The sequence below is a fragment of the Paenibacillus phyllosphaerae genome, assembly GCF_014192105.1.
In the GTDB taxonomy this organism is placed as follows: domain Bacteria; phylum Bacillota; class Bacilli; order Paenibacillales; family Paenibacillaceae; genus Paenibacillus_Z; species Paenibacillus_Z phyllosphaerae.
The window spans coordinates 57,672-173,014 of record NZ_JACHXK010000015.1; the positions used below are offsets into that span (position 1 = coordinate 57,672).

At 55.5% G+C, this 115,343-nt stretch carries 105 protein-coding genes, 1 pseudogene and 1 riboswitch (1 of these 107 only partly in view); of the genes and pseudogenes, 76 read left to right on the forward strand and 30 right to left on the reverse strand.

The features are described from left to right. Nucleotides 1–2,104, forward strand: the 3' end of a protein-coding gene (locus FHS18_RS24440) for an immunoglobulin-like domain-containing protein (RefSeq protein WP_183603009.1). Its footprint begins 4,382 nt before the window's first position; only the last 2,104 of its 6,486 coding nucleotides appear in the window; its start codon lies beyond the left edge, outside the window; the stop codon is at nt 2,102–2,104. 361 nt (nt 2,105–2,465) lie between these two features. Here the strand turns inward: FHS18_RS24440 and FHS18_RS35020 are convergent, their stop codons facing one another. Next, nucleotides 2,466–2,600, reverse strand: a complete 135-nt coding sequence (locus tag FHS18_RS35020; protein ID WP_281378853.1) for a hypothetical protein — start codon at nt 2,598–2,600, stop codon at nt 2,466–2,468. A 41-nt stretch (nt 2,601–2,641) separates the two neighbouring features. Further along, a riboswitch (cyclic di-GMP riboswitch) is annotated at nt 2,642–2,726 on the reverse strand. A gap of 40 nt (nt 2,727–2,766) precedes the next feature. Here FHS18_RS35020 and FHS18_RS24445 point away from each other — a divergent pair. From FHS18_RS24445 to yunB, 4 genes are all read left to right on the forward strand, one after another. After that, the gene (locus tag FHS18_RS24445; RefSeq protein ID WP_183603010.1) at nt 2,767–3,432 is read left to right on the forward strand and encodes a Crp/Fnr family transcriptional regulator; all 666 of its coding nucleotides are present in this window, start codon (nt 2,767–2,769) and stop codon (nt 3,430–3,432) included. Between the two features lie 412 nt (nt 3,433–3,844). After that, on the forward strand, nt 3,845–4,693 hold the full coding sequence (locus FHS18_RS24450) for an alpha/beta hydrolase (RefSeq protein WP_183603011.1): 849 nt from the start codon (nt 3,845–3,847) through the stop codon (nt 4,691–4,693). Nucleotides 4,694–4,810: 117 nt separating this feature from the next. After that, on the forward strand, nt 4,811–6,412 hold the full coding sequence (locus tag FHS18_RS24455; RefSeq protein WP_183603012.1) for a helix-turn-helix domain-containing protein: 1,602 nt from the start codon (nt 4,811–4,813) through the stop codon (nt 6,410–6,412). 191 nt (nt 6,413–6,603) lie between these two features. Further along, on the forward strand, nt 6,604–7,488 hold the full coding sequence (gene yunB / locus FHS18_RS24460) for a sporulation protein YunB (protein ID WP_183603013.1): 885 nt from the start codon (nt 6,604–6,606) through the stop codon (nt 7,486–7,488). A 66-nt stretch (nt 7,489–7,554) separates the two neighbouring features. Here yunB and FHS18_RS24465 read toward each other — a convergent pair whose 3' ends face one another. Continuing rightward, entirely contained in the window at nt 7,555–8,625 is a 1,071-nt protein-coding gene (locus FHS18_RS24465) for a M23 family metallopeptidase (RefSeq protein WP_343060663.1), read from the reverse strand. Nucleotides 8,626–8,852: 227 nt separating this feature from the next. Between FHS18_RS24465 and lipA the strand changes: the two genes are divergently transcribed. From lipA to FHS18_RS24480, 3 genes are all read left to right on the forward strand, one after another. Then, complete coding sequence (lipA, locus tag FHS18_RS24470; RefSeq protein ID WP_183603111.1) at nt 8,853–9,746, forward strand: lipoyl synthase; 894 nt, start codon at nt 8,853–8,855, stop codon at nt 9,744–9,746. A gap of 19 nt (nt 9,747–9,765) precedes the next feature. Further along, nucleotides 9,766–10,590, forward strand: a complete 825-nt coding sequence (locus FHS18_RS24475; RefSeq protein WP_183603014.1) for a YutD family protein — start codon at nt 9,766–9,768, stop codon at nt 10,588–10,590. A 99-nt stretch (nt 10,591–10,689) separates the two neighbouring features. Further along, complete coding sequence (locus FHS18_RS24480) at nt 10,690–10,974, forward strand: hypothetical protein (RefSeq protein WP_183603015.1); 285 nt, start codon at nt 10,690–10,692, stop codon at nt 10,972–10,974. A gap of 128 nt (nt 10,975–11,102) precedes the next feature. On the opposite strand, the gene FHS18_RS24485 is transcribed toward FHS18_RS24480, so the two are convergent. From FHS18_RS24485 to ylbJ, 3 genes are all read right to left on the reverse strand, one after another. Next, entirely contained in the window at nt 11,103–12,863 is a 1,761-nt protein-coding gene (locus FHS18_RS24485) for an ABC transporter ATP-binding protein (protein ID WP_246427882.1), read from the reverse strand. Next, nucleotides 12,863–13,660, reverse strand: a complete 798-nt coding sequence (locus FHS18_RS24490) for an NAD kinase (protein ID WP_183603113.1) — start codon at nt 13,658–13,660, stop codon at nt 12,863–12,865. The genes FHS18_RS24485 and FHS18_RS24490 overlap by 1 nt, the downstream gene beginning before the upstream one ends. A gap of 69 nt (nt 13,661–13,729) precedes the next feature. Next, nucleotides 13,730–14,800, reverse strand: coding sequence for a sporulation integral membrane protein YlbJ (gene ylbJ / locus FHS18_RS24495; RefSeq protein ID WP_183603016.1), 1,071 nt, complete (start codon nt 14,798–14,800; stop codon nt 13,730–13,732). Nucleotides 14,801–15,267: 467 nt separating this feature from the next. Between ylbJ and FHS18_RS24500 the strand changes: the two genes are divergently transcribed. Together FHS18_RS24500 and FHS18_RS24505 are read left to right on the forward strand one after the other, a co-directional pair. After that, entirely contained in the window at nt 15,268–15,663 is a 396-nt protein-coding gene (locus FHS18_RS24500) for a globin domain-containing protein (protein WP_183603114.1), read from the forward strand. Nucleotides 15,664–15,668: 5 nt separating this feature from the next. Beyond that, entirely contained in the window at nt 15,669–16,367 is a 699-nt protein-coding gene (locus FHS18_RS24505) for a DUF2225 domain-containing protein (protein WP_183603017.1), read from the forward strand. Nucleotides 16,368–16,452: 85 nt separating this feature from the next. On the opposite strand, the gene FHS18_RS24510 is transcribed toward FHS18_RS24505, so the two are convergent. The 4 genes from FHS18_RS24510 to FHS18_RS24525 form a co-directional block, all read right to left on the reverse strand. Further along, nucleotides 16,453–17,145 (reverse strand): AIM24 family protein, encoded by a 693-nt coding sequence (locus FHS18_RS24510; protein WP_246427883.1) that lies wholly within the window; start codon nt 17,143–17,145, stop codon nt 16,453–16,455. Next, nucleotides 17,142–17,585 carry a hypothetical protein gene (locus FHS18_RS24515; RefSeq protein WP_183603018.1) on the reverse strand — a complete coding sequence of 148 codons (444 nt, stop codon included), beginning with the start codon at nt 17,583–17,585 and terminating at the stop codon, nt 17,142–17,144. Before FHS18_RS24515 ends, FHS18_RS24510 begins: the two co-directional genes overlap by 4 nt. Before the next feature lie 163 nt (nt 17,586–17,748). Then, entirely contained in the window at nt 17,749–17,982 is a 234-nt protein-coding gene (locus FHS18_RS24520) for a hypothetical protein (protein ID WP_183603019.1), read from the reverse strand. Then, nucleotides 17,979–18,152 (reverse strand): YycC family protein, encoded by a 174-nt coding sequence (locus FHS18_RS24525; protein WP_183603020.1) that lies wholly within the window; start codon nt 18,150–18,152, stop codon nt 17,979–17,981. Before FHS18_RS24525 ends, FHS18_RS24520 begins: the two co-directional genes overlap by 4 nt. Before the next feature lie 221 nt (nt 18,153–18,373). On the opposite strand from FHS18_RS24525, the gene FHS18_RS24530 reads away from it, so the two are divergent. Together FHS18_RS24530 and ndk are read left to right on the forward strand one after the other, a co-directional pair. Beyond that, on the forward strand, nt 18,374–20,164 hold the full coding sequence (locus FHS18_RS24530; protein ID WP_183603021.1) for a M3 family oligoendopeptidase: 1,791 nt from the start codon (nt 18,374–18,376) through the stop codon (nt 20,162–20,164). Nucleotides 20,165–20,328: 164 nt separating this feature from the next. After that, a complete protein-coding gene (gene ndk / locus FHS18_RS24535) occupies nt 20,329–20,793 on the forward strand; it encodes a nucleoside-diphosphate kinase (protein WP_183603022.1) in 465 nt (154 codons plus the stop codon). Between the two features lie 160 nt (nt 20,794–20,953). On the opposite strand, the gene FHS18_RS24540 is transcribed toward ndk, so the two are convergent. Further along, nucleotides 20,954–21,595 carry a nitroreductase family protein gene (locus FHS18_RS24540; RefSeq protein ID WP_183603023.1) on the reverse strand — a complete coding sequence of 214 codons (642 nt, stop codon included), beginning with the start codon at nt 21,593–21,595 and terminating at the stop codon, nt 20,954–20,956. 325 nt (nt 21,596–21,920) lie between these two features. On the opposite strand from FHS18_RS24540, the gene FHS18_RS24545 reads away from it, so the two are divergent. From FHS18_RS24545 to FHS18_RS24590, 10 genes are read left to right on the forward strand one after another with little or no spacing between them, the layout of a single operon-like run. Next, the gene (locus FHS18_RS24545) at nt 21,921–23,048 is read left to right on the forward strand and encodes a P-loop NTPase family protein (RefSeq protein WP_183603024.1); all 1,128 of its coding nucleotides are present in this window, start codon (nt 21,921–21,923) and stop codon (nt 23,046–23,048) included. After that, complete coding sequence (locus FHS18_RS24550; RefSeq protein ID WP_183603025.1) at nt 22,951–24,246, forward strand: TadA family conjugal transfer-associated ATPase; 1,296 nt, start codon at nt 22,951–22,953, stop codon at nt 24,244–24,246. Before FHS18_RS24545 ends, FHS18_RS24550 begins: the two co-directional genes overlap by 98 nt. Then, complete coding sequence (locus FHS18_RS24555) at nt 24,243–25,067, forward strand: type II secretion system F family protein (protein WP_183603026.1); 825 nt, start codon at nt 24,243–24,245, stop codon at nt 25,065–25,067. Before FHS18_RS24550 ends, FHS18_RS24555 begins: the two co-directional genes overlap by 4 nt. A 37-nt stretch (nt 25,068–25,104) precedes the next feature. Next, nucleotides 25,105–25,977, forward strand: coding sequence for a type II secretion system F family protein (locus FHS18_RS24560; RefSeq protein ID WP_183603027.1), 873 nt, complete (start codon nt 25,105–25,107; stop codon nt 25,975–25,977). Between the two features lie 39 nt (nt 25,978–26,016). Beyond that, nucleotides 26,017–26,208, forward strand: a complete 192-nt coding sequence (locus tag FHS18_RS24565) for a Flp1 family type IVb pilin (RefSeq protein WP_183603028.1) — start codon at nt 26,017–26,019, stop codon at nt 26,206–26,208. Nucleotides 26,209–26,213: 5 nt separating this feature from the next. Then, nucleotides 26,214–26,924: a pilus assembly protein gene (locus FHS18_RS24570; protein ID WP_183603029.1), complete on the forward strand. Its 711-nt coding sequence runs from the start codon at nt 26,214–26,216 to the stop codon at nt 26,922–26,924. A 31-nt stretch (nt 26,925–26,955) separates the two neighbouring features. Then, nucleotides 26,956–29,190 (forward strand): hypothetical protein, encoded by a 2,235-nt coding sequence (locus tag FHS18_RS24575; RefSeq protein WP_183603030.1) that lies wholly within the window; start codon nt 26,956–26,958, stop codon nt 29,188–29,190. After that, complete coding sequence (locus FHS18_RS24580) at nt 29,153–30,118, forward strand: TadE/TadG family type IV pilus assembly protein (RefSeq protein ID WP_183603031.1); 966 nt, start codon at nt 29,153–29,155, stop codon at nt 30,116–30,118. The genes FHS18_RS24575 and FHS18_RS24580 overlap by 38 nt, the downstream gene beginning before the upstream one ends. Before the next feature lie 12 nt (nt 30,119–30,130). Then, entirely contained in the window at nt 30,131–30,646 is a 516-nt protein-coding gene (locus FHS18_RS24585; RefSeq protein ID WP_183603032.1) for an A24 family peptidase, read from the forward strand. A 58-nt stretch (nt 30,647–30,704) separates the two neighbouring features. After that, nucleotides 30,705–32,342, forward strand: a complete 1,638-nt coding sequence (locus FHS18_RS24590) for a DUF6382 domain-containing protein (RefSeq protein WP_183603033.1) — start codon at nt 30,705–30,707, stop codon at nt 32,340–32,342. Nucleotides 32,343–32,442: 100 nt separating this feature from the next. Here the strand turns inward: FHS18_RS24590 and FHS18_RS24595 are convergent, their stop codons facing one another. The 3 genes from FHS18_RS24595 to FHS18_RS24605 form a co-directional block, all read right to left on the reverse strand. Next, complete coding sequence (locus FHS18_RS24595; RefSeq protein ID WP_183603034.1) at nt 32,443–33,345, reverse strand: TIGR01777 family oxidoreductase; 903 nt, start codon at nt 33,343–33,345, stop codon at nt 32,443–32,445. 26 nt (nt 33,346–33,371) lie between these two features. Then, nucleotides 33,372–34,130, reverse strand: a complete 759-nt coding sequence (locus tag FHS18_RS24600) for a hypothetical protein (RefSeq protein ID WP_183603035.1) — start codon at nt 34,128–34,130, stop codon at nt 33,372–33,374. Between the two features lie 129 nt (nt 34,131–34,259). Continuing rightward, nucleotides 34,260–34,697, reverse strand: coding sequence for a DUF2621 domain-containing protein (locus FHS18_RS24605; RefSeq protein WP_183603036.1), 438 nt, complete (start codon nt 34,695–34,697; stop codon nt 34,260–34,262). Nucleotides 34,698–35,143: 446 nt separating this feature from the next. On the opposite strand from FHS18_RS24605, the gene FHS18_RS24610 reads away from it, so the two are divergent. The 4 genes from FHS18_RS24610 (at nt 35,144) to ppnP (ending at nt 40,163) form a co-directional block, all read left to right on the forward strand. Further along, complete coding sequence (locus FHS18_RS24610) at nt 35,144–36,271, forward strand: deoxyribonuclease IV (protein ID WP_183603037.1); 1,128 nt, start codon at nt 35,144–35,146, stop codon at nt 36,269–36,271. 45 nt (nt 36,272–36,316) lie between these two features. Further along, nucleotides 36,317–37,210, forward strand: a complete 894-nt coding sequence (gene purU, locus FHS18_RS24615; RefSeq protein ID WP_183603038.1) for a formyltetrahydrofolate deformylase — start codon at nt 36,317–36,319, stop codon at nt 37,208–37,210. Nucleotides 37,211–37,647: 437 nt separating this feature from the next. Then, nucleotides 37,648–39,663, forward strand: a complete 2,016-nt coding sequence (tkt, locus tag FHS18_RS24620; protein ID WP_183603039.1) for a transketolase — start codon at nt 37,648–37,650, stop codon at nt 39,661–39,663. Nucleotides 39,664–39,845: 182 nt separating this feature from the next. Beyond that, nucleotides 39,846–40,163 (forward strand): pyrimidine/purine nucleoside phosphorylase, encoded by a 318-nt coding sequence (gene ppnP, locus FHS18_RS24625; RefSeq protein WP_183603040.1) that lies wholly within the window; start codon nt 39,846–39,848, stop codon nt 40,161–40,163. A 91-nt stretch (nt 40,164–40,254) separates the two neighbouring features. On the opposite strand, the gene FHS18_RS24630 is transcribed toward ppnP, so the two are convergent. Then, nucleotides 40,255–41,559 (reverse strand): NAD(P)-binding domain-containing protein, encoded by a 1,305-nt coding sequence (locus tag FHS18_RS24630; RefSeq protein WP_183603041.1) that lies wholly within the window; start codon nt 41,557–41,559, stop codon nt 40,255–40,257. Nucleotides 41,560–41,753: 194 nt separating this feature from the next. Here FHS18_RS24630 and FHS18_RS24635 point away from each other — a divergent pair, with 194 nt between their 5' ends. The 8 genes from FHS18_RS24635 to FHS18_RS24670 all read left to right on the forward strand — a co-directional run bounded on the left by FHS18_RS24635 (nt 41,754) and on the right by FHS18_RS24670 (nt 49,673). Then, nucleotides 41,754–43,103 carry a glucose-6-phosphate isomerase gene (locus FHS18_RS24635; protein ID WP_183603042.1) on the forward strand — a complete coding sequence of 450 codons (1,350 nt, stop codon included), beginning with the start codon at nt 41,754–41,756 and terminating at the stop codon, nt 43,101–43,103. Between the two features lie 52 nt (nt 43,104–43,155). Next, nucleotides 43,156–43,788: a YigZ family protein gene (locus FHS18_RS24640; protein ID WP_183603043.1), complete on the forward strand. Its 633-nt coding sequence runs from the start codon at nt 43,156–43,158 to the stop codon at nt 43,786–43,788. Nucleotides 43,789–44,129: 341 nt separating this feature from the next. Further along, on the forward strand, nt 44,130–44,945 hold the full coding sequence (gene cysT, locus FHS18_RS24645; RefSeq protein ID WP_246427884.1) for a sulfate ABC transporter permease subunit CysT: 816 nt from the start codon (nt 44,130–44,132) through the stop codon (nt 44,943–44,945). After that, the gene (locus FHS18_RS24650) at nt 44,942–45,739 is read left to right on the forward strand and encodes a sulfate ABC transporter permease subunit (RefSeq protein ID WP_183603044.1); all 798 of its coding nucleotides are present in this window, start codon (nt 44,942–44,944) and stop codon (nt 45,737–45,739) included. Before cysT ends, FHS18_RS24650 begins: the two co-directional genes overlap by 4 nt. A 3-nt stretch (nt 45,740–45,742) precedes the next feature. Further along, nucleotides 45,743–46,807, forward strand: a complete 1,065-nt coding sequence (locus tag FHS18_RS24655; RefSeq protein WP_183603045.1) for a sulfate/molybdate ABC transporter ATP-binding protein — start codon at nt 45,743–45,745, stop codon at nt 46,805–46,807. A 25-nt stretch (nt 46,808–46,832) separates the two neighbouring features. Next, nucleotides 46,833–47,897: a sulfate ABC transporter substrate-binding protein gene (locus FHS18_RS24660; protein WP_409348569.1), complete on the forward strand. Its 1,065-nt coding sequence runs from the start codon at nt 46,833–46,835 to the stop codon at nt 47,895–47,897. Between the two features lie 248 nt (nt 47,898–48,145). Then, on the forward strand, nt 48,146–49,312 hold the full coding sequence (locus FHS18_RS24665) for a stalk domain-containing protein (RefSeq protein ID WP_183603047.1): 1,167 nt from the start codon (nt 48,146–48,148) through the stop codon (nt 49,310–49,312). Nucleotides 49,313–49,469: 157 nt separating this feature from the next. Beyond that, complete coding sequence (locus FHS18_RS24670; RefSeq protein ID WP_183603048.1) at nt 49,470–49,673, forward strand: hypothetical protein; 204 nt, start codon at nt 49,470–49,472, stop codon at nt 49,671–49,673. Between the two features lie 142 nt (nt 49,674–49,815). Here FHS18_RS24670 and FHS18_RS24675 read toward each other — a convergent pair whose 3' ends face one another. Beyond that, nucleotides 49,816–50,628: a Cof-type HAD-IIB family hydrolase gene (locus tag FHS18_RS24675; protein ID WP_183603049.1), complete on the reverse strand. Its 813-nt coding sequence runs from the start codon at nt 50,626–50,628 to the stop codon at nt 49,816–49,818. A gap of 179 nt (nt 50,629–50,807) precedes the next feature. Here FHS18_RS24675 and FHS18_RS24680 point away from each other — a divergent pair, with 179 nt between their 5' ends. Continuing rightward, nucleotides 50,808–52,256: a S41 family peptidase gene (locus FHS18_RS24680; protein ID WP_183603050.1), complete on the forward strand. Its 1,449-nt coding sequence runs from the start codon at nt 50,808–50,810 to the stop codon at nt 52,254–52,256. An 87-nt stretch (nt 52,257–52,343) separates the two neighbouring features. Here the strand turns inward: FHS18_RS24680 and FHS18_RS24685 are convergent, their stop codons facing one another. Together FHS18_RS24685 and FHS18_RS24690 are read right to left on the reverse strand one after the other, a co-directional pair. Beyond that, the gene (locus tag FHS18_RS24685) at nt 52,344–53,714 is read right to left on the reverse strand and encodes a glycine--tRNA ligase (protein ID WP_221401449.1); all 1,371 of its coding nucleotides are present in this window, start codon (nt 53,712–53,714) and stop codon (nt 52,344–52,346) included. A 312-nt stretch (nt 53,715–54,026) separates the two neighbouring features. Further along, nucleotides 54,027–54,350, reverse strand: coding sequence for a putative quinol monooxygenase (locus tag FHS18_RS24690; RefSeq protein WP_183603052.1), 324 nt, complete (start codon nt 54,348–54,350; stop codon nt 54,027–54,029). A 97-nt stretch (nt 54,351–54,447) separates the two neighbouring features. On the opposite strand from FHS18_RS24690, the gene FHS18_RS24695 reads away from it, so the two are divergent. After that, nucleotides 54,448–55,185, forward strand: a complete 738-nt coding sequence (locus tag FHS18_RS24695) for a class I SAM-dependent methyltransferase (RefSeq protein ID WP_183603053.1) — start codon at nt 54,448–54,450, stop codon at nt 55,183–55,185. A 9-nt stretch (nt 55,186–55,194) separates the two neighbouring features. Here FHS18_RS24695 and FHS18_RS24700 read toward each other — a convergent pair whose 3' ends face one another. Continuing rightward, complete coding sequence (locus FHS18_RS24700; RefSeq protein WP_183603117.1) at nt 55,195–55,803, reverse strand: DUF2087 domain-containing protein; 609 nt, start codon at nt 55,801–55,803, stop codon at nt 55,195–55,197. Nucleotides 55,804–55,997: 194 nt separating this feature from the next. Here FHS18_RS24700 and fsa point away from each other — a divergent pair. Next, nucleotides 55,998–56,649: pseudogene (fsa, locus tag FHS18_RS24705) on the forward strand (fructose-6-phosphate aldolase). Nucleotides 56,650–57,565: 916 nt separating this feature from the next. Here fsa and FHS18_RS24710 read toward each other — a convergent pair. Continuing rightward, complete coding sequence (locus FHS18_RS24710; RefSeq protein WP_183603054.1) at nt 57,566–58,333, reverse strand: tryptophan-rich sensory protein; 768 nt, start codon at nt 58,331–58,333, stop codon at nt 57,566–57,568. Nucleotides 58,334–58,548: 215 nt separating this feature from the next. Between FHS18_RS24710 and FHS18_RS24715 the strand changes: the two genes are divergently transcribed. After that, nucleotides 58,549–59,481, forward strand: a complete 933-nt coding sequence (locus FHS18_RS24715) for a hypothetical protein (RefSeq protein WP_183603055.1) — start codon at nt 58,549–58,551, stop codon at nt 59,479–59,481. 204 nt (nt 59,482–59,685) lie between these two features. Beyond that, on the forward strand, nt 59,686–60,348 hold the full coding sequence (locus FHS18_RS24720; RefSeq protein ID WP_183603056.1) for an MBL fold metallo-hydrolase: 663 nt from the start codon (nt 59,686–59,688) through the stop codon (nt 60,346–60,348). 69 nt (nt 60,349–60,417) lie between these two features. Here the strand turns inward: FHS18_RS24720 and FHS18_RS24725 are convergent, their stop codons facing one another. Further along, entirely contained in the window at nt 60,418–61,629 is a 1,212-nt protein-coding gene (locus FHS18_RS24725; protein ID WP_183603057.1) for an AGE family epimerase/isomerase, read from the reverse strand. Then, nucleotides 61,626–62,594, reverse strand: coding sequence for a glycoside hydrolase family 113 (locus FHS18_RS24730; protein WP_183603058.1), 969 nt, complete (start codon nt 62,592–62,594; stop codon nt 61,626–61,628). Before FHS18_RS24730 ends, FHS18_RS24725 begins: the two co-directional genes overlap by 4 nt. Before the next feature lie 361 nt (nt 62,595–62,955). Here FHS18_RS24730 and FHS18_RS24735 point away from each other — a divergent pair, with 361 nt between their 5' ends. The 4 genes from FHS18_RS24735 to FHS18_RS24750 all read left to right on the forward strand — a co-directional run bounded on the left by FHS18_RS24735 (nt 62,956) and on the right by FHS18_RS24750 (nt 67,058). Beyond that, nucleotides 62,956–64,305, forward strand: a complete 1,350-nt coding sequence (locus FHS18_RS24735) for an ABC transporter substrate-binding protein (RefSeq protein ID WP_183603059.1) — start codon at nt 62,956–62,958, stop codon at nt 64,303–64,305. 223 nt (nt 64,306–64,528) lie between these two features. Further along, on the forward strand, nt 64,529–65,419 hold the full coding sequence (locus FHS18_RS24740) for an ABC transporter permease subunit (protein WP_183603060.1): 891 nt from the start codon (nt 64,529–64,531) through the stop codon (nt 65,417–65,419). Between the two features lie 5 nt (nt 65,420–65,424). After that, the gene (locus FHS18_RS24745; protein ID WP_183603061.1) at nt 65,425–66,261 is read left to right on the forward strand and encodes a carbohydrate ABC transporter permease; all 837 of its coding nucleotides are present in this window, start codon (nt 65,425–65,427) and stop codon (nt 66,259–66,261) included. Nucleotides 66,262–66,290: 29 nt separating this feature from the next. Further along, nucleotides 66,291–67,058: a response regulator transcription factor gene (locus FHS18_RS24750; RefSeq protein ID WP_183603062.1), complete on the forward strand. Its 768-nt coding sequence runs from the start codon at nt 66,291–66,293 to the stop codon at nt 67,056–67,058. 79 nt (nt 67,059–67,137) lie between these two features. Here the strand turns inward: FHS18_RS24750 and FHS18_RS24755 are convergent, their stop codons facing one another. Together FHS18_RS24755 and FHS18_RS24760 are read right to left on the reverse strand one after the other, a co-directional pair. Further along, on the reverse strand, nt 67,138–67,806 hold the full coding sequence (locus tag FHS18_RS24755; protein ID WP_183603063.1) for a hypothetical protein: 669 nt from the start codon (nt 67,804–67,806) through the stop codon (nt 67,138–67,140). A 38-nt stretch (nt 67,807–67,844) separates the two neighbouring features. Then, nucleotides 67,845–68,759 (reverse strand): helix-turn-helix transcriptional regulator, encoded by a 915-nt coding sequence (locus FHS18_RS24760; RefSeq protein WP_183603064.1) that lies wholly within the window; start codon nt 68,757–68,759, stop codon nt 67,845–67,847. Nucleotides 68,760–68,914: 155 nt separating this feature from the next. Between FHS18_RS24760 and FHS18_RS24765 the strand changes: the two genes are divergently transcribed. Both FHS18_RS24765 and FHS18_RS24770 read left to right on the forward strand, forming a co-directional pair. Further along, nucleotides 68,915–70,888, forward strand: coding sequence for a glycoside hydrolase family 127 protein (locus FHS18_RS24765; RefSeq protein WP_409348570.1), 1,974 nt, complete (start codon nt 68,915–68,917; stop codon nt 70,886–70,888). A gap of 126 nt (nt 70,889–71,014) precedes the next feature. Continuing rightward, nucleotides 71,015–72,184: a hypothetical protein gene (locus FHS18_RS24770; RefSeq protein ID WP_183603065.1), complete on the forward strand. Its 1,170-nt coding sequence runs from the start codon at nt 71,015–71,017 to the stop codon at nt 72,182–72,184. 86 nt (nt 72,185–72,270) lie between these two features. Here FHS18_RS24770 and FHS18_RS24775 read toward each other — a convergent pair whose 3' ends face one another. Beyond that, on the reverse strand, nt 72,271–73,215 hold the full coding sequence (locus FHS18_RS24775; protein ID WP_183603066.1) for a hypothetical protein: 945 nt from the start codon (nt 73,213–73,215) through the stop codon (nt 72,271–72,273). A gap of 434 nt (nt 73,216–73,649) precedes the next feature. Between FHS18_RS24775 and FHS18_RS24780 the strand changes: the two genes are divergently transcribed. The 6 genes from FHS18_RS24780 to FHS18_RS24805 all read left to right on the forward strand — a co-directional run bounded on the left by FHS18_RS24780 (nt 73,650) and on the right by FHS18_RS24805 (nt 80,123). After that, nucleotides 73,650–74,339 carry a response regulator transcription factor gene (locus FHS18_RS24780; RefSeq protein WP_183603067.1) on the forward strand — a complete coding sequence of 230 codons (690 nt, stop codon included), beginning with the start codon at nt 73,650–73,652 and terminating at the stop codon, nt 74,337–74,339. Further along, complete coding sequence (locus tag FHS18_RS24785) at nt 74,336–75,730, forward strand: sensor histidine kinase (RefSeq protein ID WP_183603068.1); 1,395 nt, start codon at nt 74,336–74,338, stop codon at nt 75,728–75,730. Before FHS18_RS24780 ends, FHS18_RS24785 begins: the two co-directional genes overlap by 4 nt. 268 nt (nt 75,731–75,998) lie before the next feature. Further along, nucleotides 75,999–76,700, forward strand: coding sequence for a hypothetical protein (locus FHS18_RS24790; protein ID WP_183603069.1), 702 nt, complete (start codon nt 75,999–76,001; stop codon nt 76,698–76,700). Continuing rightward, a complete protein-coding gene (locus FHS18_RS24795; RefSeq protein ID WP_183603070.1) occupies nt 76,697–78,244 on the forward strand; it encodes an efflux RND transporter periplasmic adaptor subunit in 1,548 nt (515 codons plus the stop codon). Before FHS18_RS24790 ends, FHS18_RS24795 begins: the two co-directional genes overlap by 4 nt. Next, complete coding sequence (locus FHS18_RS24800; RefSeq protein WP_183603071.1) at nt 78,245–78,973, forward strand: ABC transporter ATP-binding protein; 729 nt, start codon at nt 78,245–78,247, stop codon at nt 78,971–78,973. It begins immediately after the preceding gene. Next, nucleotides 78,951–80,123 (forward strand): ABC transporter permease, encoded by a 1,173-nt coding sequence (locus FHS18_RS24805; RefSeq protein WP_183603072.1) that lies wholly within the window; start codon nt 78,951–78,953, stop codon nt 80,121–80,123. The genes FHS18_RS24800 and FHS18_RS24805 overlap by 23 nt, the downstream gene beginning before the upstream one ends. Before the next feature lie 346 nt (nt 80,124–80,469). Here the strand turns inward: FHS18_RS24805 and FHS18_RS24810 are convergent, their stop codons facing one another. Beyond that, on the reverse strand, nt 80,470–81,705 hold the full coding sequence (locus FHS18_RS24810; protein ID WP_183603073.1) for an MFS transporter: 1,236 nt from the start codon (nt 81,703–81,705) through the stop codon (nt 80,470–80,472). Between the two features lie 186 nt (nt 81,706–81,891). Between FHS18_RS24810 and FHS18_RS24815 the strand changes: the two genes are divergently transcribed. The 9 genes from FHS18_RS24815 to FHS18_RS24855 all read left to right on the forward strand — a co-directional run bounded on the left by FHS18_RS24815 (nt 81,892) and on the right by FHS18_RS24855 (nt 93,679). Further along, a complete protein-coding gene (locus tag FHS18_RS24815; protein ID WP_183603074.1) occupies nt 81,892–82,845 on the forward strand; it encodes an NAD(P)/FAD-dependent oxidoreductase in 954 nt (317 codons plus the stop codon). A gap of 147 nt (nt 82,846–82,992) precedes the next feature. Continuing rightward, nucleotides 82,993–84,465: a spore germination protein gene (locus tag FHS18_RS24820; protein ID WP_183603119.1), complete on the forward strand. Its 1,473-nt coding sequence runs from the start codon at nt 82,993–82,995 to the stop codon at nt 84,463–84,465. After that, nucleotides 84,462–85,664, forward strand: coding sequence for a Ger(x)C family spore germination protein (locus FHS18_RS24825; protein ID WP_183603075.1), 1,203 nt, complete (start codon nt 84,462–84,464; stop codon nt 85,662–85,664). The genes FHS18_RS24820 and FHS18_RS24825 overlap by 4 nt, the downstream gene beginning before the upstream one ends. A gap of 5 nt (nt 85,665–85,669) precedes the next feature. Continuing rightward, nucleotides 85,670–85,903: a hypothetical protein gene (locus FHS18_RS24830; RefSeq protein ID WP_183603076.1), complete on the forward strand. Its 234-nt coding sequence runs from the start codon at nt 85,670–85,672 to the stop codon at nt 85,901–85,903. Nucleotides 85,904–85,924: 21 nt separating this feature from the next. Then, the gene (locus FHS18_RS24835) at nt 85,925–87,037 is read left to right on the forward strand and encodes a GerAB/ArcD/ProY family transporter (protein WP_183603077.1); all 1,113 of its coding nucleotides are present in this window, start codon (nt 85,925–85,927) and stop codon (nt 87,035–87,037) included. A 139-nt stretch (nt 87,038–87,176) separates the two neighbouring features. Then, nucleotides 87,177–90,320, forward strand: a complete 3,144-nt coding sequence (gene lacZ, locus FHS18_RS24840; RefSeq protein ID WP_183603078.1) for a beta-galactosidase, LacZ type — start codon at nt 87,177–87,179, stop codon at nt 90,318–90,320. Between the two features lie 214 nt (nt 90,321–90,534). Then, nucleotides 90,535–92,265, forward strand: coding sequence for an ABC transporter transmembrane domain-containing protein (locus FHS18_RS24845; protein WP_183603079.1), 1,731 nt, complete (start codon nt 90,535–90,537; stop codon nt 92,263–92,265). A gap of 173 nt (nt 92,266–92,438) precedes the next feature. Beyond that, nucleotides 92,439–93,230: a hypothetical protein gene (locus tag FHS18_RS24850; protein ID WP_183603080.1), complete on the forward strand. Its 792-nt coding sequence runs from the start codon at nt 92,439–92,441 to the stop codon at nt 93,228–93,230. Further along, complete coding sequence (locus FHS18_RS24855; RefSeq protein ID WP_183603081.1) at nt 93,218–93,679, forward strand: hypothetical protein; 462 nt, start codon at nt 93,218–93,220, stop codon at nt 93,677–93,679. Before FHS18_RS24850 ends, FHS18_RS24855 begins: the two co-directional genes overlap by 13 nt. Nucleotides 93,680–93,744: 65 nt before the next feature. Here the strand turns inward: FHS18_RS24855 and FHS18_RS24860 are convergent, their stop codons facing one another. Then, nucleotides 93,745–94,347 (reverse strand): hypothetical protein, encoded by a 603-nt coding sequence (locus FHS18_RS24860; protein WP_183603082.1) that lies wholly within the window; start codon nt 94,345–94,347, stop codon nt 93,745–93,747. Nucleotides 94,348–94,536: 189 nt separating this feature from the next. Here FHS18_RS24860 and FHS18_RS24865 point away from each other — a divergent pair, with 189 nt between their 5' ends. Further along, a complete protein-coding gene (locus FHS18_RS24865) occupies nt 94,537–95,754 on the forward strand; it encodes an MFS transporter (protein ID WP_246427886.1) in 1,218 nt (405 codons plus the stop codon). 4 nt (nt 95,755–95,758) lie between these two features. On the opposite strand, the gene FHS18_RS24870 is transcribed toward FHS18_RS24865, so the two are convergent. Beyond that, a complete protein-coding gene (locus tag FHS18_RS24870) occupies nt 95,759–96,547 on the reverse strand; it encodes a Cof-type HAD-IIB family hydrolase (protein ID WP_183603083.1) in 789 nt (262 codons plus the stop codon). 198 nt (nt 96,548–96,745) lie between these two features. Here FHS18_RS24870 and FHS18_RS24875 point away from each other — a divergent pair, with 198 nt between their 5' ends. The 3 genes from FHS18_RS24875 to FHS18_RS24885 all read left to right on the forward strand — a co-directional run bounded on the left by FHS18_RS24875 (nt 96,746) and on the right by FHS18_RS24885 (nt 99,577). Beyond that, nucleotides 96,746–97,723, forward strand: coding sequence for a LacI family DNA-binding transcriptional regulator (locus FHS18_RS24875; protein ID WP_183603084.1), 978 nt, complete (start codon nt 96,746–96,748; stop codon nt 97,721–97,723). Nucleotides 97,724–97,867: 144 nt separating this feature from the next. Beyond that, a complete protein-coding gene (locus tag FHS18_RS24880; RefSeq protein WP_183603085.1) occupies nt 97,868–98,281 on the forward strand; it encodes a GIY-YIG nuclease family protein in 414 nt (137 codons plus the stop codon). 30 nt (nt 98,282–98,311) lie between these two features. Further along, complete coding sequence (locus FHS18_RS24885) at nt 98,312–99,577, forward strand: MFS transporter (RefSeq protein WP_183603086.1); 1,266 nt, start codon at nt 98,312–98,314, stop codon at nt 99,575–99,577. Nucleotides 99,578–100,177: 600 nt separating this feature from the next. On the opposite strand, the gene FHS18_RS24890 is transcribed toward FHS18_RS24885, so the two are convergent. Beyond that, the gene (locus tag FHS18_RS24890) at nt 100,178–101,347 is read right to left on the reverse strand and encodes an ROK family transcriptional regulator (RefSeq protein WP_183603087.1); all 1,170 of its coding nucleotides are present in this window, start codon (nt 101,345–101,347) and stop codon (nt 100,178–100,180) included. A 310-nt stretch (nt 101,348–101,657) separates the two neighbouring features. Between FHS18_RS24890 and xylA the strand changes: the two genes are divergently transcribed. From xylA to FHS18_RS24920, 6 genes are all read left to right on the forward strand, one after another. Beyond that, nucleotides 101,658–102,971, forward strand: coding sequence for a xylose isomerase (xylA, locus tag FHS18_RS24895; protein WP_183603088.1), 1,314 nt, complete (start codon nt 101,658–101,660; stop codon nt 102,969–102,971). A 16-nt stretch (nt 102,972–102,987) separates the two neighbouring features. Continuing rightward, entirely contained in the window at nt 102,988–104,481 is a 1,494-nt protein-coding gene (xylB, locus tag FHS18_RS24900; RefSeq protein ID WP_183603089.1) for a xylulokinase, read from the forward strand. Between the two features lie 141 nt (nt 104,482–104,622). Continuing rightward, nucleotides 104,623–106,305 carry a methyl-accepting chemotaxis protein gene (locus tag FHS18_RS24905; RefSeq protein WP_183603090.1) on the forward strand — a complete coding sequence of 561 codons (1,683 nt, stop codon included), beginning with the start codon at nt 104,623–104,625 and terminating at the stop codon, nt 106,303–106,305. Nucleotides 106,306–106,476: 171 nt separating this feature from the next. Next, nucleotides 106,477–107,178: an ABC transporter ATP-binding protein gene (locus FHS18_RS24910; RefSeq protein WP_183603091.1), complete on the forward strand. Its 702-nt coding sequence runs from the start codon at nt 106,477–106,479 to the stop codon at nt 107,176–107,178. Nucleotides 107,179–107,192: 14 nt separating this feature from the next. Continuing rightward, on the forward strand, nt 107,193–108,485 hold the full coding sequence (locus FHS18_RS24915; protein WP_183603092.1) for an ABC transporter permease: 1,293 nt from the start codon (nt 107,193–107,195) through the stop codon (nt 108,483–108,485). Nucleotides 108,486–108,569: 84 nt separating this feature from the next. Beyond that, a complete protein-coding gene (locus FHS18_RS24920; RefSeq protein ID WP_183603093.1) occupies nt 108,570–108,977 on the forward strand; it encodes a hypothetical protein in 408 nt (135 codons plus the stop codon). A 104-nt stretch (nt 108,978–109,081) separates the two neighbouring features. Here FHS18_RS24920 and FHS18_RS24925 read toward each other — a convergent pair whose 3' ends face one another. Together FHS18_RS24925 and FHS18_RS24930 are read right to left on the reverse strand one after the other, a co-directional pair. Further along, nucleotides 109,082–109,438 carry a hypothetical protein gene (locus FHS18_RS24925; RefSeq protein ID WP_183603094.1) on the reverse strand — a complete coding sequence of 119 codons (357 nt, stop codon included), beginning with the start codon at nt 109,436–109,438 and terminating at the stop codon, nt 109,082–109,084. A 79-nt stretch (nt 109,439–109,517) separates the two neighbouring features. Further along, nucleotides 109,518–110,780: a BaiN/RdsA family NAD(P)/FAD-dependent oxidoreductase gene (locus FHS18_RS24930; RefSeq protein ID WP_183603121.1), complete on the reverse strand. Its 1,263-nt coding sequence runs from the start codon at nt 110,778–110,780 to the stop codon at nt 109,518–109,520. Between the two features lie 295 nt (nt 110,781–111,075). Between FHS18_RS24930 and FHS18_RS34625 the strand changes: the two genes are divergently transcribed. The 6 genes from FHS18_RS34625 (at nt 111,076) to acpS (ending at nt 115,311) form a co-directional block, all read left to right on the forward strand. Continuing rightward, nucleotides 111,076–112,746: a two-component system sensor histidine kinase NtrB gene (locus tag FHS18_RS34625; protein ID WP_343060669.1), complete on the forward strand. Its 1,671-nt coding sequence runs from the start codon at nt 111,076–111,078 to the stop codon at nt 112,744–112,746. 155 nt (nt 112,747–112,901) lie between these two features. Then, on the forward strand, nt 112,902–113,048 hold the full coding sequence (locus FHS18_RS24940; protein ID WP_183603095.1) for a hypothetical protein: 147 nt from the start codon (nt 112,902–112,904) through the stop codon (nt 113,046–113,048). A 16-nt stretch (nt 113,049–113,064) separates the two neighbouring features. Continuing rightward, nucleotides 113,065–113,457 carry a DUF3905 domain-containing protein gene (locus FHS18_RS24945; RefSeq protein ID WP_183603096.1) on the forward strand — a complete coding sequence of 131 codons (393 nt, stop codon included), beginning with the start codon at nt 113,065–113,067 and terminating at the stop codon, nt 113,455–113,457. Between the two features lie 120 nt (nt 113,458–113,577). Next, nucleotides 113,578–114,012, forward strand: coding sequence for a BrxA/BrxB family bacilliredoxin (locus FHS18_RS24950; RefSeq protein ID WP_183603097.1), 435 nt, complete (start codon nt 113,578–113,580; stop codon nt 114,010–114,012). Between the two features lie 13 nt (nt 114,013–114,025). Beyond that, a complete protein-coding gene (gene nadE, locus FHS18_RS24955) occupies nt 114,026–114,835 on the forward strand; it encodes an ammonia-dependent NAD(+) synthetase (protein ID WP_183603098.1) in 810 nt (269 codons plus the stop codon). 86 nt (nt 114,836–114,921) lie between these two features. After that, a complete protein-coding gene (gene acpS, locus FHS18_RS24960; protein ID WP_183603099.1) occupies nt 114,922–115,311 on the forward strand; it encodes a holo-ACP synthase in 390 nt (129 codons plus the stop codon). The last annotated feature ends 32 nt before the right edge of the window (nt 115,312–115,343 follow it).

Below are 115,343 nucleotides of genomic sequence, written 5' to 3' on the forward strand. Positions count from 1 at the left end.
TTCGCTGGGAGACAGCGTGCTTACGAAAGGTTTCCTTGCGAACGTGCAAGAGCTGCCGCAGCAGGAAGATTACGAAGGCTATGCCTTCACGTACTTCACGGGCGAGGGCAAGTCGAACGGCGAGCAAATCTACTTCGCGCTTAGCCAAGGCAACGACCCGCTGCATTGGCGAGAGCTGAACGGCGGCGCGCCGGCCATTACCTCCGAGCTTGGCGAGCAAGGCCTTCGCGATCCGTTCATCATCCGCTCGCCGGAAGGGGATAAATTCTACCTGATCGCAACCGATCTGAAAATCTACGGCAACGGAGATTGGACGCGCGCGCAGAATGCGGGCAGCCTTTCCATCATGGTGTGGGAATCCACGGACCTCATCAATTGGTCGGAGCAACGCATGGTCGAGGTTTCGCCGAAGGAAGCCGGCAACACATGGGCACCTGAAGTATTCTACGACGACACCAAAGGCGAGTACGTCGTCTTCTGGGCGTCGAAGCTGTATCAGGACGAAGCCCACACAGGCAGCGCGTACCAACAGATGATGTACGCGACGACTCGGGACTTCTACACATTCTCGGAGCCGAAGGTGTACATGGATTACGGTTATTCGGTTATCGATACGACGATGATCGAGCAAGACGGCAAGATCTATCGCTTCACGAAAGACGAGCGCGGCAATTCGACCAGTTCGCCGAACGGCAAGTTCGTCTTCCAAGAAGTAGGCGATTCGGTGCTTGACGATACGTTCACGCTGATCACGGAAGGAATCGGCAAAGGCGTCATCGGCCAAGGCGAAGGACCGACGATCTTCAAATCGAATACCGAGGACAAATGGTATATGTTCATTGACGAGTTCGGCGGGCGGGGTTACGTGCCGTTCGAGACGACCGATCTCGCTTCGGGGCAATGGACGCTCTCGGCGGACTACGATCTGCCGGCATCGCCGCGCCACGGCACGGTTATTCCGGTGACGAAGACCGAGTATAACAATTTGACTGCGCGAGTACCGGCTATCGAGACGCCAAGCGATGACATTCCGGTGTCGGGCATTTCGCTGGAATCGGAAGCTCACGGCTTGGAAGCCGGCGAGCAGCTGCAGCTTACGGCAACTGTTGCGCCTGCGAATGCGACGAATAAAACCGTCATCTGGTCGAGCAGCAATCCGTCTGTTGTAAGCGTGGATTCTTCAGGCCGCGTGACCGGCGTAGCAGCGGGGACAGCCAAGATCAGCGCAGCTTCGGCTGATGGCGCATTCCTGGCCGTTGCGACCGTGACGGTGGAAGGCTCATTGCCTGGCGCAGCATTAACAGGAACAGACAAAGCGCAAGCCGGGCAAACAATCGAGCTAAGCTATGGCATTAGCGGGTTCGAAGGCGAAGTTACGGCGCAGGACGTGACCTTCGCGTTCGATACCGATCGCTTCGAGTTCGTATCGGTAGAGTCGCTTGATCCAGACCACTTCCAGATTGCGGACTACAAGGCAGATGGCAGTCAAATCCGGGTGCTCGGCGTCCATTTGGGCGATACGAATCCGAATAAACAGGTGCTCAAGCTGACGTTCAAGGTGAAGGCAGGCGCAGCTTCGGGCATCGCGGCGATTGCCGCGCAAGCGCTGACCGTTGCCGACCGCAATGGCGCGGAGACGACGTTAGCCGGGGCTTCGCACAACGTGCAGATCGGCGCCGTGGATAAGACCGCGCTGCTGGCACTGATCGCTCAGGCAGAGCAGACGCATGACGCAGCCGTAGAAGGCGGCGGCGTAGGCCAATATCCTGCCGGAAGCAAGGCTACCCTTGCCGCAGCGATCGACCGTGCCGTTCACATTGCTGACGATGCGGGCGCAACGCAAGCGGAAGTAACGCAGGCAGCTGAGCAGCTGAGCAGCGCGCTTGCGGCATTCAAGGCTTCCGTCATTACGAAGGTACCGGGCGACTATAACGAAGACAGCAAAGTGAGCGTCGGCGATCTGGCGATGATGGCGAAGTCCTATGGCATGAAATCGGAGGACGAAGGCTGGAACAGCGTGAAGGCGTTCGATCTCAATAACGACGGCGTCATCGACCTGTTAGATCTTGTGGCGATGGCCAGAATGATTTTTGGATGGCAATAGCAGGGTAATGTGCAGTAACACGGGGCGGGGATGCATGCATCCCCGTCTTTGTATGTTTAATCGAAAAGAGATGCAGGCAGACACGAGTAGCTGCCTAAGCTTGTGAGGAGGAGCAAGACTCATCTGATGCCGCTATGGAAGCGGCGGGGAAGGGCTGAATCATGCCGCGAAGGTTTGCCGGGAATGGGGATGGCTGTGATTGCACAAACACACGAGAGGGGCGTGCGGCATCCGGCATTTGTCTTGCTGCTTCGAAAGCGCACTATATTTCGCAAGTCTGCGTGATGTATAATAGAATAGATCTGTAGCACTAGTAAATGCATCGGAATATATGCCGATCCCGGTGCCGGTATCGCTAGATTTAGATGGCTTCCGAGTCTCCATCCGCATCCGGCATGTCGGCAGACAGATTAAGCTCCTTCCAGACCTCGAAACACTTAGACGAGATTTGGAGTTGTTCGATAATCAGTTCTGCGGCGATGGTTGGCTTGTTCATTATGTGATACCCCCGTAAAAAGAATAGACCACCTCCGAAGAACGGATGATGGTCGGTTGCACTACTAGCTCCATCGAATCTAAGTGCCCACATTGCAGATTCGACTTCATCGCTCCCATTATTTATATGTACATACAAGACGTTGCAGAAAGCGTGGTTAAGACACATGGTCATGTTTGCCAATCTGATCAAGAATGTGCCGTTCTTCGAAGGCTACGAGCAGGACGAGATCCAATCGGTTAAGCCGCTGTTCAAAAAAAGAAAGTACAGCCGCGGGACGCTGCTCTTCATGGAAGGCGACGCCGGCGAAGAGTGCTACGTCATCGAGACGGGCTTGGTCAAGATCTACCGGATCGACGAATCACGGGAAATAACGCTTGCGCTGCTCGATGACGGCGACTACTTTGGCGAAATGGCCATGATGCAAAAAGGGTTGACACGTTCGGCTACAGCTGAGGTGGTGGAACCAAGCGTCATCTACTCGCTGAATCGCAGGGATTTCGTCCATTTCATGGAGACGAATCCGAAGATGTGCTTGAAGCTGCTGGAAGAAACCATGGAGCGTCTTCGCAAAGCCAATGACCAGATTTACGATCTGACCTTCCTGGACTTGAAGTCCCGTTTGGTGAAGGCGATCATCCGGTTAGCGGATGAGAAAGGAATCGAGGTAGAGGGCGGAACGCAAATTCCATTCAAATTAACCCATCAACAGCTTGCTAATATGGTAGGTTCCATTCGAGAATCGGTATCGAAGCTGCTGCAAGAGCTGCAGGACGAGAAGATCGTTACGATTAAGAATAAGCTCATTACGCTGCATAGACAGAACCTGTAGTGCTGCTCTTGGATTTCATTCTACCGCACGGGCGGGGAGCTTTACTGTATGCTGGCATACAAAATTGCATTAAGATTCCTTAAAAATACATTTCACTAACAATCTTCCTAGTAAAATGGCGAGATACCTGGCTCTTACAGCAGGTATTTTTTTGTTCGTACTATCTCTATTGTGCAAAAATATCTTCCTGATCCTCCATGGACGAAACAAGAGATGAATAGGTATGATGAATGGATTGTTTATGTGAATGATAATCAGTCTCATTATGCGGATTGGTTTGCGTGTACATCCGGGAGGATGGACATGCAGCATTCCGCACGGATTGGTTTGCGTGTACATCCGGAAGGATGGACATGCAGCATTCCGCACATCACCTCACGATCATCCACGCTATCGATAAAGGAGAGATTCCATGGTTCTGCCTCATGTAAAGACGCAAGAAGCGATTATCCCTCATACGGAGCAGCGTCTCATGCGTTCTTTGGACGGTACGCGCGAATACCGGATCTATCTATCCAGGCCGACAGGCCCGCAGCCTGAGGGCGGTTACCCGGTTATCTATGTGCTGGATGCCAATTCGGTCATCGGCACGATCGTCGAAGCCGCTCGCTTGCAGACGAAGCCGCCGCACGGCTACGATCCTGTCGTGATCGTCGGGATTGGCTACGAGACCGATCTGCCGTTCAGCTCGCAAGGGAGATTCTACGACTATACGATGCAGACGGACCGTTCTCAGCTGCCGCCGCGCAGGGACGGCAGCGATTGGCCGGAGACCGGCGGAGCCGAAGCGTTCCTGGATTTCGTGGAGCAGGTTGTCAAGCCGGAAGTCGAACGATCGTATCCGATCCATCCGAACCGCCAGACGCTGCTCGGCCATTCGCTTGGCGGGCTGTTCACGCTGTATACGATGTTCACGAGAACGCATCTGTTCCAGTCCTATGTCGCAGGCAGTCCTTCCATTTGGTGGAACCGGCGGAATGTCGTCGAGCACGCCAAACGTTATATGGAAGAGGCTGTCGTGAACGAGCCGGCCGCGGCAAAGGTCAATCTTCTCATCGCGCTGGGTGAGCACGAGCTGCCGGATATGCTGGCCGAAGGCGAAGAGATGACCAGAAGGCTGGCCCCGCTGCGCGAAGCGGGCTTTAAGCTGGAGTTCAAGGTGTTCGAAGGCGAAGGCCATGTATCGGTGCTGCCGCCGCTCATCAATCGCGCGCTCCGCTTTGCGCTAGGCGGTAATAAAACCGGCTCAAGGCGCATCTAAAATCGAATATTCGCCTGCAAATGATAAGCCCTCCAACTTCTATCGCTGGAGGGCTTACAATTTTTTTCAATATATGAGATAATGATAATCATTATCAATGGATGGAGGCGATAGAGGGTGGCACTTCAGTGGGATCAGGTTCCGCCGCTTCATACCATGTTTTTTGCGCTGGCGGATCTTGAGAAGCGAAGCGAAGAGGCTTCATGGGCAGGGAGTTCCTCCCTTGAAGCTAAACATAAATTGTTTGCGGTATACGAAGGGCATGGGACGCTAACGCTCGACGGAAGGGCGTATCGGATGATGCCCGGCAGTTATTTTGTCGCTTCGCCGGGTTCTTGGTCCGAGATTCGCGGCGGCGGCAAGCTTGACCTTTGCTGGTATGAGGTGGTGTTCGATGTCTATCGGGCACACGACGGCAAGGTCGTTCAAGATGATACGCTGCTCCGGTCTGCCAACGCTCGTCTGACGGAATATAAGCCGCAGCTCTTAGGGATGCTGCAGGAGCTGTACGCGGACAAGGAAGCGGTGCGTGAGATTGACCGGTTCCGCAATCATATCCGGTTCCAGGAACTGTTCTACACGCTGTTCCAGCAGGAGTTGCTCGAGCAGCCGGTCAAGACGGATACGCGCGCGGCGGTAGAACGCTCCATCGAGCTTCTGCATCGCGCCTATCAGGAGGAGCTGACGGTCGAGCGCCTTGCGAAGGAAGCGAATATCGGCCGGTGGCAATATACGAATTTATTCAAGCAGCTGACGGGCAAGAGCCCGATCGACTATCTGACCGATATTCGCATCCAGCGCGCCAAGGAGCTGCTGCTCACATCGGATTGCAAGCTGCGCGAGATTGCGGTGCTGGTCGGCTACCGCGACGAATATTATTTCAACCGCAGATTCCGTCAGACCGTGGGCGTATCGCCCAAACGCTACATTCAGTCGATGCGCCAGTCGCTCAAGGTGGCTACGCTGCAATATGCCGGCGAGATGCTGGCCCTCGGCATGAAGCCCGTCGCCGCGACCGACGCGATGATCGGCAATTATGCCGACGCGCTATCCGGGGTCACGACGATCGGCGATTACAACTTCAATCCGAACCGGCTGGCTGAGGTGAAGCCGGATCTGGTGCTTGCGCCGGATTATTGGTCCCATCAGGAGCTGGAGAAGATGACGAAGCTTGCGCCGGTTGCGGTCGTGCCGTGGGAGGACGATGTGTTCGAGCGGCTGCGGGCGATTGCCCGTCTGCTCGGGAAGCAGCGCGAAGCGAAGAGCTGGCTGGCCCGGTATGCCGCGAAGGCCAAGCAAGCCAAGCAGCGGACCGCTGGGGCGATCCGCAAAGGGGAGACCGCGCTCATTCTGGCGGTCAGCGGGACGGAGATCAGTTTCCTCGGCGCGCGCAACGTTGGCCAGACGATCTATCATGTGATTGGATTCCATCCGCCGAAGCCTATCGAGCATTTGATCAGGCAGGATAGCTGTTTCTCGGGCGGAGAGCTCGCCATCGAGGAGCTGAGCCGTCTGGAAACCGACCGGATCTTCGTCGTGGTGAACGACAATGAGCATGCCAGCACGACGCTGGCCCAACTGTTGGCAAGCGAGCAGTGGCGCAGCCACAAGGCGGTCGGCAAAGGGATGGTCTACATGCTCGATAAGCGATGGATGTGGTACGACCCGCATACATTGGAGTGGCAGATCGGCGAGGCCGTGCGCATGCTCGCACGGTAAGACTTGCTCGTTACATACAGCAAGCGTAATTAGGAACAGGAGCATTCCGCTTGCGGAGCATTCATCCATAGGGGCATTCAGTCTTAGAAGCATTCCGCGTTAGAGGCGGGATGCTCCTTCTTTTTTGGACGGACCTCGCATAAGCATAGATGGGGAAGCGGACAAGAGGTTAAGAAGGGGGCTGCCCTTGCATGGCAAAATGGGGAAGAAGAGGCTGGCGCAGCAGCCGGCGCCGCCGCGTCTCGATTCGCCTCAGCCGAGGCAAAGTATGGCTGCTGATCGTCGCGATCGCGCTGTTTTTCTTTTTCCAGTTCTTTGTTTTCGTCGAGCGTAATTTGCGCGGTCCGCTCATGAATGTGGCAACGGTACGCGTGAAGCAGGTCGCCACGCAAGCGATCAATAAGGCGATAACCGAACAGGTCGCCACGGAGACCGACGCGGAGAAGCTGATCGATTGGAAGACGAATTCCACCGGCAAAATTTCCGGCTTCATGATCAATTACGGCGAGCATATGCGCATTCGGTCGGAGACGACGCAGACGGTGCAGGATACGTTGAACGATCTGGGCGCCATTCCGGAGCATGTGCCGGTCGGGCAAGCTTTGGGGAGCGCGATCATCTCCTCGTTCGGTCCCCGGGTGCCGGTCAAATTCGAGCCGATGGGCTCGGTGAAGGTCGACCTCAATACCCGGCAGAAGGAAGCGGGGATCAACATGATTCTCGTCGAGGTGTACATGCGGATTATCGCGGAAGTCTCGATCATTATTCCGTTCGATACGAAGCCGGAGCTCGTGGAGACGGAGATCCCGATCTCTTATCTGCTGGTCGTCGGCGATGTGCCGATGTATTACTACGACAACAAAGGCAATCCGGTCGGGGATTCCGCCCAAGGCGCGCCTGCCATCTCGCTCCCGTCGACCAATGAGGGCGTGTCGAGAACGGCTCCAGGGTCGGAAGAAGAAACGCCGGGCAATGCGGAGCAGACCGAATCCGAAGAAGTCCAGTCTAATGCGGGAAGCGAGCCGGAGGCGACGAATGCTTTTCAAACGGATGTGACGGAAGCCGGAGGCGAATAGGCATGTGAAAAGGCGGGGGCTGCGTTAGGGCAGCATTCCCGCCTTTATCATTTCGTTTTGCGGACATTAACGCTTCTTGCGTTTTTTGCGCGCATCCTCGTTCTCCCACCGTCGCAGCAGCGGGTATGGATCGAACGACCACTCGATCAGGCCGCGGTCGCGGTATACGCCATAATGCAGATGCGGCGGGAACTTGCCGGAGGTGCCGGGCTTGCCGTAACCGGAACTTCCTACCCAGCCGATCGTTTGCCCTGGCTTGACGACGGAACCGACATGAACGGTCTTGTCGAAGCCGGACATATGGGCGTAGTAGTGATAAATATTGTTCAGATCCCGGATACCGATCCGCCAACCGCCGTAAGGGTTCCATCCCTTCGTCTCGACGACGCCGTAGGTGGTGCTGCGTACCGGAATCCCGTAATCGGCGAAGATATCGGTTCCCTCATGGATGCGATAACCGCCCCAGCTGCGCTTCGTTCCCCATGTGCCGCGATAGGAGTAGTGGCTGCCGATCGGGAGCGGGAAGGCATGCTCGAACAGATCGAGCGTGCCGAACGCGGCGTACATTTTGGCGAATTGCCGGATACGCTGGACGGCCCTCGTATTGTGGTAATATTGCCAGACGGCAATCGCAAAATCGTCCTCGGACGGTCCATATTGCATCATATGGCTGGCTACCGAGTAGAGCAGGTCGGTATCGCTCGTCCTTTTGGCCAATCCGTCCCCGTCGCCGTCTTTGCCGTTTCCGCTGAACCATTGTATGGTGGCGGGCAGCTCGTCATTGCGGTCGGGGTTAAAAATGCCGGTCCACTGTTCATCGGTCATGTAGATGCCGATCCACTCGCCCAGCTGGGTCCGCGACTTGGGCCTGGCCTTGGTGATCGTACGCTCATACTGGTCGATGGCCGCCAGGCGGTACCAAGGGATATTCGTCGCAGCGCTCATCCACTCGTACAGCTCACGCCGTTTCTGGAACGGATCCGAAGCCGCTGCAGCAACCCCACCGCTTGCGGCAGGCTGATGCGCGTTATCTTGCTTGGGCGCCGACCAGGCGGAGTGCGCCGCGTGCGGCAGAGGCAGCAGGCTGATGGCACAGGCAAGCAAAGCTGTGCGGCGGAGCAGGCTGAATTTCAACACTAGTCACCTCCTTCAAGCAGGAGAATGGGGTTCAAAGAAGTTGCAAGAGGTTCTTGAACTAGCTTGACGCATTTGCGGAGCTTTTATCCAAACGACGGACAAAGCCGATCAACGGCCGTCACATCCGGCCGTATAAAGGAAATGAAAACTTTTTTGCGCTATCGACCTGAACTACATTATAATAAAGCGACAGGATAACACGTATGGACAAGAAAGCAGGGTTGTCGATGAAGACGAAACAGCAGGCGTTACCAAAGCCGGACTGGCTTCGGATAAAGCTAACTACCGGCGGTAACTATGCCGAAATTAAAGATATGATGGGCTCCAAGAAACTGCATACCGTATGCGAGGAAGCGCGTTGTCCCAACATTTACGAGTGCTGGGCGAACCGTACGGCGACTTTCATGATTCTTGGAGATATTTGCACGCGCGCATGCCGCTTCTGCGCGGTGAAGACAGGGATGCCGACCGAGCTTGACCTGGAGGAGCCGAAGCGTGTTGCCGAGGCGGCCGAGCAGATGGGACTGCGCCACTGCGTCGTCACTTCCGTCGCGCGCGATGACTTGAAGGACGGCGGGGCGATGATCTTCGCGGAGACGATTAAGGCGATTCGCGAACGTATGCCGCTATGCAGCATCGAAGTGCTGATTCCGGATTTCATGGGGAACGAGGAGTCGCTGCAGGTCGTTATGGATGCGAATCCGAACATCCTGAACCATAACATCGAGACGGTGTCCCGTCTGTCGAACCGCGTTCGCGCCAAAGCGAAGTATGCGCGCTCCCTCGAGCTCTTGCAGCGTGCGAAACAGATGAAGCCGAAGATTCCGACGAAGTCGAGCATCATGCTGGGCTGCGGAGAGACGTTCGAAGAGGTGCTGCAGGCGATGGACGATCTGCGCGCTGTCGACGTCGACATCCTGACGCTCGGGCAATACCTGCAGCCGACGCCGAACCATATGCCGATCGTACGCTATGTGCATCCGGATGAGTTCGCCAAGCTGAAGGAAGAAGGATTAAAGCGCGGATTCAGCCACGTTGAATCAGGGCCGCTCGTACGCAGCTCCTACCACGCGCATGAACAGGTACAGTCTGCCGCTGAGGCGAAAGCTGTGACCTTGTAGGAAGGAGTGACGAGCAGCATTGATCCATATCGGTGGCAGAACCTATGAACTCGTGTACGATCATAAGAACGGATGGAATCCCGAAGCATTCCGCAACCGTTACAGCGACGTGCTGGACCGTTACGATTACGTGATCGGGGACTGGGGCTACAACCAACTGCGGCTAAAAGGGTTCTTCCGCGATACCCATCCCAAAGCGAATTCCGGCAGCTCGTTCTCGAGCATGTCCGATTATATCAACGAGTATTGCAATTTCGGCTGCGCCTACTTCGTGCTGCTGAAGCAGACAGGCGACAAGCGCGAGGATGATGCGAGCGAAGATATATACCTCGACGAGATCGATATCTCCGAGCGCCTGACCGGCGCCGGCGACACGGCGGAATCGGCGTATCGCCAAGTGATCCCGGCTGCTGCCGAGCAGACCGCGGCGTCAGCCGAGGGCGCTGCCGCGGAGACGCCGACGAAGCGCGAACGTCCGCAGCATCAGCGCCGGGAAGGCGGCAGATCGCATGGCGCAGGCCGCCGCGACAGCGGGCGCGACCATGACCGCTCCGATCATCAAGATCGCGGCGATCGGCCGGAACGCGGCGAACGTCAGGAGCGCTCCTCCGAAGGACGCAAGCCGTACTACAAAGACCGCGGGCAGGACAAGGAAGGCGGCCGCCAGCATCGCTCCCATGGCGGAGGCGGCGGAGAGCGCAGCCAGCAAGGCGGAGGCGGACAGGAACGTCCACGCTCCAAGCGCCCGCCGTTCTCGCATGCGAAGGCGCCGGTAGCGGCAGCTTCCGAGACGCAGCAGCAGCGCCCTCCAAGGGGTAATTCAGGCTCCAAGGGAAACGGCTAACAACATGAATTGACATAGATGGACGATACCCTCCCGCCAGCCGGGAGGGTATTTTTGTGAGATCGTCATTATTGATGGATGAAAGGGGGCTAAGGATGGATGGCCAAGCGGATTGCCATTGAGTCGATTGTATTTGCATTGGTTGCGCTTCTGCTCATGACAGTAGGGAATATTCTACTTGGCATGTATATGACAACGAATTACGTACCGGATATGATGAACGCTTATGAGAGCGTGGATTATTTACAGCATAAAGTTTCTATTGGCGGAACGATGCAGTTTACGCTACTGCACAAGGCGATCGCCTTCGCGCTCCTGATGCTCGTATACGCTGGGGTTAGATTGCTGACGGCAAAGGTATTGTTTAAGGATAAGCAGCATTAATACCTGGAGGATGAGGCGAGACTGCTGCCGACTACGATGATGGCAGTAGATTCTTCATTCCATAAGACATAACAAACAGCCGTGAACGTACCGTTCACGGCTGTTTGTTATACATTATAGGCTTGTTTTTAACTCAGATGCTGCACATTGTACAATCTTGCGTAGGCGCCTTCGCGCTGCATGAGCTCGTCGTGGGTACCTTGCTCGACGATCGTGCCGTGTTCGATCACGACGATCTGATCGGCATGGGTGATGGTCGATAGCCGGTGGGCGACCACGAGCGTTGTCCGGTTATGGGCAAGCTCGCGAAGCGATTCCTGAATCGCATGCTCGGATTCCAGGTCAAGCGCGGACGTGGCTTCATCGAGCACGAGGATCGCCGGATTCTTCAGGAACACCCGGGCGATGGCGATCCGCTGCTTCTGGCCGCCGGACAGCTTGACGCCACGCTCGCCGATTTCGGTATCGTAGCCGGCGGGCAGCTGGCTAATGAACGTATCCGCGCTCGCTTGCTGGGCCGCAGCGACGATCTGCGCCTCATCGGCCGCGGGATTGCCTAGCGCGATGTTCTCCCGGACGGAGCCGCTGAACAGAATATTGTCCTGCAGCACCATGCCGATCTGTTCCCGCAAACTGTGCTGCGTCAGCGTCCGGATCGGCTGTCCATCGATCGTTATCGTGCCTTCTTGATGGTCATAGAACCGCGCAAGCAGGCTGATAATGGAGGATTTGCCGCCGCCGCTCATGCCGACGAGCGCCACGGTGTGGCCGGGCTGGATGTCCAGATTAATGTTCTTCAGCACCCAATCGCTATCGGGCGTATATCGGAAAGACACATCCCGGAATTGGATCGCCCCGCGGACATTCCGCAGCTCTCGCGCATCCGGCGCGTCTTGGATCTCCGGCTCCTCGGCGAGCATCTCCATCACGCGTTCGAGCGAGGCGGATGCTTGCGTCAGTTCAGTAGAAGCGTTCACTAATCGCCGCAGCGGCGTGTAGAGCCGATCGAGGTAACCATAGAAGGCTACGAAGGCGCCTAGCGTAAGGTTGTCCATCGCGACCATATAGCCGCCGTAAGCAAGCACCAGCAGCGGGGCGATCTCGGTCAGCGTATTGATGATCGACTGCGTCAAGGCATTCCATCTGGTCAAGGCGACTGCCCGTTCCAGGAAGGAGGTATTGCGCTCCCTGAATTGTCCGGCTTCATGCCGTTCCAGCGTGAAGCTCTTCACGACGGACACACCGTTCATATGCTCGGTCAGATAGCCTTGCATCTCGGCGAGGGCTTGGGAGCGGGCTTTGGAATAGGTGCGGAGCCGCCGGTACATCTTTTTCACCGCAAAGGCGTAGAAGGGAAGTATGACGATCGCCACGAGCGTAAGCGGGGCGTTCATATGGAACATGATGATCAGCGCCACGGTCAGCGTGAACATGTCGAGCCATATGTTCATAAGCCCGGTCTCGACAAGCGACTTCGTCTGCTCGGCATCGTTAATCATGCGGGAGATGATCTCGCCCGACTTGCGATTCTGGTAGAAGCGGAGCGAGAGCCGCTGCAGATGCGCATGCAGCTTGCTGCGCAGATCGAATAGAATGCGGCTGTTGGTCAGCTGGGCAAAATACTGCCGGTAATATTCGATGGGATAACGGATCACGACGAATAAGAGGCTGGCGAGCCCGATCGCCTTCATCAGCTTCTCGATTTTCTCCGCGGCAGGAAGATCGGCAAGCAGCACATCATCGATGACATATTTGAGAAATAGCGGCAGCGTCAGCGGGATCGCGAATTTGACCGCTCCTATAAGCAACGTCAGGCCGATCAGCCACTTATAGGGCTTCACGACCTGGAGATAAGCGCGCATCGGCGCGAGTTTTCGGTTCTGTTTCATTATTTCACATCATAGCCGAGGAACGCCTCTCGGACCCGCGTCCAGAATGGGAACGGCCGATAGCGGGCGAAGCTCACCTTGCGGCCTGCGACGCTGCAACGGATCGAGCGAATATCCGAGCTCGTCATGTTGATATGATCGAAGGACAGCTGCAGCCGCTGCTGCTTGCGCGAGATAATGTCGCAATGATGGTGCTGCGGGAGAATCGCCGAAGAGCCCAACGTGCGATAGACCCGGTTGTTGATCGAAGCGATCTCGGCGATCTGCAGCGCCTCTAGCGAGGGGTGGATGATCGCGCCGCCCAAGCTCTTGTTGTACGCCGTGCTGCCTGACGGGGTGGATACGACAATGCCGTCACCGCGGAACATCTCGAACAGTTCATCGTTAATATCGATCTGGGCGACGAGCGTGCCGTCGACGCCTTTGATCGTGAATTCATTCAACACAAGATGCGTCGATACGCCTTCCGAGGTCTCGATCTCGATCTGGGCGAGCGGGTAACGAATAATGCGCGGAGCGGATTCGGTCATCATGCGAATCAATTCCTCCAGCTCATCGGCCTTCCAATCGGCGAAGAAACCGAGGTGTCCGGTATGTACGCCGACGAAGGCGACATCCGCGATCCGGTCGCTGTAGTTGTGGAATGCCTGCAGCAGCGTACCGTCGCCGCCGATGGAGATGACGAGCTCCGGCGCCTCTTCGTTACGTGTCATTCCGTTAGCGCCGGCGAGTTCATGAAACCGCGCAGCAAGCTGCTTCGAGAGTTGATCGCCTCTGTCCACTACGACGTAATTCAAAGAAACAAGCCCCTTCCGAACGAATGTTACCTCGATCATAGCGGAAAATGCTCCCAAACACAATGTTACCTAAGCTGGCGCAAGACTGCCCCACAGCAGATAGACGAGAATGATCGCGATAACGCCGTGCACCAGGCGAGCCAGCAGGAAAGGCCGATATCGCAGCGCAGTCCGGCTCAGCAAGCTGACGACTTGCGCGTGGACCGACATGCCGCCCCAGGAGAGGATGAAAGCGGCGATGGCCACTTGATGGATAAGTCCGCCGCCGGCAGCGGCTCCGGCCGTCTTTGCGCCGAGCGTAACTTCGAACAGGCCATTGACGACTGCTTCCGCAAGCATGGTCGGCATGCCGACAAGGTGCATCATGCCTTGAATAAGGGCAGCCAGTCCATTAATGACGCCTACGCTGGTCAGTAGTTCCATCACGACGGAGAAGAACACGACAAGGCCGCCGACGACGATCATCAGCTTGAGTCCGGACTGCACGGAATCCTGCAGCAGCCCGCCTAAAGGGCGTCCGTCCAGCAAACGTGCCCGATGCATCGCATCGACCGCTTGTTTGAAACGCGACGACTTTGAGGTTGAGGCTGGAGGCTTAGGTGTCCCGGGATCCTTGCGGTCATGGAAGAAACGCAACAGCAGTCCGATAATGAGCGCGCCTCCATAATGGGAAGCTGCAAGGACCGGGGCAAGCGCCGGATTATGGAAGAAGCCTACGGAGACTGCGCCGATCAGGAAGATGGGGTCCGAAGTCGTGGTGATGGCGACAAGCCGTTCACCTTCCGCGCGCGTAATGAGACCTTGATCCCATAGCTGGGATGTAAGCCTTGCGCCGACCGGATAGCCGGAAGCGTAGCCCATCGTGACGACGAACGCGCCGCTGCCGGGAACGCGGAAGAGCGGCCGCATCAGCGGATCGAGCAGCGTGCCGAAGAAATGGACGATGCCGACGCCGATCAGCACTTCCGAGATAACGAAGAAGGGGAATAACGCCGGGAACAGCACCTGCCACCAGATCGATAGTCCCCTTACGGAGGCTTCGAGCGAGGCTGCCGGGAAGATCGCCAGCAGCAGTGCAAGCAAGACAGCCGACCAGGCCGGGATGACTTGCGGGCGGAATAGAAAGCGGACACGCTGCACGTTTGTCCCTCCACAACTTTTGCATCGTAAACAAGGGTAGTCCAAGTTCCACTACTGATATATGAGCCAAGGGGGACAAACAATGACAATCGTTCGAATCAAGAGGCATAAAATTCGTAAAAAGTGGGTAAAATAAATTATAGAAAACGCTTGCAAAAAAGTGCTGTAATTCTTGAATTGTTGTGATACAATTAATTTACTACCAAACGTTGGGGTGATGATGTATGAGTTTTGTCGCAGGCATCCTCGTTTGCGCTTTCGTCTATGTCATTCGCGAGTCCTTGCTCGCACCAGGTGAAGAGGACTACGAAAGCTGAAACATTCACAATGTAGAAGGTATATAAAGCCGCAGAATGCCCTTCACTGGAGGGCATTTTTTTTGTTTCGAATCGTAAGGATGACCCACAACGATTGAAATGTATGTTATACTACAAAAGACCTAAGAAAAGAGGTTACGAACCATGACAATGAACAACTATGGAACTACGATTTATGAGGCTATCGGAGGAAGTGAAGGGCTTCGTAAGATAGTGGAGGCCTTTTATCCTAAAGTAAAAGCTCATCCTCTCTTGGGACCGTTGTTTCCTGAAGATATCGATCCGGTTATGGAAAGACAACATATGTTTTTGACGCAGTTTTTCGGAGGACCCAGCCTTTATTCGGACGCCTTCGGCCACCCGATGATGCGGGCGAGGCATTTGCCGTTCCCGATTACGCCTGCTCGTGCGGAAGCTTGGCTCGATTGCATGAGAAGGGCTCTTGCAGAGAACGAGTTACCGATGGGATTGCAGCAGGCCGTGATCGAGCGGCTGTCGGGACCAGCCCATCATTTTGTTAACACAACAGACGAACGGGAGACGTGACTCTCATGGAGCCGCTTTACTTGACAACGATTACGTGTATCTGCTGCGAAACCACATTCCAATCCTCGCGTGTACGTCCGAGCTTCAAGCGATGCTCGAAGCGGGATAGCGATTTCTGCGCGCATTATAAGAATGGCATCAACCCGGACTTCTATGTCGTTCGGGTATGCCCGAATTGTGGTTTCGCTTCGACAGAGAACGGAATGAACCAGTTGTCGGAAGTACAGCGGCAGCATTACATCGAACGTCTGGGATCCATGTGGACCAAACGCGATTATGGCGGCGAGCGTACGCTAGAGCAGGCGCTTGATACCTATAAGCTGGCGCTCTTGTGCGCTCAGATCGCCGGCACTAGCGAGCGTGTGATGGCAGGACTATTGCACCATATAGCTTGGCTGCATCGGTACATCGGCAATAAGGAACAGGAGCAGCGTTTCCTCCAGTTCGCCCTGAATTCCTACATCGAAGTGTTCGAGCGCGAGGGCGAATCGGTCAACGACGCGAAGCTGATGTATCTCATCGGCGAGCTGTACAAGCGTACGGGTGACCGGAACAAGGCGGTTCGTTGGTTCTCCCGCGTCGTGAATGACAAGCGCATCATGGATGCCGCCATGATTCGCGCAAGCCGGGAGCAATGGCAAGCCATTCGTGAGGAAACCGATTATGACGTTGCCTATGAGAGCTTGGACCTCATGAATGCTTAGCAAATAAGAAGACCGTCCTCGTACTTCACGGTACGGGGACGGTCTTTTTGGCGTCTGCTCGAGTGAACGACGGAACGGATATGGGTTATTTAATATAAATGCTGCCGAACGGTAGTAATTCGCGAAGAATGCGTTTGATCACGCCGTCGCCTTGCAGCTGGTCCTCCAATTGCGGATCACGGGAGCCGGTCTGGATCAGCACGGGGCCTTTGCCGGTAATTTCCCATTGCACATGCATGTGTTGACTCGCCAGCTGGTTGCCGTAGACGGACAATTTGACGTTCGCCTGCTCAGGGTAGGCGACAAGCGAGCTCTTCTCAATATAGAGCGGCTGCTCGGGATCCAGCTGCAGGACTGCCAAGTCGCCGGTGACGAGAATGCCGAGCTCGCCAGGTCCGCTGAAACGCATCCGAACCCACTCATGCGTGATCCAGGCCGTCTTGATCTTCTGTATCCGGCTCTTCATCTGCATGCCCTCGGTATAGAACAGCACATGCTTGAAATCGAACAGAAGATCGCCGCCTTCGGGAATCGGAATCGATTCCAGCGTACAGCCTGCCGGCAGCCCGAGAATGAACTGGGACGGGCCTTGAATGCGGGAGCGGATCCATTTGCGCTTGCGGTACATCCCGGCGAGGTCCATAAATTTGTCTTCCCGAAGCATAGGCGCGCCCTGAAAGGCGATAATAGACCTCGGATGGAGGACATGAATGGCATCGCTTGACTCAAGCTCGATCTTCGCGTGGCCGACGGCGGCCGGTGCGGTCACCTTCATCATTGTCCTTCACCGTCCGCGGCGTTACGATGGTGCCTGCGCCATGCCAGATAACGCCACACACGTACGGAGATGATATAGAGCAGCCCCATGCCGGCGAAGACAAGTACGGAGGCCGCGATTTTGCGGTAGAAGCGAGTACGCTCCGACTGGTCGTTCTGGAGCTGATCCAGCCGCTGCAAAAGCTCTTGATTCTGCTGAAGAAGCGCTTCGTTCTGCTGACGGTAGGCTTCATTCTGCTCGGCAAGCTCAAGCTGCTTCTGTGCATATTCCTGCGCTTGCTCCTCCGCCTTATCCAGCGCGGCTTGCGCCTTGGCGAATTCGCTTTGCAGCTCGTCGAGCTTCTCCGGCGCATTATAAATATCTTTGAACCTGTCGATGACGTTCGCGTCCGCGGACGGAGAACCGAATGCGAGTAATCCGCCGAGTAATACGGCCGCCATGCTGATCCGTCCTAAGCGTAGCATAGGGATCACCTCAGATCTTGCTTACAGCAGGCTTGTCTCATTTTACCCCGAACGAAGCGGAATGAATGAACTTGGCTTGCAGGGAAGCGTTGGGCAATGTTTGTTAGCGAGCAACGTGGTGGACATTGAGACATGAGTGCTATTTGCGAAGCCGAGTGTCGGTGAGCAAATAATCCTCATCGGCATCGAGGACCGTGACGCGGCCGTGGCAGCAAGGGAATACGAGCAGGCGCTTCTTCCCCGTACGAATATCCTTCAGTTCGCTCGGGCGAAGCGGCAGCAGCACATTGTCTTGTCCGCAAAAAGGGCAGGAATGGACGTAGATGTCCTTCATCTGAATATCGTAGGGCCATGCCCGCTCGAAGGGGATCAAGACGGATCCTCTTCTTTCTTGGCCTCATCGGAAGCGGATTTGGCGGCAAGCTCGGCGAGCTTCTGCATCAGGATATGTTTGGGCATATGCATCAGGTGCTCCAGCGGCACGTTCAATTCTTTGGACAAGCGCAGCGCCGTCTCGGGCGAAATTTGCAATGGTCTGGACATGAGGTTCTTCAGGCTCCTTTGGACTGCCGTCACTTCCGGTTGTAGCGATAGGTCATGTCGGCAATGATAACGATGGAAAAAGGGTTCCCCGTTTCAGTATAATTCAGTTATACACCGCATCGGTGGCATGCGCAATGCATGAGACGATGCAACGTACATACTTACTTACGTTGTGAAGGATGTAAGTGCTTCACAAATTTGACTTTTAAGGAGGCATTACGATGTCCTACCCGCAAACTTGGAATCTTGACGTCATTTATGCAGGAGGTTCGAACTCGGCCGAGTTTAAGGCTGAGCTGGAAGGCATGGAGCGTGATATCGACGCGCTCGCAAGTGAGCTTGCGGCGGTTAAAGGCGGGCAGCAATCCGCAGGGACGGAGCAGCTCACGGCATGGACCGGGCTCGTGCAGTCCATCTTGATCCGTCTGCGCCAGACGGATGCTTTCGTCGGCTGCCTGCTTGCCGAAAATATGAAGGATACGGCGGCTGCCGGCCTGAACGACCGCGTCAGAACGATCTCCGCCAAATTCAATACGGCCTTAACGTCGTACGACGAGCAGCTCACCCTAGTCGCAGAGGAAACATGGTCCGGCTGGCTGAAGCAAGAGGATATCGCTCCGGTTGCCTTCGTTCTCCAAGAACGCCGCAGCAATGCCAAGGAGAAGCTGGCTCCCGCGCTCGAGGCGCTCGCCGGCGAGCTGGCGGTGGACGGCTACCATGGCTGGGGCGAGTTCTATAATACGATCGTGTCCCGCACTCAATTCCATACGACGGACAAGAACGGCGAAGCCAAGACGCTCTCCGTAGGTCAAATGGCCAACAAGCTGAGCGACGGCGACCGCGCGGTTCGCGAAGAAGGGTTCGACCATTGGGAGCGCGTATGGGGCGAACAGGCCGAGCTGTGCGCCGAGGCGTTGAACCGGTTGTCGGGCTTCCGCCTGAAGCTGTATGAGAAGCGCGGCTGGCAAGACGTACTGAAGGAACCGCTGTCCATTAACCGGATGAGCGAGGCGACGCTGAATGCCATGTGGTCGGCCGTGAATGAAGGCAAGGCGGATCTGGTCCGTTATTTGGACCGCAAAGCCCAGCTGCTCGGCATCGACAAGATGGATTGGCATGACGTGGATGCGCCGATCGGATCGGCTTCCCGTACGGTTCCATACGATGAAGGCGCGGCTCTTATTCTCGATTCTTTCCGCAAGTTCAGCTCCGATCTAGCCGATTTCTCCGAAATGGCGTTCCGCGACGGCTGGATTGAAGCCGAGGATCGTCCAGGCAAACGTCCGGGCGGATTCTGCACGTCCTTGCCGATCAGCGAGCAGACCCGAATCTTCATGACCTATTCCGGCACGGCAAGCAATATCTCGACGCTGGCGCATGAACTGGGCCACGCCTATCACCAGCACGTCATGAACGACCTGAAGCCGCTTGCCCAAGAATATGCGATGAACGTGGCGGAGACTGCTTCTACGTTTGCGGAGCTCATTCTTGCGGATGCGACGCTCGAAGCGGCGAAGGACGAGGACGAGAAGCTGGCGATGCTCGAGGACAAAATCCAGCGCTCGACGGCCTTCTTCATGAACATTCATGCCCGTTTCCTGTTCGAGACGCGCTTCTACGAGAAACGCCGCAGCGGCATGGTAACCGTAGAAGAACTGAACCAGCTGATGCAAGAGGCGCAGGAGGAAGCGTTCAGCGGCGCGCTCGGCAAGCTGCATCCGCATTTCTGGGCGGCGAAGCTGCATTTTTACATCACCGAAGTGCCGTTCTACAACTATCCGTACACGTTCGGCTATCTGTTCAGCTGCGGTCTGTACGCGATCGCGAAGAAAGAAGGTCCGTCGTTCGCCGATCGTTATGTGGCCTTGCTGCGGGATACCGGCATCATGACGGTGGAGGAACTGGCGCTTAAACATCTTGGCGTACGCCTGGATGAGCCGGAGTTCTGGCGCGGGGCGGTCTCGTTGACGTCACAGGATGTCGAAGCATTCTTGGCAATGACGGAAAAGTAAAACCGTGTTATGTGCGGAATTCTGGAAAGTTTCCCCTGGCCATGTGAATGAACCGTGGCGATAAATGGAAAAATGGTTAGGACGGAGCGTATACACGGTCGATTGACTGTCTAGACGCTCGAAGCAACCTTCAATCCGTTTCATCGAAAGGGGATGACCGCAAGATGGATCGCACGTTTGTGATGATTAAACCTGATGGTGTCAGACGCGGGTTGACCGGCAGCATTCTGAACAGGTTCGAGCAAAAAGGGTTCAGGCTGGCCGCGATCAAGCTGATGCATATCGACCGCTCGCTGGCAGAGCGTCATTACGCCGAACTCAAGGAGAAGCCTTTCTTCGGCGAGCTTGTGGATTATCTGACTTCCGGCGAAGTATGCGCCATGATTCTCGAAGGCGAACATGCCGTAGCGAATGCGCGATCGGTGATCGGCAAGACGAACCCGGTTGAAGCCGTACCCGGGACGATACGCGGAGATTTCGCGATGGATGTGGCCAGCAATGTGGTGCATGGCTCGGATTCGCCGGAGAGCGCTGAACGCGAGATCGGTTTATTTTTCGACGAACAGGCTGCGCTTTATCTGTTCCCGACTCCGCAAGTGGCTGCGTCCGATAACGTGGCATTCCATTAATAAGCGGTGCAACGCATACGCAAAAGAGAAGGTCGGCGCTCCGTGTGCCGGCCTTCTTGGTCTGTTACGCAAGCCATGAGGCAGGGCGGCTGGATAAGATAGCAAGCAAAAAAGCCGCCTCGGGTAAGAGACGGCTTAAAGTTAAAGCGGCTAAGATCGATTAGAACGATTCGTTGATGACCAGTTGATCCAATGGCAGACGGCCGGATGGACGCGCAGGCTGATCCGCTACGCCGATCGGAATCATCATGACCGGGAAGTAACGGTCTGGAACGTTCAATTCTTTCACGAGTGCTGCGCTGTCGAATCCGCCCATAGGAACGGTGTCGTAGCCTTTAGCTTTGGCAGCCAGCATGAGCTGCATCGAAGCCAGACCTGCATTCTTGTTCGCCTCATCGCGCGCAACGTTTGCATGGCTATACGCGCCGTCGATTTGACCGACGAGGTTATCGCGTACTTCTTGGGATACATAACCGCCTGCAACGGCAGCGTCATAAATTTCGTGGCCTGTTTTGTTCGCTTCCAGGTCGCCAAGCACGATGACGACGACGGACGCGTCGGACACTTGTTTTTGACCATAAGCGATCGGCAGTAAGCGGTCTTTGTTCGCTTGTTCTTTGACGACGACGAAACGCCATTGCTGCAGGTTCCAGCTAGAAGGCGCAGCCGCTGCCAGCGTCAAGATTTCGTTCAATGTTTCGTCTGGAATGACAACGTCGCGCTTGTAATAGCGGACGGATTGACGGGCTTTCATAACTTCTTCTGCTGTCAAAGCTTGTGTAGTTGCAGTGGATTCGCTCATTGGAATCGCTCCTTTGGTTTATGAATCATATAAGGACTAGACATCGAAGTTGATAACTAATGTATCTCTACTTACGCAAGTGTAATAAACTTTATTTAATTTAGCAACTGTTTTATTTCCGCGTGCAGACGACAATGGAACTTGAAAATTCTGGTTGACTTGTTCGACATGTCCATGGTAAATTGTGTACAAATTATTCCCGCCATTCATATCGGTTCGATTTTTGCTTACGGAAGCACCGTAAATTACGCATTCTCGCGTAGTTTATGGTGCTTTTTTTGTTTGTCTTTCATTCGTCCGTTAGCTAGGAAGGAGTTGTCCCATCATGAAAAAATTGCAGCTGCTGGTAGCCGTGAAGGAGACCGCCTATCTGGACCGGTTAGCCGACTATATCCGCCGTTCAACGTATGGAGAGCAATGGCAGCTTACCGCTTTTACGAATGTGAATTCGCTGCGTCAGTATTTGAAATCGGGCTATCCGGCGGATTTGCTTGCCGTCCATTCCTCTATGGCAAGCGAGATACGCGAAGCGGCTGGCTCAGCGCCGCTTGCTATCTTGATCTCCAGAGCCGGACAGCCGATGAGCCGACAGGAGGTTACTCAGTTCCAGCCGTTGCCGTCCTTGCTGCAGGCGCTGACCGCGGTTTATGCGTCCGGAACCGAAGCGCCATTGCCTGCAGAGATGCGAGGAGGCAGAAGGACGGTCATTGCCGCAGTCGGCAGCGCGGCTTCGGGAATCGGCCGCACGACGCTGTCGCTTCGATTGGGGCAGCAGGCGGGAACGCGAGGCGCGAATGTTTTCTACTTGAATCTGGAGCAATGGAATGGGTCGGCCGCCTGGTTCAGAGGGGAAGAGGCCGGGGATCAGCTGTCTCAGCTGTTGTATACGATTCAGGCGGAGCCTGAACGGGCGGGACAGAAACTCGCGGAATTGAAACGGCGGCACGCGGGGCTGAAGATGGACTATCTTCCCCCGAGCCCCCATGCGATGGAACGGCTGTCCATGTCTACGGAATTAACCGAGCGGCTAATTGCCGTTATAGCGGAGTGCGGACTTTACGACTTGATCGTCATCGACACGGACAATCGGATCGACGATGTAATGGCGGGAGTCCTCCATCAAGCCGATCTGATGCTGTGGCTGGCAGCTGATCATCCCGCAGCTCAGATGAAGAACAAGCTTGCGCTTCAATATGTGAAGCAGCGGTGGAGCGAGTATTATGACGCCTTCTTGGCGAAGTTCCGGGTGATTGCCATTTCGCGCTCGCCGCTTACGAAAGCGGACAGCGAGTCTGGCATGCGTCTGGAAGGGACGCTGCCTTACCCGGAAGCCGAAGAAGCGGAGCATGGCGGCAATGCGTTCTACCGCAGCGCCGTGGACCGCATTCTGGATCGTCTGCAGGTGCTCGGCAAAGGAGGTGTTCCTGCTGGAAGCAACCATACAGGCTCTTAAGTCGGACATACGCGCGCGGCTTGATCTGGAGCATGCGATGAGCGACCGGGAGTTCAGGGCACTGATCGAAGAACGGGTATTCGAATGGTGCAGAAGCCATCCCTATACCGCTGCCGAGAAGCTGCTGCTCGTCCGTCGGCTGTTCCATGCGTTCCGCGGCCTCGATATGCTTCAGCCGCTCATGGATGACAAGACGGTCACGGAGATTATGATCAACGATTACGACGAAATCTTCGTCGAGCGCTATGGGCGGATGGCGAGAGAGCCGATCGCATTCGAAAGCCGGGAGAAGCTGGAGGATCTGATCCAGAGCGTGGTCGCCGGGGTCAATCGGGTGGTCAACGAGTCGTCGCCGATCGTCGATGCGCGGTTGAAAGACGGTTCACGTGTCCATATCGTGCTCCCGCCGGTTGCGCTGAAGGGACCAACGATGACGATTCGGAAGTTTCCGGATCAGCCGCTCGCGATGGACAAGCTGATCGAATTAGGGGCGATCACGAAGGAGGCAGCCGATTTTCTAAGCCGACTCGTGAGGGCCAAATACAACATTTTTATAAGCGGAGGCACCGGATCGGGGAAAACGACGTTCCTTAACGCGCTGTCGGCGTTCATCCCGTCCGATGAGCGGATCGTCACGATTGAAGATTCCGCGGAGCTGCAGATTCGCGCTGTTCCGAATTTGGTGTCGCTAGAGACGCGCAATGCCAATACCGAAGGGCGCGGGGAAATCCCGATGCGCGAGCTGATTCGGGCTTCGCTGCGGATGCGGCCGAATCGGATTGTTGTCGGAGAGGTGCGAGGCGGCGAATCTATCGATATGCTGCAGGCCATGAATACGGGGCATGATGGATCGCTCAGTACCGGTCACGCCAACAGCGCCCGCGATATGATGGCTCGCCTCGAGACGATGGTGCTCAGCGGGGCAGAGCTGCCGGTACCGGTTATCCGCAGCCAGATCAGCTCTGCCATCGATATTGTGGTCCATCTGTCCCGGTTGCGTGACCGCAGCCGCCGCGTGACCGAGATATGCGAGATTACGGGGATTCAGGACGGTGAAGTGCGTCTGTCTCGCCTCTATCAATTCGAAGAAGAGGGAGAGCGGGAAGGGCGGGTGATCGGGGGGCTGAAGGAAACCGGTAATCGGCTGCAGCGCACATGGAAGCTTGCCATGGCCGGAATGGCGGGTGAGCTGGCATGAAGCAGCGGCAACAAAAGCTTCCCGAGCTGCTGACTTGGCTAGGATGGCCAGGACCCGTCATCCGTGATAAGCAGGCCGAGTTGCCCGTATACACGAGTTTGACTCTCATCCCTGCCCAATTCATACGGGCTGCAGCAGTAGGTGGGATGCTCATAGCGATGGCCGCTTATCTCTTCTATCATTCATTTGCTATGGCGGTACTTGCTGCGGTAGCAGGATTAATAGCTCCGCGTCGCTACCGTGACGCCTTGCTGCAGAGCAAGCGGACGCGGCTGACGCTGCAATTCAAAGAAGCGCTCTACTCGCTTACCGCCTCGCTTGCGGCAGGACGATCCGTAGAGAATGCGTTCCTTGCGGCCCGGGACGATTTGCAGCTGCTTTACCCTGACCCTGCCGCAGAGATTCGGGTGGAATTCGAGATCATCCATGCCCGATTGGCTTATGGAGAGCCGCTGGAGCACATTCTGGTCGATTTTGCGGAGCGAGCGGCGATCGAGGATATCTCTCAATTCGTCGACGTGTTCGTCATCTGCAAGCGAACCGGCGGAGACTTGGTCGAGGTGATCCGGCGGACATCCCAGACCATTGGGGAGAAGCTGGATGTTCAGCAGGAGATTGCGGTCATGGTGGCGCAGAAGCGTTTTGAAGGAAGGATCATGATGGCGGTGCCGTTCGTGTTCATGGCCTTCCTCAGCTATGCGGCACCGGATTATATGGAGCCGCTGTACAGCGGCATCGGTTACGTGATCCTGACTGGGGCTTTGATCCTCCTTGCGCTCTGCTATTGGTTAATGGCGCGAATTATGCGGATCCAGGTGTAGGTCTTCATTTACAAGACTGATGAGGAGGTAGTGTGTCTTGTGGGAAACGGGGATTGCCCTTGCGTTGACCGTTCTATGGTCTGGAGCTGTCATAAAGGCCAAATCTGTGCAGATAGGTAAGGCGGCCGGCCGCAAGGGCAAAGGCGAGCTCGCCAAGCAGCTCATGACGCTGCCTTCCCGCTATGTGCTCGAGAAGTACGGTTTGTTCGACCGGATTCAATCGCAGCTGAGCGGTCTGCATGGCCAATTAACGTCGCTGCATGGGGTGAAGTGGACCGTTGAGGATTCGAAGCTCTACGTAGCCGCGGCCGTCGGTTATGGTTATGCAGCCGCTTGCGGAGGCGCTTGGCTCAGCGTAGCCGGACAAGAATCGGCTTTCATGCTCATCGGTTTCGTCTTGGCCGTCGTCCTTCCGCTCGCCAAATGGCGGGATGCGGCCAGCAAAGCGGCAACGCGCAAGCAAGATATGCTGCTCGCGCTGCCTGAGTTGCTGAGCAAGCTGATGCTGCTGCTTGGTGCCGGAGAGACCGTGCAGGGAGCGCTTATGCGCTGCGCGGTACGCCCGCCGGAGGATCGTGCGAACCCGTTGCAGGAAGAGCTGGCGAAGACATGCGACGCGATCCGCAACGGGGAGTCTTTTTCGGTCGCGATCGAAGGTTTCAGCAGAAGATGCGCCGTTCAAGAGGTATCGCTGTTCACGACGACGCTGCTGCTCAATTACCGCAGGGGCGGCGACAAGCTGGTGCTGTCGCTCAAGGAGCTCAGCTACAGCCTGTGGGAGAAGCGCAAATCGGTAGCTCGTTCGCGCGGGGAGGAAGCTTCCTCGAAGCTGGTGTTCCCGCTTGTCGGTATTTTTGTTCTATTAATGATTCTCGTAGCTTCGCCTGCGGTGCTCTTAATGGGCCTGTAAGGCAGCATCTATCCCAATTCAATGAAGGAGTGTATGGCAATGTTGACGTTGATGAAGAAGAAGGCTGGCGCATTATGGAAGGAAGAGGACGGTCTCGGTACGTTGGAAATTATTCTGATCATCGCGGTCGTTATTATTATCGCGCTGTTGTTCAAGGATTGGATCATTGCGCTGCTCGAGAATTTGATGGGGAAAGCCGATGAACAGGCCGATCAGATCTTCGACAAATGAGGAAGTTGGCCGTACGCATTCGCAGCTGGTGGAAGGATTGGGGACGCGAGGAAGCGGGGCAGTTCTCGCTTGAATCGTCGATGGTGTATCCGGTCATCTTCACGGTGGTCATCGCCATGCTGATGTTCGGCATGTACGTCTATCAACAAGCTGCCGCTTACTATGTCGCTTCAACGTCGGCGGAACGAACGGCGTTCGCATGGAGCAACAGCCATCGGGACCCCGGCAGCGGGATCGCCCCGGTTGGCGAATACGACGGTCTGTACTGGCGGGTCGGCGACGATAGTGCGCTGCAATCATTATTCCAACTTGGCGGCAGCGGCGATGGAGCTGAGACGGTCGTTATGATCGGAGCTTCGGAGACGCCGTCGCAAGAAGAAGAGGAAACGGAATCGCTGCCTGAGCAGAAGCTGAAGAACGGTACGGCACATTTGCCAGACGTTTATGAAGGCGAAGCGGCATACCGCAACCGGGCGCTCCTGCGTACGGTGAGTGCCGGCTTCGAGGAGGAACTGTCGGTTCCGCTGTTGGAAGCTTTCGGTTTCGATTCGGTGCGCACGCAGAGCCGGGCAGTGATCGTGGAGCCGACGGAACTGATGCGCACCGTTGATCTGGTCAGATACTACGCAGCCAAATGGAGCAACCGCGCGGATGCGTCCGTTCAGCGGGCGAATGCGGCTGAAGTGCTGACGCAGAAGACGGCAGCCGCGAAGTAGAAGAACCGGCAGGTAGGCAGGAGGAATTAGCTTGAAGCGGGATACATTCCAACCAACCATACATAAGCGACGGTTGATCGGCAGTCTGCTTAGTGAAGATGGCTCGGTGTCCATTTACCTCATTATCGCTACATCGGCGATCTTCCTAGTGATGAGCGTGTTGATCGATTATGCCCGTATCGCCGCCTTCCAGAAGCAGACCGAACTTGCCGCCAAATCGGGAATACGCTCCGCGCTGTCCGCCTATGACGGGATGCTGTATAAGCGCTACGGCCTGTTCGGGGCCGGAGGTACCGACCGTAACGATATTTTTGCCGAAGCGGCTCGGCGCAATTGGAGCGAAGCTTCCGATGAGGCTTTCCAGGTGTTGAACGTTCGTTACGAATCCTCGCACATCAATAGCTACGAGACGCTGGGACGGCACGATATTATGGAACGGCAAGTTCTCGAGGACATGAAATACAAAGCGCCGATTGATTTTACCTTGGAGATCGCCTCCCGTTTCGTACCTGCGGCTTCGACGCTCCAGGAAGCGCAGACCCAGATCAAGATGCTCGAACAGGTTCGCAAGCTGTATGACAAGCGGGAGCTGCATCTGCAGAACGTATTGGAGCTGCAGAAGGTAGCTGCCGAGGCGGCCGAAGAGCCTGCGGAGTTTATCCCGTATGAGCTTCAGCATGCGGTCACGGGCGATACGGTGGCGAAGATCGTCGCGAAGTATTCTACCTATCGAGCTTGGGTCCAAGCAGAGTCGCAGCGTACGGACCCCGAGTCTCCTTCATTCGCGGCGCATATTGCGAGCTACAGGAGGGATGCCCGGACGCTGGCGAGCGATTTGGCCAATAAGAGCACGCTGGTGCTGCGGCGCCATCAGGAGCTGGAGCGTAAGGCGCTCGAGGAACTGGCCGAGGCCGATCGGCTGAATGAGCAGATGAAGCAGGTTATAGAGCAGAGCGAGCAGACGAATTCAGGAACAGGCTACGATCGGTTGGCAAAAGCGAATGTGCCTGGCGCGGCCAGCTCCTCGGCTTCGCAGGCGGACGTGTCCGGCATGCAGGAAGTGGGGCAGTCAGCGGATCAATTGCTGCTCGGCGCCGAGTGGTTCGCGTCCTACAAGCGCGAAATTTCCGAGCAGACGGTCACCTATGCCTCTTTCGATTCCGAGGCGGCGGGTTTCCAGTCCACGATGAATATCGCGCTGTCATCCAGCGGGAGTTTGGCGCTGCTGACAGAGAATGCGGCGCAGCTCCGGTTGGCGTATGAGCAATACGTGCAGCGATACGGCTTGTTGGGTTCGGCCATTATGACGCGCGCACAGGAGCTGCAGCAGCGGCAAGCCGCGGATAAGGAGCGCAAGAAGCAGGAGGCGAAGGCCGAGTCCAAACTAGGCGAGATCCGCCAGCTGCTGCATGGGATCACGACGATCCCGCAGGTAGATGAGCATCAGGAAGTTTTCGATCAGGTGAAGAATCGCTACGAGAACAACCTGGCATTCAATGAGGTAACACAGGCCGCAGCGGAGGCGGCGCTGCAGGCCGGTGATCCCCAAGAGCAAGCCGTTCAATCGATGGAGAACGCGAGCTCGATTTTTACGGGCATGGCGGATCTGCTCGATGGTGCACGGGATTCGGTCTATCTCAATGAGTACGTCATTAACCGCTTCTCGACCTTTGAGCCGCAGAAGCTGGGAGCGGTCTTCATGAACGCCGATCCTGGGGAACTTGGGCATGCCATGAGCTTAAACAATCAGGAGACGGAGTATATCCTCTATGGATTTCATAATCCGACAGGCAATATTGCGGCCGCGTTCGGCGAATTGTTCGCGATGCGGCTGGCGATTCGCACGATGGAGGGACTGATGGTCAGCAAATCGTTAGGGCATCCGCTGCTCGTGCTGGCTTCGGCGATAGTGTATGGGCTCGAGAAAACGATGGAGGATTTGCTGTCTTTTACGCGCACCGGTTCGGCACCGCTTTCCAAATACATTCCGGTCGAGGTCACGTACCGGGATTACCTGAGATTATTTATGCTGATGCATCACGACAAGGAGGAGCAGCTGGCTCGTACCATTGCAATGATCGAGCAGAATACGGGGCTGACGCTGGCCAATATGACGACAGGCGTGACAGGCGAGCTGAATGCAACAGTTAATCTGTGGTTCCTGCCCGGGGTCATGAACAGCTTTACCAAGCTTGGCTTGTTGGGCGGAAAGGTGGCCGGCAATCGTTATGAAGCTAGCAAAACGATCGGGATGTCCTACAGCTGACCGCCGCCGTAAGGGGGAGTCCGGCAGCATCGCGCTTGAGGCATCGCTTATTATGCCGATCGTCATGATGGCGATCATTCTGTTCGTATGCCTTATTCGGCTGTCGATGGTTCAAATGGCCGTTCATGGCGCAGCTTCGCAGGTGGTCAGGCAAGCGGCAGCGGGAATGTATCCGGCACAGCTTGCCGTAGAGCAGGCGGGATCCTTGCTGCCGACTTCTTCAGCAGGTTCCAATCCTGCTGTCCAGTTCGCCGCGGATGTGTTGGAGCAATCGCTGCCAGCCCCTGCAGGTCCGCTGCTCGCTGCAGTATTGCAAGGCGATTGGGCCGGAGCGGGGAATGCCGCTGCGAGCTCGATCGGTTCAGCCGTTCTGGACCCGCTCCTGCGTCAGACGATCGATGAAGGCGTCATTGATCCAGAGCGGCTATCGATCAGCGGCGTGTCCCTGCCTGATCTTGCAGGAGGTTCAGACGCATATCTGACCGTCGAATTGGACTATGTGTTCCCTCTCGGCCTGCCTTTTACGAAGCAATCCATAATTCTTAAGGAGCGGGCAACGGAACGCGTATGGCTCGCCGATTCTACTCCTGCAGCAAGAGGGGGAGCAGACGGATCGGAAGCCAACACGCTGCTTCAGGTTGTAGCATTGGAGCCCGATCCGCTTCGCCCGGGACGGCAAGCGCATTTGACGGCACGCACTGCTCCTGGAAGCACCGTATCGCTCACGGTTCAATATAAGAGCGGCACGAGCAAAGCCAAACATCTCGGCGATGCAGTGGTGGGAGCGGATGGCCTCGTGGAATGGTCCTGGCTTGTTTCAGGCAATACGACGCCTGGGGTCTGGGAGCTTGTTCTTACAGCTTCAGACGGGACGAGCATCGCGCGGCATTTTGTCGTCCAGAAGGCAGATTCGGACAAGAACGAGTGAGGAGAGAATGACATGAGTTTGGCGGTAACGAACTTGGGCGCTGCGCTTCTGTTGATGGCAGCTTTCATCAGCGACGTGAGGAGCATGAGAATTCCGAATTGGCTTACCTTGCCGGCATTGGCAGCAGGCCTGCTCTATCATGTGGTCATGGGCGGATTATCCGGTGCAACTGCCGCTCTAACCGGTGCAGGCGCTGGCTTTCTTCCATTAATGCTGCTTTATTTGCTCAAAGGCATTGGCGCTGGCGACGTGAAGCTGTTTGCCGCGTTAGGTGCCTGGGTTGGTCCGCTGCTCGTGCTGCAGACGCTTATGTATGCCATTTTGTACGCAGGCGCGGTTGGCGTCATACTCGTCCTGGCCTTGCGGCCCTTCGGGCGGCGAGTGCTGAACGGAATTGCCATTCTGGTCAGCTCCGGGATGCCGGATCGAGCACGGCAGCTGATGCACTTAAGCACAGCCAAGACGATGAAGTTCCCATTCATGTTGGCTGCATTGCCAGGCGCGCTGACGGCGTGGTACCTCGCTTGAAGGAAGCGTAAGGCATAGCGATAACGGGCCATTAGGCGTTCATAAGGAGGTAAGAGAAATGACAGCCGAGGCGCTGCGCATTGATTTTGAGATGAATCATGAACATGAGATGGTCATCTACCGGCCATCGGGGATTGCCCGATCCGAGCTGGATGAGGTGGAGGTCTGCATGCTGCAGGGGAATCTGAGGATGCCCCACCTGCTCCATGTGGACTGGACCGACCGGGACGGAATGATCACATTCCGATACCCGCTATCCGGCCGTAAGCTGCTGACGCATTGGCTACAGACGCGTTCCTGCTCGATGCGCGATTTTTACACGCTGCTCCTTATCGTCGTGGAGACGTTGGATGATTGCAAAGATTATATGCTGAGACCGGAAGGCTTCCTTCTCGACGAGCATGCGATATTCGTTGGGGAACGCTTAGAGCATGTCTCGCTCTGCTATGTACCGATCGCGAATGGGGCGGCCCATCATGGCATGAACAAGGTTTCCGATGCTTTGCTTAGTCTGGCGGTCAAATGGCTCGGGAGCGTCTCGAAGCCGGATGGCGAGGGGATGAAGCGAGTATTCCAATATTTGCGCGACGATCAAATGTCATGGCGTACGCTGCGGCAGGTGTTGTTGCAACTGATCGGCGAGTCGGTACATCCTCCGGTTGAGCGTGGGGCGACGTCTAAGGAATCTGCGGAGGTATCATCTGAAGTTGAAAGTGAGAGAAGGCTTGCTGCCGACGTCGTTCCCGAGCCAAGACATATAAACACAGGAAATGCCGGTCAACCGAGGTTTACTCTGGAACCGCCATCACGGGAAACCAGGGACACTGCCCATGTTCATGTAGCTCCATTGGCGCTAAAGGATACCCGGTCCAATATTGAGGATGATCTGCCGGCACCGTCGATTCTGACGGAAGAGGAAGAAGAGGCGCTTTACGAGGAGAAGGCGAGAATGCGTTGGATCTTCGGCGCGGGGTTCGTGATCGGAGCCGCGGTCATCTGGCGGTTCCTATATATGCCGAGCGGGACGAACAGAAGCATGCTTCTGTCAGCCGGCCTTACGCTTGTACTAGCGGCTGCGGCGATGTTCTTCTGGAAGAAGCGTTACGGGGCTTCGTCGGAAGAGCCGGAATCGATGGATTGGTCTGTGCCTGCAGATCAAGACCGGATGGTCAGCGCAGCGCCAACGTTCCCATCCGCTCCGGTGTTACAGCACTCTGCCGGCATGCCGGCCGCATTCCCGCAAGGAAGAGTTGAGCGCGCCGAGCAAGTTCTTCTGCCAGCGGCAGCACCGGTCTACTCCGACGATAAACAGCCAATGACGCAGATGATTTCTAATAATGAGGCTACCGTATGGCTAGGCGGCGGCACCGAGGAGGAGCAAGCAGTGGTAGCGAAGCGTTGGCTGATGCGGGAGTCCGATGGTCAATCCAGTAAGATTGAGGTTGGCGGCAGCGTAATGATCGGGCGTGCTACGGAGGGCGTCGATTACACCGATCCGTCGCCAGGCATCTCCCGAACTCACTTGGAGATTCAGAAGGCCGATGATATGTGGACGGCCAAAGATGTCGGCTCGCGCAATGGCAGCACGCTTAACGGGCAGGCCATGATCCCGTACAAAAGCTATGCGCTAAACGATGGCGATGTCGTTCAGCTTGCGGGCGAAAAGGGGCCGAAGTATGTGCTTCGGACGGGGTAGACGCGATGGTTTCTCCCCGAAGGCACACGAAATAGACCGTCCAGACAAATGGCAGTCTATTTCATTTGCTAAGGATTACGGGCTAGCTCCGTATACCGGCCTAGCGTCGTTGACCAACCAATTCGTTCATCGCAGCTTCGATCGTTGGGTAGCGGAAATCGAAGCCGCTGCCGAGCAGCTTGCTTGGAATTACTTGTTGCCCTTCGAGCAGCAAGGTGGACATTTCGCCGAGCACCGTTTTGAGAAGGACAGCCGGTACGGGGAACCAATGCGGTCTGCCCATCGCGTGGCTTACCGCTCTGCCGAATTGATCGTTCGTCACCGGATTCGGAGCGCTTGCATTTACAGCTCCCTTAATCTCCGGATGATCGATACAAAATAGGAGCAAGCGTGTCATATCTTCGATATGGATCCACGACATCCACTGGCTGCCGCTTCCGACTCTGCCACCGGCGAATATCCGATAAGGCAATGCCATCAACGGGAAGGCGCCGCCTTTAGTTCCGAGGACGAGGCTGACACGAACCTTCACCAGGCGTTCCACGGGAATACGATCGGCAGCCGCTTCCCATTGTTCCGTAACTTCGCCGAGATAATCGGTAAGATGAGCGGGGCTTGTCTCATCGAAGACAGCCGTGTCCGATGCTCCATAGATGGATATGCCTGAGGCGTTGACGACAGCGGCAGGTTTGTGCTTCAAGGCGCCGACAAGTGCAGCGATTTGCGAAGCTGCATCGACTCGCGAGCGGAGAATTCGTTCCTTGGCAGCCGCCGACCAACGCTGATTGATCGACTCGCCGGCGAGATTCACGATCGTCTCCACACCCTCCAACCGCTGCGGCTTCTGCTTCAGTTCATTCCAAGTGACAATATGCACGTTTGATGGGGACGGTGCTTGCTTGACTGAGCGCGAAATGATCCAGACCTCGTCGCCGCGCGAAGCCAAAGCATCCACCAGTGCTCGGCCGACAAAGCCGGTGCCGCCCGTTACCGCAATTTTCATACATGTGCTCCTTCCAAGCGTGAAGCCTATCGTTCCTTAATGCTGGTAAGCCAGCGTTCGATATACTTCTCGCCCTCCACCGTCACTTCCTTCTGCGTATAGGTAAAATCAACCGGAGTGCCGTTGTCATGCTCCGTGATTTTATCGAGCAGCTGCGAAGATTCTTCATCGTACTGAATCACGAGAGCGCCGGAAGAAGTTTGAATCTCGATCGAATGCGTATCGATTCTTCCGATATAGAGACCGCTGCCTTTGAGCTCGCCCGGCTTTACCGGGGTTGGGTCAGCTGCCGGTACTGCCGCCTGAGCAGCCGATTTCGTCTGCTGATTTTGGGCTGCTTTCTGAGAAGGGGCTTGTTTAACCGTGCTTGTCGCTTTAGGCGCAGCAGCAGGCTTGGTCTCGGCTTCCGCTGAACGGGTTGTTTGAGATTGAGATGCCGCTGGATTTTCTATATTCGAAGGCGTTACGGCATCGGCTGAGGCAGTTGCCTTTTCTTGTTCTTCATTAATGGGCGCTGCCGGCAGCGTTGTTCGTACAATCGAACGGTTGGAAGGGTCGCCATTCTCCGAACTGGCAGCGGCGGCAGAGACGGCGCGCGTCTGAATCGGAACATCGATGCTAGAAGCGGCTGCTCCGCGATCGGATGCATAGACAGAGGCTGCGACGTTTTGGCTGATGGTAGGGGCGTCAAGTTCTTCTTTGGCACCACATCCGGCGACCAGGGCGGACAGGCACAGTAATGCGAATAGGGAAGCTTTGCGGGTTTGCGGTTTAGTAGACTTCATCGGTTTCACACTCCTTGATGTACCTATCCTATGTTTACCCGATTTTGGAATAGTACAACCCCGGAGCAATTTAGGCCAAAGTTCAGCGCACAAAAAAAAGAACCGCCCTATCGGACGGTTCTGGCAAGGTTACTTATTAAAAAGATGCTTGTAAGGGGAATAATCGACGCCAAGCTTGTCCAGGAAAGTGATCAGACTTCGGTAGTCGCGCTTCGGCGTAGCCTTGATGTAACCTTCGATGCAGTGGTCGCGGGTAACGGTATTGGCACCGCTCTCCACGGCAACTTGTCCGATGCTGGCCGCGATGGAATGTTTGGCGATGTCGCGGAATGGGCCGGGAACAGGCTGCACCAGATCATCGAGAAACTGCTTGGAATCCTCCGGCCACATATGCCGGCTGGTCTCCACCCAATAGTTCTGCCAATCCAGCTTGGACTTGCCGTCACGCTTCGGAAGAACCTTCAGAAACTTGCGGAACATGAAATATCCGCCGATCGCCATAAACCCGATCATGACGAACGCCCAGAAAACGATAAAATACATAAACCAGTCCGGTGCACTGCCCATGCTTGTTGTTCACCTCATATAAGGATATCCCCGCCCGAGATCCGAGCGTAGGTAATCAATAGAAATATTAGACGATGAAGCTTAAAAACGACGTCATTCGGTTCACCTTGCTGCTAACATTATAAGCCACCGCCAATTCCTTCCGCAACCGATTTCACCGCCGCATAGCAGGGTTCCGCACTTCCGCCTATCCCTAGATTTATTTCGGTGTTCCTTGTAAAATAGGATGAACAACCTGCAACCGGTAGCCACGAGGATGTGTGGGTCGGTTGTCAGGAACCTGCAACCGGTAGCCACGAGGATGTGTGGGTCGGTTGTCAGGAACCTGCAACCGGTAGCCACGGGGATGCGTGGGTCGGTTGTCAGGAACCTGCAACCGGTAGCCGCTAAGGATGCGGATCGGTTGTTTGGGACATGCTGTGGAATAGGAAAGGGGCGAATTAACATTGCTTAAGATCGGTTCTCACGTATCGTTCTCAGATAAAGGTCTGTTGACCGCAACTAAGGAAGCCGTCTCCTACGGCTCCAACTCGTTCATGATTTATACGGGCGCACCGCAGAACACGCGGCGCAAACCTATCGAGGGTCTCTATATCGAAGAGGGCAGGGCGGCAATGGCGGAAGCGGGCATCGACGAGATCGTCGTTCACGCGCCGTACATTATCAACCTCGGCTCTTATAAGGAAGATACGTTCGATTTGGCCGTGAACTTCCTGCAAGAAGAGATTCGCCGCACGGCGAAGATCGGCGTGAAGAATATCGTGCTGCACCCTGGCGCGTATACGGACAAGGATGCCGAATACGGCATTGCGCGCATCGCGGAAGGGCTGAACATCGTGCTGGAAGGCACCAAGGAAACGGACGTGAACATCGCGCTCGAGACCATGGCCGGCAAAGGGACGGAAATCGGCCGCAGTTTCGAGGAAATTGCCGGAATTATTGAGAAAGTCCGCGATAATGAACGTCTGACCGTTTGCATGGACACTTGCCATATGCACGATGCCGGTTATGATCTGATCGACGATATCGACGGCGTGCTCGAGCAGTTCGACCGCATCGTCGGTTTGAACCGGGTTGCCGTTGTTCACGTCAACGACAGCAAGAACCCGCGCGGCGCGGGCAAAGACCGCCATGCTCCGGTTGGCGCAGGCTGGATCGGCTTCAACGCGATCAAGAATATCGTGCACCACGAAGCGCTTCAGGGCCGTCCATTCATCCTCGAGACGCCATGGATCGGCACGAACGACAAAACGCTTCGTCCGATGTACGAAGCCGAGATCGCGCTGCTTCGCGGCGCGGCAAGCGACCGTTTCGGCGACGAGTTCTTCGCGGACGTCGAGCGCCTGCACCATTTCTTCAGCAAACAGGAAATCGATCCCCGCGTCTTCGTGTTAGCGACATGGGATTTACTGAAGACCGATGCCAAGGCCAAGAAAGCCGATCCGCGCGAGCCGATGGACAGGCTGTTTGATTTGGTCCAGGAACATCGCGTTCTTCCCGAGCTGTCGGAGGAGGCAATCAACCACCGGATTACGGCTTGGTTTGCCGGCAAATCGCTGCTCGTGAACGCTTAATACCTATTACACGATTCAATCGTTACGGAAGGAAGACTTTGGTTTATGCAAAACACGTATCAACAGCCATCGCAGCGCCCAGAGAAGCAGAACCGCGCAAGAATGCTAATCTCGTGCCCGGATCGTCCGGGCATCGTGGCCGCTGTATCCGAATTTCTATATCAGCACGGCGCGAATATCGTACAATCCGATCAGTATTCGATGGACCCGGGAGGCGGCATGTTCTTCATCCGCTTCGAGTTCGACTTGAAGGATCTGGAGAAAGAACTGCCGATCCTGCAGGAAGATTTTGCACGCGTGGCGGATCGCTTCGATATGAAATGGAATATTTTCCGCGCGGCGCGCCGCAAGCGCCTGGCGATCTTCGTCTCGAAAGAGGATCACTGTCTGCTCGAGTTGCTATGGCAGTGGCAGGCAGGCGACCTGGATGCCGAGATCGCGATGGTCATCAGCAACCATCCGGACATGCGCGAGTTGGTCGAATCGTTCGGCATTCCGTACATTCATATTCCGGTAACGGCGGATACGAAGGCAGAGGCGGAGCGCAAGCAGCTTGAGGCGGTATCCGGCAAAGCGGATCTGATCGTATTGGCCCGCTACATGCAGATCATTACACCGAAGTTCATCGAGCAATTCCCGAACCGGATTATTAACATTCATCATTCCTTCTTGCCGGCATTCGTGGGCGGCAAGCCTTATGCGCAGGCTTACCAGCGCGGCGTCAAAATCATAGGCGCGACCGCGCATTACGTGACCGAGGAGCTAGACGGCGGCCCGATCATCGAGCAAGACGTACAGCGCGTCAGCCATCGCGACAACGTGGATGACCTGAAGCGGATTGGACGCACGATCGAACGCGTCGTTCTTGCCCGCGGCGTGAAATGGCATATCGAAGACCGTATTCTGGTCCACCAGAATAAGACGGTCGTGTTTAACTAACGGCTTCATAAACGGACAGTTGCCGCATAACATGAAGAAGGACGTTTGCGTTTGCCCTTAAAGGGGCGAGCAAGCGTCCTTTTTTCGGCGCGTCTAAGCGCGTCTTCTAGCCGAACATTACCTAATAATTGTGAATAATTAATAAATGCTTCATCGTCTCTTCATCAACTCTTCATGCATCTTTTTCCGGGCAGATGGTATCATGAGGGGCGAACTTGTACATCGTATGCGAGTAGCGAAACCACTCAAGTTTGGCAAGCGGCGTCGACAGTAATCTACTGCAAAAGACAGGTTCCGATTGTTTTAAGTCGCTGCACAGCATGAAAAGATGGAAAACCCGCTAACGTAATGGTACAATATTTCAAAGCCAGTGCGCTAAAGCGCAATAGAGAAGAGAGATTATTTTCGGACGTAAGGAATAGGAGGAGTTTTTTGTCATGACAGTTTCACAAAAGACAATCGATCAGCTTTCGGTCGATACGATCCGCACACTCGCGATCGATGCCATTGAGAAAGCAAATTCCGGACATCCGGGCATGCCGATGGGTGCTGCACCTATGGGCTATCACCTGTTTGCAAAAGCTATGAAACACAACCCATCGAATCCATCCTGGATCAACCGCGACCGTTTCGTACTGTCCGCGGGCCACGGCTCGATGCTGTTGTACTCCCTGCTTCACCTGACTGGCTATGATCTTCCAATCGAAGAGCTGCAACGCTTCCGTCAATGGGGCTCCAAGACTCCGGGTCACCCAGAGTTCGGCCACACAGCGGGCGTAGACGCAACGACGGGTCCACTGGGCCAAGGCGTGGCGATGGCAGTCGGTATGGCAATGGCTGAAACACAGCTCGGCGCTACATACAACAAAGATAACTTCAACGTTATCGACCACTTCACTTATGCAATCTGCGGCGACGGCGACCTGATGGAAGGCGTAGCAAGCGAAGCGGCTTCGCTCGCGGCTCACCTGAAACTGGGCAAGCTCGTTGTGCTGTATGATTCCAACGATATTACGCTTGACGGCGAAGCGAACCTCTCGTTCTCCGAGAACGTGCAAGGCCGTTTCGAAGCTTACGGCTGGCAAGTGCTGCGCGTAGAAGACGGCAACGACTTCGAAGCGATCGCGAAAGCTGTTGCTGAAGCGCAAGCGGACCTGAACCGTCCAACACTGATCGAAGTGAAGACGGTTATCGGCTACGGCAGCCCGAACAAAGGCGGCAAAGGCGGCCACGCTGGTCCTCACGGATCCCCGCTCGGCGTCGAAGAGACGAAGCTGACGAAGCAATTCTACGCTTGGGAGCATGAAGAAGCATTCACGGTTCCAGCTGATGTGGCCGCTCACTTCGCAGAAGTGAAAGCCAACGGCGAGAAAGCAAACGCAGCTTGGGAAGAGCAATTCGCAGCGTACAAAGCGGCTCATCCAGAGCTTGCTGCGCAATTCGAAGCAGCTGTAGCCGGCCAACTTCCAGAAGGTTGGGACCGCGATCTTCCGGTCTACACAACGGAAGACAAACCGGTATCGACTCGCGTTGCATCCGGTAACGCGCTGAACGGTCTGGCGAAGAACGTCCTGAACCTGGTGGGCGGTTCCGCTGACCTTGAGAGCTCGACAATGACGCACCTGAAGGGTCTGCCAGTCTATAAAGCAGGCAACTACGAAGGCCGCAACATCTACTTCGGCGTTCGCGAATTCGGTATGGCTGCAGCGATGAACGGTATCAGCCTGCATGGCGGTCTGCGCATCTACGGCGCAACGTTCTTCGTATTCACGGACTACCTGCGTCCAGCGGTTCGTCTGTCCGCGCTGATGAAGCAGCCGGTTGTTTACGTGCTGACGCATGACTCGATCGCTGTCGGCGAAGACGGTCCTACGCACGAGCCGATCGAACAGCTTGCATCGCTGCGTATCATCCCTGACGTAACGGTTATTCGTCCGGGCGATGCGAACGAAACATCCGCTGCATGGGCATTCGCGATGGAGAACCAATCGAGACCGGTTGCGCTCGTTCTGACGCGTCAGAACCTGCCAATTCTTGAAGGCACGAACGTGAACGCACGCGAAGGCATCAAGAAAGGTGCTTATGTCGTGTCCGACGCACAAGGCGAAGCACAAGCGCAAATCATCGCGACAGGTTCCGAAGTTTCCTTGGCCGTTGCTGCTCAACAAGCACTTGCTGCTGAAGGCATCCAAGTACGCGTTATCAGCATGCCAAGCTGGGATCTGTTCGAAGCACAAGACCAAGCTTACAAAGATTCGGTCCTGCTGCCTAACGTTAAAGCTCGCCTGGCTGTCGAGATGGCTTCGCCATTCGGCTGGGAGCGTTATGTTGGCGACAAAGGCGCGATCCTTGGCATCAACACGTTCGGCGCTTCCGCACCAGGCAACAAGGTGATGGAAGAGTACGGCTTCACGGTCGAGAACGTGGTCAGCAAAGTAAAAGCACTGCTGTAGTTAAGCATAATCGCCTAACCGCAAGGCTTAAGGATAGAAGCGGGGCTAGCGCTGCCTATAGGCGGCCGCGAGTCCCGCTTTTTAAAAAGTGGATTCTTCCGTGCAGGAATGCAGGAAAGCTTTAGAAGAATAAAGCATTACTACTTATATCGCTTACTTACGATGAAGGAGCTGTCGAACTCATGTCCCAATTCGAGAATGTTACCGCTGTTAAGAAAGCCAATATTTATTTTGATGGTAAAGTAACAAGCCGCACCGTGGTTTTCCCGGACGGCACGAAAAAAACGCTCGGCATCATGCTGCCAGGCGATTATGAGTTTGGCACCGACACGAAGGAAATTATGGAGATTCAAGCAGGCGAGCTGAAAGTGCTGCTGCCAGGCGACTCCGAGTGGATCACAATCTCCGGCGAAGGCGAATTTACCGTGCCGGCTAACGCGAAGTTCAAACTGCAAGTTACCGCAGTGACGGACTATTGCTGCTCCTACATCCAAGAATAACATCAGGTATGCAAAAAGGCTGCTTCTTAAACATCGTCCGATACGGGCGATGCAAGAAACAGCCTTTTTAAGAAGCGTGGCGCAAGGTCGATTAGTCGGCGGTCACGTTCTGGCGCTTGATATACTCCTCAAGCTGCAGGCGCTGGTAAGGTGCCAGGCCGGCGAGCAGGCAGCCGTAACGGAACTGAGTGCCGTTCGTCTCGATCCGGATAATACGTCCGGTGACCGGAGGCAGCTGCGAAGCTTGCGGGAAGTGGATGACGATGAACATATCCGTCTCTAGCGGCTGATCGCTCGAAATTTGCACGCCGTGGCCGGAGATGTCCAGGAGCACGCCATCGATCAGTTGACCGGAGAAGGAACCTTCCTGCTCCCACTGATAGACGGACAGCTTAAGCGGGATATGTAAGGATAGGCGCTCGCTCTTGCGGCGATCGGACTTATCATCTTCCGAATCGGAGACCGCTGGCTCTACAGCTGCTATAGCAGCTTCGCTTGCTTGCGGCGTATAGTCGCTGAACCGTTTGTGCGTCCACTCTTCATAGCAGTTGACGAGGGCAGCCATGTCGAGATCGCCAAGGCCCATCGATTCGCCAACCTGGAACACGCTCTTCACGGCTTCGAGCACCGGTGTCGGCGTGCGTAAGCTGTCGGATAACGCCGAGGATAGACGCAGGTCCTTCAGCATGAGGGACAAGGAGAACTGTACGCTAAAGTCGCGCTCGAGCAGCTTCGGCGTCTTCAGCTCCGCGAACCGGCTGTTGGCCGCTCCGGCTTGTACGAGTTCCAGGAACGAGGCCGCTTCAATGCCGCCATTGGATGCGATCGCAAGCCCTTCGGCGAATGCGGCTGCATGAATGCCGACCATCGTGTTATGGGCGAGCTTGGCGGTCTGTCCGCTGCCGCTTGGTCCCATGTAGATGATTTTACGGGCCATGGCCATGATAACGTCGCGCGTCTGCTCGAGCACGCGTTCTTCGCCGCCGATCATGAAGACGAGCGTGCCGCTCTCGGCCGCCGGCTTGCTGCCGGTAACGGGAGCGTCCAGGAAGTCGCTGTGCTTCGCCGCGATATCAGTTGCGAGCGTTCTCGCTAGCGACGGGGAGATCGTACTGCTATCCATGACGATCGTGCCTGGTGCCAGCGCGTCGATAATGCCGCTTGCGCCGTAGTAGACTTCGCGTATGGCATCGTCATTGCTGATCATCGTGATGACGACTTCCGCGCCGCGTACCGCGTCCGCAGCAGTTGCGACGACTTCAGCGCCCAGCGCGGCCAGCTCGTCCGACTTGCCTGCCGAACGGTTGTATACCGTCACGAGATAGCCTTTGCGCAGCAAATTGGCAGCCATCGGCGCACCCATGACGCCAAGGCCGATAAAGCCGATTTTGTTCATGTTCTCTCATCTCCTGATAACCGCATTAAAGTGCTTCTTCCATCTTATCATAATCCGTCATGGAAAAGGTACGGGCTAGGGAGCGCGCTTGTTTTTGGGAGCGAAATCTATTATTCTTAGGTTGCTTTGTCAATGGGAATTAAACATACATTATGAAGCCTTGCGCTTCATCCATTTATAGGAGGTTCTTGACTATGTCTAAAGCGGTTAAGTTTGACTACAGCAAAGCGTTGGCGTTCGTAGGCCAACATGAGATCGATTATTTCTCCGAGCAGGTTCGCGTTGCTCACGAGCAATTACATAACGGCACGGGCGTAGGTTCCGACTACCTCGGTTGGATCGACCTGCCGCACAACTATGACAAAGAAGAGTTCGCGCGCATTCAGCAAGCGGCTTCCAAGATTCAATCCGACTCCGAAGTGCTTGTCGTAATCGGTATCGGCGGTTCCTACCTGGGCGCTCGCGCAGCGATCGAAGCGCTGTCCCACTCGTTCTTCAACCTGCTGCCGAAAGACGCGCGCAAAGTGCCGCAAGTGCTGTTCGCGGGCAACAACATCAGCTCGACCTATGTGAACCACCTGCTGCAGCTGCTCGAAGGCCGCGACTGGTCCATCAACGTCATCTCCAAGTCCGGCACGACGACTGAGCCTGCGCTTGCATTCCGCGTGTTCCGCGAAGCACTGGAAGCGAAGTATGGCAAAGAGGCCGCTCGCAAACGCATCTATGCGACGACGGACAAAGCAAGAGGCGCACTGAAGACGCTTGCTACGGAAGAGGGCTACGAATCGTTCATCATTCCGGACGACGTAGGCGGCCGTTACTCAGTACTGACAGCTGTAGGCTTGCTGCCGATCGCGGTTGCGGGCATCGACATCGAAGCGATGATGAAGGGCGCAGCCGACGCTGCAACCGAGTACAGCAATCCATCCCTGGCGGAGAACGAAGCGTACCAGTACGCAGCAGCACGTAACGCGCTGTACCGCAAAGGTAAAGTAACGGAGATCCTCGTTAACTACGAGCCGTCGCTGCACTATGTGTCCGAGTGGTGGAAACAACTCTTCGGCGAGAGCGAAGGCAAAGACTACAAAGGCATCTATCCGGCATCCGTAGACTTCTCCACGGACCTGCACTCGATGGGCCAATTCATTCAAGAAGGCAACCGCAACATCTTCGAGACGGTTATCCAAGTCGAGAATGTAGCGGAGCAAATCACGATCGGTCACGACGCGGACGACCTGGACGGCCTAAACTACCTGACAGGCAAGACGATGGATTTCGTTAACAAAAAAGCATTCGAAGGCACGCTGCTTGCCCACACGGACGGCCAAGTACCGAACTTCATCGTCAACATCCAAGACCTGACGCCGTACACATTCGGCTACCTGGTTTACTTCTTCGAGAAGGCTTGCGGCATCAGCGGCTACCTGCTGGGCGTGAATCCGTTCGACCAACCGGGCGTTGAGGCTTACAAACGCAATATGTTCGCGCTGCTTGGCAAACCAGGCTTCGAGAAAGAAAAAGCGGAGCTGGAAGCTCGCCTGTAATCTTAAGAAGACTGGATTGGTAAGGCGCAAGCGGCAAGGAGCGTGAATCAACATGTTGAACCGGTACAAGACGCTGCGCATGCAGGGACAGAAAGAAATCGTCATTAAGAAATCGCGTTTCATCGGCTACGGCAAGCCGGTCCAGAGCGAGGAGGAAGCGATCGCGTTCATTGAAGAGATCAAGAAACTCAACTGGAACGCAACGCACAACTGCTCGGCTTATATGATCGGGGAACGGGATGAGATTCAGAAGCAGTCCGATGACGGAGAGCCGAGCGGAACGGCAGGCAAGCCGATCCTTGAGGTGATCAAGAATCAGGGGCTGAAGAACGTCGTTATTGTGGTCACCCGTTATTTCGGGGGCATCATGCTCGGCGCAGGCGGACTCATTCGGGCGTATACCGATGGAGCGGTGGCAGCTACGGAAGCGGCAGAAGGCATCGTACAAGTGCTCCATCGCGAGGTTATCGTGGATGTGGATTATACGTGGTACGGTAAGCTGGAGAATGAGCTGCATGGGCGCGGCGTGCGGGTCGGTGGTACCGAGTTCACCGACCGCGTCGTCGTTACGTGTCTGCCGGAAGCGCCGGAGGCGGAGAAATTCGCCGCTTGGATGACGGATCTGACGCAAGGCCAGGCTGTCATTACGCTAGGCGAAGAGAAGTATTTCATCGAAGGCGAGTAGACTTTTCGCTTCACTGTTGGAAGACCCTTGATGGAGAGCTATGGTGCTCTGGTCAAGGGTCTTTGTTTTGCTGCATAAGAGGAGACGAACATTTTCCAGAAACGATGCCTTGTTTCCGCAGGAATTGGCTAATCTAAGCAGGCATGGGACAAAAAATGTGCATATAACTAATTATCCGACAAGGAATATCAAGATTCTCGATAAACTTGATAAGATTAGTTGATTAAGGATTGACGGAATATCTAGTATTCAGATAAAATATATTAAAACCAAGTAAAATTATAGGAATTAGTTATGCTCATCCGCCATTCCACGAGGAAAGCGTCAGGAGGTAAGCTGGTTTGAACAATTTGTTTCGCAACCGATGGTGGAGTTTCGGCTTTCGGACGACCATTATGCTGTATTTCATTCTACTCATCGTTCTGCCGATCATCGGTATCTACGGCCAGTCGTTTCGTTCAGGCTGGGGGCCCTTCTGGGAGAGTGTCAGTGATCCGCTTGCCTGGAAGGCAGTGCTCTTGACGCTGAAGCTTGCGATTATCGCAACGATCATTAATATTTTCCTTGGAACGATGATTGGCTGGTCGCTCATCCGCTATCGTTTTCCCGGGCGGCGGCTTCTGAATAGTTTGGTGGATCTGCCGTTCGCGCTGCCGACCGCAGTAGGCGGACTTATGATTCTGCTGCTACTGGGCCCGAACAGTCTGGTAGGCTCACTCGCGCAAGGCTTAGGTTTCGATATCGTGTTCCATGAGCCGGCGATCGTTGTAGCCATGGTATTCGTCACCTTCCCGTTCGTCATCCGCGCCGTACAGCCGCTGCTGGAAGAGCTGGATAAATCGGAGGAAGAGGCGGCATACACGCTCGGAGCGTCGAAGACGCGGGCATTCTTTCAAGTGATTTTCCCAACGATGCTTCCCGGGATATCGAGCGGTGCGATGCTGGCATTCTCACGCGCGCTTGCCGAGTTCGGGGCCGTTGTACTGGTTGCCGGCAATATTCCGGGCAAGACTCTAATCGCATCGGTTTATATATTCGGCGAGATCGAGAGCGACAATCCGCAAGGGGCAGCAGCCGTCTCGGTCATGCTGTTGACGTTGTCGTTCGTCATTCTATGGGCGGTTAACCTCGTTCAATCGAGGAGGCTCGGCAAATGAAAAAGGTCTGGGTCTCGCTAACGTACCTTGTCTTCCTCATACTTTTAATTATTCCGATTATCAAAATATTCACGGGCGCGTGGGCAGAGGGCTGGGATGGTTTCATCGAGGCGCTCTCACGCCCGCAAGCCTTGCATGCGCTCATGATGACCGGCATTATCGTCGTGGTCGTAACGGCGCTTAATACGATATTCGGCGTCATGCTCGCACTCTATCTGGTGCGCGCGAACTGGATCGGCGGCAAGCTGAAGCAGCTGCTCAACAGCCTGGTCGATCTGCCCTATGCGGTATCGCCCGTTATCGGCGGACTTATGATCGTGTTGATCCTTGGTCCAAGCACCGCTATCGGCGCATTGTTCGAGGATATCGGCTTCAAGATCGTGTACGCGCTGCCGGGCATGATTCTGGCGACGCTGTTCGTCACTTTCCCGCTGATGGTGCGGGAAGTCATGCCGGTGCTGCAGGAGATCGGCGCGCAGCAGGAAGAGGCGGCTTCGACGCTTGGCGCGTACTCGTGGTATACCTTCTGGCATGTCACATGGCCTTCGATCCGGTGGGGCGTCATCTATGGCGTCGTACTGACCGTTGCCAGATCGCTTGGCGAATTCGGCGCGGTGCTGGTCGTATCCGGCAATATCATGAATAAAACACAGACGGCGACAACGCTCGTTTATCAGGATGTAGAGAACTTTAACGTGCTGGCGGCCAACAGCGTGGCACTTGTGCTGGCGGCCTTCTCGGTGGGCTTGCTGCTCCTGATGGAATGGGCTAAGAAGAGAAAGGAAGTGCATTAGACGATGCATATCGAGGTTCGCGGATTAAACAAAACGTTCGGTGACTTTCATGCAGTACGCGATGTAAGCTTCGACATTGCCAAAGGGCATCTCATCGGTCTGCTCGGCCCTTCGGGCGGAGGTAAAACTTCCATTCTCCGTATGCTCGCCGGTCTGGAGAGCCCGACGTCGGGGGATATCATTTTTCATGGCAAACGAGTGAATGACCTGCCGCCGCAAGAGCGCGGGATCGGCTTCGTCTTCCAGAACTATGCGCTGTTCAAGCATATGACGGTATATGATAACGTCGCATTCGGCCTTAAGGTCAAGAAGACGCCGAAGGATCAGATTCGTGAGCGCGTCATGTCGCTCGTAGAACTTACGGGGCTCAAAGGTTTCGAGCACCGTTACCCGCATCAGCTGTCAGGCGGTCAACGTCAGCGCGTCGCATTTGCAAGAGCGCTGGCGCCGGAGCCGCAGCTTCTGCTGCTGGATGAACCGTTCGCGGCGATCGATGCGAAGATCCGCGGCGAGCTGCGCACATGGCTGAAGGAGCTTATCGAGCGCGTCGGCATCACCTCGATCTTCGTCACGCATGACCAGGATGAAGCGATCGAAGTTGCGGACGAGATTATGATCATCAATAAAGGGCAGCTCGAGCAGAAGGGCTCGCCATGGGATATCTATAAAAGCCCGCAGACCCAATTCGTCGCCAGCTTCATCGGCGAATCGACGATGGTGGAGCAGGTGGAACGCCTTCGCGGCTTCGAAGAGGCGGCGAACTGGCCGGGCACGCAAGCGCTCATCCGTCCGGAGTACATCGAGATCGGCAAGCGCAGCGAGTTCCGCATTCCATCCGCTACGGTCCAAGGCAAAGTGAAGCATCTTCACTTCCGCGGCAGCGAATGGATGGTCGAGGTCGAGGTCGGCGACATCAAGCTGATTACGTACCGGTCGCTGGAGAAGGATGTGCTGCAGCCGGGCGAGGACGTACACGTGCTGATTCACCGGGCTTATCTGTTCAACGATAACGATACATGGATTATGGAGAACAAGCTGAAGGAAGATCCGATGCCGATCCATATCTAGTCTAATAGAAAGTGTTGTGTGCATGATGAGACCTACCCTAACCAAAGGATGGAGACGAGTCGGCGCAGCTGTGGCGTTAGCGGCAATGCTTGTTACCACGGCGTGCAGCGGCGGCACCGATACGAATACGTCAGGCTCCGCGCAGCCAACGGGCGACGTCACGCTCGTCATTGGCGCATACTCCGTCGCGAAGGATGCTTTCGGCGAGCTGCTGCCGAAGTTCCAGGAAGAGTGGCAGGAGAAGACCGGACAGAAGGTTGTTTTCCAGGAATCGTACGAGGCTTCGGGAACGCAGGCTAGAGCGATAGCAGGCGGCTTCGAGGCGGATGTGACGTTGCTCGCGATGGAGAGCGATATCGACAAGATTCAGAAAGCCGGCTTTATTACCGAAGATTGGCGCAATGCACCGAACGGCGGCATGATCACGAATTCGATCGTCGTCATGGGGACGCGTGAAGGCAATCCCAAAGGGATTAAGGAATGGACGGATCTGACGCGGGATGGCGTCAAGGTGCTCTATCCGAATCCCAAGACGTCTGGCGGCGCGCAATGGGACATCAACGCGATGTATGGCGCCGGTCTGAAGCAGTCCGAGCAAGAGACGGGCACGAAGGATCCCGAGTATGCCAAAGCGTTCTTGAAACAGATTCATCGCAATGTCGAGTCGCTCGATAAAAGCGGCCGCGCTTCGATGGCGGCGTTCGAATATGGCGTCGGCGATGTCATCATCACGTATGAGAATGAGCTGCTGGCCCGAATCAAGCAAGGGGTTCAATACGATATCGTCGTGCCGAAGTCCACGATTCTGATCGAGAATCCTGCCGCTGTCGTCGACGTGAATGCCGACAAGCATGGCGTCCGTGAGGTAGCCGACGCATTCGTCGCGTATCTGCATACCGCAGAGGCGCAGCAGGTGTTTGCCGAATACGGCTTCCGCCCGGTAGAAGAGACAGTGGCGAAGGAGACGGCCGGGCAGTTCCAGACGCCGGAGGACTTGTTCGATATCAGTTACTTGGGCGGCTGGGAGGAAGTGCGCAGCCTGTTGTATTCCGCCAAAGGCGTCTGGTATCAGGTGCTTGCGGACTTATAGCGCTCGATCGTAACCGAGGTAGCGGAATGCGGCGTGCCGAGCCTCACGGTTTTACGCGCGAAAGAATCCGTTTTGATCGAAACATAAAGCTGTTCTACTGCAGGTACACTGCAGCGGGACAGTTTTTTTGTTATCGCAAATTTTGTAAAAAAATAACAAAATAAATGCAACCTTCCACGGACCGTTATCGTTGAGAAAGTTGCGGGTAAGAACAATGAAAGCGATTGCTAAGATGAGGAGTGTGAAGAATGAAACGCAGACGTCTGTTGCAAAAGAGTGTACTCGCCGCTTCCTTGGTTGCGCTGGCTTGTGCGGGTGTGAACGTCTCGGAGACGGCCACCGCTGCCGGATTGACGAAGAAGGCGCCGGACATCCGCGTATCCGTGAACGGTACATACACCTTCGAGCAGGGCGCGGTGCAGTGGGACGGTATCACTTATTTGAACGTGAAGGAGGTCAATCATATCTTTGGGGATGCAGCTCTCGTAGAGAACGCTTCGGCAGGCACCTTTACGCTGCTGTATCCTGGCATGAAAGCTGTCTATACAACGGGGCAGAGATCCGTTATCGTGAACGGCAAGAAGCACGTTCGTGACTACGCTAGCGTGAAGAGAACCGCAAGCGGGACTTATATTGCGCTGCGCGAGCTTAGCGATCGGCTCCAGGGCGGCATATCCTTTAACTCGCAGACAAGAACAGTTGTTTTGAATTATAAGGAACGCTATGCGGTAGGCCGGCATGAGTCGACCAGCGTGTGGGTGGATAAACAGAACGGTACGCTATATATCAGCAAGCAGGGGCAACTTCCCCAAGCAGCCGGTCAGACGTCATTCAAGCCGAGAGATTTGGTTTACGTGACGTTCAAGCAGTTGTCGAATGCTTCGCTGCTCGTGACGATTAGCGACTCATGGGGCGAACCGCATCTGGGAATGGACTATTATAAGATTATTGTCCATAATGGCAAAGTCGTGCGGGAAGCGAAAACGAGTTACTATGGTTTCCGCTCATCGGCGAGCATTGACCAGGCAGGGAATAACCTGCTATTGATCGATCAAGGCAAGCTGCATTGGGTGCGGCCGGATGGCGTTACGGTGCAGTCGCTCGATATTGGCAGCCGCCTCGGGCTGCAGGACGTATTCACCGTCGAATATGCCGATCAAGACGTATTGCTAATCCGTCCCTATACGGTAGGAAAGCTGATTCTCTACAACATGAAGACGGGAACGGCAACCGAGCTGTACAAGAAGCTGCTGACAGAGGAAGAACAGGAGATTCTGGACACCTGGGTGACTAGCGAGGCCGATTATCCGGGCGATCAGCTGTGGTTCGCCAAGTTAGAGGGGAATACGCTCTTCTTCAAGCATCGCGTCCTGCTCAGAAGCGAGGAGAAGGTGCTTCGTTACACTTTGGAATAAAGCTTTCTGCCTGTGATGCATGAAAAGTACCGCCTTCCTTTGCTCATAAGGAGGGCGGTTTTTCATGGAAGTTGTTGGAGTTAGATAGAGGAATTCGGGGAATAGGTATGGAAGTAGCCTGGGATACGGAATACGAGATCGAACAGGAGGGTACAAGATGGCATGGATTACATTGCTCGAGCATGACACCCTCAGCGCGCGTCTGGATACGGATGATAACCAGCTGCTGCTGGAGGTGGGCAGCGGCGGGTTACGGGCGGATTATGTGACCGTTAGCCTGGGAATGGACGATATTCACTTACTGGAGGAAGCCATAGCGGCCTATAAGGAACGAGTTGCGCTTCGTTCGAAGAACGAGTGAGTACAACGGCCGCCGACTCGCTACTAGCTTGCTGCAAGCTCCATAGGCAATTAGCAGCATGAAGCGAAAAATCGCTCTTCGCCATCTGAGACAGCCTTATCGGCGGTCCAGAGAGCAAAGAGCGATTTTTGTTAATAAAAGCTTAAGCGTTCGTCTCGGCTGGTTGCAGCACGAATTTCTCGATGACTTGACGTACGCCTTCTTCGTTATTGGTGCCGGTCACGTACTGGGCCAGCTCCTTCAGCTTCGGCAGCGCGTTGCCCATCGCAACGCCAAGGCCGGCGACTTCGATCATCTCGTGATCGTTCCACGAGTCGCCGATCGCGATGACTTCGTCGAGCGTACAGCCGATATGCTCCGCCATGAAGGCGATAGCGTGGCCTTTGGTGCCTTCCTTGTGCGTGAATTCCAGGTAATGCGGCTTCGATTTCGTAATATGGACGCGATCGCCGATCAGCGGCGCCAGCTTGGCTGCCATCTCGTCGAGATAGTCCGGATCGTCGATAATGAGCATCTTCGTGGACGGTTGCTCGAGCAGCGTATCGTAGTCTGGCTCGACGACGCATGGGATTTTGGAAAGGAAGGAATAACGGCGGGCTTTCTCGTTGTCCTCTTGCACGTACAAGATATCATCGATATACAGCTGGAGATGGAGGTTATGCTCCTGGCAGAAGGCAAACAATTCTTTGGCGGCATCCTTCGGTACGCTCCGCTCATAGAGTACCTGCTCGTCGAACAGCGTCTTTACTAGCGAGCCTTGATACGTGATGATCGGGACGTTCAGCTCGATCTGAGCAGCGATTTTCTGGGCGGACGGGAACATCCGGCCAGTAGCCAGCGTAACGAATACGCCTTGTTCGGCTGCTGCCTTCAGCGCGGCTTTCGTACCTTCGGTTACGACCAATTCATCGGTTAGCAAGGTGTCATCGATATCAATAGCAATCATTTTGTACATGTGGATCTTCCGCTCCTCTTTATCTAGGTTTGCATTTAAGTGTAGCCCAAATCATGGAGGGGAACAAGCAACAATTCACGGTTTTGTCATGGCCGGCGGATGCTGCCCAGGTTGCGGCTACCAGTCCAAATGCGATAAAGTGAGAGAATTAGCATGCATGGGAAGCGGAGTGATGAACGATGAACTTATATGGTGCGGAAGCAGCCAAGGAACGGCGCCGCGTCGTGCAGGCCGGGATTTTTGCAGTTGTTATTATTGCTGCTTTTCTATGCGGCAGGTATTCGGTCGAGTGGCAGCATCCGATCTTGAAGGTACCTGCATTTCAGAATCTGAGCTACGCTTATAAAGAGATTATGAACGGCTATCTGGAAGGCGCGGAGGCCAAGAAGCTCGTCGACGGGGCGACGGAAGGGATGGTCGCTTCGCTGGAGGATCCGTATTCCGTCTATTTGCCCGGCGACGAGGGCGAGTCGTATATGCAATCCTATGAGGATCACTTTGTCGGCATCGGCGTTGAAGTACGGGAGGAAGATAAGCAATTCATTATCGATACGGTGATCGAAGGCGCTCCCGCGGAGAAGGCAGGCATTAAGGCCGGCGATACGATCGTTGCGGTGGACGACCAAGCAGCGGCGGGGATGGAGTCCGATAAGCTGCTCGGGCTCGTGCGCGGCGAAGAGGGGACGGAGGTAACACTGACGCTGCTCCGGGCCGGCGAGGAGCTGAAGATTACGGTCGAACGCGGTTCGGTACCGGTGAAGACCGTCTCCTACGAGATGCGCGAGGACGGCGTCGGCGAGATTACGATTACCCGATTCGCGGACAAGACGGGCGAAGAGTTCGATGAAGCGATGAAGGCGCTGCAGGAGAAGGGGATGAAGGCGCTTCTGCTCGATCTTCGGGGCAATCCCGGAGGACTGCTCGATCCGACGATCCATATCGCCAACTGGTTCGTGCCTAAAGGCAAGACCATCGTGCAGGTCGTCAGCAAGGACGAGAAGAGCGTCGTTACGCACAAATCCGAGCAGAAGAAAGCGTGGACCTTGCCGATCTCGGTATTGGTCGACAGCCATTCCGCCAGCTCCTCCGAAGTGTTGACGGCCGCGCTGAAGGATACGGCCGGGGCAACCGTAGTCGGGGAGAAAACGTACGGCAAAGGCATCGTTCAGCAGTTCCGCCAGCTCAAAGACGGCTCCGTATTGAAGCTGACGAAGGCGCAATGGCGCTCGCCTAACGGACAATGGATCCATAAGAAAGGGATCGAACCGACGAATCCGGTCAGTCCCCCAAGCTACGCGTTATTGTCCGCGCTGCCGACGGGCATTAACTTGAAGCTGGGCGATTACGGCGATCAGGTGAAGACGGCTGAGCAGATGCTGAAGGCGCTCGGATTCCTTCCTGGAGAGGTCGGCGGCGTCTATGATGAGGCGATGGTGGAGGCGGTCGAGCGCTTCCAGAAAGCACAGAACATCCCTGTGATGGGTACCGTGAACGATAAGACGGCTTACACCATCGTCACGTTGTTGTCGGACAAATACGAGAAGGAAGACCCGCAGCGGCTGAAGGCGGTAGAGCTGCTGAAGGAAGCGGTTGCTTCCGGAGCTTCGGGATCGGATACGACCTCGTAATATTCCCGCTAAAATGACAAACAGCGGCAGGCTAGGACTTGCAAGGTCCTTAGCCTGCCGCTGTTTTTTGCTGCTGCTTGAATCCGACTAGAACTTGATCCGTTCTGCAATATACCCTTTCAGCTCCGCGATCGGCACGCGCACTTGGCTCATCGTGTCGCGGTCACGTACCGTAACGGACTGGTCGGTCTCGGATTCGAAGTCGTAGGTGATGCAGAACGGCGTGCCGATCTCGTCATGTCTGCGATAACGCTTGCCGATCGAGCCGGCGTCATCGAAGTCGACGTTGAATTCCGAAGCGAGGTCGGCGAAGACGTTCGCCGCGCCTTCGGTCAGCTTCTTCGACAGCGGGAATACCGCAGCTTTGATTGGCGCAAGGGCCGGATGCAGCTTCAGCACGACGCGGCTGTCATCGCCTTCAAGCGCTTGCTCTTCATACGCGTCGATCAGGAACGCCAGCGTTACGCGGTCCGCGCCGAGCGAAGGCTCGATGCAATAAGGAACATAACGTTCATTCGACTCCTGGTCGATGTAATGGAAGTCCTCGCCGGAATGCGTCATATGCTGCTTCAGATCATAGTCCGTGCGGTCAGCGATGCCCCACAGCTCGCCCCAGCCGAACGGGAAGCGGTACTCGATATCGGTCGTCGCATTGCTGTAGTGAGACAGCTCATCGTCGGCATGGTCGCGCAGACGGATATGCGCCTCGGTCATGCCGAGCGAGAGCAGCCAATCCCGGCAGAAACCGCGCCAGAATTCGAACCATTTCAGGTCTTCGCCCGGCTTGCAGAAGAACTCCAGCTCCATCTGTTCGAACTCGCGCGTACGGAACGTGAAGTTGCCCGGCGTAATTTCGTTGCGGAAGCTTTTGCCGATCTGGCCGATGCCGAACGGGAGCTTCTTGCGCATCGTGCGCTGGACGTTTTTGAAATTGACGAAGATACCCTGCGCCGTCTCCGGACGAAGATAAATCTCGTTCGCGCTCGACTCGGTGACGCCCTGGAATGTTTTGAACATCAGGTTGAACTGGCGGATGTCGGTGAAGTCCGCGCTGCCGCAATCCGGACAGACGATGCGGTGCTCCACGATGAGCGCCTTCATCTGGTCGAACGACATGCCGTCGACGATCAGCTCGATCTGCTTCTCGTTCAGTACTTCTTCAATCAGCTTATCCGCGCGGTGGCGGGCTTTGCACTGCTTGCAGTCGATCATCGGATCGTTGAAGTTGCCGACATGCCCGGAGGCGACCCAAGCTTGCGGATTCATCAGAATGGCGGCGTCCAGACCGACATTGTAGGGGGATTCCTGAATGAATTTTTTCCACCACATGCGCTTGATGTTGTTCTTCAGCTCGACGCCGAGCGGACCGTAATCCCATGTGTTCGCCAGCCCGCCGTAAATCTCCGATCCCGGAAAAATAAAGCCGCGATGTTTGGCCAACGCCACGATTTTGTCCATTGCAGGGTTTGTGCTCATCTTCTCGTCCACTCCTTAAGCTTATAATAAAAAAAGCCCCCGTCTCCTAAGCATCGTCTACGATGCCTAGGGACGAGAGCTGTTGCACCCGCGGTTCCACCCTAGTTGACTTTCGGCACAGCGCCGAAAAGCCCACTTTGCTTGTTGACTGCTCCGGACCGCCGTTTCCCTGATGCTCCTTACCGGGCTTTCACTAATCCCCGGCTCGCTGCAAGTGAGTGGTATCAGGTACTATTGTCCTTCGACGCAGTGATGTTGAATTTTCGTTCATCTTAGCGCAAGTCGCTTCAGAAATCAATGGGCTGTGTCGTCTAATTGAAAGCCTTTGCCGCCGACTGGCCGTAATCTCGTGCCGTCCACGCCGGCAATCAAGGGCATGGCTTGCGCGATGGCTGCTCTCGTCTCCGGCTGGGCGAGGGAAGCTGCATGGGCTTCGGCGCTTGTCCACATCTCGGTCACCCACAGGACATCGGGTTCCGTCTCCGATAGATGAACGACATAGGTTTCACAGGCAGGAATCGCATGCATCGCATGAGCGGCTTCCAACAGGATATTAGCTAGGGTATCGCGCTCGCCGGCTTTTGCCGTAAATTTGGCGACCATCGAGAACTTTTGCATCGAAAGCACCTCCGATAATTCAAGTTTTTCCATTATGATAAGGGTTGTAAACGATTGATGTATAGGAAAAGCGCGACATGGAAGCGGAGGAAAGCATATGAAGCAGAATAAATATGACGATAGGGGCTTTTTCGCAAAATACAGCGAGATGCCGCGCTCGCTTGGCGGTCTGGAGGCGGCGGGGGAATGGACGACCTTTCGCGCCATGCTGCCGGAGCTGAGCCAGAAGCGGGTGCTCGACCTTGGCTGCGGCTTTGGCTGGCATTGCCGGTATGTAAGAGAGCAGCAGGCGCAGTCGGTCGTTGGCGTCGATCTGTCGAGCAACATGCTGGAGCGCGCCCGGACTATGACCGATGATCCGAATATTACGTACGTCCATCAGGCGATCGAGGATATTGCCTTCGCGGAGGAGCAGTTCGATGTGGTCCTAAGCTCGCTGGCCATCCACTATGTGGCGGACATTGACGTCCTGTTCCGGAAGGTGCACGATACGCTTACTTCTGGCGGGGCATTCGTCTTCTCGGTCGAGCATCCGATCTTTACCGCGCTTGCCGCGCAAGATTGGCATTACGGTCCGGAAGGGCAGAAGCTGCACTGGCCGGTTGACCGGTATCACGATGAAGGCGCACGCGAAGCGAGATTCCTGGACCATGACGTCATCAAATATCATCGTACCTTGGCGACTTACGTGAATGCGCTGCTTGAAGCGGGCTTCACGCTTACGAAGCTCTCGGAGCTGACGCCGACGCAAGTGATGCTGGAACAGAACCCGGCTTGGCAGGAAGAGGTCCGCCGTCCGATGTTCCTGTTAATCTCGGTGGTCAAAGGCGGGTAGGTACTGCGCCTACGATAACGTCTCCCATTTCTCCCACATTTCGCGCGGGTTACGCTCGTAAATCTCTTGCTCCCTGAACAGATAGGCATGCATGATGAATTCACGGCGAATCGTCGCGTAATCCGGATGAAACTGTTCGATGAACCGGTTTATTTCCTTCTCCGTGTAAGACTTGCCCGGCTCGAGCTTCTCGGCCAAATATTCCAGCACAATCCGCTTCTTCTTGAGCTGGGAGGGAATATGCTTCAGCTTCCCTTCGGCAGTCATGAAGTTCTTAAGGACAGATTGCTTCAAGCGCTCGTTCTTCTCATCCATCGGTTCGTTCTCGTTCGGTTCTTCGCTTGCTCGTTGGTTAATAAGCTGGGACATCGCACTTGCATAGGCTTGCAGAAAATAGTGATTGAGCGAGAAGTAGATCGCGTTCTTCTCCCGCCGTTCGTTAACGAGACTGACCGCGCGAAGCTTGGCTGCGTGATGGGTCACGGTAGCCGGGGAGATGCACAGCTTCCCTGCCAGAGCCAGGCCGGTCAGCTCGCCTTCGGACAACAGGATAAGCATTCGCATGCGGGTCGGATCGGCCAGTGCTTTGTGGTAGCTGACGATTTTGTCAAGCTGCATCATGTTGGGTCGCTCCTTAAATTAGCTGTCTAGCTAATTAGATATATATTAAATTAAATCCATACTACGTCATTCACGCAGCTTCCGTCAATGCGACTCCAACTATTGTGCAGACTTGGTCATGATCTCCAGCCGCTGGTGAGAAACTAGGGGAGATGGTCGAACTCGTGCGAAGTGAGGGAGGAGGGTGAGGAATGAAGTTTTATTTGGATACGGCTAATGTCGAGGTGATTAAACGGGTCGCCCGGCTCGGCCTTGTTGACGGGGTGACGACGGATCCATCTTTGATCGCCAAGGAAGGCAGAGACTTCAAGGTGATTATCGAGGAGATAAGCTCGCTTATCCCTGGGCCGATAAGCGCCGAAGTGATCGCCAAGTCAGCTTCGGATATATTGAAGGAAGCGGAGGCGATCAATGAATGGGGTTCGAATGTCGTCGTGAGGCTGCCGATGACGGAAAGAAGGGTTGGAAGCTATGCATACGCTCGCTAGTCAAGGGATCAAGACGAACGTAACGCTTATTTTCTCTGTCGCGCAAGGCTTGATGGCGGCCAAGTCAGGGGCAACCTACATTAGTCCGTTCGTTGGACAATTGGATGATGGCGGCAATGAGGGGCTCAAGCTGATCCGCGATCTGCGGACGGTGATGGACAATTACGGATTTTCGACCGAAATTATTGCGTCTAGCCTTCGTACGATCAAGGATGTCGAAGAGGTCGCCATCGCGAGCTCCCATATCGCGGCAATTCCGGAAGCGCTGATCCCTTCGCTCTGGGAGCATGCGCTGACAACAGAAGGAATCGCGCAATACACACGCGATTGGGGCAACATGAACGGTCCGACCTGACACGGCTGCAAAGATGCTGCGCACAGGAAAAAGGGATTTGCGGCTGTCAGCAGACAACCGAAATCCCTTGTTTACACAACCAGTCCAATTCAATTGACTTTGACACGCTCCGTTCCAACCACTCGAGCTGCACCTTTCGTCCTTCACGCACATGAAGCGAAATTCAGTAAAGCGGCAATATGTTCTTCATACCTTGACTTAGTGACCTGACTTAGTGACCTGACTTAGTGACCTGACTTAGTGACCTGACTTAAGTGACCATGACTTAGTGACCTGACTTCAGTGGCGCTTGACTATGAGTTCCCACATGTCGGATAAAGCTTATGTTGTGCTCCTTTCTCAAGTTGTTGCTAACCGATGGACGACCATCTGGTTCGTCTTGCGATTAGATAAGGTTCGACATGCTTCGCTTACCTATTTCAATGGACTATCCCCTTTCCTTGAAGGTCAACATTCGGTAGGCAACTGCTGTGGAACTTAGCTTCTCCTTAAGCTGAAGTTCCGTATCCGAATGTCTTGGCTTTATTATAGGGGACTCGTACAATTATGTAAATATTCAGAAAATTGAATTATATTCGATTTGTAAAGCCCAGCACCAGGAATGCTCGCCTATGCTCTGTTTTTTGTGGAATTACGACGATTCCGACGATTGGTTTCAAGTTGCTTGTCGGAAGACAAGGAATGCAGCATTCGTCGATAACGATTGGTTTCAAGTTGCTTGTCGGAAGACAAGGAATGCAGCATTCGTCGGTAACGATTGGTTTGCGTTGCTTGTCGTAAGACAAGGAATGCAGCATTCGTCGGTAACGATTGGTTTCAAGTTGCTTGTCGGAAGACAAGGAATGCAGCATTCGTCGGTAACGACAGCAAAAAGGCTCTTCGCCGCAAGCGAAGAGCCTTGCTTCCTGACGCGCAGCTATCTAAGCTTCAGCGCCCGAACTTTGCGTAAGGCAATTCCGATCGCATAGATGAGAATCAGGACAGCCGAGATCAACGCAGTTGTCGACACGGCGCTGTAATCCTGCTGTTTGTAGGCAATCGCCACATACGCCCAGACGAATACGAGCATGAAGTAAGGATCAGCATACCGGGTACCCATGACGAAGACGAGCAGCGTGCCGAAGATGAGCAGGATGATCGTCCACGTCACCTCCGACAGGCCAAAGCCGTTCCATCCCGCCTTGTATAGCGCGACGGAAATATTGACGATCGTGGCGACGCAGATCCAACCGAGATAGATGCGGAAAGGCAGTTGAACGAGAAAGCGCTCGCCGGTCGTCGGCTTAGAGGTGGCGGTTACGACGCGCGTGTAGAGCACGATCAGCGTGATGAGCAGGGCGAGCATAATGAATACGCTGGCTGTGACATATTCATAATGCCAGGCAAAGATCCACGCCATGTTGAATAGGCTGCTGAGGAGAAACCAGGGGCCGATCTGACTTACTGTCGGCAGGCGCGAAGCACGTGGACGCGCCTGATAGATCGCGAAACCGATCAGCAGCAGATAGATGAGCGACCAGATGCTGAACGCGTAACCGGCCGGCGTGATGAGCACCGGGTATTGATCCGACAGCTCCCCGGTGGTTTTGCCGTTCAGGGGCAAGAGCGTGGCCATCGCATTGACGGCAATAACGGCGATGACGGCGGCGATATTCCACCATCGGTACGGGTTGCGGTGCTGCATAGGGAAATCCTCCTTGTATGAACCATTGTTGGCTTAAAATTATCTACTATTCGGTATATATTCACCAATCCCCCTTTTTAGTAAACGAACTTGTACGAGTCGCGGATTGACATGGATTAGCGCCCGGAATTGCAGCGCTTTTAGCATCCAATATATGACATTATGGAATAATAATGGTAAAATAAACCGGTGAAGTTTAGAGGAGGTCATACGCGTTGAAACGATGGATGGTAGGGCTGATATTGCTGCTGCTCTTGGCTGGCTGTACGCAGAACGAGTCGAAGGAACCGCAGGATCCGCCGACAGTCGCGGCTAATAACAAGGAAGCGGAACAGAACGATACGGGCGGCAGCCCTGATGCGAATACCGAACCTGAGCAGGTTACGGCACCGGAGCAGCTGGTGGAGCCCGAGGTGCTATTGGAAGGGCAGTACGCTTTCGCGGACGAAGCGGGCAAGCGGCTGTTGACGTTGGAAGGAGAAACGCCGGTAACTCCGGCTCAGAAGTATGCTTATGCAATCGGTCCGGGCGGATCGGTATTGCCGATCGCCTTTGCGAATGACCAGCCGGGGGACGAACAGGGGAATGGCCGGCAGACGATGGCGAACTTCGATCATTTGGCAGGGGCGGTGTATACCGTTACGGAAGGCGCGGCGGAACCGAATGCGACGTATTTCTTGACCGCATCAGATGCGTGGAGTCATTCGAGCGCGGCATTAAGCACGGAAGGACAAGGGGAACAAGCGACGGAGGCGTTAATCGAGACGATCGCAACAGCCAAAAACCGCCCCGTTCAATACGCGGCCAAGGTTGGAGATGTCGAGACGGAGCGGGTCCTGTACTTGGTCCAATTCGAGCGGCAAGGTGATGACATGCTGGCCAGCCTTGTGCTTCAGCAAGGTGACCAACTGTCGTATTACGATATGCCGGCTGTCTACAATGAAGGGAGCACTTGGCGCGTCGACGATGGGGGCGAGATTCATGCGGAACAGTTCGCCTTGTACGCCGCCGCGGATACAGCCAAAGGGTTGCTGCTGGGTCTCGCTTGGATCGGCGCGGAAGGCGAGAATGCCTTCTTCCTGTTGGAGGATGGAGCAGGATTGAAGGAAGCGGGCGGACGTGTCGGCCGTTACATGGCACCGGAATAAAGGGACGCAGTTACAAGGCGAAGGAGCTGGCTTCTTCGTCTTTTTCGTTGTGCGAAGTAAGACGAATAACGCTTCTCGTCATCGTGTTCCGAGAATAAGTATCGTGTAAAGAAACAGCCCATTGACACCGTTCAGCCATCTTAGGTATATTATAACCAACGGTTAGTAACCAATGGTTATGAATTAGAACGGAGCGTGGATAACGTGAAAATAACGCAGATTTCGAAGCATATTTGGAGCTTGAAAATATGGATGATCATTCCGGTGCAAGTGTGGGTGGTCGTGGAAGAGGATGGCGTCGTCCTCGTCGATGCGGGCATTCCGTCGATGGCTGGCGGCATCATGAAGTTTATCGAGAAGTTGAACGCAGGGCCGCTCAAGGCGATTGTGCTAACGCATGGGCATTCCGATCATGTCGGGGCGATTCCGAAGATACGCGAGCGCTATCCGGTTCCTGTCTATGTGCACGCGATCGAGAAGCCGTTCATGGAAGGCGAGGCGGCATATCCAAGACGGAAGAAGGCAGCCGCGAGTCTGGCCAAAGGGATCGCAAGCCCGCTGCCAGATACAAGCATCAGCAATTCGGCGCGATTCGGCAGTCTGGCGATCCACTGGACGCCAGGACATTCGCCTGGCCATGTGGCGTTCTATCATGAAGGGGACGGCGTTCTGCTCGCGGGGGACCTGTTCACCGCGAAGAAAGGGCAGCTTCGCAAGCCGATGGCGATGTTCACGGCGGATATGGCAGAAGCGATGCGCAGCAGCCAGATCGTGCGCCAGCTGCAGCCCAAACGGCTGGAGGTATGCCACGGCAGCTCGGTGCTCAACCCGGCGTCGCAGATGGAGCGGTATTTGCAGCAAGCTTAGATGCGTGGTCCGAAAAATGATTAAGAGCGTGAAGGGTCCCCTTAGGGATTCCTCCACGCTCTTGTTCGTTTAACCGTGCTGCAGCCGCTCGATCATCTCGAAGCAGGCGCGGCTGTTATGGTACGGACATTTCCAGGCGCTTACCTTCGGCCCCGCCAAGTTCGGCACGCGATCATGGGTAACGCTCCAATACCACTCGCCGTGCGTCTTGTCGACGAGATGTTCCTCAATGAAGGACCAGGATTGCCGGGCAGCGTCTAGATAGCGCTCTTCCCCGGTCAGCTGGTAGGCATTGAAGAATCCGACGACGGCTTCGGCCTGCGGCCACCAATCCTTGTGCGAGTCGATGATGCCGCTAGAGTCGGCTTCGTTCCAAAGGCCGCCGTCTTCATCGACGCCTTCATTAAGCGTTACGTCTGCCATCCGGATCGCGATCGCTTTGGCCCGGGCGAGCAGTTCTTCATCGCCGAGCACTTCGGCTGCTTCGACGATCAGCCAGCTGCCCTCGATATCATGACCGTAGGAGACATGATCGGATTTCACGTTCCATTGTTCATCGAAGAACAAGTGGAAATGGGCGGAGCGGTCGTCGATGATATGCGCCAGCGTCAGCTCGATGATGCCTTTAAGTTTGGCGTGAAGCGCCTCGTCTTGCCATACCCGGTATAGATTCGTGTACCCTTCCATGACATGCAGATGCGTATTCATCGACTTCTTCTCGTTCAGATCTTTGCCGCTCAAGCTTAAGTCGTCGGTCTCCTGCCAATCCCGCGCCAAGGCTTCGACATACCCGCCGTAGGCAGGATCGTAGCTGTGCTGCTCCAGAAGACGGAACAGCTCGATCGCTTCATTCAGCGCCTCCTGATGCCCGGTCGCCCGGTTGTACTCCGCGAACGCGTAGATCGCGAACGCCTGCCCGTACACCTGTTTTTTCGTCTCGCTAGGAGCGCCTTCGGCCGTGACGGACCAGTATAGACCGCCGTGTTGCGTATCGAAGAAATGCGCCTTCAAATAGGCATAAGCCCGTTCTGCCATCTTCAAGTACCGCTCATCCGGGAACAGACGGAACGCGGAGGCAAAGGTCCATAGGATGCGGGCGTTCAAGACGAGGCTCTTGTCCGCGGACGGATTGACGATCTGATCCGTGGACAGCTCGCCGATGAACCCGCCGCGCTGCTCGTCGATCGTATGGTTGATCCAGAAAGCTAAAATATTATCTTTAAGCTCTTGCTCGATGCGAGGGAGCCAGTTATTCGTGCGCGCAAGTTCTGTTGTTGTCATCGTGAAATGGATACCTCCTGATTCGTCTTCCCGGCATAGTAGTCATGAACGGTTTTTTCGGCTTTCTTGGCATACATGCAGTAGTCGGTATCGCGCTTGGCATCTTCAGGCGAGTAGAGCTTCGCCGGCCAATCCCACAGCATGAAGCCTTCGACCCATTCCCGCTTGTCGCATGCGCCGAACATGGTTTCGTAGAAGCGGGCTTGAATGTCTTCGTTATGCGCCCCTTGAAGTCCCCAGTCGTTCGGAAGATACTCCGAGCCCTCCCGGTTCGGACAGCCGGCTTCCATGAAGAAGAACGGTTTGCCATGCCGATTCACGACGGCTTCAATCCGGTCCAGCTGTTCTTCCCACTTATCGATCGGATAGTAGCCGCTCGAGGAGATGACGTCGACCGCATCCCACCATGCAACGTTATCTTCCTGGTATTTGTCGCAGTTGTACGTCACGATGCCGCTATAAACGCTGCGAACTTTCGCGATCAACTGCCGCCATTCCTGTTCGCGGCGGTCGGTCTGCACCATCTCGCATCCAATGCAGAACATTTCGCAGCCCGTTTCTTCCGCCATCTGGGCGTAGTGCAGGATGAAGGCTTCATAAGAAGCGAACCATTCCGACCACTTCGGCTCGCACGGAACGTCCTTGTCGAAGAAGTTGATATGCGCGCGCCATGTGCCGTCCTTACAGTTAACGACCGGCTTCAAACATACTTGAAGACCGAGCGATTTGGCTTTGCGGATCGCAAATCGGACTTCATCATCCGTTACGACCGGCGCTTCCCAGTAAGGGATCGTGGTCGATTGCGGATGGTCCTGCAGCGCGCCGAAAGCAATGGCCGTCCAGTTCACGCCCAGCCGTTCTTTCATGAGCCTCATGGATTGCTCCGCCTCCGGCGTATCCCACGTGCCGCGTATACCGGTCCAGCCCCAGGTCATCCCCGCAACATAGCTTCCGAGCTGTTTCATAACACCGCCTCCGATTCCATAGATGATCGTTTAAAATAATAACTAATACATAACAACATAATAACAAAATGACCGACTGTCAATTAAAGACTTGAATTTGAACGTGAAAAGAATGAAATCAGATCTTCGGAAGCTAGGTGGAGGCAGGGTCATTGAGGGAATTAACGGGATGTAAGCGGGATTTAACCGGATTTTCATTGGGAGGCCGTCCACGTCTGTCTGGTCGTAGGTTGATATTTATTTTTCTTGATTAGGTAAATTCAAGACTAGAAAAAGCAATACAGACCATTTTTTAGTGCGGAATTGTCATTTATACTAGGTTTGTAAGCGCAATCAACATTCGTACAGGGGGTTAAAGAGGATGAAAAAATGGTTTTCGTTAGCTATAGTATCTGCTGTTATGCTAACAACACTGTCTGCATGTGGCAGCAACAACAATGCCGAGCCGACGAATAACGGGGGCAACGCAGGTACGACGAACAACACCGAGACCAAATCCAATAATGCGGGTGCGACCAACACGAACGCGCCGGCAGAAGAGGCGACGGGGGATAGCGCAATCTCCGGCAAGGTCGTGTTCCTGACGAACCGTACGGATATGATCGATAAGCAGTATACGGATTACGAGAAGCGTTTCGAGGAGAAGTACCCGGGGGTTGACCTCCAGTTCGAAGCGATCACCGACTACGAGAAGAATTTGAAGATCCGCATCGCCTCTGGCAGCTTCCCGGATGTCGTCTTGCTGGCAGGCGGCATTCCGAATGCCGAGTTGCCGAAGTATTTTGCGCCGTTGGACGATATTCAGTTCTCCGATGAGCTGTACTATCAGGACCTGAAGAAAGTGGACGGCAAAATGTACGGGATTTCCTCCGGCAACAGCACCGTCGGCATCGTGTACAACAAGGAAGCATTCGCCAAAGCCGGCGTGACGGAAGTACCGAAGACGCTCGATGAATTCTACGCTGCCGCCGAGAAGCTGAAGGCTGCCGGCATCGTGCCGCTCGCCTCCAACTTCAAGGACAAGTGGCCGCTTGGCGCCTGGATCTATGATGTGCCGACGATGATCAGCAAGACGGCCGATCACCAGGATAAACGCGCCGAGACCGATACGCCGTATACGATGGATAATGTGTATGGCCAGTCGTTCAGCATTCTGCGCACGCTGTACGAGAAAGGCTACCTGGAGAATGACGTCAACTCCACGAACTGGGAGCAATCGAAGAAAGATATCGCGCAAGGCAAATTCGGCATGTATCTGCTCGGCAACTGGGTCGTCAACCAGGTCATCGAGAACGGAGCGGCATCGGAGAACGTAGGCTTCTTCCCGTTCCCGTCTGACAACTCCGGCGAAGCCAAAGCTCCGCTTAACCCGGACTTCTTCTATGGCGTCAACAAAGACGGCAACGTAGCTGCGGCCAAAGCGTTCGTGCAATGGCTGATCGAGGAATCCGGCTACGACGACTTCGCAGGTTTCATCCCGACGCTGAAGAACAAGAAGCCGAAACTTGCGCAGCTTGAGGAGTTCAATACGTACAACCCGACTTACGTAGAAGCGGTGCCGCCGCTCAGCCTGCCGACCGAAATCCAGAACAAAGCGCAAATCGAGCAGGAAGCGCTCGTCCAGGAGTTCGTGCTGTCGAAAGATCCGCAGAAAGTGCTCGACAAGTATAACGAGAAGTGGGCGAAAGCAAAGAGCGCTCTTGCTAAGTAGTGTGCAGGGAAGTGCACGCAGCATTATGCTAAGGGGAATTGGTTTGCGTATAGGAAAGTGCACGCAGCATTCTACTAGGAATGATTTGCATGTGACGTAAGACACGCAGCATTCCGCTGCTGTGAACCGAAGCAAGCCCCGCGCGCTGCGGGGCTTCGCTTTGGCCTCGATGAACGAACATTGTGTGCCGTAGAAGAACGATACAGGAGGGAGGAGGGATACTGTGTTTAACAGGCTTCCTTTTCATACACAGAGAAAGATCATTATCGTCGGCTTCGTGGCGATCCCGCTGCTGTTGCTGCTGACGTTCGCATACTATCCCGCCCTTGAGCTGATCCGGTTGAGCTTCACGGATTGGGACGGAATGAGCCCGGACAAGTCATGGATCGGCTGGGACAATTACAAAGAAGTATTCAGCAACCCCGAGATATTCGGCGTATTCAAGCATAACTTCGCTTATTTCGTCGTTGGGATCATTCAGAACATCCTCGCGATCTATTTCGCGATTATTCTAAACAGCAAGCTGCGCGGCAAGAATTTCTTCCGGCTGCTGCTCTTCCTGCCTTACATCCTCAATGGCGTGGCGGTCGCCTATCTATTCGGTTACGTGTTCGATACGACGAACGGCTCGCTCAACACGTTCCTCGGCACGCTCGGATTCGATTCCCTGTCGCAGACGTCATGGCTAGGCAGCGAAGGCTTCGTGAACTACACGCTCGCTTCGATCGGCTTATGGCGCTTCATGGGCTTCAATATGGTCATCTATCTGGCTGCGCTGCAGTCGATTCCTTCGGATCTGTACGAGGCGGCTTCGATCGACGGCGCGAACGGATGGCAACAATTCGTCTACATTACGCTGCCGAACATTTACAAAATCATCGAGCTGAACCTGTTCTTGACCGTGACCGGGGCGCTCGAGGTATTCGATCTTCCGTTCGTCCTGACTAACGGGGGACCTGCCGGAGCGAGCGAAACGTTCGTGATGAAGATCATCTCGACGGCGTTCCAGTTCAACAACTACGGCCTCGCTTCGGCGATGAGCGTCGTACTGCTGCTCTTCGTCGTGGTCGTCTTATCCATCCAGCGCTTCCTGCTGAACAGAGGGGGGAACTAATCAACATGAAACTCAAATCGAACCTCTGGAACGGGATCAAGTACATCTCGCTGCTCCTTGCCGTATTCACCGTCGTATTCCCGCCGTATATCATTATCGTCAATGCCTTCAAGACCAAGGAGGAGTTCCAGAATAAGACGACGTTCTCGCTGCCGGACAGCTTCCTGAACTTCGCCAACTTCGCCAAGGCGTTCGAGCAGGCGAATATGCTGCGGGCATTCGGCAACACGCTGTTCATTCTCGCGCTGACGCTCGTGTTAAGCATTTTGCTCGGCGCGGCATTCTGCTATGCGGTGGGGCGTTTCGAGTTCCGCTTCAAGAATCTCATCGTCGGCCTGTTCCTGTTCGCGACCATCATCCCGAGCGTCACGACGCAAGTGGTCAACTATAAGACGATCAAGGGCATTCCGCTCGTCGACGCGTACAATATGCTCGGTCCGATCCTGCTCTACGTCGGCGCGGACATCATGATGATCTACATCTTCTTGCAGTTCATCCGCAACATTCCGTATGAGCTCGACGAGAGCGCGATGTTGGAAGGGGCGTCGTTGTTCAAAATCTTCCGTTCGATCATCTTCCCGCTGCTCGCTCCGGCTACGGCGACGATCGTGATCTTGAAGACGATCAGCATCTACAACGACATGTTCATCCCGATGCTCTATCTGCCGAAACAGGAGCATATCGTCGTTTCGACCTCGCTCATGCGATTCTTCGGGGTAAACAGCGGCGACTGGCAGATGGTATCCTCCGCGATTCTGATCATCATGATTCCGACGGCGGTGATGTACCTGCTGCTGCAAAAATACATTTTTGCCGGCGTGACGACCGGTGCGGTAAAATGAAAGAATTCGTGTAAGAGGAGGCGTGGCGGATGCGTATTGTAATCGTGGATGACGAGGCGTTCATCCGCCTTGGGCTGGAGAAGATCATGTCCAAGATGGACCTTGGGGTCGAGGTGATCGCCTCCTGCAGCAGCGCGGCCGAGGGGCTTGCGACGCTCTCGAAGCTGGGCGAATCGGAGATCGACCTGTTAATAACGGACATCAAGATGCCGATCATGGACGGGCTGAAGCTGATCGAGCGAGTCCGCGAAAGGTTCAAGCAACTCAATATCGTCGTCCTGAGCGGATTCAGCGAATTCGATTATGCGCGGACGGCGCTGCGTCATGGCGTACGCGATTATCTGCTCAAGCCGATCGACAAGACGGTGCTCTACGAGCTGTTGTCCCGGATGAAGCAGGAGAAGCGAGAGCTTTCCGAGGCGACGGTTTTAGCGGGCGCGGGCGTATCGGGGGCAGCGCCGGATGCGGACCAGCACTACGTGATCGACAGCGTGAAGGCGATGCTGGAGAAAGAGTACGATAAGAACTTCGAACTGGAGCGGTTGGCCGAGCATGTCGGAATGAGCGGGGCTTACTTAAGCAGGCTGTTCCGCGAGAAGGCGAACATGACGCTGACGGATTATTTGATCCAGCTGCGCATCGAGAAGGCCAAGCAGTTCCTGATTGACCACCCGCATCTGAAAAACTACGAGATCGCCCAACTGGTCGGCTACAGCGATCCGGTCTATTTCAACAAGCTGTTCAAGAAGATCGTCGGCGTGACGCCGAAGGATTACAAGGAGAGGCACCGGGGCTGACTGCAGTCCGACCTCGTATGCGAAAAAGAAGAGCTGCCTGCCGTCATGCGATGATGGCGGGACAGCTCTTTCTTTTGTATTAGTCCCATTCATTGGGGAATTTGGCGATGTTCGCATCAACGAATCTAGGATCAAGAGCAATGTCGAAACCATTGTCTAATTCTTCAATGACCGCGTCATCCGGTAGTCCTCCCATCATACCAAAACTATTTTGGAACGTTGCCAAGTCTAACGTGGTCTCGGCTTGAATTTTCACCATTTTCTCGTCAAAAAAGAGAACCGTAGCGTAGTCATACGAATACCACAACTTATTTCCCTCTTTAAAGTGCATATAATCCACGGTCACAACTGAACCGTCTTTGAATTCAATCTTGCCTCCTTCATAGGAAGTGAGCTCCTCGTTGATCGTATTGCCTAACACAAAGTCTTCCTTGGAGATGACGGAAATGAATTCGGTCATCGGCGAGGATTCCGCGCTCTCCTTCATCCAAGACTCGATCTCGGCTCTTTCCTCCTCAGTCTTGCGGAAATCTTCATCGGAGAGCGGAGCGTCCTGCAGCTCCAGTGCTGCTTCATATTCTTGCTGCGCCTTCTCCATTTTGGCTTCCAGATCTTCGACAGAAGCAGAATTCGGACTTGAGGCAACATTCGTGCCCCCAGACCCCTTTGCCCCGCATCCGCTAAGAACCCCTGCTAGCAGGAGGGTGACCAGAATGCTTGTCCTATTACGTAACTTCCAACGCTTCATATTCCCTTCTCTCCCCTAAATATAAATGCTGCTAACGATTAATGCATGAACTGTTTCCGATACTGCAGCGGCGACAGTCCGGTCTGTTTCTTGAAGCAGACCGAGAAGTAGGGCGTCTGATGGAAGCCGACCGCTTCGGCAATGACCGCGATCGGCTGCTCCGTCTTGAGCAGCAGCAGCTTGGCGCGCTCGATCCGGTAATAGAGCAGATAGTCCATGGGCGTGCAGTGAAAAATCTCTTTCATGCAGCGGACGAGATAGCCGGGGTGAAAATGAAGCGCCTCCCCGAGCACCGCGTTGTTGATCTCATCGGCGTAATGCTGCTTGATATACGCTTCCACGCGCTCGGCCACGGCGAGCGCAGGCGAGGCGAAGGTCGTCCGCTGCCCTTCGTCGAACATGCGGAGCAGCTGTTGGAAGAGCTGCTGCTGTTCCCAGAACGATTCCGAGCGCCGCTCCTGATGCAGCAGCAGCAGGCGGTCGAGCTGGGCGAACGTCTGCTTCGGCGCCGCAAGCGACGTATGTTTCGGGACGTTAATCGTATAGGGAGAGGGCGTCGCATAAGGAGCATCTATCCCGGCTGCCGCCGATTCCAGAGCTGTAGTCGTCGGAGCCGGAGCCGGAGCCCATCCTTGTTGCGCCGCGGATTCGGTCCAGTCGCCGATCGCCTCAAAATGGATCCAATAAAAGAGCGTCTCCTCCTCGCATGGCTTAACGGCATAATGATAGCGCTCCGGCAGCAGCAGAAGCGTCTGTCCGGCGGTGAGCGCCCATTGGCGGTTATCCTCGCCGATATGCAGCGTGCCGTAGTGGACGAGCAGCAGATCGAACATTCCTAACCGGTGGCGGCTCGGATGCTGCTCGCCGATCGTATACAGCGTCTTACCGCTTTCGACATAGAACGGCAGCGGCGGCATACGGAAGGACACAACGGGATCGGATTGGTTGTTCATCGGTTTGTCCAACCTCCTTCGAAGCGAGCGAAATCGAGGTTCATATTTTGAAAAAACAGGGTTAGTTTAGACATAGTTGAACCCTAATATAAACGATATAATCCCAATTGTGAAGAATCATATTTTGAAAAAACGAAGGGTGGTTATGTGCTTTGATCCAAGCAGGTTTGCAACGAACACAACCCGTTTCTTTTAATCAGGTCCGTCTTGAAGACGCTTACTGGACCGCATATACGAAGCTAGTCCGTGAAACGGTGATTCCGTACCAATGGGATGCGCTGAACGACCGCATCGAAGGCGCAGAGCCGAGCCATGCGATCCGCAACTTCCGTATCGCGGCGGGTCATGAAGAGGGCAGCTTCTACGGCTTCGTCTTCCAGGATTCCGACTTGGCCAAATGGCTGGAGGCGGTCGGCTACAGTCTGAACGTCCATCCGAATCCGGAACTTGAAGCGATTGCCGACGGCGCGATCGATCTCGTCATCGAGGCCCAGCAGCCGGACGGCTATCTCAATACGTATTTTCAGATCAAGGCACCGGAAGAACGGTGGACGAATCTGTTCGATTGCCACGAGCTGTATTGCGCGGGCCACATGATCGAAGCGGCGGTCGCTTATTATGACGGAACGGGCAAACGGAAACTGCTGGATGCGATGTGCCGTTTCGCCGATTACATCGATTCCGTCTTCGGTACGGAACCAGGCAAGCTGCGCGGTTATGACGGCCATCAGGAGATCGAGCTGGCGCTGGTGAAGTTGTATAAGACGACCGGTGAAGAGCGTTACTTGAAGCTGGCGGCATACTTCATCAACGAACGCGGGCAGGAACCGAATTTCCTCATTGCCGAGTGGGAGAAGCGGGGCCGAACGTCGCATTGGCAAGCGGGAGTGACACGCAAGCCGGATCCGGCATACAACCAAGCGCATGTGCCGGTACGCGAGCAAGAAGTAGCGGTGGGACACTCGGTTCGGGCGGTCTATATGTATACGGCCATGGCCGATTTGGCAGCGCTTACGGGCGATGAGTCACTGCTCGCAGCCTGCAAGAAGCTGTGGGACAACATGGTGAACAAGCAAATGTACATCACCGGCGGGATCGGGTCGACGCATCACGGCGAAGCGTTCTCCTTCGATTACGACCTGCCGAACGATACGGTGTATGCGGAGACCTGCGCGTCGATCGGCCTCATTTTCTTCGCGCACCGGATGCTGCAGATTGAAGCCGACTCCACCTACTCGGATGTGCTGGAGCGGGCGCTCTATAACAACGTCGTCGGCAGCATGCAGCAGGATGGCAAACACTTCTTCTACGTCAATCCGCTAGAAGTCTGGCCGGAAGCGAGCCGCAAGAATCCGGGACGCCATCATGTGAAGGCCGTTCGCCAGCCATGGTTCGGCTGCTCCTGTTGCCCGCCGAACGTCGCGCGTATCCTTTCCTCGCTCGGCGAGTATATTTATGGCGTTAACGACAATACCGTTTATACGCATCTGTATATCGGCAGCACGGCTCAGGTGAAGCTGGGCAGCGGAGCGGCCGTGGAACTGAAGCAGGAGACGAACTATCCATGGCATGGCGACATCACCCTTACGTTGTCGCTTGCCGAGGCGGCAAACTTCGCGCTTGCGCTGCGGATTCCAAGCTGGAGCGAAGGCAAGGCGGAGATTCGCGTGAACGGCGAGACGCTTGCAGCGGATGCGTACACGATCGACAAAGGCTATGCTTATATCACGCGTGCATGGGTTGACGGCGACAAGGTGGAACTGACGCTTGCCCTGGATGTGCAATTGATCGAGGCGAACCCGCTGGTGAGAGCCAATTCGGGCAAAGCCGCTCTGCAGCGTGGGCCGTTGGTATACTGCTTGGAAGAGACGGATAACGGCGATAAGCTCGCGGGCATCTCCATTCCGGCCGATGCGACGTTCACCGCCCGTTTCGACGACAGCTTGCTCGGCGGGGCGATCGTGCTCGAAGGCGAAGGCTACCGCGATGATCAATCCACCTGGAGCGGCGAGTTGTACCGTCCGGTGAAGCGGCAATCCGGCCGTATCCCGGTGAAAGCCGTTCCGTACAGCCTGTGGGGCAACCGCGGCGAAGGCGAGATGGCGGTCTGGCTACGGGTTCGGGAATAGGACTGCAATAATTAAATAAATGGCGGTAACACCGGAAACCGTTATGGTTTTCGGTGTTACCGCCATTTATAATTGTATCCAGAGAAGAACTTGGAATTTATGATTAAAGATCGTGGGGTTAATTAAATGGCAGTCTCGTTAGTGAGTCGCTTAATAGATTTTTTTAAGAATAAGCATATAAAAATCGTTTTAGATATATGTCGAATAATTAGTGCGGTCTCATTCGCAGTATCAGTTTTTGGTCTGATCTTTTACACCATTGGATATTCTTTTTTATATGGCTATTATTTTTCAGGTGACTTACCTGGATATTATTCAATCTTAAATATAATAGTTCATCCTGTGCCAATTAACTTCTACACTGTATCAATAATATCTTCGCTCATAATAATAATTGTAGTCTTTCTAATATCCTCAATATTTGTAATTAAGCAAAAAAATTGGGGTAAAAGCGTTCCAATATTGATTTTCCTAGTGGCTTTTCATATTTGCTTATCCGTATTTTTTGTAAATGGAGAGGACATTTACGAGAAAAGCTTTTCCTTTATAGTTGTCTGGTCAGTTCCTGTATTTATAACCATTATGATTTTTTGGATGATAAGAACGCCATTTCATCCTCGGTTAAGCATATCAGGGACATTGTATGGATTATTTGTTTTTGTCATCTTTGATTTAATTCTAAAAATACAAGATATATACGCTCAACTTTTTCTGCCGGTTGGATCATTTCTACTTGGTATTATATTTACATTGTTAAATAAAAAGTGGACCGAAAAGTATATTTTTCGGGCTTTTTTAACATTTCCCATTGTTGAATTAATTGTTCTTATTTTTATGTACCTTTTGAAAATAATTATTGAAGTGAAAATTGACGGTAAAGATATGACAGTATTAACATGTCTTGCTTTTTTAATAACTTTAATTATTAGCTTGAAGAGATATAAGGAGTCACCTGAGATACCTAGAGTTTCTTCAAATTCTGATAACAAAAAATATACTGTTTTGTTGAATAAGTTGGAACAGTTGGGGATTCCTTCAATTGTTAGTACAGTATCGATTATTATATTATTGTTAGGCATATTGGCACCGTTGCTGTCATTAAATGCAGGACAATATATTAGAGTTATAACTACTAGTAGTACGAGGGAAATGCAACTGATAAAAAACTACGATAATTCATTCTCAATAAAAGGGAATGTGGTATCAATTAAAGAGGGAAATTACTATGTTTCAAACGAGGGGTGGAATTTGGTTATAGTAAAGGGAGACAAAATTATAGTTTCAGATAGTAATTAGATTGTTCAGATATTAATAAACTTAATGGCGTATCAAGTGTAAGGAATCAAGAGAAGCCTGGTACATCACAGGCTTCTCTCTTCTGTTTAAGCCAACTCGCGTCCTTCGATCCACGAAATCCGCTTCGTCCGCAAACCTTCCAAGTCCGTCTGTACGGCGGCGAGCTCGGTGTCCAGCGCGGCTAGGATGCCGCGTACATGCCCGAGCGCTTCGGATACGCGCTCGCTCGCGTTCTTGATATGTCCCTGCACAACCCAGTCGGCAATTAATCCGTCGAACCAGTAGTCGGCCATCTTGAGCGTAGCGCTCACGTCAATCCGGATCGCCGCGGTGCGATTGACATCGGCCAATTCGTCTTGGAACGATGCCATCAAGTGGTTCGCGTTATGTATATAGCTTCTCGCATCGTCAATATGATTGTGCTTGATATGCGTGCTGAGCATGCCGCCTCCGCCCCACAGATCCCAGTTCCCCCAGCTTTGGGCCTTAGCAAGCGCAGCCGAAGCATCCTCCAGCGCACTGAGCACCCGGCGTCCGGCAGAGCAGGCTTCCTGCAGCTCTTTGGCTTGAACAGCTTTGCTTGCGACCGATTCATCCAGTTCAGCCAGCTCGTACGTGAAGGTGGGAGAGGTACGCAGGAGCGCTTCCTTCTCTTCCATTAACTCGTCATATTCGCGCGGGGCGTTGCGGTAATAGCTGATGTCGTTATTGGCCTGTTGCAGATCGGATTCGGTATCGCTGTGCAGTTGTCTAGCCTCTTGCAGCTTCAGCGCCGCGGTCAGCACTTCCTGACGCTCCTTCTTCAGCTGCTCATCCTTGCTGCGCAGTACGGTGTAGAACAGAGTGGTCAGCGACATGCGCATCAGTTTGCTCACATCGGCCTCTTCATCCTCAAGTTTCAGCTCATGCTGCATAATGAGGCGTTCTTGCTCACGCAGCCGCTTCTGCAGCTCTTCCTTTCTGCGCTGTGCTTTATGCAGCCGGAACACGCGCTCCTTCGTACCTATAAGCCGCTGATGAACGGTATCCATCACGGGCAACCCCCTTCGTTATCTGGATGAAGTTCAATATTGTTCCAAAATCAGCTCTATCCTTTACGTTACCGTATCGGACGAGGTTGCGAAAGTGTACCAAAGGCCGATTTTTCTTCCTAAAAGTTAACATTTTTCGAACAATGTAGCGTATCCGGCAGTCGTGCGGTTTGTCACAAGAAGGATTATTTCCTCGGAAATAAGCGGTATGCTGAATTTCAGACATGGGAATACAGCATACCGCTAACGGATTGGTTTGCGATCCCAAACGGGAGTTTGGGAATGCAGCGTTCCGCTCTGGATTGGTTTGCATTCCGCTCCTGATCGGCCCGCATCAGGCCTCCAGCTCATCGCCAACGCTTGTTCATTTATTCTTCATGATGTCATGGTAAACTATAGCCAAACGACTCGACTGAAATTGAAGGGGACAAGGCATGAAACCGATCAAGCTGCTTACAATCGATGATGATCCGCATGTTTGCGAGATCATTCGGCTTTATGCCGAGCTGGAAGGGTACGAAGTTGTCGCTGCCTATGATGGCTTACAAGGGCTTGAGCTCGTTTATGACGAGACGCCCGATTTGATCATATTGGACATTATGATGCCGGAGATGGACGGATGGGCGGTATGCGAGCGAATCCGGAAGGATTTTGCAACCCCGGTCATTATGCTCTCCGGAAAAGGCGAAAGTTACGATAAGCTCAAAGGTTTCGAGATAGGCGTGGACGACTACGTGGTGAAGCCGTTCGATTCCAAGGAGCTGATGGCCCGGATCCGGGCGGTGCTGCGGCGCACCAATCCGTCGTTGTACCATGAGGACATCGTGCGGATGGACGAGCTTGTCTTCGACATGCGCCATCTGCAGCTGACCGTTCGCGGCGAGAATGTCGGCTTTGCGCCGAAGGAGATTGAGCTGCTGTACTATTTGGCCTCGAACCGTAACCGGGTGTTCACCCGGCAGCAATTGCTCGATCAGGTGTGGGGCTTCGATTACGACCGCGATCCGCGCACGGTGGACGTTCATATTAAGCGAATTCGGGAGAAGTTGCGCGCCTGCGAGGTATCCAGTTCGATCGAGACGATTCGCGGAATCGGATATAAGTACGGGGAGGGGGGCGTATGAAGGCAAGAACGATTTTCGCCAAAATGTTCTTCAGCTTCATGCTGATCACCTTCATCTCGTTCGGTCTATCCAGCCTGCTGTCGGCGACGATCTTCAAGAGCAATCTGCGCGACTTCATTCGGGCCGGCTCGGAGCAAATGCAGGACCACATCATTGAGCGGATCAAGTACGGATACGGCAAAGGCTGGGACCGCGAGACGCTCGTGGATTCGCTCGAGTGGGGAATGGGCGGGCCTGAACGCAGCTATCAGCTATATGGCGCCGATGGTCAGCTGTTATACTCGCTGGGCAACCGGGGCAAGCCGATCCCGCTCGATCCTCAGGTGGTCCAGGATGCGCTAAGCGGCAAACGGGTATCGGAGGAGACGTCTTCGGACCATACGAAGGTGCTGCTGACGGCCAAGTCCATCCCGAATGCGGAGTCGATGGATGAAAAGGTGATCGTGAGCCTATCCTTCGAGTTCGAACGGGACGTGAACCGGTTCGTACAGCCGTATTTCCTCAGCATGCTGATCACGATTCCGCTGGCGGTGGCGATCTATTTCGTGCTAGGGCGAAGGTTGGCGCGGCCGCTTAAGGCGATGAGCCAGACGGCGCTTCAATACGCCAAGGGCGACTTCTCGCGCAAGGTTGAGGTGAACACCGAAGACGAGATCGGCCAGCTTGGCAAGACGCTCAATTACATGGCGGAGGAGCTGGGCTCGCTGGAGACGCAGCGGCGGGAATTCCTGGCCAATGTGTCGCATGATCTGCGCGCGCCGCTGACCTCGATCAACGGCTTCCTGACGGCGCTTCAGGATGGGGCGATCCCGCCGGCGCGGCAGCGGCATTATTTTGACATGATGAAGGAGTCGTCGGACCGGATGATGAAGCTGGTCGGCGATCTATTGGATATGGCCCGGATCGAAGCCGGCCAGTTCCGCTTGGAGAAGGTGCGGTTTAACTTGTCGGAGCAGACGCGCAAGACGATTGCCCGTATGGAGCCGATGTTCGCGGCGCAGCGGGTAAGCGTCAGCTTGAACAGCCCGGCCGAAGATATTTTCACCGTTGCCGATCCGGATCGGCTCGATCAGGTGCTCGCGAATTTGCTGCAGAACGCGATCTTCTATTCCCCTGCGGGCAGAGAGGTGGAAGTAACGCTCGCGGAGCGGAACGACGCGACGGTCATCGTGGTGCGGGATCATGGCGTAGGCATATCGCAGGAGGATTTGAACCGGATCTGGGATCGCTTCTTCAAGGGAGATAAGGCGCGCAGCCGCAAGCTGGGGACCGGGATCGGCTTGTCGATCGTCAAGCATATCCTGGATCTGCACGACGCACGTATCGAGGTGGAGAGCGAGCTTGGGCAAGGGACGACTTTTACGATAACGATGGCAGTTTCATCGGTATAGAACATCAGGAAGCGCGGGCTTGCAGCTCGCGCTTTTTTGGCATGAAATATAGGGATTTATAAGTTTCATATTTATAAATCATCCTCTATTTCACCGGAATGAAACGCGCTGTGCCTTCAAAGATGGCGTCAGCCGTTTCACCTTGCCGTACAGCTGATAATGGCGGTAAAAATTGTCGTTCTAGGCAGTTAGGCCTGTTCACTGATCGTTCATATTGCCCTGCTATGCTAGAGGACAGATAAAAGGTGTGAGAGGTGGAACCACGAACGTGCTTAAGCAAATGAACTTGAAAAGCGCATCGGCAGCCCTACTGCTGACTGCCATGCTAGCCGGCTGTGGCAACAGCGCAGAACAAACGGCCAATACGAATGAAACTGCTGCAACGACGGACGCCGTGTCGGAGACCGGGCAAGGAACAGCGAATGCAAGCGGTCAAGCGACTACAGGCGATGCCGCGCAATCGAACGCGCAGACCCCCGAGCGCACGGCTGACCTCATGGGCAAGATCGTCAGCGTTACGGCAGACTCCATCGTCGTGCTGAAATCGAAAATGCAGCCTGCTGATATGCCGCAAGGCGGCGGTCAAGGCGGCGGACCTGGCGGCGGTCAGCCTCCAACGGATGGAACTGCGCCGCAAGGTGAAGCGCCGGCGGATGGCGAAAGTCCGGAGATGCCGGCCGGTCAGGACGGACAGACTCGACCTGAAGGCGGACGCGGCGGCGGTGGCGGCTTCGGCCAGATGGAGTACACGGAAGAGCAAGTGACCGTGAAGCTTTCGTCGGAATCAGCCATTTTCTCCATGTCGTTCAATCGTGAGTCCCAGTCGGCGGCGACTTCGCAGCTGACAACCTCGGATCTGAAGGCAGACGATATCGTAACGATCTGGCTCAACCCCGATGGAGAGACAGCTCAGACGGTACAGCTGCGCACAATGCCAAATGGTAACGGAGAGGCAGGGGACAAGCAATGAAGAAATGGTGGCTACTAGGCGCGGGGATCGTGCTCGTAGGCGGTTCGATTGCAGCCTATTACGTATGGGATAAAGAAGAGGTGACCGTCGCGGCAGCCGTCAACACGACGAAGGTATTCAAAGGTTCGATCGAAGTGGCGGTAGCGGGATCCGGCAGCATTTCGCTCGCCAACCGCGAGACGTTCAAAGCGGGCAAATCCGGCACGGTCAGCGAAGTGCTCGTGCAAGAAGGCGATATGGTCAAAGCAGGCGATGTGCTCGTCGTGCTTGAAGGCGAGGATAACGCGGACCAGATCAAGTCGCAGCAGGTCAGCCTCGAGAAGAAGCTGATGGACCTGACGACGATGCAGGATAACTACAAGGCGGCCACGACGGAGGAAGAGCAGAAGAAAATCGATCTGCAGATGAAGCAGCAGAAGATGGATATCGAGCTGGCGCGCTCCTCGATCGCGGAACTGCAGGAGAAGAGCGCATCTTCGACCATTACGGCGCCGATCGGCGGCACAATGGCGACGTTGAATGTCGCGGTTGACGATGAGCTCAACAATACCTCGGACGTCGGCGAGATCGTCGATTACGACAACATGGAATTGGTCGTCTCGGTCGACGAGCTTGATATTCCGCAGGTTGAGATTGGCCAGACCGCGACGATTGCCGTCGAAGCGCTGTCTGACGAGACGTTCACGGGCAAGGTAACCGAGATTGCCAAAGAAGGTACGGCCAGCAACGGCGTCGCTTCCTTCGACGTAACCGTTACGGTGGATAAAGGCGCAAGCACGACGCTTAAGGCAGGGATGTCGGCGGAAGCAAGCATCACGATCGACAAGAAGGATGACGCGCTGTTACTGCCGATCGACGCGGTGCAATCGATGGGCGACCGCTACATGGTTATCCTGCCGACAGCCGAGCAGTCTGCGGCAATCGCTGAGAATGAAGCGAACCGTCCTCAGTGGAACGGGCAAGGTCAAGGCGGCCAAACAGGCACAGCTCAAGGCACCGCGACAGAGGGTGGCCAAGCAGGCACAGCGCAAGGCACTTCGACAGAAGGCGGCCAAGCAGGCGGAACGCAAGGCACGACGCCAGAAGGCGGTCAAGCAGGCGGAACGCAAGGCACGGCGCCAGAAGGCGGCCAAGCAGGCGGAGCGCAAGGTACAGCGCCGGAAGGCGGTCAAGCAGGCGGAGCGCAAGGCACGGCATCGGAAGGCGACCAAGCTGATGCAGCTGAAGGCACGTCGCAGGCAGGCGGCAATCGTCAAGGCGGTGCCGGCGGTGGCAGAGCGAATATGCAATTTATCGAAGTCGGTTTGCACAATGAAGATTACATCGAGATTGTTTCCGGTCTGAGCGAAGGCGATTCGGTTGTTGTTCCGACCGTTGTGTCCAGCTCGTCGTCGTCCGAGCAGCAAATGCAAGGCGGCATGGGTATGGGCGGCCTCATGGGCGGCATGACCGGCGGATTCCCGTCTGGCGGCGGAGGCGGAGGCTTCCAAGGCGGCGGTGGTGGAGGTCAACGTCCAACTGGCGGAGGCGGAGGAGGTCAATAGATGAATGCGGCACAGAAGCAGCCAACCGAGCTCATCCGTATCGAACAGTTGAATAAGCAGTACAAAATGGGCGGCGAGATCGTGCACGCGCTCAGCGATATTTCGCTTACGATTAACCATGGTGATCTGCTGGCGATTATCGGGCCTTCCGGTTCAGGCAAGTCGACGCTAATGAACGTCATCGGCTGCCTCGACGGTCCGACCACGGGCAGCTATTGGCTGGACGGGGAGGAAGTCAGCCGGCTTCGCGAGAGCCGCTTGGCGGAGATTCGTAACCGCAAGATCGGGTTTATCTTTCAGAACTTTAACTTGCTTAACAAGCTGACCGCGCTCGAGAATGTCGAGCTGCCGCTCATCTACCGGGGCGTCCCAGCCAAGCAGCGCAAGGAGGACGCCTTAGCCGCACTGGCTAAGGTTGGTCTGGACAGCCGAAGCGGACACCGTCCGAATGAGCTGTCCGGCGGTCAGCAGCAGCGTGTCGCGATTGCGCGGGCACTAGCCGGCAATCCGCCGATTCTGCTGGCGGACGAACCGACAGGCGCGCTCGATACGAAGACGGGCGTCGAAGTCATGCGGCTGATTAAAGAACTGAACGCGCAAGGACATACGATTATTTTGATTACGCATGATTTGTCGATCGCGGAACAAGCGGGTCGGGTCGTCCGGATTCAGGACGGGCGGATCAGCGAGGAAGGCGGTGGCAGACGTGAACATCGGGCAAGCGTTTAGAATGGCCGTCAAGAGTATCCTCGGCAACAAAATGAGAGCACTCTTGACGATGCTCGGTATTATCATCGGCGTTACGGCCGTCATCGCGCTCGTGTCGATCGGACAAGGGGCGACCAAGTCGGTTACCGATTCGGTAGCTTCCCTCGGTACGAATTCCTTGACCGTCAACATCAACGGCAGAGGCAGCACAACGACGATTGATTATAAGGAAGCGGCCGAATTCAGCGAATTGGAAGGCGTAGAAGTATCCGCGCCGGCCAATCGGCAGAATGCAACGGTCAAGTTCAAGACGACCAGCGCGAGCGTGAGCGTGGTCGGGGTAACGCCGGATTATACGACCGCTCAGGATTATGAGGTCAGCTCAGGCCGGTTTATTAGTCAGATCGATCTCGACTTCCTGCAGCGTATTGCGGTCATCGGTTCGGGTACGGCAGAGGATCTGTTCGGAACGGACAGTCCGATCGGACAACGGCTTCTGATTAACGGGATCGGGTACAAAATTGTCGGGGTGCTTGCCTCCAAGGGCTCCTCGCTCAGCGGCTCGAACGACGATATCGTCATGATTCCGGTCACTAACTCGGAGCGGCTGTTCAAGTCCAAAGGCGTCAGCACCGTCTACATCAAGGTGGAAGATGGCGCGGATATGGACGCGGTCACGACGGAACTTGAGAACGCCTTGTACAAAAAGTTCCGTGCGAACGAAGACGCGTACAGCGTATTCAACCAAGCTGACGTATTGGAAACGTTCAGCAGCATCTCCGATACGTTGTCCATCGCCCTCGGCGGCATCGCCGGTATCTCCTTGCTCGTAGGCGGGATCGGGATCATGAACATCATGCTCGTCTCCGTTACGGAACGGACGCGCGAGATCGGCATCCGCAAAGCGATCGGCGCGAAGAAGAAGGATATTATGATCCAGTTCCTCATCGAGTCGATTGCGCTCAGCGGTCTTGGCGGCTTGCTAGGCGTCGGCTTCGGCGTCGGAATCGCGCTCCTCGTCTCCAAGACGACAAGCCTTGGCGTCGAGCTATCGTATCCGATCATGGGTCTGGCGTTCGGTTTCTCGGTCTTCATCGGGATCGTCTTCGGGATGTTCCCGGCGAATAAGGCGTCGAACCTGAAGCCGATCGATGCGTTGCGATTTGAATAGGACTTGTAAGTAGAAGATCTTTCCGTTCTCGTTGGAACGGAGAGATCTTTTGCATTAAGGAGAGGTTGATAGGCTGCGATAGGTGAGTTGGCGGGCTGTATTTGGAATGGTGCGACTAAAGAGGCAAGAGGCTGCAGTAGTGGGAATGGTGCGACTAAAGAGGCGAGGAGTGACGAAGAGGCGGGCAGTAGTGGGAATGGTGCGACTAAAGAGGCGAGGAGTGACGAAGAGGCGGGCAGTAGTGGGAATGGTGCGACTAGAGAGGCGAGGAGTGACGAAGAGGCGGGCAGTAGTGGGAATGGTGCGACTAAATTCGCAGCGCAAAAAAGGCCGATGGCAGCAGCCATCAGCCTTTTTTACTAACCGCCGCAGCGCCGTTGCCGGCGCGGAGCGCGCCGACGGCTGGCGTATCGCCGGGGCGGCGATGGATGAGCACGGCGGCGCCGAGCAGCATCGCGCCGTTGATGATGAATACCCACTTGATCGGGATCCAGCCGCCGAGCACGCCGCCGATCATCGGTCCGAGCATGGTGGCCATCTGGTTGGCGGATTGGCCAAGCCCGAAGGCGCGGCCGCGGAAGGCGGGTTCCGTCACCTTGACGATGGTGGCGTTCAGGGCCGGGTAGACGCCGGCGAAGAACAAGCCATAGACGAAGCGAAGCACGCCGAACTGCGCGTAATGCGTGACGAAGAATTGAAGCAGATTGCCGATCCCGCCGCCGATGAGTCCGATGAACAGCACTTTCGAATAGCCGATCTTCGCGCCGATCTTTCCCCATTGAGGCGCTGCGATCAGCGTGGCGATCCCGACCGCGGAGAAGACGACGCCCGAGGTGAGCGAGGCATCTCCCTGTTTCACGCCGAGCTGCAGCATATAAACAGTGAGCAGCGGTTCGAGGAGCATCACCGAGAAGGTGGTGATGCCGAGCATGAGCAAGGTACCCATGAAGACGTTGTTCTCCATGGCATGCTTGAGGTCATCTCGGACGCTCGAGCGCGCGCCGGAACGGTTGTAGTTCGTCTCTTTGGCGAACAGCGTCGCGATGATCGCCGCGATAAGCACGACGGCGCCGGAGAGCAGGAACGACTCCCGGTTGCCGAAATAATGGCTCGCCACCCCGCCGACGAGCGGGCCGAGAATGCCGCCGGTGGCGCTGGCCGTCGCCATAATGCCAAGGGCGTAGCCTGTTTTCTCCTCGGGCGTATTGGTCCCGACCAGAGCGATCGCCGCCGGAACGTAGCCGGCAAGCAGCCCCTGGAACACCCGCAGCAGCAGGAATAAATAAGGGTCGTGGATGAAGTAGGTCAGCACGTACAGCCCAGCCAGCGAGAAGCCGGAGCGCATCAGCATCGGCTTCCTGCCGTATTTGTCCGCGAGCGATCCCCAGTAGGGGGCGATCAGGGCGCTGGCGAGGAAGGTAATGCCGAAGGCAAAGCCGGACCACATCTCCAGATGGTTGTTGATCCCGAGCTCCGTGCTCAGGAAGATCGGGATAAACGGAATTGAGATTGAATACGCCGTACTGCAAAAGAACACGCCGGTCCAGAGGACGAACAGATTTCGTTTCCAAGAATATTCCAATTTGCAGTCATCTCCTTGCCTTCATCATACACCCGCTGCGCAACAGGGAATAAACTCCCTCTCCTGCGATTAGCGGGAGAAAATCATTCCGATTCTCGTTTAAGCTAGGTCGGAAGCGGGATAATGAAGGTTATGAGTTGTTGCATAATGAAACGAGTCCGATTAAAAAGGAGTGTTCGATAAGCGATGAGCTATGATTGCATCATTGTCGGGGGAGGCCTAGCCGGCTTGCAGGCCGCGATCCAGCTAGGCAGATACCGCCGCAGCACGCTCGTGATCGATGCGGAAGACGGTCGTTCGGTCATATGCCGGAGGTACAACAATATATTGGGATGGCCCGAAGGTATAAGCGGACCCGAGCTGCGGGAAGCCGGCAAATGGCAAGCGAAGGCGCACGGCGTTCACTTCCTGAACGGCAAAGCCGCATCGGCCGAGAAGACCGCGGACGGGTTCAAGCTGACGACGCAAGCGGGCGAGCAGGTTACGGGCAGACGCTTACTGCTGGCGACCGGCGTTGTCGACCGGCTGCCGGAAATTCCAGGGTTGTCCGATTGTCTGGGTAGCAGCCTCTATGTGTGTCCGGATTGCGACGGGTACGAGGCTTCCGATCGCAAGACGGTTATACTCGGTTCCGGCAAAGCAGGAGCCTATATGGCGCTGACCGTCCGGTATTGGACAAACCAGCTGATCTATATTAACCACGAATCCCGCGAGATTGACGAAACACTGGCACGCAAGCTGGAAGAGCAGGGCATTGTGACCGTTAACGCCGCGATCGAGCGGATCGAAGCGGCCAAGCAATCGCCGGAACAGCTTCATGCGATCCATCTGGCGAACGGACAACGGATCGAGGCGCTGGTCGGCTTCGTTGCGTTCGGCGGCAATGAGGTGCGCTCGGAGCTAGCCGATCAGCTGGGCATCCAGCTGCATCGCAACCGCCATATTCTCGTTGACGCAAGGACTAAAATGACGAGCGTGCCCGGCGTCTGGGCAGCCGGCGATATCGTCGCGCATTCCGAGCAGACGGTCATCGCGATGGGGGACGGGTCGCAGGCGGCAATCTGGATGCATAAGACGCTGCTCAATGAACCGCTGCTCGAGAAGATCAGCCCGCCGGAGCCGCTGGATGATTTAACCTGACTGCTCATAAAAAATTGGCTGAAGCGCCATAATACAGCAAACGGAGTCTAGCTGTGACAGGTGGTGTCTGAAGCATTGACGATACGATTGAACGAGGAAGCGCGGGATTCGTCGCACGGGCTGTATACCGGACTTGGCGCCAATATTATGGCGATCCGCGCCGCGATCGGCAACAGCCCGGATCTCGTCGTCAAGGAGCTGAAGTGGGGCGGCCTATGGGCCGGTGCCGTGATGTACATGGATGGCATGGCGGATACGAAGGCGATCGCCGATTTCGTGATCCAGCCGCTGCTAACCTACGACAGAGACCAGTCACAAGCAGCTGTTGAACGGGGAAGTCAAGCGCTGACGCATTTAATGCAAGAAGTGTTAGAGGCCGGCGATATCGACAAGATCGCCGATTTCGATGCGCTGCTCCATGCGCTGTTATCGGGCAGCTGCATCCTGTTGTTGGATCATCTCACCGAAGGTCTCCGCATCGGCATGGGAGGCATCGAGGAGCGCAGCGTAGGGGAACCCATCACCCAGACGGTCATCCGGGGACCGATGGAGGCGTTCACGGAAAGCTTCAGCACCAATACCGCGTTAATCCGCAGAAGGCTGAAGGATCCGAATCTATGGCTCGAAGTCCGTCAGATCGGAGCCGTGACGAAAACGAATGTCGGCGTGATGTATCTATGCGGGATTGTGAATGAAGGTCTTGTGGACGAGGTACGCTCGAGGCTGGACCGGATCGAGATCGACGGCATACTGGAGAGCGGCTATATCGAAGAGATGATTCAGGATAAAACGCTCACCCCGTTCCCGCTGCTGACCAACACGGAGCGTCCCGATGCGGTCGCCGCCGCCTTGCTCGAAGGGCGCGTTGCGATCATCGTCGATGGCACGCCGTTCGTGCTGCTCGCACCCGGACTGTTCGTGCAGTACTTTCAATCGGTGGAAGATTATTACCAACGTTGGGATATCAGCACGCTGCTGCGGTTAATCCGCTTCATGTCCTTCTTCATCGCCTTACTGGCGCCATCCTTCTACATCGCGGTCACCACCTTCCATCAGGAGATGCTGCCGACCGGCTTATTGATCAGCTTGGCCGCCCAGCGCGAGGGCGTCCCTTTCCCGGCGTTTATCGAAGCGCTGCTCATGGAGATGACGTATGAAATTCTCCGCGAGGCTGGGGTACGCATGCCAAGGACGGTCGGACAAGCCGTATCCATCGTCGGTACGCTGGTCATCGGCCAAGCGGCGGTCGAAGCGGGAATCGTATCGGCGGGCATGGTCATCATCGTGTCCATTACGGCGATCGCAAGCTATGTTTTGCCTCAAGTGAGCATGTCGATCACGGTGCGCATGATCCGCTTCGTACTCATGGGACTTGCGGCTTCCTTCGGCTTATACGGCATGTTAGTCGGCATCATCGCCCTCTTTATCCATCTATGCACCCTTCGCTCCTTCGGAATTCCGTATATGACGCCTTTTGCGCCGCTTTACGTGCAGGACCAGAAGGACACGTTATTCCGTCTGCCTTGGCCGCTCATGAAAAAAAGGCCGAGTCTGCTCGGCCGTAACAATCCGGTCCGCCAGGGCGACGAGAGCTCGCCTGTCAGAGGAGATACCGCATGAAGCCGCTGCTGCTCCTACGTATAAGCGCGCTGCTGCTGCTTGTGCTGCTCGCGGGCTGCTGGAGCCGCCGCGAACTGAACACGCTGGCCATTCAGTTAGGGATGGGCATCGATAAGAGCGGAGACGATTATTCCATGACCGTTCAAGTCGTCGATCCTTCGAAGGTCGCCTCGCGAGCCGGCGGGAGCGAAGGGACGCCGGTAGCTCTATTCGAAGCAAAGGGAATGACGGTTCACGAAGCCGCGCGGAAAATGACGGAGACCAGCCCGAGGCGGATCTACGGCGCGCACATCCGCGTGTTCGTCCTCGGCGAGGAACTCGCGCGTGAGGGCATCGCCAAAGCGTTGGATTTGCAATACCGCGATTCGGAGGAACGCACCGATTTCCTGATCCTGATCGCCAAAGGCGGGAAGGCAAAAGACGTCTTGAACGTCATGACTCAGCTGGAGAAAATCCCGGCCACCAAGCTGTATAACTCGCTGATTGCCTCGTCGAGGGCTTGGGCGCCCTCTACGATGATCACGCTGGATCAATTAGTCACAGCGCTTACGGCCGACGGGACAAACCCGGTGATTACCGGCGTCCGCGTCATCGGGGGGAAGGCAGAGTCGGGTGGAGGTATGGACAACATCAGCAAGATCGAGGCGCCGGTTAAATTGAAGCTGGCCGGTCTAGCCGTATTCCGCGGCGATAAGCTGATCGGCTGGCTGAACGAGGAAGAGAGCAGAGGCTATAACTATATTACGGGCAACATCAAATCCTCGGTCGGCAACTTGGCTTGCCCGGACGGAGGGCGGATCGCGCTTGAAGTCGTTCGAAGCGACACGAAGATGAAAGGAAAGGTCGAGAACGGTAAACCCGTCATTGATTTGGCGCTGAGCTATCGGCTGAACGTCAGCGATGTCGAATGCAAGATCAATCTCGAGGATCCCGCCGTAATCAAGCAGCTGGAGGATCTCTCGGAAGCAAGACTGCTCTCGCTGCTCAAGAAAACGGTGGACGTGATGCAGCATAAATTCGGCGTCGACAATTTCGGCTTTAGCCAAGCGATCTACCGCGCCGATCCCAAGGCATGGGATCGCATGAAAGATCAATGGGACGACCTGTTTCCGGATCTGGAAGTCCGTTATCAAGTCAAGGCCAAGATCCGCTGGACCAGCACAGCCAAGAATTCGTTCATTAACGATATCAAGGAGTAGGCCGGATGCGTAATATGATCATATATCTCGTACTGACCGGATCGCTCGGAACGCTGGAACTGCTGTCCTTGCTTCGGAGCAAGCTGAAGAAGGAGGCGGCAACGGTTGCCGCCTTGCTGGCATGCGGGATGTTGCTGGGCATCTTGGTGTACATGGAGGTGCCCGTCCCGAGTCCGTTCGAGCTATTGAAGCTTGTGTATCGCCCGGTCAGCGACTGGTTCTTCAAGTCCGCACAATAGCTGATGGGAGGAGACCCTCGGTTGCTAGACAACGGAAAAGTAAGCATCCAGCAAATCGCCATTCTCATTCTGCTGGCCAGCATCGGAGACAGTATTCTCATTCTCCCTTCGGCTATTGCGGGCGTAGCGGGCCAAGATACGTGGATCTCCTGTTTGGTAGGTATCGTCCTGGGATTGGCGGTATTGGCGATTATGCTCCTGCTTGCCCGCAAGTTCCCAAGAGACTCTTACATCCAGATCATGAATAAACTATTGGGGCGCTGGGCGGGCGGTGCGCTTGGGGCCGTTCTGCTCTGCTACACGCTGATCATCATGACGACGATGGTGCGCGAAGTCGGCGATTTCATGGTGTCCCAGATGATGACCGACACGCCGCTGTGGAGCATTCACATCCTGTTGGTTCTCATCATGATCTTCTCCGTCAGGGGCGGCATTGAAACGATCGGCCGGACGAGCGAGATCTTCCTGCCGATCTTCGTTATCTTCGTGGCTGCCTTCCTGCTGATGACCATGCCGAATATGGAACCGATCAAGCTCCAGCCCATCATGGGAAAAGGATGGTTTCCGGTTATGCAAGGCTCGGTCTTTATGACGACGATGACGTTCACGGAGCTGTTCGCCTTCTTGTTCCTTCTCCCTTATGTCAAACGGGACAAACATATGGAGAGGGATATTCTGCTCGCCGCAGGGCTTGGCGGAATGGCGGTATCCATGGTAGCAACCGCTTGTATCCTGGTGCTCGGCAGTTATATTTCGGCCCATCATTTGTATCCGGCTTATGCGCTGGCGAAGAAGATCAGCATCGGCAATTTCCTGGAACGGGTGGAGGCGCTGCTAGCGGTCATTTGGGTGATCTCGGTGTTCTTCAAGGCGGTCGTCTTCATGTATGCCTTTAATACCGGGGTCGCCCATTTGCTGCGGCTGAAAGACCAACGTTCGCTGGCGCTTCCCGTCGGCATCATCCTGTTCTCGCTGGCCGATGTAATCGCGCCGAACATTAGCTATTACAACGACGTTCTGAACAAGGACGTGCCTTTCTCCGATCTGACCTTCGGGCTCGTTATCCCGCTCGGATTGCTGCTTGTCGCCTACATTCGTGGCAGAATGGCCGATTCAAGCAGGCAAGGGAGCTGATGATGGAGCACCTCGGCGCGGACGCGCCTTTTTTTAATATTCCGCACCCCGAATCTTGCATTTACGAAGCAGAGGTAAGTTCGCTACAGTAGCAGTATAAGATCCAGCGAACCCTATGAATCGAGGTGCAATCGTCTTTATGTCCAATTCGACTCAAGCGCAGAAAAGCAAATTCGTCTATACGCCGCCGGCGAACGGCTACCCCGAGTGGAACAACAATCCGGAGCTGTTCGCTTTAAACAGAATGGAAGCGCATGCAACGCTCATGCCCTATGCTTCCGTGGATGAGGCTCTGGCCGGGAACCGCCAAGCTTCGTCGCACTACGTAAGCCTCAACGGCCAGTGGAAGTTCGCCTTTGCCAAGGCGCCGAGCGAACGGATCGTTCAATTCTACGAGGCGGACTACGATTACAGCAGCTGGAACGAGATCGCGGTGCCGGGCCACTGGCAGCTGCAGGGCTACGACTACCCGCAATATACGAATATTCGCTATCCTTGGGAGAAAACCGAGGAGCTGAAACCGCCTTTTGCCCCGACCACCTACAATCCGGTCGGCTCTTATATCCGCACGTTCTCCATCCCGCAAGCATGGGAAGGACAACCGGTCTACCTGAGCTTCCAGGGCGTCGAGTCGGCCTTCTACGTGTGGGTGAACGGCGAGCTTGTCGGTTATAGCGAAGATACGTTCACGCCGGCCGAATTCGATATTACGCCGTATCTGCAGCAAGGCGAGAATAAGCTGGCCGTCGAAGTGTACCGCTGGTGCGACGCGAGCTGGCTCGAGGATCAGGATTTCTGGCGGATGAGCGGCATCTTCAGAGACGTCTATCTGTATTCGACGCCGGAAGCGCATCTGTACGATTTCACCGTCACGACCGATCTTGACGAGCAATACCGCGATGCCGTGCTTGGCATCAAGGCCCAAGTGACGGATTATTACGGCCGCACGTCCGGCACGCTTACGGTTGAGGCGCAGTTGTATACGTCGGAGCAGGCGCCGGTATGGGATAAGCCTGTCGAGATCGCCGTATCCCTCGGAGGCCAAGAGGTACTCGATATCGAGGCGTCGGTGCCTGTGGCCGATCCGCTCAAGTGGAGCGCCGAGCAGCCGAATCTCTATACGCTCGTCCTGTCGCTTCGCGATGGCGCAGGTGCGCTGCTCGAGGCCGTCAGCTGCCGCGTCGGCTTCCGCAAGTTCGAACTGAAGGATGGCTTGCTCCAGATTAACGGCAAGCGAATTCTGTTCCTGGGCGCCAATCGCCACGAATTCTCCGCCCGCACGGGACGGGCCATCAGCTACGAAGAGATGGTCGCGGACGTGAAGCTGATGAAGGCGTACAACGTGAATGCGGTACGAACGTCGCATTATCCGAATCATCCGGACTGGTACGACCTGTGCGACGAGTACGGCCTGTATGTCATCGATGAGACGAATCTGGAGACGCACGGCAGCTGGCAGTACATGCAGCAGGAGCTTGGCGACTTCACCGTTCCCGGCAGCCGTCCGGAATGGCGGAACAACGTCATCGACCGCGCGAACTCGATGCTGCAGCGGGACAAGAACCATCCGTCGATCGTGCTCTGGTCGCTCGGGAACGAGTCGTTCGGCGGCGATAACTTCATCGCGATGCACGATTTCCTTCGCGAAGCGGATCCGACACGCCTTGTCCATTATGAGGGCGTCTTCCACTGGCGCGCTTCCGAGGACGCCTCGGATGTCGAGAGCCAGATGTATACCAGGCCGGCGGATGTCGAGCGCTATGCGCAGCGCGACCCGAAGAAGCCGTTCATCCTGTGCGAGTACAGCCATGCGATGGGCAACTCCTGCGGCGGGCTGCATATCTACACCGACCTGTTCCACAAGTATCCGATCCTGCAGGGCGGGTTCATCTGGGATTGGGTGGATCAAGCGATCGAGCAGCAGACCGAAGAAGGCAAGACCTACATGGCCTACGGCGGCGATTTCGGGGAGCCGCTGCATGACGGCAACTTCTGCGGCAATGGTCTTGTGCTCGCCGACCGCGCAGTAACGCCTAAACTGATCGAAGTGAAAAAATGCTACGAGACCGTCTTCTTCGCTTACGAGGGCGAAGGACGCATTCGCGTGGAGAACCGCAACCTGTTCATCGATCTGTCGGGCTATGAGCTGCGCTACACGATCGCCGATAACGGCATCGCTGCAGCGGAAGGCAGCCTGGCGGTCGAGGCAGCTGCAGGCGAGACGGCTGAAGTGACGATTGCTCTTCCGGCATCCACGAATGCCGCAGCCGAGCGTGTCCTTACGGTCAGCCTCGTGCTCAAGGACAGCTGCGCTTGGGCGGAAGCGGGCCATGAGATTGCATTCGCGCAGTTTATTCTGCCGGCTGAAGCTAAGGCTGCAAGCAGCGTGGCTGAGGCAGCGGAGCGCAAGGATCCGGACGCTGCCGTTACAGCGGAAGCAAGCGAAGAGAAGCTCCTTATTCAAGGGGAGGGCTTCACGGCCTCCTTCAGCCTGACGGAAGGTCTGCTCCAATCCTTGACGAAGGATGGGGCCGAGTTGCTCCAGTCGCCGCTCGTTCCGAACTTCTGGCGCGCGTATACCGACAACGACCGCGGGAACAAGCACCACGAGCGTTGCGCGCCGTGGCGCGAAGCTTCGCTTAACCGTCAGCTGCGCAGCTTGACGTGGGAAGCGCTCGCCGATCGCGTCATCGTCAAGGCCGGCTATGACCTGCCGACCGTTCCCGTCTCGACTTGCTCGATCCGCTATACGATCGCGGCAAGCGGCGAGATTGAAGTGCAGTTGACGCTGGTACCGGGTGAAGGCTTGCCGGAGATTCCGGAGATCGGCATGCTGACGGCAGCGGCGCCGACATTCGAGCTTATGGAATGGTACGGCAACGGCCCGCACGAGAGTTATTGGGATCGCGAGAAGAGCGCGAAGCTCGGATTGCACCGTTCGACCGTATCCGAGCAGTTCGTGCCGTATCTGCGGCCGCAGGAATGCGGGAATCATACCGGCGTGCGGCATGCGGTCATTCAAGAGCCGGCCGGCAAAGGATTGCGCATCGCTGGCGTCGATCAGCCGATCGAATGGAATGTGCTCGGCTACACGCCGTTCGAGCTGGAAGCGTACGACCATGTCCACCTGTTGCCGGAACGCGAGAAGACCGTTATCCGCATCAACCACAAGCAAATGGGCGTAGGCGGCGACGATAGCTGGGGCGCTCAGACGCACCCGCAATATACGCTGCAGGCTAATCGGCCGTACTCGTATTCGTTCACGTTGAACGGAATCGGCTAAAGGCGAACAAGGCGCTTTCGTCCTGGTGGACGAAGGCGTCTTTTTTTTCAAAATACAAGTTTTATAAGTGGACGCTTAGAACTGCGGTGTATTTTTCACGTGGAACATGGAAGAAGATTCATGGCCGCCGATTCCGCCATTGACCCTTGCAGCCGATCGATGGTAGGGTGAAAACAAATAGCCGTACAATTTCCAGAACAGGAGGACTTCTCTCGTGCTTCGACGTTTTGCTTCTTATTATGTACCTTACAAAAAACTGTTCCTGCTAGACTTTAGCTGCGCGGTCATAGCCGCCTTGCTGGAACTCTCCTTCCCGCTCGCGGTTCAGTGGATGGTCGACGACTTGCTGCCGACTGGAGACTGGTCGATGATTCTATGGGCGGGGGCCGCCTTGTTCGGCGTCTATCTGATCAGCATGGGCCTGCAATTCGTCGTGAACTACTGGGGCCATAAGCTTGGCATTAATATCGAGACCGATATGCGCCAGCAGCTGTTCAATCATGTGCAGAAGCTGTCGTTCCGCTTCTTCGATAACAACAAGACCGGCAATCTGATGTCCCGGATGACGAACGATCTGTTCGAGATCGGAGAGATGTCGCACCACGGGCCGGAAGATGCGTTCATTGCGCTCATGACGTTCGCCGGCGCGTTCGGAATTATGATGACGGTCAATTGGCAGCTTGCGCTCATTACGTTCATCGTCGTTCCGTTCCTGGTGTGGATCATCGTCTACTTCAACCGGAAGCTCGATAGCGCCGCTACGACGATGTTCGAGCAGATCGCCGCCGTTAACTCGCGCGTCGAGGACAGCGTATCGGGGATTCGCGTCGTGCAATCGTTCACGAATGAAGCGTTCGAGCAGCAGCAGTTCGAGGTGAACAATAAGAAATTCCGCCTCGCGAAGCTGCGCTCGTATCTCGCCATCTCGTTCAGCTCCTCGGGCATCTACATGATGACCCGTCTCATCTCGCTGATCGTACTGGTCTGCGGCGCTTATTTCGCCTACAAAGGCGAGTTGTCCTATGGCCAGCTGGTCGCGTTCCTGCTGTACGTGAACATATTTCTTAAGCCGATCGACAAAATCAATGCGCTCATGGAGTCTTATCCGAAGGGCATGGCGGGCTTCAGACGTTTCGTTCAACTGCTCGATACCGAGCCTGACGTGAAGGATGCTCCGAATGCGGTCGATGCCGGCCACCTTCGCGGCGACATTGCCTTCCAAGACGTGTCGTTCAGCTACGAGGGCCATTCGAACGTACTGAGCGGCATTCATCTGAAGATCAAGGCAGGAGAGACGATTGCCTTGGTGGGGCCTTCGGGTGCCGGCAAGTCGACGTTATGCTCCCTTATTCCGCGCTTCTATGAGGTAGATGGCGGCGACATCACGATTGACGGAACCAGCATCCGCAGCATGACGACGCGATCGCTGCGTTCCCAGATCGGGATCGTACAGCAGGACGTCTTCCTGTTCGCGGGCACGATTCGGGAGAATATCGCGTATGGCCGTCTGGGCGCAAGCGAAGAGGAAATCCGCCAGGCGGCGCAGCGCGCGCATCTTCTCGACATGATCGATTCGCTTCCGGAGGGACTGAATACGGTCATCGGCGAGCGCGGGCTTAAGCTGTCCGGCGGTCAGCGGCAGCGTCTGGCAATCGCGAGGATGTTCCTGAAGAATCCGCCGATTCTCATCCTGGACGAAGCGACTTCGGCGCTCGATACCGAGACCGAGACGATCATTCAGCAGGCGCTGTCGGAGCTAGCCCAGAACAGAACGACGCTGATCATCGCGCACCGTCTGGCGACCATTCGACATGCGGACCGTATTCTCGTCGTGAACGAGCAGGGCATTGCCGAGAGCGGCAAGCATGACGAACTGCTCGCCAAGGGCGGCGCGTATGCGCGGCTGCATCAAGCGCAGTTCGGGGTGGCTGCACCTGTCATGTAGTTCAGAGCTTGACGATTAACACGTGATCGTGCGTGGGTATCGTCAAGCTTTTTTTATGACCCGATAAGTTGAATTCGTACTTACCAATAACAGAATATTAATTACAAATAATGACACACTAATCGCGAGTTGCATGCGACTCGTTAACCAACTGTAGAAGGGCTGATCGGAGCTTGAAGCTAAACTTCCCGCCGCGCCGGCCGCAGACTTATATTTCGACGAATGGCATTACGATGCTTACCCGGCATAATCCGTATGTTATTTTGTGGATCTCCGCTTCTTTTCCCGGCTTCGGCCATTTTGTACTGAATATGTATCTGCGCGGGGCGCTGCTCTCTGTCGGGGAAGTTATTATCAACACGCTTGCCCATATCAACGAGGCGATGGTGTTCACGTTCTGTGGACAATTCGACCGGGCAGCTGCCATAATCGATCCGACGTGGATCTACGGCTATCTGATCATCTATTTCTGGGGCATGTTCGACAGCTATCGATCCTCGCTTGAAGTGAACAAGCTGGCTCGCCTGGCCGAGATGGAGAACGCGCGTATTCGCCCCTTCAACATCAGCCGGGTCTGCCTTCAGTATATCGAAATGAAGAAGCCGGTCGTCGCGGCCGTTTGCTCCTTCTTCTTCCCCGGTCTCGGCCAGCTGTACAATCACCGCATTGATCTGGCCTTCTGGGGCATCATCTGGTGGTGGATTTATGTAGGCAAGTCGCATCTCTACGATGCTGTACTTGCGCTCATCAACGGGAATATCGCTTTATCGACGACCATGCTGGATCCGCATTGGCTGTTATTCATGCCTTCCGTGCTGGGCGGGGCGATCTATCATGCCCATCTGCAAGCCGGGGATCATAATCGGTTGTTCCGTCTGGAATGCCGGCAATATTTGGCCGAGCGCTATCAGGATACTGGTGAAGAGCTAATCTGGCGGAAGGAGGAACAGGCATGCTTGTCGTAGGTGTCTTTCAAATAACGACTGAACTCGAGCAGGTGCTCTCCTTGTTGGAGCAAAAAGGCATGGAGCGCGAGCAGATGGTCGCCGTTCCGATGGACCTGGACGCGAACGATGATACGATGGATCCGATTCGTTCGCGTGACCGGAAGGCCGGCGGTTTCGAGCTTGGTATGGGAACGGCTACCGCGTTCTCGGTGATCGGCGTGAGCCGCGGCTTTATTCTGGAATGGGGGCCAATCGTATGGGGGTTGATCGCGTCAGGTATCGGTTTCCTTGTCGGCTTGGCGCTTCATCTCATCATTGTACGCGTGACCGGGGCCAAGCGGGAGGCGAGCGCCAATCTGCTCCCGGAGGTTACCGTGCTGATCCGCTGTCAGCCCGAACGTCTCGATGAAGTGCGCAAGCTGCTGTGGCAGCATCAAGCCATTAGCGTAGGCGTAGTGAACCGGTAGCAAGGTAACATGCGAAAGACACTGTACGGGGACATCTAACAATCTAACAATTTGGCAATCGCGTTTCACCTGGCTGGTGAAGATTCCGGGCGGAGCACAAAATCCGTGAACGCCTTGATACCGCAGCTCATAACGATGTAGACCGGGAAGGAATATATCGATTTCCAGTTATACGGCAGATAGATGTGGAGCCAGATCGTGAGCGGCTCCATGATGAACGCGAAGAACGCACTTGTAACGGTGGCGGCGATGATGAAGTTCCTCCACGATGTAAACTTCTCATACAGCAGACTGAGGATAAGTCCGACCATACAATCCACACTTGCCAATCTGGCTCCCCAGGGCAACAGCATCTTGGGATAATCCCACAGCATCAGTTCCGCGCCAAGCACATCGAGCGATGTAGCGAGCAACACGGTCACGAATACATAAAGGACAAGCACATGCCTGTTGCCCTTGTTCGTAAGCTTGAACCAGATCGCGAACATCAGGATTGTCGTCACGAGCAGCAGCCACCATTGAAAAGAAAATACGACCTCGGATTTCCAATACTCCCATCGCAACTCCCCGAGTTTCTTCTGTGCATTATAGATATCATCCATCGTCACATCGCTCACTTGTTTGCCTCCCTGTACGCGGCGGCGTCCTCCTTGTATGCCAGCCTTCATTCCTCATATTGTCCCCTTAAGGAATAAAGATAGCCGATATTAACGCTCCTTCCTGCGGAAAATCAGCAATGCTATATTATGGATTGTTGGGGCGGCAGCATTATGCTATCTTTGCGATATGTTGTTCAATATAAGGCCTTCACTTGGGCGCTGCCCGGATGAAGCTGCTTTGCGAGAGGGGCATTGTTGATGAATCCCGCTTTATCCTCGGCAAAACCGAAGGCGATGCATCACGGCACGATGTACGCCATCTTGTTCATGATCAGCTCGGTCCATTTGCTCAACGACACGATGCAGGCCGTTGTTAGCGCGTTGTTCCCGGTCGTTCGCGAGACGCTTCAGCTCTCCTTGACGCAGATCGGCTGGGTCGCGTTCGCGCTGAATATGACGTCGTCGGTCATGCAGCCGGTGGTCGGACTCATCTCGGATAAAAAGCCGGCTCCCTGGATGCTGCCAGCCGGTATGGGCTTGAGCTTAATCGGCGTTGCGGGCCTTAGCGTCGCGCCATCCTTCTGGACGCTGCTCGCAGCCGTCGTATTCATCGGCCTCGGTTCGGCGATCTTCCACCCGGAAGGTTCGCGTGTCGTTTATTTCGCTGCAGGAACGAGACGCGGACTTGCGCAGTCCATCTACCAGGTCGGCGGCAACTCAGGCAGCATGCTGGCGCCGGTCATGACCATCTTCCTCTTCGAGCCGCTTGGTCAGCCGGGGGTCATATGGGGGACGCTGCTCGCAATCACGGGCATCCTTATCTTGTTAAGAGTCGTGCCTTGGTATCGTCTTCAGTTGGCGCAGCATGGCAAGCCGGTCAAGAAGTCGGCAGGGGCGGCCACTGACGCGGCGGTGTACAGCAATCGGCTGGTGGTGTTCGCGCTGACGCTGCTCATCGTGCTCGTGTTCGCAAGATCATGGTATTTCACCGGAATCGGCACCTTCTATCAGATCTATCTCCACGATTATAAAGGCTTAAGCGTTGCCGCGGCGCAGATCCCGATCTTCCTATTCATGGCCGGCGGCGTGATCGGCACTTTCTTCGGCGGTCTCCTTGCAGACCGCTTCGGCCGCAAAAGGATGATCCTTCTTTCCATTGCAGGATCTTCGCCGTTCGCGTTGATGCTTCCTTATTTGCCGCTAGGCTGGATTTATCCGATTATTTTTATACTGGGCATCATTCTATTATCCGGATTCTCGGTTAGTGTTGTGTACGCGCAGGAGCTGTTGCCGGGTAAAGTGGGCATGGCTTCCGGTCTAATCACGGGGCTGGCCTTCGGGATGGGGGCGATCGGAGCGGTGGCGCTCGGTAAGGCAGGGGATCTGTGGGGGATCGATCAAGTGCTGGTCTGGTCGAGCTTCCTGCCGCTGGCGGGATTGCTCGCCGTCTTGCTGCCGCCGGATCGGCGAGCCTAACCGCTTAGGCGGTAGGCTGAGGTATGCCGAGCAGGTGAAGCGCGGCCCATATGCCGTCTTCGGACGAGGAAGCGGTGACATGTTTCGCCGCTTCTTTGGCTTCGCGGACGCCATTGCCCATCGCAATGCCGAGACCCACGAAAGTCAGCATCTCCACGTCGTTGAGTCCATCGCCGAATGCGGCGCATTCGGAAGCGTCAACGCCTGCGGCGGCGAGCAAATACGGAATGCCGGCTGCCTTGGAACAGCCCATGGGCAGGAAATCGACGGCTTCGTCATGCCAACGGATGAACCGAAGTTCGGGGAACTGTGCTTCGTAGAGGGCCTGGTGGGCCACCGGTATGAACAGATTGCCTTGATAGACGGGATCTTGCTCGTAGTAGAGCGGATCGACGATAGGATACGGAAGATTGACGGATGAGAAGCCCGCTTGGATGAGCGGGTGAGCAGCTGTACTGACCCGAATCTCGCCGCTGCCGCAATAGGCGGTGACATGTCCGGTCGATTCCGCGTAGGCGGCGAAGTTGCGCAGAAGCTCGATCGAGATCGGATTCTCGTAGATCGGTCGGCCCTTATGGACGACATACTGGCCGTTGATGGATACGTAGGAGTCGATGTTCAGTTCTTCCCGGATCCATTCGAAATGCGAAGGCGATCTGCCGGTAGCAATAGCAGTCTGAATACCGGACTCTTGGAGCACGCGGACTGCTGCCTTCGTAGAGTCGGGTATCGCGTGCCGGTCGTTAAGGAGCGTACCGTCGATATCGAACAGGACGAGCTTAGGCTTATTCATGGACACGTAGAATCCCTGCTTTCTTGGTGAATTGACATCTAATTCAAATAGGTGATTCTAGAATCGGCATCACGCCAGCCGAGGGAACGCCCTCGCGTCACGCTGCTGATCTAGAATCGGTATTGCTCATACAGCGTAAATTATGAAACGCTTTTCATGTCAAGCGTTATCGGGCAAAAAAATCGGAAGGTGAGGCCTATGGCTAACATCCGGCATATCGCGAAGCTTGCCGGCGTCTCCGTCAGCACCGTCTCCCGGGTATTGAACGGACATCCTTATGTAAGGGAAGAGAAACGGCTGGCTGTCGAACAGGCGATGAACAGCTTGAACTACGCGCGCAATATGAACGCGGTCCATCTGCTGCGCGGAAGAACCGACATGATCGGCGTCATGCTGCCCTCCATTAATCATCCCTACTTCTCAAAACTCGTTGAAGGGATCTCGGATGAAGCGCTGCAAGCGGGTTGCAGGCTTGTCCTCTGCCAGACCGGGTACGCGGAAGAAGAGGAACGCAACGCGCTTCATATGGTCAAGGAGAAGCAAATCGACGGGCTGATCTTATGCTCGAAGGCGCTCGGATGGGACGAGATCGTGCCGTACGCCGCTTTTGGCTCGATCGTTGCGTGCGGGGAAGATGCCGGGGGGCTGCTGCCGTCGGTATTCATTGATCATTACGCCTCCTTCCGGGCGGGTATACGGCATGTGATGAGCAAGGGACACACCCGGATCGGCTTAGCCTTAAGCCGCTATGCCAGCCATAGCAGCGATCAGCGCCGACAGGCGTATTGGGATGCGATTACCGAGATTGGCGAGCAGCATCGGGAAGATTGGACTTTCTATGATTGCTATGGCATAGAGGACGGCGCTCAGGTCGTACGGCAGTTGCATGGCATGGCAGAGCGTCCGACGGCGATGCTCGTTACCGGCGATCAAGTCGCTGCGGGCATGATCGCAGAGGCAGCGAAGCTGGGCATCCGGGTACCCGATGATCTTGCGATCCTAGGCTTCGATAATCAGCCGATCGCGCATGTGCTCGGCATTACGACAATCGATAATCAGCTGCACGAGATGGGGCGGGAAGCGTTCCGGATGCTGCAAGTCTCCCTGTTAGGAGAAGAGCCGCCGGTAAGCCGGGTCGAGATTCCTTTTGCGCTCGTGGAGAGAACGACGGTATAGATGGCATCAGCCATCCTTGGCTATATTGCTGAGGATGGCTTTTTTATTTGGGTATTGTTTTAAATAACTAGATAAATTATGATTATGTCTATAAATAAACAAACGAAGTTATATTGTGTTTATAAAATAGGGAGTTGGTTGTAGATGAACCGCAGAAAAGAACTACAGCAGGAATACGCGATGAAGAAGCGGGTGATGGGCGTCTTTCAATTCGTGAATACGGCGAGCGGCAAGCGGTACATTGCCTCATCCAGCTCGTTGGAGTCGGCTGAGTCCCGGGAGGAGTTCATGCTGCGCATGAATTCGCACATGAATAAGGCGCTGCAGGAGGATTGGAATGCATCGGATGGCGCGGCATTCGTCTATGAGGTATTGGAGGAGCTCAAGCTTGGGGACGAGATCCGCAACGATTTCAAGGATATGATGACGCCGGAGGGAGAGTTACGGCGGGACCTCGTGCAAGGATACCGCAGAGAGCTTAGCAAACTGGAGGACAAATGGCGGGAGCAGCTGGGCAGTTATGAGCCGGAAGGCTACAACAAGCGAAGAAGGGTCTAATTTTTTTTAGTAGGAGGAGGAGATATTGCCATGACAACGCAAGCAAGACCGCAGGAGAGACGAAGCAGCCTGCTGCGGAACCGGTTCGTACAGACGGTGTTGCTGTCGAACATGATGCTTCAGCTCGGGATTTGGGTACGCAACTTCGCGGTGCTGCTGTTCGTATCCGAGCAGACGAATCAAGATCCGGTCGCCATCTCGTTAATCTCGGTCGTGCAGTTCGCGCCGATCTTTATCTTTTCGTTCATCGGCGGCACGTTCGCGGATCGTTGGCGGCCGAAACGAACGATGGTCTGGTGTGACCTGCTCTCGTCCATCTCGGTGTTCGTCGTGCTATTAACGCTTATGTATCAGGCGTGGGAGGCCGTTTATTTTGCCACCTTCGTGTCGGCGGTATTGTCGCAATTCTCGCAGCCATCCGGCATGAAGCTATTCAAGCGATATGTGGAACCGGAGCAGCAGCAAAGCGCGATGGCGATGCTGCAGACGCTGATCGGCGTGTTCATGGTGTTAGGTCCAGCGATCGGCAGCCTGATCTATAAGGGACTCGGCATTGAAGCCTCGCTTGTTTGCACCGGTGCGGCATTTCTGCTCTCCGCGCTGGTTCTCATCCGATTGCCGAAGGATGACCGGGAAGCAGCATCCGCAGTACAGAAGCGAAGCTTCCAAGACGATCTGAAGGATGGCTTCCGCTATGTGATGAAAAGCAAGGTACTGCTGACGCTGGGCGGTACATTCGCCTTCGTCGGCTTGGCTAGCGGCATGGCCAATACGCTCGGGATCTTCGTGGTTACCGAGAAGCTCAGCAAGACCGAGGACTTTGTCCAGTACATGCAAATGGCTAACGGCGCTGCAGTGCTGGTCGGCGGGGTATGCGTGGCGATACTGGCCCGGAAGTGGTCGCCGCAGCAGCTGCTCGCAGTCGCCCTGCTGGCAGACGCGATCGGCCTGGTCGGGACCGGGTTCTCGACGAGCGTGGCGCTTACGCTCGCGCTTCAGTTCCTCATGGGCTTCTTCTTCCCGATTATCCAGGTGGCGATCAGCACGATGCTGCTGCGCTGGACGGCCGGCGACTACATCGGCCGGGTGAACGGCGTCATCATGCCGATGTTCACGGGCGCCATGGTGCTCATGATGGCAACCAGCGGTCCGCTATTGCACGTCTTCACGTTGGAGACGCTGTCGATCATCGCCGGGACATTCATGCTGCTCGGCGGACTGTTGCAGCTGTCGATCATGAAAGCCAAGTCGCCGCAGCTGGCACCAAGTACGCGATCCGCAGGCGTGGAACAATAAAGAAGGGCACTTCCCGTAGAAGATCGCGGGAAGTGCCCTTTGGTGTTGTTGTTGGGGTTAACCGAACTTACTGCGTATTCGAATGTTCTTCCGATCGCTGTTGTTCTCGGATTCCTGGATTAGAAAGTCGAGGGTGGAATCCGTTCACAAAGGCGAACGCTAGCGCTTCTCCAGAATCATTGGAATACTTCGTTGCGGTTTAACCTGAGTCAAACATAAAGCGTGTTCACGCAGTGAACGTCAAGCGAGAGTCAGCTCGCAGCCGCATCACGCCGACTCAAGCAGCAGGTCCCCACCTAGCACAAACGTAAAGCGTGTCCACGCAGTGGACGTTTAAGCGAGGGTCAGCACGGAGCAACATCATGTCGCAACAAGCGGCAGGTCACACCCATAAGGCATAAAAGTCGCGAACGAAGCTCGAAGACAGAGCTTTGTCCATAGCAGATTGCATAACCATTGCAATCCGCAAGGACAAAAGCGTCTCCACGCTCGAAAGAACACATCGAAGACGGCCGCGTTCCGAATCTCGCCCCTTACGGGTACCCAGTAGGGCCGTGGCCCTCTGGTTCCCCTCCAATGGAGGGGGAAGGGGGAGGTTAATTAAAGGGCAGCGCCTTTTATTTTCCCAAAGAAGCTGCTAATCGCATAATAGGCCGCTCCTCTGACCGCCGACTGGTCATGCAGCTCGGCGAAGAGGACACGAAGCCGCTCGCGGTGATACGACAGTGTGCGCTGATCGACCGTGGCTTGCACATACGGCGCAATCCAGTTTTGCGCGCGGCTCATCCGGTTGCCGATGATGACGACGTCCGGATTGAAGACGTTGACGATGTTCGCGATACCGGCGCCCATCGCTTCCCCGATCTGCCGGAGCAATTGCAGCACGGCTTCGTCCTGCTGCTCCGCGCGCGCAAGCAGAGTCTCCAGATCGTCAGCGCCCAGCTTGCTCGCCTGCTCGAGGAGCGCATTCTCCGAAGCGTACAGCTCCCAACAGCCTTGGTTGCCGCAGCGGCAGGCTCGTCCGCCGCGTTCGATCGACAGGTGCCCGAGCTCGCCGGAGAACCCGGAAGCGCCTTTATACAGCTCTTTGTTCAATATGATGCCCGTCCCGATCCCGATCCCGACGGAGACATAGATTTGATGGGCGATACCGCGGCCGGCGCCGTACTTCTGCTCGCCCTGCGCACCGGCGTTCGCTTCGTTATCGATCGTGACCGGCACGCCGAACCTCTCTTCGATCAGCTGCTGCAGCGGCACCTGGCTCCAGCCGAGATTCGGCGCGAACAGGATGTTCCCTTGATCGTCGACGATGCCCGGCACGCCGATTCCGATGCCGACCAGGCCGTACGGGCATTCCGGAATGTGGGCTTGCAACGAAGCGATGCAGCTGCATAGCTGGTCGAGAACGGCTTGCTGCTCGGTAGTCTTGAGCGGCAGCTCCTGCTCGAAGGCGACCTCGCCCTCGAGCGTCGTGAGGACGCCGCGTATATAATTGACGCCAAGATCGATGCCGATCGCATAGCCGCATGCGCCATTGAAGAGGAGCATGACCGGCTTGCGCCCGCCGCTCGATTCGCCGTGGCCAATCTCCAACACGAGATGGGCATCGATCAAATCCTGCACGAGGCTCGAGACGGTAGCCTTATTGAGGCCGGTCCGCTCGGAGATTTGGGCGCGCGAGAGGGGAGCGTGCTTCAGCACGGCTTCGAGCACGATCGCGGTATTTATTTTTTTGATCATGGCCAGATCGCCCGTAGGTTTGCGTTTCATCTTCAAATTCGCTCCTGCCTTGTCGTAGAGAATCATGAGTTAAGCGTGTATAGAAAGGAATTGGCGCGCAAATAACAATGAAGGCCCGTATGGCCTTTGCTGCCAACTAAAGGGTTCCTGGCTCGTTCACACTGGATTGTAACACGAAAAATTCGTTAGCTGTATTTTAACACAAAACTTAGTTTGTTTAATAGACAAACTAAGTTTATTCGTGTTATGCTAAGTGCAGATCAAGCGAAGAGAGCGTTTACAATAGTATCCGCTGCTCGTTGCTCCATACACTTAAACCAAATATGGGAGGCATTATTCCATGACGTACTTTAAGAATATCAACAAGATTCAATTCGAGGGCAAAGGCTCCGATAATCCGCTCGCGTTCAAACATTACAACCCATCCGAGGTTGTCCTGGGCAAAACAATGGAAGAGCATCTCCGCTTCGCAGTCGCTTACTGGCACACATTCACATACGGCGGCGCAGATCCGTTCGGCGTTGGCACATCGGTGCGCGGCTGGGATAACGCGGATGCGCTGGACCAAGCTAAGGCTCGCGTAGAAGCGAACTTCGAGTTCCTCGAGAAGATCAACATTCCATACTATGCGTTCCATGACCGCGATATCGCGCCGGAAGGCGAGACGCTGCAAGAAACGAACAAGAACCTCGACGTGATCGCCGATCTGCTGGAGAGCAACATGAAGTCTTCCGGCAAGAAACTGCTGTGGAACACGGCTAACATGTTCACGAACCCGCGCTTCGTGCACGGCGCAGGCACAACATGCAATGCGGACGTCTATGCTTACGCTGGCGCGCAATTGAAGAAATCCCTTGAGATCGGCAAACGCCTTGGCGCAGAGAACTATGTCTTCTGGGGCGGCCGCGAAGGCTACGAGACGCTGCTGAACACGGATATGGCGTTCGAGCTGGATAACCTGGCGCGCCTGCTGCATATGGGTGTCGACTATGCCAAAGAAATCGGATTCGACGCGCAATTCCTGATCGAGCCTAAGCCGAAAGAGCCAACGAAGCATCAATACGATTTCGATGCGGCAACGACGATCGCGTTCCTGCAGAAGTACGGCCTCAAGGACTTCTTCAAGCTGAACCTGGAAGCGAACCATGCGACGCTGGCCGGCCACACGTTCGAGCACGAGATCCGCACGGCTGCCATCAACGGCCTGCTCGGTTCCCTCGACGCGAACCAAGGCGACCTGCTGCTCGGCTGGGATACGGACGAATTCCCGACGGACCTGTACTCCACGACGCTTACGATGTACGAAGTGCTTAAGGCTGGCGGCCTGAACAAAGGCGGCATCAACTTCGACGCTAAAGTACGCCGCGGCTCCTTCGAAGACGAGGATCTCTTCTTGGCGCACATCGCAGGTATGGATTCGTACGCTTGGGGCTTGAAAGCAGCAGCGAAGCTGATCGAAGAGAAAGTGCTCGACAGCATCGTCGACAACCGCTACCGTAGCTTCAAAGAAGGCATCGGCGCAGAGATCGTATCCGGCAAGGCTTCGCTGCACACGCTGGAGCAATACGCGCTGCAGAACAACCCGATCCGCAACGAGTCCGGCCGTCAAGAGCGCATCAAGCTCGTTCTGAACGAAATCATCTACAGCGTATAAGAGGGGGATCCCGCACATGTCTTATGTAATTGGGATCGACTTGGGAACGAGCGCCGTTAAGGCGCTCCTTCTCGATAAAAACGGTGCGATCGTGGCCGAAGCGTCGAAGAGCTACCCGCTCTTCCACGAGCATTCCGGCTGGAGCGAGCAGCGTCCGGATGATTGGGTCGACGGCACGATCGCGGCGCTGCGCGAGCTGACTTCGCAGCCTAACGTCAACGCCGATGCGATCGAAGGTATTAGCTTCTCCGGCCAAATGCACGGTCTTGTCCTGCTCGATGAAGCGGGCAATCCGGTACGCAACGCCATTCTATGGAATGACACGCGGACGACGGCGCAATGCCGCGAGATCGAATTCACGCTTGGCGAGCAGCTGCTCTCCATCACGCGCAATCCGGCGCTCGAAGGCTTCACGCTGCCGAAGATTCTGTGGGTGAAGCAGCACGAGCCGGAGAACTTCGAGAAGTCCAAGCTGTTCTTACTGCCGAAGGATTATGTCCGTTATCGCCTGACGGGCGAGCTCCACATGGACTACTCGGACGCGGCCGGCACGCTGCTGCTCGATGTAGCAGGTAAAAGCTGGAGCGCTTCCGTGCTGGAAGCGTTCGGTCTGCCGGCTTCCTTCTGCCCGCCGCTCGTCGAGTCGCACGGACTGGTAGGCACGCTGCTGCCGCAATCGGCGGATGATACGGGTCTGCCCGCTTCCACGAAGGTATTCGCAGGCGGCGCGGACAATGCCTGCGGCGCAATCGGCGCCGGCATTCTGGAGGAAGGGCTGACGATGTGCAGCATCGGCACCTCCGGCGTTATCTTGTCCTACGAGAAGAATAGCGCAAGCGACTTCGGCGGTAAGGTCCACTTCTTCAACCACGGCAAGGAAGACGCCTTCTATGCGATGGGCGTAACGCTAGCTGCCGGCTACAGCCTGAGCTGGTTCAAGAATACCTTTGCCAAAGGCGAATCGTACGACGAACTGCTCAGCGGCATCGAGGCGATCAAGCCAGGTTCCAATGGCCTGCTGTTCACGCCTTACCTCGTCGGCGAGCGCACGCCGCATGCCGATTCGGTCATCCGCGCGAGCTTCATCGGCGTGGACGGCTCGCATGAGCGCAAGCATTTTGCCCGCGCGGTTATGGAAGGGATCACGTTCTCGCTCAATGAGTCGGTCGATATGTTCCGTAAGGCGGGCAAGACGGTCGATCGCGTCATCTCGATCGGCGGCGGCGCGCAGAATCCGGTCTGGCTGCAGATGCAAGCCGATATCTTCAACGCGAACGTTATCGCACTTGAGAATGAGCAAGGACCGGGACTTGGCGCGGCGATGCTCGCAGCGTACGGCTGCGGCTGGTTCGATAGCCTGGACGCTTGCGCTTCACAGTTCGTGAAGCATGCGGCCGTCTATGAGCCGAATGAGGCAGCGGTAGAGCAGTACGCAGGATTGTTCGCCATCTATCAGCAGGTGTATGCGCAGACACAAGGGCTGAACGAATCTTTGAAAGCTTATCGTTAACTTCGTCGAAGGCCACGCGAAGCGGGAGAAATCTTCCTGCCGCGCGTGGTCTTTTTGCTCTAACAACTCTCCGTCACCGTGTCGATAATCTCTCATAGAGGTTCAAAGACAAGCAGCCAGAGGGGAGCAGGAGAGACGAAGATGAATCGTTTCAAGTTGAAGATGAAGGTCGGCACGAAGATTTCGCTCGCATTTGTTCTGATGATTCTACTGATGATAGGAATGGAACTGAGCGGATTCAAAGGCAGCGAGAATACCGAGGATAAGATGATCGTATTCGCCAATAACCGGATGCAGGCGGTGGAGAGCGTACATGAAATGAAGTACGGCTTGGAACGGCTCGAACTGATCGGACTGATGGTATTGACGGCGACAGATGAAGCTCAGAAGAAGGAGCTGCTCACCGAACGCAGCGAGCTGTTCGTGTGGATGGGCGAGCAGATCGAAACCTATAAGATCTACGCGATCGGGGATAAAGAGATTCAGCTCATCACCCAGATCGAAGAGACCTACCAAGCGCTGGCGCAGCAAGCGGCCGCGGCAGGTCCGGAAAATACGTTCATGCCGGATCAATACCGCGACTATCAGGAGATTATCCAGCAGCTGGACGAAGCGAACGGCGCCAACACGGAGCAAATGCTCAGTGACGCGATCGGAAGCTCCAACACCGGACAGACGTTCACAATGGCGTTCGCGGGCGTCGCGCTGCTCGTAGCGGTACTGCTCGTCCTGGGACTTACGCGCAATATCATCCTGCCGCTGCGCAAGGTGCGCGACCGGATGCTTGAAGTAGGCGACGGCGTGCTTAGCAGCGAGCCGCTCCCCGAAGATCGTTACGACGAGTTCGGCGAGCTTGCCATGGCCGCGAACAAGATGGTTGGCAATCTTCGTACGATCGTGCTGAAGACTGCGGATTATTCGAGCGAACTGGCGGTTGCGGCAAGCATGCTGTCGGAGAGCGCGGAGAGCACGAATGCTTCGGCGACGAACATTAAGGAGACGATCGCGGAAGCGGCAGTCGGCGCTGAGCAGCAGGGGTACAGCGCAGGGGAGACGGCCCGCGCCATGGAAGAGATGGCAACGGGCGTTCAGCGCGTAGCGGAATCTGCGGGCGAAGTCAGCGACAAGTCCCGTGATGCCAAATCCGACGCCGAGCAAGGTCAACGCTCGATCGAGAACGCAGGCGAGCGCATGGATGCGGTCATCGTTACGACGGATCATCTGTCTACCTTGATCAAGCATCTGGAAGAGCGCAACGAACAGATCGGCAGCCTGGTCGACAAAATCAACAATATCGCCCGCCAGACCGGCGTTCTGGCGCTCAATGCCGGAATCGAGGCAGCCCGTGCAGGCGAGCATGGCCGCGGCTTCGCGGTCGTAGCAGGAGAAGTGCGCCAGCTGGCTGCGCAATCGCAGGATGCTTCGACGATGATCGTGGAAGTGATCGGCGAGATTCAGGAGAGCACGAAGGCGGCAGCCGAAGCAATGGACAAGGAGATCGGCGAAGTGAATGAAGCCAGCCATGCGGTGAAGTTGGCCGGCGCTCAATTCACGAAGATCGTACGCGCGGTCCAGGATATGAGCTTCCAGATCGACGAGACGCTTGCGGTAGCCGAGCAGATGTCTGCCAGCTCGCAAGAGGTGAGCGCATCGGTGAACGAGCAGGCTTCTATCGCCAAGCAGCTGTCGAAGTCGTTCAATTCGGTTACCGACCGTGCGCAAGGCCAGGCATCCGCTATGGGCCAGATCAGCGCCTATACGACGGAGCTGACGCGCATCGCGAAGGAATTGCAGGCGACGGTGCAGAAGTTCCAAATTCGATAAAGAGGTTATGGAAGACATCACGGCTGCAGGCGGCTAACGCTTGTCGGTTGTGATGTCTTTCTTTTCATACACGTTTCAGGATTAAGAAAGGGAAACTTTTCCATAAATCCGTTCGTATCATAATGTGCGAATAGAAGAGAAATATCTAGCGACGAACGGGGGACGGAAGACATGGACGTACTAACGGTAGATATCCGACAAGCAGGCTATGAGCACGGCGCGCCTGTTATCCGCGATGTCTCTTTTAACGTAGAGTCGGGTGAATTGGTCGGGATGATCGGTCCCAACGGCGCGGGTAAGAGCACGACCATCAAGTCGCTGCTCGGTCTGCTGCGCAATGTTGAAGGAACGATCGCTTTCGCGGGGGAACATCGGCGTTATGCTTATGTGCCGGAACAGCCGGTACTCTATGATTATTTGACCTTATGGGAGCATCTGCAGCTGGCTGCCAGCGCGTATGGGTTGAACGAAGACACCTTCGAGAAGCGGGCGATGGAGCTGCTCGAGCGATTCCGGATGGTGAATGATCGCCACCGGCTGCCGACAGGCTTCTCCAAAGGGATGCAGCAGAAAATGATGCTGATTATCGGTTTCCTGCTCGAGCCGGACGTCTATGTGGTGGACGAGCCGTTCGTAGGGCTTGACCCGAGAGCGACGGGGGATTTCCTCGAGCTGCTGGAAGCGGAGCGCCGCCGCGGGGCGGGAGTGCTCATGTGCACGCATGTATTGGATACAGCCGAGCGGATCTGCCAGCGGCTGGTGCTTATTAATGAAGGGACTGTCGTGGCTTCGGGCACGCTCGCTGACGTGAGAAGACAGGCCGGCCGACCTGCGGACGCCTCGCTGTTCGATTGTTTCTTGGCGCTGACATGAAGGAGGGTCCTCTTATGGTGCAGAGTCAGAGAGACTCGGATCGTCCGCCGCCGTGGCAGGCGGGCAGCTTATTCCGTCGAAGAGCGGTGAAGTATTGGGTTGATCAGTGGCGTGTCTGGCGGACGGTCGTGGATTGGATCGTGCTGCTCTATCTGTTCGTGCCGGCACTCTTGATCGGCGGCGGAGTCTTCATCGGATGGCTTCAGCACCCGCCGGAATGGCTGATGCATATCCCGTTGGCGCTCGGACAAGGCGCGGCAATACTTATTCTCGTGCTGTTCAGCAGACTGCGTACCTTTACGGAAGAGGCCGATGTGCTCTTCCTCCTGCAACGCAAGAAGTGGATGAGGAAATTGCGTATTTACGGCTTCCTGTATAGCGCTTGTCTCACGTTCATGCTTAGTTTGCTCATCGTTGGCATGCTCTTGCCGTTATTCGTTGCGGCGCATGGGCAGGCTTGGGGTAACGTCCTGTTGTTCGTTCTTCATCTCTGGTTGTGGGCGTTAATCGCGGCAGTATGGATGAACTTGGTCGCCGGCCGACATCGGGGGTGGCGAAGGAACGTTCGGCAATCAGGTGCTACGCTTACGCTGGCGTTCACCTTCATGGCCCCCTATGCGCTGTCTGGAGGCTATTGGGCTCTGGCTGCAGTTTCCCTGGCGATAGGCGGTGCGGCGCTCTTGCTGCTTGTCCGGATGAAACTGCAGGCTGTCGACACGTTCGAGTCCGATGTCCGTCTGGAGCGAGAGGCGGCGCTCGCGAGCACGGCGCTGTTGCTCTCGCAATCGGATGTTGTCATTAAGCCGAGGCCAAAGCATAACCGGCCGCTGCTGTTCCGGCGTTCGCAGCGGTTGTTCCGCAGTCGCGACGTTAGCGCTGTACTGGCGGGGAATGCGATGAAGGGGCTGCTGCGCCAATTCGCTTTTGGCCGCGGATTGCTGCAGTTCCTAGGGCTTGGCCTCGCAGCCGTTACGCTAATCGATCCTGTCGTGATCAAAATGCTCGTCGTTGCCGGGCAGCCGGTAATCGTCGGTCTGTATCTGAACAGCTGTTGGGAGAGCTTCCTGCACGATCCGTTCGTTGCCCGGCTCGGATGGGGAGAGAAGGTGCAGCATGCCGCGGGCGAGCGGCTGCGATTGTGGCTCAGTTTGCCGTCCGCGCTGTTGATCGGCGCACTTGCCGGCGTTCAAAGTTTCGGCGCGCTGGGCGCACTGGTTGGCGTTGCTGCCGCTCTCTATGTCTGGGGATTATGCAGAGTGATGACCGAGCTGTTGCAGCTGCGAATCAAGAAGAACCGGTCTGCCTAGAGTCCCGTGCATGGAGGAGGCCGCGGCAGGGTACGATATGCTAAAGTAGCAGGGAACTTTTACTCGGAAAGGAATTACTCTCGTATGCGACATGATACCGCCTTACTGTTCCGCTTTCCCGACGCTCCGATGGCTGCGCTGGCGGCCGACACCTTGAAGGATCTCGGCTACGAGCCCGATCTGCAGGGAGAGCAGGAGGTTCATATCCACCTACATGGCAGCGATCTGACCTCTGCGCTCGAGATCGCCCAATCGCACGGAGGCGTGCTTGCCGGCCAATCCCCCATTCAGGAAGGCGTGTTGACGCAGACCGCATACAGTCTGGATTCGATTCAGATACCGGCTCATCTGGTGAATGAGGATCTCGTTGCGCAAGAGGAGCTGAACGCGACGAACCATCTCCGCAACCGGGATGACGACGGGCTGGACGAGAATGCCTTCCTGCCGGATGCGGGGACGTACGGCTTCTTCTCCGGCGATGTTCATATTTAAGCCGCACAACGACAAACACCCGGATCTTGCGCCTTGAAGGCGCAGGATCCGGGTGTTGCCATTTGTATAGACGAACGCGCAAAAGTTAGGCTGCGATTAGTGCATTAGCGTTTGCTGGAACGGGATTTCGACGATTTGTGCTTTTTCGCTTTGGAACGAACGCTGGAAATCGTTGCTTCGTAACCGTAACCTTTGTGGCCATGGCTCATGTGACCGTGACTCATGTGATCGTGGCTCTTGTGACCGTGGCTCTTGTGGCCGTGGCCGTGGCACATATCTTCTTCTTTCTCGATGACTTGGTAGCAGTGCTCATACACAGGTACGCAATGGTGTTTGTTGACGATCTCGATCGGATGAATCACCTTTACGACTTGCGGATGATAGAAGTCGCGCTCAATGCGTTGCGGCGGATCATAAACGGTTACCGTTGGGCAAAATGGACGATGGTAATTACAGGACATCTGTTCATTCTCCTTTGCAGTTGGATTACTACAACATATGATGCCGCCATGGACAACGCTTGTGCGAAAGCCTTAATGGCTAAACGCTGAGTTGCGCGGCGTTCTGCCCTGCCGCGTAACCCGTGGAGAACGCCGCGGTTATGTTATAGCCGCCCGTATAACCGTGGATGTCGAGCACCTCGCCGCAGAAGAATAAACCCGGCATCAGCTTGGAGGCCATTGTCTTCGGGTCAACCTCCTTAAGGTTGACGCCGCCGCCGGTCACGAACGCTTCCTCGATCGACAGCGTGCCGTAAGCCCGCAGCGGGAAGCTCTTGATCAGCTTTGCGAGGTCCATCCACGCCTGCTTCGGAATATTGTCGTACGTCAGCTGCTCCGACAGTCCTGCCTGTTGCAAGAGGAGCGGGAGCATGCGGTCGGGCACATAGCCGCTCAGCACGTTCTTGATCCATTTCTTCGCGTCCTGCTTGGCCATCGCGAGCGTCTCCGCGTAGATGTCATCCGCGCTGAGGTCCGGCAGCAGATCGATCGTCATCCTGATATGAGGCGCGCCGAATTGCTTGAGCGCCTTCACGACGAATTGGCTGCAGCGCAAGACCGCAGGCCCGGAGATGCCGAAGTGGGTGAAAATCATATCGCCTTCATGCTCGACCAGCTTCTTGCCCTTCGGATTCCAGACGGAGAGCGCTATATTGCGCAGCGACAGTCCCTGCAGCTCCTTGCTTGCGATGAACGGTTCGCTCACGGTAACCGGTACCTCGGTCGGGAACAACTCGGTGATGGTATGCCCGGCCTGTTCCGCCCATGCGTAGCCGTCTCCGGTCGATCCGGTATGCGGCACCGATTTGCCGCCGGAGGCGATAATGACCGACTTGGCACGGATCGTCTCGCCGGAACGCAGCAGCACGCCGCGGACGCCACCCTCCGAATAGAGCACTTCCTTGACCGGCGCGTTGACGCGGATATCGACGCCTTGGGCGCGTACCTGCTTCACGAGCGCATCCACGACGGTCTTCGCCTTATCCGTAACCGGGAACATCCGCCCGTTATCCTCCTCCTTCAGCCGGATGCCCAGCTTCTCGAAGAACGCGATAATGTCCTTGTTGCCGAACTGCGTTAGCGCGCTGTAGAGGAATTTGCCGTTGCCTGGGATATATTTGATCAGCTCATCGAGCTCTTTGTTATTCGTGACATTGCATCTGCCGCCGCCGGAGATGCCGAGCTTCCGGCCCAGCTTGTCGCCCTTGTCGACGAGGACCACCTTGGCGCCATGCTTGCTTGCGGCGACCGCAGCCATCAATCCGGCGGAGCCTCCGCCAATAATAATGACATCTGCTTGCATCAAAAGTTCACCTGCTAGTTTATAAGATAGTAGAGGGCATTCCGCTGATCCCGCCTAAGCTAGTCTTGCCCGCCGGCTACAATCATATCATTTCTTGCCGAAAAATGAACGCTTCAAACCTGTCTGGCCAGCTGCTTGGCAGTCCCTCACGTTCCTCCTGCAGACCGCGCTGCTCCTCGCCGTGTAAGATATTGTAACTTCTCGCATGAAAACGGTCATTGTATTCCTTTCAAAGCTATGTTTTAATCGGAGTTAATAGGAACAATGCGCTTGAAAAGGGGGAGAGCCTGACCTAGTGTGGAAGCAAACCCTTTTGCAAATGATCGTCGCTCTGATGCCCATTTTCGCCTATCAAGTCTGGTATGATCGATCGAAGAAGCGGACCAATGGAACGATCATCTTGATCGTCGCGACCGCTAGTGCGGTCATTGTCAGCTGCGCGTTGTGCGCGTGGGCGAATCGCTACGATATGGGTTTTACGTTTATCCCTCTGCTGCTCGGATCCTTGTATGGCGGCCATGCGGTCATGGCGTTGCTGTTCGCCGTTTATGCGGCCGGTAAGCTGATTCATTACGGCCATGCGCCTTGGGCTCTGGTCGAGCTTGCGGGATTTTTCCTGATTTTGCTGCCGGTGCTATACGGTTGCAAGCCATCCTTCGCTGCAGCCTTGCGCAAACAACGCCATATCATCATGTCCTTGCTGGTATCCCTTGTCATCGCGATCAAGGCAGCCGCTTTTCTCATTTATCCCATTCACACCGCAACGCATGCTCATTCGACAATCAGCCATTCCACGGTCTGGCATTTCGCTATTTATGCGGTATTGTATTACCTTGCCGCATGGTTCGGCATCTATATGAACGAGAACTTCATCGAGCGGCTGCAGCTGCAGCGGAAGGTCAATGAATTGTCCGACAGCAACCGAATCGAGATGCAGAAGCTTCAGCAGTTGATAGACGGCAACCCGCTTGGCGTGATCTTCGTCGACCAGAACGGATTGATCACGCATCTCAACGGACAGGCCATTGAACTGTTCAAAAAGGATTTGCCTGAGGAGGCTAGCCTCATCGGGGCATCGTACAAGAAGCTCGAGAACCGCGAGGGCGGGAAAGCGCTGACACGGTTGCTCGCCCAAGCGCTGAACGGCCGGCCTGCGGCCACGGAATACATACAGGAGCAAGCGAAGATCTACGCGCATACCGGCATTAGCGTTCGCGATAACACGAACGGCCAGATCGTCGGCGCCGCAATTATCGTACACGACATGACCGAGCTGACCCGACTGCGCAGCGAAGTCGACCGGATGGAGCGCCTTAGCTTGGTCGGCCAGATGGCGGCCAGCATCACGCACGAGATCCGCAACCCGATGGCGGTTATCCGCGGCTTCGTGCAGCTGATGCGCGAACGCAGCCAGGAGAGTCAGCAGGAATACTTCCGGATCGTCATCGAAGAGCTGGACCGCGCGAACAGCATCATTAACGATTTTCTGTCGCTTGCCCAGAACCGGATGATCGAGAAGGAAAGCTGCTCGCTGCATGACATCGTCCAGGAGCTGGCGCCGCTCTTGTGGGCGGATGCGAATCTGCGCGGCATTGAGGTGCAGCTGGAGCTCAGCGAGCACATGCCGCAGCTGATGCTCAATCCGAAGGAGATGAAGCAGCTCATTCTGAATCTCGCCCGCAACGGGATGGAAGCGATGGAGCAGCACGGGAAGCTGAGAATCAGCACCACGGTATCGCCAGATCAGGTAGAGCTGCGGATAAACGATACCGGCGTCGGCATTCCGCAGGAGCAAGTGGATCGATTGTTCGAGCCTTTCTACACGACCAAATCGAGCGGCACGGGACTGGGGCTGCCGCTCTGCCTGAGCATCGTCGAGCGGCATGGCGGAAAGATCCGCGTCGAGTCAGCCGAAGGACAAGGGACGACGTTTATCGTGACTTTCGACCGGCATGTGAATAGTTAAAGATGAAAAGATGAATATAGATCGCTGAACGCAAACCAATCGAGCTGCTTGCTGAATGCTGCATTCCCAATCTTCCGATTGTGAACGCAAACCATTCAGCATAGTTCCCCCTGCACGAGCGCATAATAGCCGTTGGAAGGGGGTGCCAAGCGAACATGGCCAACAATCAGGATAACAAACGCACGCAAGCCGCAAGCCAAGAGGACGTGAACGCGGCTTCGAATCGCAGAACCGAGCAAAAAGCACCGGAGCAGGAAGGCTACGACAAGAAGCTGGACGGTCCGAATATCCCTTCTATTTAAGGACGGTGTTCCGCAAATGGAAGAGAATCGGAAGGATCGGGATCCTCTAATCGGCGGAGACGATCCGGCTCTTGATCCGTTCGAGATTGAATTCCTGCCCGAATTCCGCAGCGGACGCGGTCCGGAGGCGCCGTTCGTCAATAGCCACGGCGTCGTAATCGGCGATCATGACTATGTCTCCGCGCAGTCGCCGCTTGAGAATTGGTCGATCGAGACCGACCCTGCCGTGATGGCCGGTGACGAATGGGTGCATCCGTTCAAGGACATCGGCTTTCAGACCGATGAGAACCGGGATTATTTTGAACGCGGCATTGCGCCTAAGGGCGGGATCTTCATGCACCCGGACAAGAACACCGGTTACGGAGCCGCCGAGAACGACGATCTGCCGCAAGGCGGCAAGAGCGGTTGAAGAATAGACGTTATGATCAGCAATCGGAGCGCCAAGCGCCGGTTGCTTTTTCTTTGCTTTCATTTTAGACGGGCGGTATAATGGGTAATAAATGACTGTCAAATGAAGGAGTGTTCTACTATGTCAATGTCTTTTGAGCGATATATGCTGGATATGGTTCAACCTATGCGCGACGACCTGACTCGTCTTGGAATCGAAGAGCTGCGCACGCCGGAGGACGTAGAGGAGAAAGTTCCGTCCGCCAAAGGCACTGCGCTTATCGTCATCAACTCCGTTTGCGGCTGCGCGGCGGGCCAATGCCGCCCAGGCGTTGCGCAAGCGCTCGAGCACGACATTACGCCTGACCACCTGTACACGGTGTTCGCAGGTCAAGATAAGGAAGCAACGGCTAAGGCACGCGAATACTTCGCGCCATACCCGCCATCTTCCCCTTCGATCGCACTGATGAAAGACGGCGAACTCGTGCACTTCATCGAGCGCCACCAAATCGAGAATCGTTCGGCGGCGGATATCGCAGCAGATCTGACGTCCGCATTCGATCGTTTCTGCCGTTAAGAGGTGAATGGTCATGAGCTTGCAGCAGGAGATTATTGAGCGCCTTGGCGTTCAGCCCGAGATCGACCCCGATACCGAGATCCGCAAACGCGTCGATTTCTTGAAGGACTATGTGCGCAAATCCGGCACGACCGGCCTCTTGATCGCGATCAGCGGCGGTATTGATTCCGCAGTCGCGACAGGGCTGTGCAAGAAAGCGACCGACGAGCTATCCGAGGAGACAGGCAAGGAGTATATGACCCTCGGCGTGTTCCAGCCTTATGGCGAGCAGGTGGATATTAGCGACAGCTACGCAGTAGCGGAAGCGTTCAATCTGAAGCATAAGGTCGAGACGAACATCCAGGAAGCGGTAGATGAGATCGCGCTGGAGGTTGAGCACAGCCTGAAGGCGATCGGCATCTCCCGCCATATCAGCCGCGGCGGCAAGGGTAACGTGAAGGCGCGCACGCGCATGGTCACGCAATATGCGCTGGCTTTCGAGTTGAATTTGCTTGTCGTCGGTACGGATCATGCATCCGAAGCAATCACCGGCTTCTATACGAAGTGGGGCGACGGCGCAGTCGACATTACGCCGCTCAGCACGTTGAATAAACGTCAGGTCCGCCAATTGGCGGCAAGTCTTGGCGTACCGCAAAGCGTGCTCGATAAGGCGCCGACGGCCGGCCTATGGGAAGGCCAGACGGATGAGAGCGAGCTCGGCATTACGTACGACGAGAACAGCGCGTATCTCGAAGGCAAGACGGTAAGCGATGCCGCAAGAGAGAAGCTGGAGAAGCAATACAAGAAGACCGCGCATAAGCGCGAACCGATTCCAGGCATCTAATGCCATCCACGAATAGGGAAATAGCAGCCGCTAGGAGGCCGTTATTTCCCTATCTGTTTTATATGAAGCGCTAAGGAGCCATGCTTGTGATTGTTGGCATTGGGCACGACATGACAAATTTAGAGCGGATCAAAGCGATAGCCGAAGGGGAGGCTGGCGAACGGTTTCTCCGGCGTATCCTGACGTCTGCCGAGCAAGAACGAGCAGCCGGCTTAGGCGGCGTGCGCAGGCTCGAATATATCGCAGGGCGCTTCGCGGCGAAGGAAGCGGTCGCCAAGGCGCTCGGCTGCGGCATCGGCGGCTCGCTGTCGTTCCAGGACATTGAGATCGGACGCGATGACAACGGCAAGCCGTGCGCTACGCTGGCTGCGGGCGCATGGAACAAACTCGGCCATGACCAAGGCAGCACCAAGATTCACGTGACGATCACGCATGAAAGGCCGTTTGCTTCGGCTTTCGTTATTGTGGAGAACTGAACTGATTGGTTTGAAGTGACAATGGGCACTTC

Bases quoted from the DNA above. Each gene is read 5' to 3' on its own strand.
- FHS18_RS35020 (WP_281378853.1), bottom strand. From the start codon at position 2,600: ATGAACAAGCCAACCATCGCCGCAGAACTGATTATCGAACAACTCCAA.
- FHS18_RS24445 (WP_183603010.1), top strand. From the start codon at position 2,767: ATGGTCATGTTTGCCAATCTGATCAAGAATGTGCCGTTCTTCGAAGGC.
- FHS18_RS24450 (WP_183603011.1), top strand. From the start codon at position 3,845: ATGGTTCTGCCTCATGTAAAGACGCAAGAAGCGATTATCCCTCATACG.
- yunB (WP_183603013.1), top strand. From the start codon at position 6,604: ATGGCAAAATGGGGAAGAAGAGGCTGGCGCAGCAGCCGGCGCCGCCGC.
- lipA (WP_183603111.1), top strand. From the start codon at position 8,853: ATGAAGACGAAACAGCAGGCGTTACCAAAGCCGGACTGGCTTCGGATA.
- FHS18_RS24480 (WP_183603015.1), top strand. From the start codon at position 10,690: ATGGCCAAGCGGATTGCCATTGAGTCGATTGTATTTGCATTGGTTGCG.
- FHS18_RS24485 (WP_246427882.1), bottom strand. From the start codon at position 12,863: ATGAAACAGAACCGAAAACTCGCGCCGATGCGCGCTTATCTCCAGGTC.
- FHS18_RS24500 (WP_183603114.1), top strand. From the start codon at position 15,268: ATGAACAACTATGGAACTACGATTTATGAGGCTATCGGAGGAAGTGAA.
- FHS18_RS24505 (WP_183603017.1), top strand. From the start codon at position 15,669: ATGGAGCCGCTTTACTTGACAACGATTACGTGTATCTGCTGCGAAACC.
- FHS18_RS24510 (WP_246427883.1), bottom strand. From the start codon at position 17,145: ATGATGAAGGTGACCGCACCGGCCGCCGTCGGCCACGCGAAGATCGAG.
- FHS18_RS24515 (WP_183603018.1), bottom strand. From the start codon at position 17,585: ATGGCGGCCGTATTACTCGGCGGATTACTCGCATTCGGTTCTCCGTCC.
- FHS18_RS24525 (WP_183603020.1), bottom strand. From the start codon at position 18,152: ATGTCCAGACCATTGCAAATTTCGCCCGAGACGGCGCTGCGCTTGTCC.
- FHS18_RS24530 (WP_183603021.1), top strand. From the start codon at position 18,374: ATGTCCTACCCGCAAACTTGGAATCTTGACGTCATTTATGCAGGAGGT.
- ndk (WP_183603022.1), top strand. From the start codon at position 20,329: ATGGATCGCACGTTTGTGATGATTAAACCTGATGGTGTCAGACGCGGG.
- FHS18_RS24540 (WP_183603023.1), bottom strand. From the start codon at position 21,595: ATGAGCGAATCCACTGCAACTACACAAGCTTTGACAGCAGAAGAAGTT.
- FHS18_RS24545 (WP_183603024.1), top strand. From the start codon at position 21,921: ATGAAAAAATTGCAGCTGCTGGTAGCCGTGAAGGAGACCGCCTATCTG.
- FHS18_RS24550 (WP_183603025.1), top strand. From the start codon at position 22,951: ATGCGTTCTACCGCAGCGCCGTGGACCGCATTCTGGATCGTCTGCAGG.
- FHS18_RS24555 (WP_183603026.1), top strand. From the start codon at position 24,243: ATGAAGCAGCGGCAACAAAAGCTTCCCGAGCTGCTGACTTGGCTAGGA.
- FHS18_RS24565 (WP_183603028.1), top strand. From the start codon at position 26,017: ATGTTGACGTTGATGAAGAAGAAGGCTGGCGCATTATGGAAGGAAGAG.
- FHS18_RS24580 (WP_183603031.1), top strand. From the start codon at position 29,153: ATGAAGCTAGCAAAACGATCGGGATGTCCTACAGCTGACCGCCGCCGT.
- FHS18_RS24585 (WP_183603032.1), top strand. From the start codon at position 30,131: ATGAGTTTGGCGGTAACGAACTTGGGCGCTGCGCTTCTGTTGATGGCA.
- FHS18_RS24590 (WP_183603033.1), top strand. From the start codon at position 30,705: ATGACAGCCGAGGCGCTGCGCATTGATTTTGAGATGAATCATGAACAT.
- FHS18_RS24595 (WP_183603034.1), bottom strand. From the start codon at position 33,345: ATGAAAATTGCGGTAACGGGCGGCACCGGCTTTGTCGGCCGAGCACTG.
- FHS18_RS24600 (WP_183603035.1), bottom strand. From the start codon at position 34,130: ATGAAGTCTACTAAACCGCAAACCCGCAAAGCTTCCCTATTCGCATTA.
- FHS18_RS24605 (WP_183603036.1), bottom strand. From the start codon at position 34,697: ATGGGCAGTGCACCGGACTGGTTTATGTATTTTATCGTTTTCTGGGCG.
- purU (WP_183603038.1), top strand. From the start codon at position 36,317: ATGCAAAACACGTATCAACAGCCATCGCAGCGCCCAGAGAAGCAGAAC.
- tkt (WP_183603039.1), top strand. From the start codon at position 37,648: ATGACAGTTTCACAAAAGACAATCGATCAGCTTTCGGTCGATACGATC.
- ppnP (WP_183603040.1), top strand. From the start codon at position 39,846: ATGTCCCAATTCGAGAATGTTACCGCTGTTAAGAAAGCCAATATTTAT.
- FHS18_RS24630 (WP_183603041.1), bottom strand. From the start codon at position 41,559: ATGAACAAAATCGGCTTTATCGGCCTTGGCGTCATGGGTGCGCCGATG.
- FHS18_RS24635 (WP_183603042.1), top strand. From the start codon at position 41,754: ATGTCTAAAGCGGTTAAGTTTGACTACAGCAAAGCGTTGGCGTTCGTA.
- FHS18_RS24640 (WP_183603043.1), top strand. From the start codon at position 43,156: ATGTTGAACCGGTACAAGACGCTGCGCATGCAGGGACAGAAAGAAATC.
- FHS18_RS24650 (WP_183603044.1), top strand. From the start codon at position 44,942: ATGAAAAAGGTCTGGGTCTCGCTAACGTACCTTGTCTTCCTCATACTT.
- FHS18_RS24655 (WP_183603045.1), top strand. From the start codon at position 45,743: ATGCATATCGAGGTTCGCGGATTAAACAAAACGTTCGGTGACTTTCAT.
- FHS18_RS24660 (WP_409348569.1), top strand. From the start codon at position 46,833: ATGAGACCTACCCTAACCAAAGGATGGAGACGAGTCGGCGCAGCTGTG.
- FHS18_RS24665 (WP_183603047.1), top strand. From the start codon at position 48,146: ATGAAACGCAGACGTCTGTTGCAAAAGAGTGTACTCGCCGCTTCCTTG.
- FHS18_RS24670 (WP_183603048.1), top strand. From the start codon at position 49,470: ATGGCATGGATTACATTGCTCGAGCATGACACCCTCAGCGCGCGTCTG.
- FHS18_RS24675 (WP_183603049.1), bottom strand. From the start codon at position 50,628: ATGTACAAAATGATTGCTATTGATATCGATGACACCTTGCTAACCGAT.
- FHS18_RS24680 (WP_183603050.1), top strand. From the start codon at position 50,808: ATGAACTTATATGGTGCGGAAGCAGCCAAGGAACGGCGCCGCGTCGTG.
- FHS18_RS24685 (WP_221401449.1), bottom strand. From the start codon at position 53,714: ATGGACAAAATCGTGGCGTTGGCCAAACATCGCGGCTTTATTTTTCCG.
- FHS18_RS24690 (WP_183603052.1), bottom strand. From the start codon at position 54,350: ATGCAAAAGTTCTCGATGGTCGCCAAATTTACGGCAAAAGCCGGCGAG.
- FHS18_RS24695 (WP_183603053.1), top strand. From the start codon at position 54,448: ATGAAGCAGAATAAATATGACGATAGGGGCTTTTTCGCAAAATACAGC.
- FHS18_RS24700 (WP_183603117.1), bottom strand. From the start codon at position 55,803: ATGCAGCTTGACAAAATCGTCAGCTACCACAAAGCACTGGCCGATCCG.
- FHS18_RS24710 (WP_183603054.1), bottom strand. From the start codon at position 58,333: ATGCAGCACCGCAACCCGTACCGATGGTGGAATATCGCCGCCGTCATC.
- FHS18_RS24725 (WP_183603057.1), bottom strand. From the start codon at position 61,629: ATGACAACAACAGAACTTGCGCGCACGAATAACTGGCTCCCTCGCATC.
- FHS18_RS24730 (WP_183603058.1), bottom strand. From the start codon at position 62,594: ATGAAACAGCTCGGAAGCTATGTTGCGGGGATGACCTGGGGCTGGACC.
- FHS18_RS24735 (WP_183603059.1), top strand. From the start codon at position 62,956: ATGAAAAAATGGTTTTCGTTAGCTATAGTATCTGCTGTTATGCTAACA.
- FHS18_RS24745 (WP_183603061.1), top strand. From the start codon at position 65,425: ATGAAACTCAAATCGAACCTCTGGAACGGGATCAAGTACATCTCGCTG.
- FHS18_RS24750 (WP_183603062.1), top strand. From the start codon at position 66,291: ATGCGTATTGTAATCGTGGATGACGAGGCGTTCATCCGCCTTGGGCTG.
- FHS18_RS24755 (WP_183603063.1), bottom strand. From the start codon at position 67,806: ATGAAGCGTTGGAAGTTACGTAATAGGACAAGCATTCTGGTCACCCTC.
- FHS18_RS24760 (WP_183603064.1), bottom strand. From the start codon at position 68,759: ATGAACAACCAATCCGATCCCGTTGTGTCCTTCCGTATGCCGCCGCTG.
- FHS18_RS24770 (WP_183603065.1), top strand. From the start codon at position 71,015: ATGGCAGTCTCGTTAGTGAGTCGCTTAATAGATTTTTTTAAGAATAAG.
- FHS18_RS24775 (WP_183603066.1), bottom strand. From the start codon at position 73,215: ATGGATACCGTTCATCAGCGGCTTATAGGTACGAAGGAGCGCGTGTTC.
- FHS18_RS24780 (WP_183603067.1), top strand. From the start codon at position 73,650: ATGAAACCGATCAAGCTGCTTACAATCGATGATGATCCGCATGTTTGC.
- FHS18_RS24785 (WP_183603068.1), top strand. From the start codon at position 74,336: ATGAAGGCAAGAACGATTTTCGCCAAAATGTTCTTCAGCTTCATGCTG.
- FHS18_RS24795 (WP_183603070.1), top strand. From the start codon at position 76,697: ATGAAGAAATGGTGGCTACTAGGCGCGGGGATCGTGCTCGTAGGCGGT.
- FHS18_RS24800 (WP_183603071.1), top strand. From the start codon at position 78,245: ATGAATGCGGCACAGAAGCAGCCAACCGAGCTCATCCGTATCGAACAG.
- FHS18_RS24815 (WP_183603074.1), top strand. From the start codon at position 81,892: ATGAGCTATGATTGCATCATTGTCGGGGGAGGCCTAGCCGGCTTGCAG.
- FHS18_RS24820 (WP_183603119.1), top strand. From the start codon at position 82,993: ATGGCGATCCGCGCCGCGATCGGCAACAGCCCGGATCTCGTCGTCAAG.
- FHS18_RS24825 (WP_183603075.1), top strand. From the start codon at position 84,462: ATGAAGCCGCTGCTGCTCCTACGTATAAGCGCGCTGCTGCTGCTTGTG.
- FHS18_RS24830 (WP_183603076.1), top strand. From the start codon at position 85,670: ATGCGTAATATGATCATATATCTCGTACTGACCGGATCGCTCGGAACG.
- lacZ (WP_183603078.1), top strand. From the start codon at position 87,177: ATGTCCAATTCGACTCAAGCGCAGAAAAGCAAATTCGTCTATACGCCG.
- FHS18_RS24855 (WP_183603081.1), top strand. From the start codon at position 93,218: ATGCTTGTCGTAGGTGTCTTTCAAATAACGACTGAACTCGAGCAGGTG.
- FHS18_RS24860 (WP_183603082.1), bottom strand. From the start codon at position 94,347: ATGAAGGCTGGCATACAAGGAGGACGCCGCCGCGTACAGGGAGGCAAA.
- FHS18_RS24865 (WP_246427886.1), top strand. From the start codon at position 94,537: ATGAATCCCGCTTTATCCTCGGCAAAACCGAAGGCGATGCATCACGGC.
- FHS18_RS24870 (WP_183603083.1), bottom strand. From the start codon at position 96,547: ATGAATAAGCCTAAGCTCGTCCTGTTCGATATCGACGGTACGCTCCTT.
- FHS18_RS24875 (WP_183603084.1), top strand. From the start codon at position 96,746: ATGGCTAACATCCGGCATATCGCGAAGCTTGCCGGCGTCTCCGTCAGC.
- FHS18_RS24880 (WP_183603085.1), top strand. From the start codon at position 97,868: ATGAACCGCAGAAAAGAACTACAGCAGGAATACGCGATGAAGAAGCGG.
- FHS18_RS24885 (WP_183603086.1), top strand. From the start codon at position 98,312: ATGACAACGCAAGCAAGACCGCAGGAGAGACGAAGCAGCCTGCTGCGG.
- FHS18_RS24890 (WP_183603087.1), bottom strand. From the start codon at position 101,347: ATGAAACGCAAACCTACGGGCGATCTGGCCATGATCAAAAAAATAAAT.
- xylA (WP_183603088.1), top strand. From the start codon at position 101,658: ATGACGTACTTTAAGAATATCAACAAGATTCAATTCGAGGGCAAAGGC.
- xylB (WP_183603089.1), top strand. From the start codon at position 102,988: ATGTCTTATGTAATTGGGATCGACTTGGGAACGAGCGCCGTTAAGGCG.
- FHS18_RS24905 (WP_183603090.1), top strand. From the start codon at position 104,623: ATGAATCGTTTCAAGTTGAAGATGAAGGTCGGCACGAAGATTTCGCTC.
- FHS18_RS24910 (WP_183603091.1), top strand. From the start codon at position 106,477: ATGGACGTACTAACGGTAGATATCCGACAAGCAGGCTATGAGCACGGC.
- FHS18_RS24915 (WP_183603092.1), top strand. From the start codon at position 107,193: ATGGTGCAGAGTCAGAGAGACTCGGATCGTCCGCCGCCGTGGCAGGCG.
- FHS18_RS24920 (WP_183603093.1), top strand. From the start codon at position 108,570: ATGCGACATGATACCGCCTTACTGTTCCGCTTTCCCGACGCTCCGATG.
- FHS18_RS24925 (WP_183603094.1), bottom strand. From the start codon at position 109,438: ATGTCCTGTAATTACCATCGTCCATTTTGCCCAACGGTAACCGTTTAT.
- FHS18_RS24930 (WP_183603121.1), bottom strand. From the start codon at position 110,780: ATGCAAGCAGATGTCATTATTATTGGCGGAGGCTCCGCCGGATTGATG.
- FHS18_RS24940 (WP_183603095.1), top strand. From the start codon at position 112,902: ATGGCCAACAATCAGGATAACAAACGCACGCAAGCCGCAAGCCAAGAG.
- FHS18_RS24945 (WP_183603096.1), top strand. From the start codon at position 113,065: ATGGAAGAGAATCGGAAGGATCGGGATCCTCTAATCGGCGGAGACGAT.
- FHS18_RS24950 (WP_183603097.1), top strand. From the start codon at position 113,578: ATGTCAATGTCTTTTGAGCGATATATGCTGGATATGGTTCAACCTATG.
- nadE (WP_183603098.1), top strand. From the start codon at position 114,026: ATGAGCTTGCAGCAGGAGATTATTGAGCGCCTTGGCGTTCAGCCCGAG.